Origin of the sequence: Pseudomonas sp. NPDC089422 (assembly GCF_044749405.1) — a bacterium.
Classification (GTDB): Bacteria; Pseudomonadota; Gammaproteobacteria; order Pseudomonadales; family Pseudomonadaceae; genus Aquipseudomonas.
Map to the genome: position 1 here is coordinate 111908 of NZ_JBIVHW010000003.1, position 115343 is coordinate 227250.

General features: G+C 63.8%; 89 protein-coding genes, 1 tRNA gene, 5 pseudogenes and 1 riboswitch (2 of these 96 running past the window's edge). Of the genes and pseudogenes, 47 read left to right on the plus strand and 48 right to left on the minus strand.

The annotated features are described in order from the left end of the window. The 10 genes and pseudogenes from ychF to ACIPZ8_RS06735 all read right to left on the minus strand — a co-directional run. Nucleotides 1–940: the 5' portion of a redox-regulated ATPase YchF gene (gene ychF, locus ACIPZ8_RS06690; RefSeq protein ID WP_110638402.1), read on the minus strand. 161 nt of this gene lie to the left of the window's left edge; 940 of the gene's 1101 nt are visible here — the first part of the coding sequence; the start codon lies at nt 938–940; its stop codon lies beyond the left edge, outside the window. A 22-nt stretch (nt 941–962) separates the two neighbouring features. After that, entirely contained in the window at nt 963–1547 is a 585-nt protein-coding gene (pth, locus tag ACIPZ8_RS06695) for an aminoacyl-tRNA hydrolase (protein WP_400720734.1), read from the minus strand. Nucleotides 1548–1628: 81 nt separating this feature from the next. Next, the gene (locus ACIPZ8_RS06700) at nt 1629–2222 is read right to left on the minus strand and encodes a 50S ribosomal protein L25/general stress protein Ctc (RefSeq protein WP_085673914.1); all 594 of its coding nucleotides are present in this window, start codon (nt 2220–2222) and stop codon (nt 1629–1631) included. A 120-nt stretch (nt 2223–2342) separates the two neighbouring features. Beyond that, the gene (locus ACIPZ8_RS06705) at nt 2343–3284 is read right to left on the minus strand and encodes a ribose-phosphate pyrophosphokinase (protein WP_003247410.1); all 942 of its coding nucleotides are present in this window, start codon (nt 3282–3284) and stop codon (nt 2343–2345) included. A 48-nt stretch (nt 3285–3332) separates the two neighbouring features. Next, a tRNA-Gln gene (locus tag ACIPZ8_RS06710) sits at nt 3333–3407 on the minus strand. Between the two features lie 20 nt (nt 3408–3427). Next, the gene (gene ispE, locus ACIPZ8_RS06715) at nt 3428–4288 is read right to left on the minus strand and encodes a 4-(cytidine 5'-diphospho)-2-C-methyl-D-erythritol kinase (RefSeq protein ID WP_400721546.1); all 861 of its coding nucleotides are present in this window, start codon (nt 4286–4288) and stop codon (nt 3428–3430) included. 5 nt (nt 4289–4293) lie between these two features. Then, nucleotides 4294–4911 (minus strand): lipoprotein insertase outer membrane protein LolB, encoded by a 618-nt coding sequence (gene lolB, locus ACIPZ8_RS06720; protein ID WP_110638405.1) that lies wholly within the window; start codon nt 4909–4911, stop codon nt 4294–4296. Between the two features lie 4 nt (nt 4912–4915). Further along, nucleotides 4916–6628 carry a tetratricopeptide repeat protein gene (locus ACIPZ8_RS06725; protein WP_400720739.1) on the minus strand — a complete coding sequence of 571 codons (1713 nt, stop codon included), beginning with the start codon at nt 6626–6628 and terminating at the stop codon, nt 4916–4918. Between the two features lie 528 nt (nt 6629–7156). Next, nucleotides 7157–8131, minus strand: a complete 975-nt coding sequence (locus ACIPZ8_RS06730; protein ID WP_400720742.1) for a hypothetical protein — start codon at nt 8129–8131, stop codon at nt 7157–7159. Nucleotides 8132–8141: 10 nt separating this feature from the next. Beyond that, nucleotides 8142–8630, minus strand: a pseudogene (locus ACIPZ8_RS06735) (Hcp family type VI secretion system effector). Nucleotides 8631–9102: 472 nt separating this feature from the next. Here ACIPZ8_RS06735 and hemA point away from each other — a divergent pair. The 6 genes from hemA (at nt 9103) to ACIPZ8_RS06765 (ending at nt 14453) form a co-directional block, all read left to right on the plus strand. Next, on the plus strand, nt 9103–10380 hold the full coding sequence (hemA, locus tag ACIPZ8_RS06740) for a glutamyl-tRNA reductase (RefSeq protein ID WP_400720745.1): 1278 nt from the start codon (nt 9103–9105) through the stop codon (nt 10378–10380). Next, nucleotides 10377–11459: a peptide chain release factor 1 gene (prfA, locus tag ACIPZ8_RS06745; RefSeq protein WP_027918306.1), complete on the plus strand. Its 1083-nt coding sequence runs from the start codon at nt 10377–10379 to the stop codon at nt 11457–11459. The genes hemA and prfA overlap by 4 nt, the downstream gene beginning before the upstream one ends. Then, on the plus strand, nt 11459–12289 hold the full coding sequence (gene prmC / locus ACIPZ8_RS06750; protein ID WP_400720748.1) for a peptide chain release factor N(5)-glutamine methyltransferase: 831 nt from the start codon (nt 11459–11461) through the stop codon (nt 12287–12289). Before prfA ends, prmC begins: the two co-directional genes overlap by 1 nt. Continuing rightward, on the plus strand, nt 12283–13038 hold the full coding sequence (locus ACIPZ8_RS06755) for a molybdopterin-synthase adenylyltransferase MoeB (RefSeq protein WP_400720751.1): 756 nt from the start codon (nt 12283–12285) through the stop codon (nt 13036–13038). The genes prmC and ACIPZ8_RS06755 overlap by 7 nt, the downstream gene beginning before the upstream one ends. After that, nucleotides 13031–13828, plus strand: coding sequence for a glutamate racemase (gene murI / locus ACIPZ8_RS06760; protein WP_400720754.1), 798 nt, complete (start codon nt 13031–13033; stop codon nt 13826–13828). The genes ACIPZ8_RS06755 and murI overlap by 8 nt, the downstream gene beginning before the upstream one ends. Before the next feature lie 106 nt (nt 13829–13934). Continuing rightward, complete coding sequence (locus ACIPZ8_RS06765) at nt 13935–14453, plus strand: acyloxyacyl hydrolase (RefSeq protein ID WP_400720757.1); 519 nt, start codon at nt 13935–13937, stop codon at nt 14451–14453. Between the two features lie 69 nt (nt 14454–14522). On the opposite strand, the gene ACIPZ8_RS06770 is transcribed toward ACIPZ8_RS06765, so the two are convergent. The 5 genes from ACIPZ8_RS06770 to ACIPZ8_RS06790 form a co-directional block, all read right to left on the minus strand. Beyond that, nucleotides 14523–15221 (minus strand): SDR family oxidoreductase, encoded by a 699-nt coding sequence (locus ACIPZ8_RS06770; RefSeq protein WP_400720760.1) that lies wholly within the window; start codon nt 15219–15221, stop codon nt 14523–14525. Further along, entirely contained in the window at nt 15218–16660 is a 1443-nt protein-coding gene (gene phrB / locus ACIPZ8_RS06775; protein ID WP_400720763.1) for a deoxyribodipyrimidine photo-lyase, read from the minus strand. Before phrB ends, ACIPZ8_RS06770 begins: the two co-directional genes overlap by 4 nt. Next, nucleotides 16651–17550, minus strand: coding sequence for a MerR family transcriptional regulator (locus ACIPZ8_RS06780; protein ID WP_400720766.1), 900 nt, complete (start codon nt 17548–17550; stop codon nt 16651–16653). The genes phrB and ACIPZ8_RS06780 overlap by 10 nt, the downstream gene beginning before the upstream one ends. Next, complete coding sequence (locus ACIPZ8_RS06785) at nt 17540–18508, minus strand: YbgA family protein (protein ID WP_400720769.1); 969 nt, start codon at nt 18506–18508, stop codon at nt 17540–17542. Before ACIPZ8_RS06785 ends, ACIPZ8_RS06780 begins: the two co-directional genes overlap by 11 nt. A 108-nt stretch (nt 18509–18616) precedes the next feature. Next, nucleotides 18617–19603: an NAD(P)/FAD-dependent oxidoreductase gene (locus ACIPZ8_RS06790; RefSeq protein ID WP_400720772.1), complete on the minus strand. Its 987-nt coding sequence runs from the start codon at nt 19601–19603 to the stop codon at nt 18617–18619. A gap of 187 nt (nt 19604–19790) precedes the next feature. Between ACIPZ8_RS06790 and ACIPZ8_RS06795 the strand changes: the two genes are divergently transcribed. Further along, nucleotides 19791–20696 carry a TIGR01777 family oxidoreductase gene (locus ACIPZ8_RS06795; RefSeq protein ID WP_400720775.1) on the plus strand — a complete coding sequence of 302 codons (906 nt, stop codon included), beginning with the start codon at nt 19791–19793 and terminating at the stop codon, nt 20694–20696. Nucleotides 20697–20709: 13 nt separating this feature from the next. Continuing rightward, entirely contained in the window at nt 20710–21723 is a 1014-nt protein-coding gene (gene hemH, locus ACIPZ8_RS06800) for a ferrochelatase (protein WP_400720778.1), read from the plus strand. A gap of 45 nt (nt 21724–21768) precedes the next feature. Here hemH and ACIPZ8_RS06805 read toward each other — a convergent pair whose 3' ends face one another. Next, entirely contained in the window at nt 21769–23034 is a 1266-nt protein-coding gene (locus ACIPZ8_RS06805; RefSeq protein ID WP_400720780.1) for a uracil-xanthine permease family protein, read from the minus strand. A gap of 2 nt (nt 23035–23036) precedes the next feature. After that, nucleotides 23037–23675, minus strand: a complete 639-nt coding sequence (upp, locus tag ACIPZ8_RS06810) for a uracil phosphoribosyltransferase (RefSeq protein WP_011532223.1) — start codon at nt 23673–23675, stop codon at nt 23037–23039. Nucleotides 23676–23836: 161 nt separating this feature from the next. Here upp and ACIPZ8_RS06815 point away from each other — a divergent pair, with 161 nt between their 5' ends. The 4 genes from ACIPZ8_RS06815 to ACIPZ8_RS06830 all read left to right on the plus strand — a co-directional run bounded on the left by ACIPZ8_RS06815 (nt 23837) and on the right by ACIPZ8_RS06830 (nt 25751). Further along, nucleotides 23837–24394 carry a hypoxanthine-guanine phosphoribosyltransferase gene (locus ACIPZ8_RS06815; RefSeq protein WP_400720783.1) on the plus strand — a complete coding sequence of 186 codons (558 nt, stop codon included), beginning with the start codon at nt 23837–23839 and terminating at the stop codon, nt 24392–24394. Nucleotides 24395–24396: 2 nt separating this feature from the next. Further along, nucleotides 24397–24870 carry a WbuC family cupin fold metalloprotein gene (locus tag ACIPZ8_RS06820; protein ID WP_400720786.1) on the plus strand — a complete coding sequence of 158 codons (474 nt, stop codon included), beginning with the start codon at nt 24397–24399 and terminating at the stop codon, nt 24868–24870. Between the two features lie 52 nt (nt 24871–24922). Further along, on the plus strand, nt 24923–25393 hold the full coding sequence (locus ACIPZ8_RS06825) for a hypothetical protein (RefSeq protein ID WP_294331004.1): 471 nt from the start codon (nt 24923–24925) through the stop codon (nt 25391–25393). A 67-nt stretch (nt 25394–25460) separates the two neighbouring features. Beyond that, nucleotides 25461–25751 (plus strand): PA4642 family protein, encoded by a 291-nt coding sequence (locus ACIPZ8_RS06830; RefSeq protein ID WP_027918322.1) that lies wholly within the window; start codon nt 25461–25463, stop codon nt 25749–25751. 55 nt (nt 25752–25806) lie between these two features. Here ACIPZ8_RS06830 and mqo read toward each other — a convergent pair whose 3' ends face one another. After that, nucleotides 25807–27312 carry a malate dehydrogenase (quinone) gene (gene mqo / locus ACIPZ8_RS06835; RefSeq protein WP_400720789.1) on the minus strand — a complete coding sequence of 502 codons (1506 nt, stop codon included), beginning with the start codon at nt 27310–27312 and terminating at the stop codon, nt 25807–25809. A 605-nt stretch (nt 27313–27917) separates the two neighbouring features. Then, a complete protein-coding gene (locus ACIPZ8_RS06840) occupies nt 27918–28151 on the minus strand; it encodes a hypothetical protein (RefSeq protein ID WP_400720791.1) in 234 nt (77 codons plus the stop codon). A gap of 145 nt (nt 28152–28296) precedes the next feature. Between ACIPZ8_RS06840 and ACIPZ8_RS06845 the strand changes: the two genes are divergently transcribed. Then, nucleotides 28297–28881, plus strand: a complete 585-nt coding sequence (locus ACIPZ8_RS06845) for a YajG family lipoprotein (RefSeq protein WP_054887481.1) — start codon at nt 28297–28299, stop codon at nt 28879–28881. Nucleotides 28882–28951: 70 nt separating this feature from the next. Here the strand turns inward: ACIPZ8_RS06845 and ACIPZ8_RS06850 are convergent, their stop codons facing one another. Beyond that, complete coding sequence (locus ACIPZ8_RS06850) at nt 28952–29158, minus strand: hypothetical protein (protein ID WP_060484531.1); 207 nt, start codon at nt 29156–29158, stop codon at nt 28952–28954. 160 nt (nt 29159–29318) lie between these two features. On the opposite strand from ACIPZ8_RS06850, the gene ACIPZ8_RS06855 reads away from it, so the two are divergent. Beyond that, nucleotides 29319–29579, plus strand: a complete 261-nt coding sequence (locus tag ACIPZ8_RS06855; protein ID WP_400720795.1) for a hypothetical protein — start codon at nt 29319–29321, stop codon at nt 29577–29579. Between the two features lie 36 nt (nt 29580–29615). Here ACIPZ8_RS06855 and ACIPZ8_RS06860 read toward each other — a convergent pair whose 3' ends face one another. Next, nucleotides 29616–30785, minus strand: coding sequence for a 1-acyl-sn-glycerol-3-phosphate acyltransferase (locus ACIPZ8_RS06860; RefSeq protein ID WP_400720798.1), 1170 nt, complete (start codon nt 30783–30785; stop codon nt 29616–29618). Between the two features lie 122 nt (nt 30786–30907). Here ACIPZ8_RS06860 and ACIPZ8_RS06865 point away from each other — a divergent pair, with 122 nt between their 5' ends. The 4 genes from ACIPZ8_RS06865 to ACIPZ8_RS06880 all read left to right on the plus strand — a co-directional run bounded on the left by ACIPZ8_RS06865 (nt 30908) and on the right by ACIPZ8_RS06880 (nt 32881). Continuing rightward, nucleotides 30908–31090: a CPXCG motif-containing cysteine-rich protein gene (locus tag ACIPZ8_RS06865; RefSeq protein WP_027918329.1), complete on the plus strand. Its 183-nt coding sequence runs from the start codon at nt 30908–30910 to the stop codon at nt 31088–31090. Then, complete coding sequence (locus tag ACIPZ8_RS06870; RefSeq protein ID WP_400720801.1) at nt 31090–31350, plus strand: putative signal transducing protein; 261 nt, start codon at nt 31090–31092, stop codon at nt 31348–31350. Before ACIPZ8_RS06865 ends, ACIPZ8_RS06870 begins: the two co-directional genes overlap by 1 nt. A 15-nt stretch (nt 31351–31365) precedes the next feature. Further along, on the plus strand, nt 31366–31986 hold the full coding sequence (locus ACIPZ8_RS06875; RefSeq protein WP_294330983.1) for an SOS response-associated peptidase: 621 nt from the start codon (nt 31366–31368) through the stop codon (nt 31984–31986). A gap of 79 nt (nt 31987–32065) precedes the next feature. Beyond that, complete coding sequence (locus ACIPZ8_RS06880; RefSeq protein ID WP_400720804.1) at nt 32066–32881, plus strand: M48 family metallopeptidase; 816 nt, start codon at nt 32066–32068, stop codon at nt 32879–32881. Nucleotides 32882–32919: 38 nt separating this feature from the next. Here ACIPZ8_RS06880 and ACIPZ8_RS06885 read toward each other — a convergent pair whose 3' ends face one another. The 3 genes from ACIPZ8_RS06885 to ACIPZ8_RS06895 all read right to left on the minus strand — a co-directional run bounded on the left by ACIPZ8_RS06885 (nt 32920) and on the right by ACIPZ8_RS06895 (nt 35780). Then, nucleotides 32920–33501, minus strand: coding sequence for a TMEM165/GDT1 family protein (locus ACIPZ8_RS06885; protein WP_400721549.1), 582 nt, complete (start codon nt 33499–33501; stop codon nt 32920–32922). Nucleotides 33502–33524: 23 nt separating this feature from the next. Continuing rightward, nucleotides 33525–33713, minus strand: a riboswitch (yybP-ykoY riboswitch). Between the two features lie 39 nt (nt 33714–33752). After that, nucleotides 33753–34751, minus strand: coding sequence for a methyltransferase (locus ACIPZ8_RS06890; RefSeq protein WP_400720807.1), 999 nt, complete (start codon nt 34749–34751; stop codon nt 33753–33755). 63 nt (nt 34752–34814) lie between these two features. After that, a complete protein-coding gene (locus ACIPZ8_RS06895) occupies nt 34815–35780 on the minus strand; it encodes a 2-hydroxyacid dehydrogenase (protein ID WP_400720809.1) in 966 nt (321 codons plus the stop codon). Between the two features lie 163 nt (nt 35781–35943). Here ACIPZ8_RS06895 and ACIPZ8_RS06900 point away from each other — a divergent pair, with 163 nt between their 5' ends. The 8 genes from ACIPZ8_RS06900 to ACIPZ8_RS06935 all read left to right on the plus strand — a co-directional run bounded on the left by ACIPZ8_RS06900 (nt 35944) and on the right by ACIPZ8_RS06935 (nt 48492). Beyond that, nucleotides 35944–37626 carry a fatty acid--CoA ligase gene (locus ACIPZ8_RS06900; protein ID WP_400720812.1) on the plus strand — a complete coding sequence of 561 codons (1683 nt, stop codon included), beginning with the start codon at nt 35944–35946 and terminating at the stop codon, nt 37624–37626. A gap of 329 nt (nt 37627–37955) precedes the next feature. Beyond that, a complete protein-coding gene (locus ACIPZ8_RS06905) occupies nt 37956–39875 on the plus strand; it encodes a DUF1302 domain-containing protein (RefSeq protein ID WP_400720814.1) in 1920 nt (639 codons plus the stop codon). A gap of 25 nt (nt 39876–39900) precedes the next feature. Continuing rightward, on the plus strand, nt 39901–41265 hold the full coding sequence (locus ACIPZ8_RS06910; protein WP_400720817.1) for a DUF1329 domain-containing protein: 1365 nt from the start codon (nt 39901–39903) through the stop codon (nt 41263–41265). 253 nt (nt 41266–41518) lie between these two features. Then, entirely contained in the window at nt 41519–44236 is a 2718-nt protein-coding gene (locus ACIPZ8_RS06915) for a LuxR C-terminal-related transcriptional regulator (RefSeq protein WP_400720820.1), read from the plus strand. A 175-nt stretch (nt 44237–44411) separates the two neighbouring features. Further along, complete coding sequence (locus ACIPZ8_RS06920) at nt 44412–46019, plus strand: tetratricopeptide repeat protein (protein WP_400720823.1); 1608 nt, start codon at nt 44412–44414, stop codon at nt 46017–46019. Next, on the plus strand, nt 46016–46708 hold the full coding sequence (locus ACIPZ8_RS06925) for a sensor histidine kinase (RefSeq protein ID WP_400720826.1): 693 nt from the start codon (nt 46016–46018) through the stop codon (nt 46706–46708). Before ACIPZ8_RS06920 ends, ACIPZ8_RS06925 begins: the two co-directional genes overlap by 4 nt. A gap of 304 nt (nt 46709–47012) precedes the next feature. Then, entirely contained in the window at nt 47013–47657 is a 645-nt protein-coding gene (locus ACIPZ8_RS06930; protein ID WP_400720829.1) for an MBL fold metallo-hydrolase, read from the plus strand. A 109-nt stretch (nt 47658–47766) separates the two neighbouring features. After that, nucleotides 47767–48492: an OmpA family protein gene (locus ACIPZ8_RS06935; RefSeq protein ID WP_085673827.1), complete on the plus strand. Its 726-nt coding sequence runs from the start codon at nt 47767–47769 to the stop codon at nt 48490–48492. 59 nt (nt 48493–48551) lie between these two features. Here the strand turns inward: ACIPZ8_RS06935 and pta are convergent, their stop codons facing one another. Then, nucleotides 48552–50639 carry a phosphate acetyltransferase gene (gene pta / locus ACIPZ8_RS06940; RefSeq protein WP_400720833.1) on the minus strand — a complete coding sequence of 696 codons (2088 nt, stop codon included), beginning with the start codon at nt 50637–50639 and terminating at the stop codon, nt 48552–48554. A 31-nt stretch (nt 50640–50670) separates the two neighbouring features. Beyond that, nucleotides 50671–50973 carry a DUF3565 domain-containing protein gene (locus ACIPZ8_RS06945; RefSeq protein ID WP_400720836.1) on the minus strand — a complete coding sequence of 101 codons (303 nt, stop codon included), beginning with the start codon at nt 50971–50973 and terminating at the stop codon, nt 50671–50673. On the opposite strand from ACIPZ8_RS06945, the gene ACIPZ8_RS06950 reads away from it, so the two are divergent. The 3 genes from ACIPZ8_RS06950 (at nt 50972) to ACIPZ8_RS06960 (ending at nt 53312) form a co-directional block, all read left to right on the plus strand. Further along, nucleotides 50972–51457, plus strand: a complete 486-nt coding sequence (locus ACIPZ8_RS06950; RefSeq protein ID WP_054887500.1) for a peptidylprolyl isomerase — start codon at nt 50972–50974, stop codon at nt 51455–51457. The two genes, ACIPZ8_RS06945 and ACIPZ8_RS06950, sit on opposite strands and share 2 nt — an antisense overlap. Nucleotides 51458–51603: 146 nt before the next feature. Then, complete coding sequence (locus ACIPZ8_RS06955; RefSeq protein WP_400720839.1) at nt 51604–52086, plus strand: glutathione peroxidase; 483 nt, start codon at nt 51604–51606, stop codon at nt 52084–52086. A gap of 122 nt (nt 52087–52208) precedes the next feature. Continuing rightward, nucleotides 52209–53312 (plus strand): NADH:flavin oxidoreductase, encoded by a 1104-nt coding sequence (locus ACIPZ8_RS06960; protein WP_400720842.1) that lies wholly within the window; start codon nt 52209–52211, stop codon nt 53310–53312. Here ACIPZ8_RS06960 and ACIPZ8_RS06965 read toward each other — a convergent pair. Beyond that, nucleotides 53281–54495 (minus strand): glycosyltransferase family 4 protein, encoded by a 1215-nt coding sequence (locus ACIPZ8_RS06965; RefSeq protein WP_400720845.1) that lies wholly within the window; start codon nt 54493–54495, stop codon nt 53281–53283. The two genes, ACIPZ8_RS06960 and ACIPZ8_RS06965, sit on opposite strands and share 32 nt — an antisense overlap. A 269-nt stretch (nt 54496–54764) precedes the next feature. Between ACIPZ8_RS06965 and ACIPZ8_RS06970 the strand changes: the two are divergent. Together ACIPZ8_RS06970 and ACIPZ8_RS06975 are read left to right on the plus strand one after the other, a co-directional pair. After that, nucleotides 54765–55403: pseudogene (locus ACIPZ8_RS06970) on the plus strand (PAS domain-containing protein); the annotation flags it as partial. A 159-nt stretch (nt 55404–55562) separates the two neighbouring features. Further along, nucleotides 55563–55991 (plus strand): annotated as a pseudogene (locus tag ACIPZ8_RS06975) (methyl-accepting chemotaxis protein); the annotation flags it as partial. A 34-nt stretch (nt 55992–56025) separates the two neighbouring features. Here ACIPZ8_RS06975 and ACIPZ8_RS06980 read toward each other — a convergent pair. Next, complete coding sequence (locus ACIPZ8_RS06980; protein WP_400720847.1) at nt 56026–60876, minus strand: beta strand repeat-containing protein; 4851 nt, start codon at nt 60874–60876, stop codon at nt 56026–56028. 261 nt (nt 60877–61137) lie between these two features. On the opposite strand from ACIPZ8_RS06980, the pseudogene ACIPZ8_RS06985 reads away from it, so the two are divergent. Both ACIPZ8_RS06985 and ACIPZ8_RS06990 read left to right on the plus strand, forming a co-directional pair. Beyond that, nucleotides 61138–62486 (plus strand): annotated as a pseudogene (locus tag ACIPZ8_RS06985) (DUF6861 domain-containing protein). Nucleotides 62487–62505: 19 nt separating this feature from the next. Next, the gene (locus ACIPZ8_RS06990) at nt 62506–63123 is read left to right on the plus strand and encodes a GAD-like domain-containing protein (protein WP_400720850.1); all 618 of its coding nucleotides are present in this window, start codon (nt 62506–62508) and stop codon (nt 63121–63123) included. A gap of 44 nt (nt 63124–63167) precedes the next feature. Here the strand turns inward: ACIPZ8_RS06990 and cysZ are convergent, their stop codons facing one another. After that, nucleotides 63168–63896: a sulfate transporter CysZ gene (gene cysZ, locus ACIPZ8_RS06995; RefSeq protein WP_400720853.1), complete on the minus strand. Its 729-nt coding sequence runs from the start codon at nt 63894–63896 to the stop codon at nt 63168–63170. Between the two features lie 311 nt (nt 63897–64207). On the opposite strand from cysZ, the gene trxB reads away from it, so the two are divergent. Then, nucleotides 64208–65170, plus strand: coding sequence for a thioredoxin-disulfide reductase (gene trxB / locus ACIPZ8_RS07000; protein ID WP_400720855.1), 963 nt, complete (start codon nt 64208–64210; stop codon nt 65168–65170). A 78-nt stretch (nt 65171–65248) separates the two neighbouring features. On the opposite strand, the gene nadC is transcribed toward trxB, so the two are convergent. Next, nucleotides 65249–66097 carry a carboxylating nicotinate-nucleotide diphosphorylase gene (gene nadC / locus ACIPZ8_RS07005; protein WP_400720858.1) on the minus strand — a complete coding sequence of 283 codons (849 nt, stop codon included), beginning with the start codon at nt 66095–66097 and terminating at the stop codon, nt 65249–65251. Between the two features lie 245 nt (nt 66098–66342). Here nadC and ACIPZ8_RS07010 point away from each other — a divergent pair, with 245 nt between their 5' ends. From ACIPZ8_RS07010 to ACIPZ8_RS07030, 5 genes and pseudogenes are all read left to right on the plus strand, one after another. Further along, nucleotides 66343–68487 carry a DUF1631 domain-containing protein gene (locus ACIPZ8_RS07010; RefSeq protein ID WP_400720861.1) on the plus strand — a complete coding sequence of 715 codons (2145 nt, stop codon included), beginning with the start codon at nt 66343–66345 and terminating at the stop codon, nt 68485–68487. An 89-nt stretch (nt 68488–68576) separates the two neighbouring features. Continuing rightward, nucleotides 68577–69149 carry a 1,6-anhydro-N-acetylmuramyl-L-alanine amidase AmpD gene (gene ampD, locus ACIPZ8_RS07015; RefSeq protein WP_400720864.1) on the plus strand — a complete coding sequence of 191 codons (573 nt, stop codon included), beginning with the start codon at nt 68577–68579 and terminating at the stop codon, nt 69147–69149. Next, entirely contained in the window at nt 69146–69976 is an 831-nt protein-coding gene (gene ampE, locus ACIPZ8_RS07020; protein ID WP_400720867.1) for a regulatory signaling modulator protein AmpE, read from the plus strand. Before ampD ends, ampE begins: the two co-directional genes overlap by 4 nt. Before the next feature lie 1058 nt (nt 69977–71034). After that, nucleotides 71035–71238, plus strand: a pseudogene (locus tag ACIPZ8_RS07025) (HAMP domain-containing protein); the annotation flags it as partial. Nucleotides 71239–71391: 153 nt separating this feature from the next. Continuing rightward, nucleotides 71392–72096 (plus strand): methyl-accepting chemotaxis protein, encoded by a 705-nt coding sequence (locus ACIPZ8_RS07030; protein WP_400721551.1) that lies wholly within the window; start codon nt 71392–71394, stop codon nt 72094–72096. Nucleotides 72097–72104: 8 nt separating this feature from the next. On the opposite strand, the gene ACIPZ8_RS07035 is transcribed toward ACIPZ8_RS07030, so the two are convergent. Both ACIPZ8_RS07035 and cra read right to left on the minus strand, forming a co-directional pair. Further along, nucleotides 72105–72881 (minus strand): TatD family hydrolase, encoded by a 777-nt coding sequence (locus ACIPZ8_RS07035; protein WP_400720869.1) that lies wholly within the window; start codon nt 72879–72881, stop codon nt 72105–72107. A gap of 2 nt (nt 72882–72883) precedes the next feature. Further along, complete coding sequence (gene cra / locus ACIPZ8_RS07040) at nt 72884–73879, minus strand: catabolite repressor/activator (RefSeq protein WP_400720872.1); 996 nt, start codon at nt 73877–73879, stop codon at nt 72884–72886. A 297-nt stretch (nt 73880–74176) separates the two neighbouring features. Between cra and ptsP the strand changes: the two genes are divergently transcribed. From ptsP to ACIPZ8_RS07055, 3 genes are read left to right on the plus strand one after another with little or no spacing between them, the layout of a single operon-like run. Beyond that, entirely contained in the window at nt 74177–77029 is a 2853-nt protein-coding gene (gene ptsP, locus ACIPZ8_RS07045; protein WP_400720875.1) for a phosphoenolpyruvate--protein phosphotransferase, read from the plus strand. Then, nucleotides 77029–77976, plus strand: a complete 948-nt coding sequence (pfkB, locus tag ACIPZ8_RS07050; RefSeq protein WP_400720878.1) for a 1-phosphofructokinase — start codon at nt 77029–77031, stop codon at nt 77974–77976. The genes ptsP and pfkB overlap by 1 nt, the downstream gene beginning before the upstream one ends. Then, nucleotides 77973–79703 carry a PTS fructose-like transporter subunit IIB gene (locus ACIPZ8_RS07055; RefSeq protein ID WP_400720881.1) on the plus strand — a complete coding sequence of 577 codons (1731 nt, stop codon included), beginning with the start codon at nt 77973–77975 and terminating at the stop codon, nt 79701–79703. The genes pfkB and ACIPZ8_RS07055 overlap by 4 nt, the downstream gene beginning before the upstream one ends. 149 nt (nt 79704–79852) lie before the next feature. Here ACIPZ8_RS07055 and ACIPZ8_RS07060 read toward each other — a convergent pair whose 3' ends face one another. Then, on the minus strand, nt 79853–80074 hold the full coding sequence (locus ACIPZ8_RS07060) for a DUF3820 family protein (RefSeq protein WP_400721554.1): 222 nt from the start codon (nt 80072–80074) through the stop codon (nt 79853–79855). 201 nt (nt 80075–80275) lie between these two features. Here ACIPZ8_RS07060 and ACIPZ8_RS07065 point away from each other — a divergent pair, with 201 nt between their 5' ends. After that, a complete protein-coding gene (locus ACIPZ8_RS07065) occupies nt 80276–80752 on the plus strand; it encodes a PA2169 family four-helix-bundle protein (RefSeq protein WP_400720884.1) in 477 nt (158 codons plus the stop codon). On the opposite strand, the gene ACIPZ8_RS07070 is transcribed toward ACIPZ8_RS07065, so the two are convergent. From ACIPZ8_RS07070 to ACIPZ8_RS07100, 7 genes are all read right to left on the minus strand, one after another. After that, entirely contained in the window at nt 80749–82245 is a 1497-nt protein-coding gene (locus ACIPZ8_RS07070) for a sensor domain-containing diguanylate cyclase (protein ID WP_400720886.1), read from the minus strand. The genes ACIPZ8_RS07065 and ACIPZ8_RS07070 overlap by 4 nt on opposite strands. 138 nt (nt 82246–82383) lie before the next feature. Continuing rightward, nucleotides 82384–83715: an OprD family porin gene (locus ACIPZ8_RS07075; RefSeq protein WP_400720889.1), complete on the minus strand. Its 1332-nt coding sequence runs from the start codon at nt 83713–83715 to the stop codon at nt 82384–82386. A 204-nt stretch (nt 83716–83919) separates the two neighbouring features. Then, nucleotides 83920–84141 carry a hypothetical protein gene (locus ACIPZ8_RS07080; RefSeq protein WP_060512429.1) on the minus strand — a complete coding sequence of 74 codons (222 nt, stop codon included), beginning with the start codon at nt 84139–84141 and terminating at the stop codon, nt 83920–83922. A 288-nt stretch (nt 84142–84429) separates the two neighbouring features. Then, complete coding sequence (locus tag ACIPZ8_RS07085; protein WP_400720892.1) at nt 84430–85833, minus strand: heavy metal sensor histidine kinase; 1404 nt, start codon at nt 85831–85833, stop codon at nt 84430–84432. Then, nucleotides 85808–86482 carry a heavy metal response regulator transcription factor gene (locus tag ACIPZ8_RS07090; RefSeq protein ID WP_027918369.1) on the minus strand — a complete coding sequence of 225 codons (675 nt, stop codon included), beginning with the start codon at nt 86480–86482 and terminating at the stop codon, nt 85808–85810. Before ACIPZ8_RS07090 ends, ACIPZ8_RS07085 begins: the two co-directional genes overlap by 26 nt. A gap of 9 nt (nt 86483–86491) precedes the next feature. Beyond that, nucleotides 86492–89584: a multidrug efflux RND transporter permease subunit gene (locus ACIPZ8_RS07095; protein ID WP_400720895.1), complete on the minus strand. Its 3093-nt coding sequence runs from the start codon at nt 89582–89584 to the stop codon at nt 86492–86494. Continuing rightward, nucleotides 89581–90744, minus strand: a complete 1164-nt coding sequence (locus ACIPZ8_RS07100) for an efflux RND transporter periplasmic adaptor subunit (RefSeq protein ID WP_400720897.1) — start codon at nt 90742–90744, stop codon at nt 89581–89583. The genes ACIPZ8_RS07095 and ACIPZ8_RS07100 overlap by 4 nt, the downstream gene beginning before the upstream one ends. 776 nt (nt 90745–91520) lie before the next feature. On the opposite strand from ACIPZ8_RS07100, the gene ACIPZ8_RS07105 reads away from it, so the two are divergent. Next, nucleotides 91521–91778, plus strand: coding sequence for a hypothetical protein (locus tag ACIPZ8_RS07105; RefSeq protein WP_400720899.1), 258 nt, complete (start codon nt 91521–91523; stop codon nt 91776–91778). A gap of 148 nt (nt 91779–91926) precedes the next feature. Here ACIPZ8_RS07105 and ACIPZ8_RS07110 read toward each other — a convergent pair whose 3' ends face one another. The 8 genes from ACIPZ8_RS07110 to norR all read right to left on the minus strand — a co-directional run bounded on the left by ACIPZ8_RS07110 (nt 91927) and on the right by norR (nt 111834). After that, nucleotides 91927–92661, minus strand: a complete 735-nt coding sequence (locus ACIPZ8_RS07110) for a YkgJ family cysteine cluster protein (RefSeq protein ID WP_400720902.1) — start codon at nt 92659–92661, stop codon at nt 91927–91929. Continuing rightward, on the minus strand, nt 92658–92969 hold the full coding sequence (locus ACIPZ8_RS07115) for a hypothetical protein (protein WP_313714404.1): 312 nt from the start codon (nt 92967–92969) through the stop codon (nt 92658–92660). Before ACIPZ8_RS07115 ends, ACIPZ8_RS07110 begins: the two co-directional genes overlap by 4 nt. A gap of 98 nt (nt 92970–93067) precedes the next feature. Continuing rightward, complete coding sequence (locus tag ACIPZ8_RS07120) at nt 93068–93967, minus strand: chemotaxis protein (protein WP_400720905.1); 900 nt, start codon at nt 93965–93967, stop codon at nt 93068–93070. Between the two features lie 121 nt (nt 93968–94088). After that, nucleotides 94089–95273, minus strand: a complete 1185-nt coding sequence (locus ACIPZ8_RS07125) for an HlyD family type I secretion periplasmic adaptor subunit (protein ID WP_400720908.1) — start codon at nt 95271–95273, stop codon at nt 94089–94091. After that, a complete protein-coding gene (locus tag ACIPZ8_RS07130) occupies nt 95270–97438 on the minus strand; it encodes a type I secretion system permease/ATPase (protein ID WP_400720911.1) in 2169 nt (722 codons plus the stop codon). The genes ACIPZ8_RS07125 and ACIPZ8_RS07130 overlap by 4 nt, the downstream gene beginning before the upstream one ends. Next, nucleotides 97435–98868: a TolC family outer membrane protein gene (locus ACIPZ8_RS07135; RefSeq protein WP_400720914.1), complete on the minus strand. Its 1434-nt coding sequence runs from the start codon at nt 98866–98868 to the stop codon at nt 97435–97437. Before ACIPZ8_RS07135 ends, ACIPZ8_RS07130 begins: the two co-directional genes overlap by 4 nt. Nucleotides 98869–98931: 63 nt before the next feature. After that, on the minus strand, nt 98932–110142 hold the full coding sequence (locus ACIPZ8_RS07140; protein WP_400720917.1) for a BapA/Bap/LapF family large adhesin: 11211 nt from the start codon (nt 110140–110142) through the stop codon (nt 98932–98934). Between the two features lie 138 nt (nt 110143–110280). After that, nucleotides 110281–111834, minus strand: a complete 1554-nt coding sequence (gene norR / locus ACIPZ8_RS07145; RefSeq protein ID WP_400720919.1) for a nitric oxide reductase transcriptional regulator NorR — start codon at nt 111832–111834, stop codon at nt 110281–110283. 155 nt (nt 111835–111989) lie between these two features. Here norR and hmpA point away from each other — a divergent pair, with 155 nt between their 5' ends. From hmpA to cyoA, 3 genes are all read left to right on the plus strand, one after another. Further along, on the plus strand, nt 111990–113165 hold the full coding sequence (gene hmpA / locus ACIPZ8_RS07150) for an NO-inducible flavohemoprotein (RefSeq protein ID WP_400720922.1): 1176 nt from the start codon (nt 111990–111992) through the stop codon (nt 113163–113165). Between the two features lie 346 nt (nt 113166–113511). Next, nucleotides 113512–114018 (plus strand): disulfide bond formation protein B, encoded by a 507-nt coding sequence (locus ACIPZ8_RS07155; protein WP_060511471.1) that lies wholly within the window; start codon nt 113512–113514, stop codon nt 114016–114018. A 558-nt stretch (nt 114019–114576) separates the two neighbouring features. Beyond that, nucleotides 114577–115343: the 5' portion of a ubiquinol oxidase subunit II gene (cyoA, locus tag ACIPZ8_RS07160; RefSeq protein WP_103445643.1), read on the plus strand. It continues 169 nt past the right edge of the window; 767 of the gene's 936 nt are visible here — the first part of the coding sequence; it begins with the start codon at nt 114577–114579; its stop codon lies off the right edge, out of view.

Sequence of the window (115343 nt, forward strand, 5' to 3'; positions counted from 1 at the left end):
CGGTGTGGATCACGCCAGCGGCCTGCGGGGCGGTGGCGCCGACGCGTACGGTCCAGGCGCGGACTTCCTGCACGCCGGCAGTGAAGTAGGTCTGCAGGTTGAGCAGTTCGTAACCGGCGCGGATCACGCGGTTCAGGCCAGGCTCTTCCAGGCCCAGGGCCTCGAGGAACATGTCCTTCTCTTCGCCGTCTTCCAGCTCGGCGATTTCCGCTTCGATCTTGTTGCACACCGGCACCACGACCGCGCCTTCTTCCTCGGCGATGGCTTTGACCACGTCCAGGTGCGGGTTATCTTCGAAGCCGTCTTCGGCGACGTTGGCGATGTACATCACCGGCTTGCTGGTCAGCAGGTGGAAGCCACGGATAACGGCCTTTTCGTCGTCAGCCATGTTCTTCATCAGGCTGCGTGCAGGCTTGCCTTCGGTGAAGTGCGGAATCAGTTTTTCCAGAATCGCCTTCTGTGCCAGGGCGTCCTTGTCGCCACCCTTGGCGTTGCGCGCAACCTTCTGCAGTTGCTTTTCGCAGCTGTCGAGGTCGGCGAAGATCAGCTCAAGGTCGATGATCTCGATGTCGCGCTTGGGGTCGACGCTGTTGGAAACGTGGATCACGTTCTCGTCTTCGAAGCAGCGCACCACGTGGGCAATGGCGTCGGTCTCGCGGATGTTGGCGAGGAACTTGTTGCCCAGGCCTTCACCTTTCGACGCACCGGCCACCAGGCCGGCGATGTCGACGAATTCCATGGTGGTCGGCAGGATGCGGTTAGGCTTGACGATTTCCGCCAGCGCCGCCAGGCGCGCATCGGGCATCGGCACGATGCCGCTGTTCGGCTCGATGGTGCAGAAAGGGAAGTTCTCCGCCGCGATGCCAGACTTGGTCAGGGCGTTGAACAGGGTGGACTTGCCGACGTTGGGCAGGCCGACGATGCCGCAATTGAAACCCATGGGTATTCCCCTCTCTAGGAAATCAGGCCTTCTGGCTGTGCAGCTCGCGCATGGCCTTGGCGAAGTCGCCGGCCAGCACGTCCGGCAGCACGCCGAGGGCAAAATCGATGCTGGCGTCGAGCTTCTCCTGCTCGGCGCGCGGCGCGCGGCCCAGGACGAAGTTGGAGACCAGTTTGGCGTCGCCCGGGTGGCCAATGCCAAGCCGCAGGCGGTGGAAGTCGTTCTGGTTGCCGAGCTGCGCGATGATGTCACGCAGGCCGTTGTGCCCCCCATGGCCGCCGCCGCGCTTGAGCTTGGCAACGCCCGGAGGCAGGTCGAGTTCGTCGTGTGCCACCAGGATCGCGTCCGGCTTGATGCGGAAGAAATTGGCCAATGCCGCCACGGCCTGGCCGCTACGGTTCATGTAGGTGGTGGGGATCAACAAACGAACGTCGTTGCCCTGATGGCTGAACTTAGCCGTCAGGCCGAAATATTTCTTGTCAGCGGTCAGCGATACACGCTGGGCGCTGGCAATGCGTTCAACGAAAAGAGCCCCTGCGTTATGCCGGGTCTGTTCGTATTCGGGGCCGGGGTTACCCAGGCCAACGATCAACTGGATGGCGGTCACGTCAGGGGCTCTTCCTTGGAGTTGGTGGGTTACAGGGCGCGGGGCGCACTGTAACCCGATCAACACCGGCGCGCGAGTGGATTACTCGGCAGCGCCTTCTGCTTCTGGAGCAACGCGTGGAGCGTGAACGTTGGCAACAGCTTTGTCGTCACCGTGGGCCAGCGCTACGAATTCAACGCCTTTCGGAGCTTTCAGGTCCGACAGGTGGATGATGGCGCCGATTTCGGCCTTGGACAGGTCGACTTCGATGAACTCAGGCAGGTCTTTGGCTTCGCAGGAAACTTCGATCTCGGAAACAACGTGCGAGATTTCGCCGCCTTTCTTGACCGGGGCTTCTTCACCGACGAAGTGAACTGGAACCTTGGCGGTCAGCTTCTGGCCAGCAACGACGCGAACGAAGTCGGCGTGCATGATGAAGCCTTTGGCTGGGTGACGCTGCATGGCCTTGACCACGACGTTCTGCTTGGCGCCGTCGACGTTCAGTTCGATAACGTGGCTGAAGGCAGCTTCGTTTTCGAACAGCTTGGCGATTTCCTTGGCCACGATGGTCAGGGATTGGGCTTCTTTATCGCCACCGTATACAACGGCTGGGATGCTGGCGGAGTGACGCAGGCGGCGGCTCGCACCTTTCCCCAGGTCAGTACGCGCTTGGGCGTTCAGGATGAAATCAGTCATTTTGCTTCTCCAAAATAGCCTCCCGTAAGGCGTTTGCGACCAGCGCCAGACGGGGATGGCAAAAAAGCCCCGCCCCAACAAATGCTGGGGCGGGGCGCTTCACATCAACACGAGTCCCGCTTAGCGGAACATCGCGCTGATCGATTCTTCGTTGCTGATACGGCGGACCGCTTCAGCGACAACCGGTGCGATATCCAGCTGGCGGATACGGTCACAGGCTTGAGCGGCGGCGGACAGGGGAACGGTGTTGGTCACCACCAGCTCGTCCAGTACCGACTTCTCGATGTTCTCGATCGCGCGGCCCGACAGGACAGGGTGCGTGCAGTAGGCGTAAACCTTGGCAGCGCCGTGTTCTTTCAGGGCTTTGGCCGCGTGGCACAGGGTGCCGGCGGTGTCGACCATGTCGTCTACCAGGATGCAGGTGCGCCCTTCGACGTCGCCGATGATGTGCATGACCTCGGAGTGGTTAGCCTTTTCGCGGCGTTTGTCGATGATCCCGAGATCGACGCCCAGGGACTTGGCAACGGCGCGTGCGCGCACAACGCCACCGATGTCCGGGGAAACGATCATCAGGTTCTCGAAACGCTGGTCTTCGATGTCATCGACCAGTACGGGCGAGCCGTAGATGTTGTCGACTGGGATATCGAAGAAGCCTTGGATCTGGTCAGCGTGCAGGTCGACGGTGAGCACACGGTCGATACCCACGACAGTGAGCATGTCAGCGACGACTTTGGCGCTGATGGCTACACGTGCCGAACGCGGACGGCGGTCCTGGCGGGCATATCCGAAGTAAGGAATCACGGCGGTGATTCGGGATGCTGAGGAGCGGCGGAAGGCGTCGGCCATCACTACCAGTTCCATCAGGTTATCGTTGGTCGGGGCACAGGTCGGCTGAATAATGAAGACGTCTTTACCGCGGACATTTTCATTGATCTCAGTGCTGATCTCGCCGTCGGAGAATTTACCGACAGAGACGTCACCGAGAGGGATATGCAGCTGACGTACGACACGCCGAGCCAGATCGGGGTTAGCGTTCCCCGTAAAGACCATCATCTTGGACACGCGCAGTACCTGAAGGCTGAGGGTATACCTGGATGAGTATAAGGAAAATGGCAGGGGCGGCTGGATTCGAACCAACGCATGGCAGGATCAAAACCTGCTGCCTTACCGCTTGGCGACGCCCCTGTATCTGTTGCTGCGAACGCTTATGCGCTCGACTTCTTGACCAGACTTTGCAGCTTGCGATGCAACATCGAAACATTGCTTCCTTTCGCCACAAACCCTGTTTGGGTCACTGAAAGAAGGGCCAGAACTTTATCAGCTTCGGCTTTGCTTGGGAATGCCCCAAACACGCAACTTCCAGTACCGGTTAATCGAGCCTCTGTGAATTTACCCAGTGAATTCAATGCGTTTCGAACTTCTGGGTAATTCTGCTCTACCACCGGTTGGCAGTCATTTCGACTGTTTCCCTTGGGAACGGGGCGCATCTTAAGGGGGAGGGAATCACGTGTCAACTGTGGATGTGAAAAAATTTCTACTGTGCTGACAGACACTTGCGGCACCAGCACGACATACCACGGCTCTTCGGGGTCGACCGGGGTCAGTTGCTCGCCGACGCCCTGGGCAAATGCGGCATGGCCACGGACGAACACCGGCACGTCGGCGCCCAGGCTCAGGCCCAGTGCGGCCAGGCGATCTTCGTCCCAGTCCAGCTGCCACAGGTGTGCCAGCGCTAGCAGCGTGGTTGCCGCATCCGAGCTGCCGCCGCCGATGCCACCGCCCATGGGCAGCACCTTGGTCAGCCAGATGTCGACGCCCAGCCGGGTGCCGGACTGTTCCTGCAATTTGCGCGCGGCGCGCACGATCAGGTTGCTGTCGTGGGGCACTGCTTCGATTTCGCTGTGCAGGCGGATCACGCCGTCTTCGCGCAGGGCGAAGCTCAGCTCGTCGCCATGGTCGAGGAACTGGAACACGGTTTCCAGCTCGTGGTAGCCATCGGGGCGGCGGCCAATGATGTGCAGCCACAGGTTGAGCTTGGCCGGGGCGGGCAGGGTGAGCGTGCGCATGAACATCAGTGCCCCAGCTGGCGTGGTTGCCAGTCCTTGACCACCAGGGTCACGTCGAGGTCCTTGCCGTGCAGCTTCATGCGCTCCGGCAGCCAGTAGCCGTTCTGCTCGGTGTAGCTCAGGTACTGCACCTGCCAGCCATCCTGGTCGAGGCTGGCCAGGCGGCTGTCGCCGTCCAGGGTCAGCTTGCTCTTGCTGTCGGGAGCGGGCAGTCCGCGCACCCACCAGACCAGGTGCGAGACTGGCAGCTGCCAGCCAAGCTGCTCTTCCAGCAAGGCTTCAGGGCTGGCGGCTTCGTAGCGGCCCTGGTTGGCCACTTCCAGCACCACCCCGCCGGGGCGGCCGGTCAGGCGAGCAGCGCCGCGGCCGAGCGGGCCGGCCAGGCGGATGTCGTAGTAATCCTGGCGTTGTAGCCAGAACAGCGTGCCACTGCCGGAGTCGCGCGGTGCGCGGATGCCGACTTTGCCGTTGATCTGCCAGCCATCGAGGCTGCTCAACTGCTCTTTATGGGCACGCCACTGCTGCGGGTCGCCGTGGCCCTGCAGGGCCTCGCGGCTACCGAAGCCGGCACAGCCGGCCAGCAGGGCGATCAGGGTGAAGGTGATGCAATGGCGCAGAAACATGGCGTTAAAGGGTCTCGGATCCGGTCAGGCGCAGAATGGTCTTGCGCAGGATGGGGCTGTCGGCCTGGGCTTCGAAGCCCTTGGCCCAGACCAGGCGGGCTTCGCGGCGCTTGCCGTTGGCCCACAGGACTTCGCCCAGGTGAGCGGCCACTTCGTGGTCGGGGAAGCGGGAAAAGGCCTGGCGCAGGTAGGTTTCAGCCGCGTCGAGGTTACCCAGGCGGTAGTTGATCCAGCCCATGCTGTCGAGCACGGCAGGGTCGTCCGGGGTCAGCTGGTGGGCCTTGTCGATCAGTGCCTTGGCTTCTGCGTAGCGGGTAGTGCGGTCGGCCAGGGTGTAGCCGAGGGCGTTTAGCGCCATGGCGTTTTCCGGCTCGCGGGCGATGATGGCGCGCAGGTCCTTTTCCATCAGCGGCAGGTCATCGCGCTTTTCGGCCAGCATGGCACGGGTATAAAGCAGGTTGAGGTCGTCCGGGTAGTGCTTGAGGGCTTGCTGCAGCACCTGGTCGGCCTGGGCGTCCTTGTTGTTGTTGCTGTAGCTTTCCGATTCGATCAGGTACAGCTGCACGGCGTAGTCAGGCTGCGCCTCGCGGGCCTCGGCGAGCAGGCGCGAAGCCTCGGCGCCGCGGCCGTTGGCGATGAGGATGTCGGCCTGGCGCAGTTGCGCCGGCAGGTAGTCCGGGCCGTTGCCGACCAGGGCGTACTCGCGCAGGGCACCGGCCGGGTCATGGCGCTCTTCGGCGATGCGGCCCAGATTGAGGTGGGCGGCGTCGACGTTGCTGTCGCGCTCGATCAGCTCGCGCAGGTAGACCTCGGCTTCGTCCCAGTCCTTCATCTCCAGGCACACCAGGGCCAGGGAGTAACGCGATTCGTCGTCATCCGGGTACTGCTGGACCAGGCTGAGGAATTCGGCCTTGGCGTCGGCCATGCGGTCCTGTTCGACCAGGGTGCGCGCGTAGGTCAGGCGCAGGCGCTTGTCTTCCGGGTTGTCACGGATAGCACCACGCAGCAGTGGCAGCGCTTCAGGGCCACGGTCCAGGCTCTGCAGCAGGCGGGCGCGCAGCAGGATCGGGGCGATTTCGCCATTCTGCGTCGGGTGCGCTTCGAGCAAGTCGAGGGCTTCCTGAGCCTTGCCGTCCTGATTCAGCAGCAGCGCCTTGCCGAACACCAGCTGGCTGTTGTCCGGGTACTTGACCAGCAGGCGGTCGAAGCTCTGCATCAGGCCGTCGCGTGTGCTCTGGTCGGTTTCGGCGGCGGACAGGGCGAGGAAGTCGAAGTGGGTGTCACCCTGGCCTTGCAGCACCTTTTCCATATACGTCATGGAGTCGTCGTAGCGACCGGCCCGGGCCAGCTGGATGGCGGCGGCGCGTTGGGCGTCGAGGTTATCCGGGTCGTTCTTGGCCCAGATCAGTGCGCTGTCCAGCGCTGGTTCGTCTGCGCCAAGGTACTCGGCAATTCGGTAGGCGCGCTCGGAGACGCCCGGGTCCTGGGTTTTTTCGGCCTGCTCGGCGTAGTTGGCCAGGGCGATGTCGAAGCGGTTGCGCTGCCCGGCCAGCTCGGCCACCAGCAGGCTATAAAGGGTGTCTTGCGTGAACGACCCATACACCACGGGCTTCTTCGCCTCGGCCTCGGCGGCGGGAGGCTCGGCCTTTTGCGGGGCCAGGCTCTGGCAGCCCTGGAGCAGGGCGAAGGCAAGCAGCAATGCGTAGGGTCTGTTCATAGAGAGGCTTAAAAAGACTAACCGGCGGTCGGAGCATGATGACACAAGCGCGGGGGCAAACCCACCTGCGAAGGTCGTGGTTTACAGCATGGTGGTGCTAGGTCGGACAGCGGGGTAGGTGAGAGGTTCGGTCATGTAGATCGCCCCGTTGATTCGGTTATTGAGCTGGAAACAGGAAGTGGGAAAGCACGAGCGCTGATAGCAGCGTCAGATGCGAGACCAGCAGACAAAGAAGAATGCATCGATGCTTTGCGGGGAAAGCCTTGACCTCCTCCGCGTTAGCGAGCCCTCGCCATATGAACAGTTTGGGGGTTGCCAATACTACCGATATGGATCCAGTGCGTATTAGCTTTCCTGGCAAGCCGGCGTGCTTGTAGACGTTTCTGTTGTCTATGATGTATTTGCAATTTGGTAGAAGCGACTCAAAAAACTCGGTGTGCTTATGAGCAACGTAGCACTGTGCTAAGAGTGTGATTGCCATGGGGATAATTATTAAAGCTCCTACTATCCCCGGATCCATGGTGGAGTTCACTTCAGGCTTTCTCGATATAGAAAGTCGCCGAAGGATTTGCCCTTTTCTCCAGCGTAATCACCTGCATATTTTCCTCCTATGGCACCTCCCACAACCGCACAAGCAAGTGCAGCTGTCCCGCCACTGGCAATGCCCAGAGCTGCGCACACCGCGGGGCCAATATATGCACCAGCATAACCTCCAGCGCTAGCGCCTACTAAACCACCGACCAAAGATGAAGTCTCGACGAACTGCGCTCTGCTGCATTCGTCCTCTCTCCCCAAGGTACAGGCCTTGTGAATCTCGAGTCCCGTAGCTCCCACTCCGAGCGCTACGCCGATATAGCTGCCATTCTTGATCAGGCGCGCAGCTTTGCCCACCCCGGCAACCTTATCCGCATACCCCGCAATTTCACCTGAATTCAAATAGCTTTTCGTGGAGATACCAAGCGTTCTCTTGATTGACCCTTTGTTTCGCAAGCTGGCACCAAATGCTGCCATTTTACTCAGCTGCTCATCCAGTCTGGCGAACAGTGCAGCGCGCTTGGCATAAAACTGATCCCGAGCCTTGAACGTCCCTGAGCTCATGTGCTCCTGATACAGTTTTTCAATTTCCAGCAACGTGTCCTGAATAGCCTTCAGGTGCCTGCTCCAGCCATCACTGACCACGCCCGCGCCCGTGCCGGCATGGGTGAGTAGACTTTTGAGCAATTCGAAATTATCCAGAAAAAACTCATCGGCACCTTGCCCGCTGCGCATCAGCCCCATATGCGTCTTGGCAGCCTTTGCCATCAGATACGCCTCCTGGCTTGTACACGAAGGCGTGGACCAATCACCGACAATGACCAGCTCACCGCTCCTGACCACACTGTTGTAGATGTGCGCATTCAGAACATCGAACTTGCTGGCCGAATGCCCGCTGAGTGCAAGGCCGGCCTTGAGTGTGTGGTAGTTCTGCATTTTGGGGTTGATGAACGCGCGGGCTTCGGTCATGGCGTTTTCCTCACGCGTATTTCTTGTTGCCGATACGATCCCACCCGCCAGCGATGTTGCCACCGCCGGACCCATCGGTGCGTTTTTGTTGGGTATAGGTGGTCTTGATTCGGCCGTAATCGAGTTGCACCACTTCGATTGGCACCCCGTCGGCAGCGCTCTGGGTGTAATCGGCAATGATCACTTCTTCGAGAATGACCTCGTAGTACTTGAGCTTGTCGCCGCCCGCACGGCACAAAGCGAGTTTCACTTCTTTCAGATGTAGCCCTGCACAACTGGCTTACATCAGTTTGCAACTGGCGCTGTCGAGAAACTTGGTGAACCTGAAGTTGCTGACGGCGGTGCGGCCTGAGGTCGCGCCTCCGGCGGAGCTGGCAGTGGCTGAGGTGCTTTGGCTTACGCCAAAGTCGTAGCCGGTAACTTCAATCCATTTGTTGTATTTTTCATCCAGGGCTTCGCCTGCGATTTCGTCGATTTGTATATATGCGTCAAAAGCCATACTTACCTCTCCTTGGCAATCATTTACAGGGGATGTGCTGGCGGGAAACTTGGCCCGGTCAGTGATTGGCAAGGCTAGGCACCGATATCGAGGAAGGCAATAGAGGGATATCTATTTGGGAAATGGACTACAAGAATTTGGATAACTTCGGACTGGATGTGTCGAGAAGTTTCATTGACAGGTGTTATTTGTAGGAAATATTACTCATTGGCTGTGCAACCCAAGGGGGCGAGCAGTCTGGTGAGGGAGGGCTATCGTCAGAAATTGGCTAAGCCTGTTCTGGCCTCTTCGCGGGGCAAGTCGGATCGCCGCACCGCCGCTCCTGCAGGTTTCGCGCGTGCCTTCGGCCTTGGGCAAGGGCTCCCGGGAGGCCTGGTCGGCCCGGGCTATCACGACAATAGCGAACGGTGGTTGTTCTAAAACCTGCGAAAGAGGACAATTATCGGCTTCTCGTCACAACCAGCGACCTTGCATGGCCTTTCTTGCACTTGGTATCAACCATAAGACTGCCTCGGTAGACGTACGCGAGCGCGTGGCGTTTACCCCAGAGCAGCTGGTAGACGCCCTGCAGCAGCTCTGCCGACTGACCGCCAGCCGTGAGGCGGCGATCCTGTCGACCTGCAACCGTAGCGAGCTTTATATAGAGCAGGACCACCTGTCCGCCGATGCCGTTCTGCAATGGCTGGCTGCCTATCACCGGCTGAGCCTGGATGAGCTGCGCGCCAGCGCCTACGTCCATGAGGAACACGATGCGGTGAAGCACATGATGCGGGTGGCCTCCGGGCTCGATTCGCTGGTGCTTGGCGAGCCGCAGATCCTCGGCCAGATGAAGTCCGCCTATGCGGTGGCGCGTGAGGCCGGCACCATCGGCCCACTGCTCGGGCGCCTGTTCCAGGCCACCTTCAGCGCCGCCAAGCAGGTGCGCACCGACACCGCCATCGGCGAAAACCCGGTCTCCGTGGCATTCGCCGCGGTCAGCCTGGCCAAGCAGATCTTCAGCGACCTGGGCCGCAGCCAGGCCCTGCTGATCGGCGCCGGCGAAACCATCACCCTGGTCGCCCGCCACCTGCATGAACAGGGTGTGCGCCGCATCGTCGTGGCCAACCGCACCCTGGAGCGGGCGAGCATTCTTGCCGAACAGTTCGGTGCCCATGCCGTGCTGCTGGCCGACATCCCGCAGGAGTTGGCCAACAGCGACATCGTCATCAGTTCCACCGCCAGCCAGTTGCCGATCCTCGGCAAGGGCGCGGTGGAAAGTGCGCTGAAGCAACGCCGGCACAAGCCGATCTTCATGGTCGATATCGCCGTGCCGCGTGACATCGAGCCGCAGGTGGGCGAACTCGACGACGTCTACCTGTACACCGTCGATGACCTGCACGACGTGGTCGCGGAAAACCTCAAGAGCCGCCAGGGCGCAGCCCAGGCCGCTGAAGAACTGGTCTCGGTGGGCGCCGAAGATTTCATGCTGCGCTTGCGCGAACTGGCCGCGGTCGATGTGCTGCGCGCCTACCGCCAACAGAGCGAGCGCCTGCGCGACGAAGAACTGCAAAAGGCCCAGCGCCTGCTGGCCAATGGCGGCAACCCCGAGGATGTACTGGCGCAACTGGCCCGGGGCCTGACCAACAAACTCCTGCATGCCCCTAGCGTGCAGTTGAAAAAGCTCTCGGCCGAGGGCCGCCTCGATGCGCTGGCCATGGCCCAGGAACTCTTTGCCCTCAACGAGGGCTCGACGGACAAATCCCCGCAATGAAAGCGTCGCTGCTGAACAAACTGGAGATTCTCCAGGACCGCTTCGAGGAACTCACCGCGCTGCTTGGTGACGCCGAAGTCATATCCGACCAGACCCGCTTCCGCGCCTATTCCCGCGAATATGCCGAAGTCGAGCCGGTTTACGCTGCCTATAAAGAGTGGCGCAAGGTGCAGGACGACCTCGAAGGCGCCCAGGCGCTGCTCAAGGACGCTGACCCCGACCTGCGCGAGATGGCCGTCGAAGAAGTACGCGAAGCCAAGGAACAGCTGGTGGAGCTGGAGTCCAACCTGCAGCGCATGCTGCTGCCCAAGGACCCCAACGATGGCCGCAACGTGTTCCTCGAGATCCGCGCCGGCACTGGCGGTGATGAGGCGGCGATCTTCTCCGGCGACCTGTTCCGCATGTACTCGCGCTATGCCGAGAAGCGCGGCTGGCGCCTGGAGATCCTGTCCGAGAACGAAGGCGAGCACGGCGGCTACAAAGAGATCATTGCCCGTGTCGAAGGCGACAACGTGTACGGCAAGCTCAAGTTCGAATCCGGTGCGCACCGTGTTCAGCGGGTACCGGAAACCGAATCCCAGGGCCGTATCCACACCTCGGCCTGTACCGTGGCCGTGCTGCCCGAGCCCGACGAGCAAGCAGCCATCGAGATCAACCCGGCCGACCTGCGCGTCGACACCTACCGCGCCTCGGGCGCCGGTGGCCAGCACGTGAACAAGACCGACTCGGCAATCCGCATCACCCACCTGCCGACCGGCATCGTGGTCGAGTGCCAGGAAGAGCGGTCGCAGCACAAGAATCGCGCCCGCGCCATGTCCTGGCTGTCGGCCAAGCTCAACGACATGCAGACCAGTGCGGCGCAGAACGCCATTGCCAGCGAGCGCAAGCTGCTGGTCGGCTCCGGTGACCGCTCCGAACGCATCCGTACCTACAATTATCCACAGGGGCGGGTGACCGATCACCGCATCAACCTGACCCTGTACTCCCTCGACGACATCCTTGCCGGTGGCGTGGAGGCCGTGATCGAACCGTTGCTGGCCGAATACCAGGCCGACCAACTGGCTGCCCTGGGGGACTGATGACCATCATTGCCAGCCTCCTGCGCAACGCGCAGCTGCCGGACTCGCCCAGCGAGCGCCTGGACGCCGAACTGCTGCTGGCTGCCGCCATCGGCAAGTCGCGCAGCTTCCTGCACACCTGGCCCGAGCGCATCGTCAGCAGCGAAGATGCCGAGACCTACGCCAGCTACCTGCAGCGCCGCCGTGCCGGTGAACCGGTGGCCTACATCCTGGGGCAGCAGGGCTTCTGGAAGCTCGACCTGGAAGTGGCGCCACATACGCTGATCCCGCGCCCGGATACCGAGCTGTTGGTCGAAACGGCCCTGGAGCTGCAGCCCGCATCGCCAGCCAAGGTCCTCGACCTGGGCACCGGCACCGGCGCCATTGCCCTGGCCCTGGCCAGCGATTGCCCGGCCTGGCAGGTAACGGCCGTGGACCGCGTCGAAGAAGCCGTGGCGCTGGCCGAGCGCAATCGCCTGCGCCTGGGCCTGGGCAACGTCCAGGTGCTTGCCAGCCACTGGTTCGGCAGCCTGGCCGGGCAGCGTTTCGACCTCATTCTCAGCAACCCGCCGTACATCCGCGCCGAAGACCCGCACCTGGTCGAAGGCGACGTGCGTTTCGAGCCCAGCAGTGCGCTGGTGGCCGGTACTGATGGCCTTGATGACCTGCGGGTGATCGTCGCCCAGGCGCCTGAGCATCTGTTGCCAGGTGGCTGGCTGCTGCTCGAGCACGGTTACGACCAGGCTGCGGACGTGCGTGCCTTGCTGAGCGCACAGGGCTTCACCGAGGTGGCCAGCCGCAAGGACCTGGGTGGCCATGAGCGTATTTCACTGGGACGCCTGCCATGCTGAGCGATCAGGAACTGTTGCGTTACAGCCGGCAGATCCTGCTGGCGCAGGTGGACATCGACGGCCAGCTGCGGCTCAAGCACAGCAAGGTGCTGATCGTCGGCCTTGGCGGCCTCGGCTCACCGGTGGCGCTATACCTGGCGGCCGCGGGCGTGGGGGAGCTGCACCTGGCCGACTTCGATACCGTCGACCTGACCAATCTGCAACGCCAGGTCATCCATGACAGCGACAGCGTCGGCATGAGCAAGGTGGATTCGGCGCTGCTGCGGCTGCAGGCGATCAACCCCGAGATCGCGCTGGTCGCCCACCGCCAGGCACTGGACGAAGACTCCCTGGCCGCCGCGGTGGCTGCGGTCGACCTGGTGCTGGACTGCTCCGACAACTTTGGTACGCGCGAGGCGGTCAATGCGGCCTGCTTCGCAGCCGGCAAACCGCTGGTGAGCGGCGCGGCGATCCGCCTGGAAGGCCAGTTGTCGGTGTTCGACCCGCGCCGTGACTACAGCCCTTGCTACCACTGCCTGTACGGCCACGGCAGCGAAGACGAGCTGACCTGCAGCGAAGCCGGCGTGATCGGCCCGCTGGTGGGGCTGGTCGGTAGCCTGCAGGCGCTGGAGGCGATGAAGCTGCTGGCCGGCTTCGGCGAACCACTGATAGGCCGCCTGCTGTTGATCGATGCCCTCGGCACGCGCCTGCGTGAGCTGCGGGTCAAGCGTGACCCGGCGTGTGCCGTGTGCGGCAAGCGTGATGGCTGAGCGCTCGGCGCCGATCGGCGTGATGGACTCGGGGGTCGGCGGTTTGTCGGTACTCGCCGAGATCCAGCGCCTGCTGCCAGACGAGTCACTCCTGTATGTGGCCGATTGCGGCCATGTGCCTTATGGCGAGAAGTCCCCGGACTACATCCGCCAGCGCTGCCGGCGCATCGCCGAGTTCTTCCAGGCACAAGGTGCCAAGGCGATGGTCCTGGCCTGCAACACCGCGACCGTGGCAGCGGTCGCCGACCTGCGCGAGTTGTACCCCGACTGGCCGCTGGTCGGCATGGAGCCGGCGGTCAAGCCGGCCGCTGCCGCCACCCGTTCGGGCGTGGTCGGTGTGCTGGCCACCACGGGCACCTTGCAGAGTGCCAAGTTTGCGGCCTTGCTCGACCGTTTCGCCAATGACGTGCAAGTGGTCACCCAGCCCTGCCCGGGGCTGGTGGAGCTGATCGAAACCGGTGACCTCGACAGCCCGCAGTTGCGCCAGTTGCTGCAGGGTTATGTACAGCCGCTGCTGGCCGCTGGCTGCGATACGTTGATCCTCGGCTGCACCCATTACCCGTTTCTGCGTCCACTGCTGGCGCAGATGGTGCCTGCCGATGTGGCCATCATCGATACCGGTGCCGCCGTCGCGCGCCAGCTGCAACGCCTGCTGGCCGCGCGGGACCTGCTGGCCGAGGGGCCTGCCCGCGACGCGGCATTCTGGAGCAGCGCCGAACCGCAGTCGCTGCGAAAAATCCTGCCAGTGCTGTGGCATAAGTCGGACAGTGTGCAAAGCTTTCAGTTGTAAAAAAAGCGTGAATTACAGCTGAACTATCCTTGCATTGCCGATTTCTACCGATTTGCCTCATACAAGGCGAACACGAATAACAGCATCAGGAATAAGGAAGTTTCCCATGAAGAAACGGCTCGGTCTGGCGGCAGTTGCCGCTTTTACCCTGGGGCACGTGATGGCAGCGCAAGCGGCCGATGTATCGTTTTCGGTGGGGCAGACCGGTGATTCCACCATGGTCTACCGACTGGGCCTGCAGTCCAACTGGGAGGCGAGCTGGTGGCAGACCAGCGTCGGCCGGCTGACGGGCTATTGGGACGGCGCCTATACCTACTGGGAGGGTGACGAGACGTCGAGCAACCATAGCCTGTCGTTTGCGCCAGTGTTCGTCTATGAGTTCGCCGGGAATTCGGTCAAACCCTATATCGAAGCAGGGATTGGTGTGGCGGCGTTTGCCAATACCGAGGTCGAAAGCAACGAGCTAGGCTCGGCTTTCCAGTTCGAAGACCGGATTGGTTTCGGCCTGCGCTTTGCCGGTGGTCATGAGGTCGGGGTGAGGGCGATTCACTATTCCAATGCCGGGCTCAAGAACCCTAACGACGGTGTCGAGAGCTACAGCCTGCATTACCGCATGGCGCTGTGATTTCTCCTGTGCCGGCCTCTTCGCGATCCGACTTGTCCCGCGAAGAGGCCGGGCCTGGAAATGCACAACTTAGCGGGACAATGGCCACAAGCTGTTGATATCCAGCACCTCCAGCACCAACTCTGGTTCGCGCAACGCCAAGCGAGAGATCAGCTCATCCGCCGCGCTCTGCGGCGTCCAGGCATCCGGTACAGCCTGCACGGAAGTCACGGGTGTCTTCAGCGACTGCGGTGCCACCACGGTCAGGTCGATCCCCTGGTCCTTCAACGCCTGGCGCTGCTCACGTGACCACTGCGGCACATTGTTCCAGCCCGCCGACACCTGCGTCGGCGAGTAAAGCTGCAAGGCCGAATAGCGGTTGAAAATCGCCATTACCTGGGGCTGATGCCCCTTTGCCAATAACGGTTGCGCACTGGCGAGGCAATGCTCGCCAGCCAGTTGGTTGTCATTGACGATGGCCTCGAACAGGTCGCTGTCCGCCACGTTGTCGGCCAGATAGTCACTGGTCCCGCCGTTGATGATCAACACGTCCAGCGAGCACCAGGCGTGGCATATCTGCTCTGCCGCGCTGGCGGCCATGCCTTCTTCATGCAATTGCCAAGGCAGGCTTAACAGCCGGCTGCCATGGCGCACGGCCAGTGCCTCCAGTTCCTCGCCTCCCTTGCTACTTGCGGCAACCCGGTGCCCTCGCTCGAGCAACCGCTCCACCAGGGCCAGACCCAGTCCGTTACTGGCCCCCGTAACCCAGAAACTACGCGAGTTGTTCAAGATACTGCCCTCTGATCCTGCCGGCGTGGTAGGCCCTTGAAGGCTTCCAGTGCACGCTGGCGACTGCTTCCGAGATCGACAATCGGACTGTGATAGGAATTATTAGCAAAAAGATCCGCAGACTTCACGGGCTGGTGGATGGATTTTTCATCCAGGCCCCGCAATTCCGGTAGCCAGTGGCGGATGAAGCGACCTTCGGGGTCGAACCGCTGCGACTGGGAAACCGGGTTGAAGATACGGAAATAGGGCACTGCGTCGGTGCCGGTGGAGGCACTCCACTGCCAGCCACCATTGTTGGCAGCCAGATCACCGTCTATCAGATGGCGCATGAAATGCCGTTCGCCCAGGCGCCAGTCGATCAGCAGGTTCTTGCTGAGGAACATGGCGACGATCATGCGCAGGCGGTTGTGCATCCAGCCGGTGTGCAGCAGTTGATGCATGGCGGCGTCGATGATCGGGAAGCCGGTACGCCCTTCCTGCCAGGCCTTGAAGTCGTCCGGCGCATCGCGCCAGGGCAGGGCTTCGGTCTGGCTGCGGAACGCACGATGCCGGGAGACCTGTGGGTAACCGGTCAGGATGTGCTTGTAGAACTCGCGCCAGAGCAGCTCGTTGATCCACGTCTGGACGCCGCTGTTGCCACTGTCGAACTCGCCACGGTTGCTGGCGAGGGCGGCATGCAGGCATTGGCGGGGCGAGATCACGCCTGCGGCCAGGTAGGCTGAAAGCTGGCTGGTACCCGGCTTGGCCGGGAGGTCGCGCAGGTGCCCATAGTCCTCGACCGTTTCATCGACAAAGCGGGCAAGCCGCGCCTGCGCTTCGTCTTCACCGGCGGGCCAGTATTCGCTGAGTGTGCGGGCAGGTTTGTCGAAGCCTTCGATATGCTGCGGGATCGGGTCGCTGGTGATACCCAGCGGCTGCTGGGGCTTTACCGGCCGGGCCAGTGACGGCAGGCTGCGGTGCAGGTGTTCCAGGCAGACTTTCCTGAACTGGGAGAAGACCTGGAAGTAGTCGCCGCTGCGGGTCAGGATGGTGCCCGGGCGGAAGAACAACTGGTCCAGGTAGCTGTGGGCGCGGATGCCGGAATCCTCCAGCAGCTTGCGCGTGGCTGCGTCGCGACGCTCTTCGTTGATGCCGTATTCATCGTTCCAGTGCACCGCCTTGATACTGTGCTGGCGGCAAACTTCGAGCAGGGTGGCCGGTGCCTGGTCCCAGGTGTCGATCGTGCGCACCAGCAGCGGGATATTCAGCGGGTCCAGCGACTGACGCAGCTGGCGCAGGTTGCGCAGCCAGAAGTCGACCTTGCAGGCGGCGTCGTCGTGGGCCTGCCATTGGCCGGGGCTGGCCAGCCACAAGGCCACGGTTGGGCCGCGTTCGCAGGCGACGCTGAGGGCGGAGTTGTCATTGATGCGCAGGTCGCTGCGCAGCCAGATCAGTTGCATGGTGCACTCGTCTCTACAGGCCGGCGGACATTGCCTTGCAATACACGCAAGGCTGCCTGCGGGGTGTCGAACAGGAAAAGGTCGGGCAGATCGAAAGCGTGCAGCTGGGCCTGATGCAGGGCGAGGGTGGCGCCGCCCAGCAGCTTGGTCCCGGCAATGCCCTGCAAGGTGCGCAGCAAGGCGCTGGCATCGATACGTGGGCCAAGGTGCATCAGGACTGCCCGTGGTTGCAGGGTGATCACGGCGCGTTGCAGCTGCGCGCCACCCACCGGTTGCTCAAAGACCTCCACGGGGATGCCATTGCTGCTCAGCAGCCAGGCGCATAGCCACAGGCTGGGGTCGAACGGGCGCTCGCTGTCTTCACAGAGCAGCACGGCTGGCCCTTGCAACGACTGATTGTCGTGGTACACCCGTGCCCCTAGCTTGCTGCGCAGCCAGGTGTGGAAAAACACCTGTTCAAGGCGCGCGTTGAAGTGGCTGCGCCAGCGAACGGCGACGGATTCCAGTAGCGGCAGCAGCAACTGTTCGCACAGCGTCACGGCGGGGTACAGGGCCATGACCTGGTTCAGTTGCTGATCGAGGCTGCGTTGGGAAAGATGGGCGATGGCTTCGATCAACTGCTGCTGGCGCGGTTGCCAGTCGCCCATCGGTGCCCGCTCTACCGGCTGGTCGAGCAGTTCGCGTACCTGGCCGACCGAAGCACCGCGTTCAAGCCAGGCGAGAATCGCCTGCACCCGCTCGAGTTGGTCTTGCCCGTACAACCGATGCCCCTTGGCGGTGCGTTGCGGCTTGAGCAGGCCATAGCGGCGCTCCCAGGCGCGCAAGGTGACTGGGTTGACGCCGGTGCGCCGGGCCAGCTCGCCAATCGGCACAAGTGTTTCAGACAGCATTGCGCAGGCCCAGGCTGTCGGGGTGCGGCTGCAGGTAGGTCTGCTGCTGCAGGTAAGGATCAGGATGCTTGCGCAGGTGATGCTTGAGCAGGGTCAGTGGCACCACCAGCGGTACCACGCCTTGCTGGTACTGGCCGATGATGTGCTGCAGTTCGGCCTTGTCCTGCTGTGTCAGCGAGTCCTTGAAGTAGCCACTCAGGTGCTGCAGGACGTTGCAGTGGGTGCCCCGGCTGGCGCAACGACGCAGCGCCTGCATCAGCTGGCTGAAATAGCGGGGCCCGATCTGCTCGGGGTCATTCTCCCGGCTCATGCTGCCCAGCAGGCGGCCGAGCTGGCGATAGGCCTGGGGGTTGTTCGCCATCAGCAGGTACTTGTAGCGCGAATGGAAGCGTACCAGGGCGCCACGGCTCAACCCTTGCGCCAGCAATTGCTGCCAGTCGGCGTAGGCATAGACGCGGCTGATGAAGTTTTCGCGCAGTACCGGGTCGTGCAGTCGACCTTCCTCTTCGACCGGCAAGTCGGGGCGACGGGCGCAGAAGGCCGCAGCGTAGGCGCCTGTGCCACTTTGCCGGGCAGGGTGACCGTTGTCCTGATAGACCTTGACCCGCTCCAGGCCGCAGGAAGGGGACTTCTGCATGAAGATGTAGCCACAGATGTCATCGAGCTCATCGGCCATCTGCTCGCCATAGGTGCGCAGTGGGCCGGTCAGATCCATGCCCGGGTTGCGCGTGCCGACCACGGCTGGCCGCGCAGGGTCACCCACCAGGCGTATCGGGTCGCGTGGCACGCCCAGGCCGATGGCGACCTCAGGGCACACCGGTCGCCAATCGAAATGCGCTTGCAGGTGTTCACGGCACAGATCGGAAGCCTTGTGCCCGCCGTTGTAGCGCACACTGTGGCCGGTCAGGCAGGCGCTGATGGCGATACGGGGCTTATGTGCGGTGGCAGGTTCGTGCATGGCTGTCTCCGGGAAACTTGTACATGGAAGCAAACGCGTACAAGTTCATTCCAGCACAGCCAGAAACTTATGCAAACTAGTATTTTTGTATAGCTTTGCCGAACGTTGTTATTCGAGATGTTCCAGCAGCCGTCGCGCGGCTTCCTGGCCACTGAGCCAGGCGCCTTCGACGCGGCCTGACAGGCACCAGTCGCCGCAGGCATACAGGCCTTGGTCGGCATCGGCCAGTGCGCCCCATTCGTGGTTGCTGGTCGGCCGCGCATACAGCCAGCGGTGGGCCAGGGCAAAGCTCGGCGCCGGTACCACGCAGCCGACCAGCTCGGCGAATTCCCCCCACAGTTGCTCGATCACCTCTTCCTTGGCCAGGTCGATGTGCTGCTTGCTCCAGTCGGACGTGGCATGCAGCACCCAGGTGTCGAGGTGCTCTTCACGGCCAGGTTTGCTGCGGTTGCGGGCCAGCCAGCCGAGCGCGTTGTCCTCTACGAAGCAGCCTTGCATCGGCGTCTCCAGCGGTGTCTGGAAGGCCAGGGCGACGGCCCAGGTCGGCTCCATCTGCACACCGGCTGCCACGGCGGCGAGCTTGGGCGTGGCGGCCAGCAACTGGGTGGCCTGGGGCGCGGGGACGGCGATCACCACGCGGCTGAACGGGCCATGGCTGCAACCTTCGGTGTCCTGCAGGTGCCAGAACTGCTTGCCGCGGAACACCTCGGCGATACGGCAGCCGAAGTTCACCGTGACGTCCTTGAGCAGGCCGCGGGTGATGGCGCTCATGCGCGGCACGCCGACCCAGCGGGTCTGTTCGTCGGGGGAGGGGGTGAGTTCGCCATCACGATAGTTGTACAGCTGCGGCTTCCACTGCTCGGCCCAGCCGGCGGCGACCCACTGCTGCACCTGTTCGACGAAGCGCCGGTCGCGGGCAGTGAAGTACTGCGCGCCAAGGTCCAGGGCGCCCGCTTCGCTACGCTTGCTGGCCATGCGCCCGCCACTGCCGTGGCCTTTGTCGAACAAGTGGACGGACTGCCCGGCCTTTTGCAGCGCCTGGGCGGCGGACAGGCCGGCGATACCGGCACCGATGATGGCAATAGGTACTGTCATGATGGCCTCTTCGAACCTTGCTGTAGGCAGACTACGCTGTCAGGCAAACCTGTACAATGCACAATCTTTGTATAAGGTTATTCCGCATCATAGGTATGTTGGCCTATGGTTATCCGAGAGCGATGGGTCTGGAAAAGTGCCTTGTTCTTAAAAATAGACCATGGCCGCACGCTGCGAGGACACAGCCATGCATATATTGCTGACAGGTGGTACAGGGTTGATCGGCCAGCACCTTTGCCAGTATTGGCTCGGCAAGGGCTATCGCCTGACCGTGTGGAGCCGGCGCCCTGAACAAGTGCCGCGATTGTGTGGCAACGGTGTGCGTGGCGTTGGCCGGCTGGAGGAAGTGGGCGCCGATGAGCAGCTGGACGCGGTGGTCAATCTGGCCGGTGCGCCGATCGCCGATCGGCCCTGGTCAGCTGCGCGTCGCAACCTGTTGTGGGCCAGCCGCATCACGCTCACCGAGCAACTGCTGGCCTGGCTGGGCAGCCGTGAACAGCGCCCCGAGGTGCTGATTTCCGGCTCCGCCGTGGGCTGGTACGGCGATGGTGGCGAGCGCGAACTGACCGAAGCCTCGCCGCCGGTTCGCGAAGACTTTGCCAGCCAGCTGTGCATCGCCTGGGAAGAAACCGCACAGCGCGCACAGCCGCTTGGCATTCGCGTGGTACTGGTGCGCACCGGGCTGGTACTGGCCAGTGACGGTGGCTTCCTGTCGCGCCTGCGCCTGCCGTTCAAGCTGGGGCTGGGCGGGCCGTTGGGTGATGGTCGGCAGTGGATGCCGTGGGTGCATATCGACGACCAGATCGCCCTGATTGATTTTCTCTTGCAGCACAAGGATGCCAGCGGTCCTTATAATGCCTGCGCGCCAGAGCCGGTACGCAACCGCGACTTCGCCAGGCAGCTGGGGCGCGCCCTGCACCGGCCAGCGTTCGTGCCCGTGCCCGGCCTGCTGCTCAAGGCCGGCCTCGGCGAGCTGTCGACCTTGCTGCTCGGCGGCCAGCGGGCGCGCCCGGTGCGCTTGCTGGCGGCAGGCTTCACTTTCCGCTTCAACGATTTGCAATCGGCCCTGGGCAACCTGTCCAGCCGCCTCTGACATAGGACGCTGCATGACCGATCACGCTCTGCTGCTGGTCAACCTGGGCTCCCCGGCCTCCACCTCGGTGGCCGATGTGCGCCGCTACCTCAACCAGTTCCTCATGGACCCTTATGTGATCGACCTGCCCTGGCCGGTGCGGCGTCTGCTGGTGTCGCTGATCCTGGTCAAGCGACCGGAGCAGTCGGCGCACGCCTATGCCTCGATCTGGTGGGATGAAGGCTCGCCGCTGGTAGTGCTGACCCGGCGTCTGCAGGCGGCGATGGTCGAGCACTGGCCGCACGGGCCGGTGGAAGTGGCCATGCGCTACGGTGAGCCGGCGTTGCCCGAGGTGCTGGCGCGCCTGGCTGCACAAGGTGTGCGCAAGGTGACCCTGGCGCCGCTTTATCCACAGTTCGCCGACAGTACGGTGACCACGGTGGTGGTGCAGGCGCAACAGGCCGTCGCCGAGCGGCACTTGCCGCTGGAGCTGCGGGTGCTGCAGCCGTTCTACGATCATGCGGCGTATATCGATGCCCTGGTCGCCAGCGCCAAACCGTACCTGCAACAGGATTACGACCACCTGCTGCTGAGCTTCCATGGCCTGCCTGAGCGCCATCTGAAGAAGCTCGACCCGACCGGCAAGCATGACTTCCAGGCGCAAGACTGCTGCAAGGATGCCAGCGCCGAAATGCGCGCCGTGTGCTACCGCGGGCAATGCCTGGCAACGGCCAAGGCCTTCGCGACGAAGATGGGCATTGCGGATGGCAAGTGGTCGGTGTCGTTCCAGTCGCGGTTGGGGCGGGCCAAATGGATCGAGCCCTACACCGAGACACGCCTGGATGAGCTGGCCAAGGCTGGGGTGAAGAAGCTGCTGGTGATGTGCCCGGCGTTCGTTGCCGATTGCATCGAGACGCTGGAAGAGATCGGCATGCGCGGCAGCGAGCAGTTTGTCGAGGCGGGCGGCAAGGAACTGGTGCTGGTGCCGTGCCTGAATGATCACCCGGAATGGGTGAAGGTGTTGGCAGGGATGTGCGAACAGGTCTGAATCGAGGGGGCCGCTTTGCGGCCCCTTCGCGACACAAGGCCGCTCCTACACATCCAGCTTCTTGTGCTTCCAGCCATCGTTGCCCGGCAGGATCAGGTTCAGGGCAATGGCCACGATGGCGCACAGGGCAATGCCCTTCAGGCCCCAGTCGTCCGGGCCGTCACCGCTACCGATCAGCACGCCGCCGATACCGAACACCAGTGTCACCGAAACGATCACCAGGTTGCGCGCTTCGGCCAGGTCGATCTTGTGGCGGATCATGGTGTTCATGCCCACTGCCGCGATCGAACCGAACAGCAGGCACAGGATGCCGCCCATTACCGGTACCGGTATGCTTTGCAGCAGCGCGCCGAACTTGCCGATGAAGGCCAGGGTGATGGCAAAGACTGCCGCCCAGGTCATGATCTTCGGGTTGTAGTTCTTGGTCAGCATCACCGCGCCGGTCACTTCGGCGTAGGTGGTGTTGGGCGGGCCACCGAACAGGCCGGCTGCGGTGGTGGCCAGGCCATCACCCAGCAGGGTGCGGTGCAGGCCGGGCTTCTTCAGGTAGTCGCGGCCGGTCACGCTGCCGACCGCAATCACCCCGCCGATGTGCTCGATCGCTGGCGCCAGGGCGACCGGGACGATGAACAGAATTGCCTGCCAGTTGAAGGCTGGCGCGGTGAAGTTGGGGATTTCCAGCCACGGCGCGGCGGCGATCTTGGCGGTGTCGACCACGCCAAAGGCGAACGACAGGGCAAAGCCCACCAGCACGCCGGCGATGATCGGTACCAGGCGGAAGATGCCCTTGCCGAACACCGCGACGATCAGCGTTGTCAGCAGCGCCGGCATGGAGATCAGCATGGCTGTCTTGTACGGCATCAGCACGCTGCCATCACCGGCCTTGCCCATCGCCATGTTGGCGGCGATCGGAGCCATGGCCAGGCCGATGGAAATGATCACCGGACCGATGACTACCGGCGGCAGCATGCGGTCGATGAAGCCGGTGCCCTTGATCTTCACCATCAGGCCCATGAAGGTGTACACGAATCCTGCGGCCATCACACCGCCCATGGTCTCGGCCAGGCCGAACTGGCCCTTGGCGAGGATGATCGGGGTGATGAAGGCAAAGCTCGACGCCAGGAATACCGGGACCTGACGGCCGGTGACCAGCTGGAACAGCAGGGTGCCGATGCCGGCGGTGAACAGCGCCACGTTCGGGTCGAGGCCGGTGATCAGCGGCATCAGCACCAGCGCGCCGAATGCCACGAAGAGCATCTGCGCGCCCGAGACGACCTGGCGCCAGAGCGGGTCGTTGAAGCCGTCCTGCATGGTCAGGCGTCCTTCTGCTTGGTGCCGAAGATCTTGTCACCGGCATCGCCCAGGCCTGGGACGATGTAACCATGCTCGTTCAGGCGCTGGTCGATCGAGGCGGTGTAGATCTGAACGTCCGGGTGGGCTTTCTCCACCACCTCGATACCTTCTGGTGCGGCGACCAGCACCATGGCGCGGATCTCCTTGCAACCGGCCTTCTTCAGCAGGTCGATGGTGGCGACCATCGAGCCGCCGGTGGCGAGCATCGGGTCGATGATCAGGGCCAGGCGCTGGTTGATGTCCGGCGCGAGCTTTTCCAGGTAGGTGTGCGCTTCGAGGGTTTCCTCGTTGCGGGCAACGCCGACGGCGCTGACCTTGGCGCCCGGAATCAGGCTGAGCACGCCGTCGAGCATGCCGATGCCGGCGCGCAGGATCGGTACCACGGTGATCTTCTTGCCGGCGATTTTTTCAACTTGCACCTTGCCGCACCAGCCGTCGATCTCGTAGGTTTCGAGGGGCAGGTCCTGGGTGGCTTCGTAGGTCAGTAGCGCGCCGACTTCCTGGGCGAGTTCGCGAAAATTCTTGGTGCTGATGTCGGCACGGCGCATCAGGCCGAGCTTGTGGCGGATCAGCGGATGGCGGATCTCACGAGTAGGCATAGGGGGCTCCGAAAGGCGGGCAAAAAAACCGCGCTAGATTAATCTATTCAGCCTTTGCTGTCGTGCAGTCCTTTTGCACGTTAGTCCATAAATGCTTGATCTGTGACGAGCGGATGCGTACCTTTGCCCGCTTTTCCAAAATGCACCCCCTGGAGAGCGCCATGTCCGCCGATCTCGAGCACATCCGTCAAGTCATGCGCGAGGCAGACTGCCTTTACAATGAAGCCGAAGTCGAAGCGGCCATCGCCAAGGTCGGCGAGCAGATCTGCAAGGACCTGCACGGCACCAACCCCGTGGTGTTCTGCGTGATGAATGGCGGCCTGATCTTTGCCGGCAAACTGCTGACCCACCTGCAGTTCCCGCTGGAGGTCTCGTACATCCACGCCACCCGTTACCGCAACCAGACCAGTGGTGGCGAGTTGTTCTGGAAAGCCAAGCCGGAAGTCTCGTTCATCGACCGTGACGTACTGATCGTCGATGACATCCTCGACGAAGGCCACACCCTCAGCGCCATCATCGAGTTCTGCAAGCATGCGGGCGCGCGCGCGGTGCACACCGCCGTGCTGATCGACAAGGACCACGACCGCAAGGCCAGCCCTGGCCTGAAAGCCAGCTATGCCGGCCTGCCATGCATTGATCGCTATATCTTTGGTTACGGAATGGACTATAAAGGCTACTGGCGTAACGCAAACGGCATTTTCGCTGTCAAGGGACTGTAACCATGAGTCAGCCTGCATTCATCGACCAAGTATTGCTTAGCGGGCTGGCGCAAAAAGCCGCCGATGCTCCGCGTCAGCGGCACCATCACAACTTCCACGACATGGAAGACCCTTGCCATCGCCTGGCGATCGGCTTGCAACCCTCGACCTATATCGCACCGCACCGGCACCTGAGCGACGACAAGGCCGAAGCCTTGCTGGCGCTCAAAGGCCGCATTGGCCTGTTGCTGTTCGATGAGCAGGGCGCACTGACCGGTACGCGCATCCTCGAAGCCGGCGGCGAGTGCATGGGCGTGGACCTGCCGCCGGGTGTCTACCATGGCCTGGTGGCGCTCGAAGCCGATACCATCATGTTCGAGTGCAAGGCCGGCCCTTACCGCCAGTTGGTCGAAGGCGAGCATGCACCTTGGGCACCACGTGAGGGTGAGCCCGGCGTGGCTGAATACCAGGCCTGGATGCTCGCGCAGTTCGATTGAGATCTGCCGTTGCCCGCGTGCTAGAGTGCTCCTTCATGCCCAGGAGCCTCACATGCGTGCAATTCTTCCCCTGCTGCTGGCGGTGAGCCTGCCTCTCGCCGCCGCACCGCTGCATAGCCAGTTCCTCCCGCCAGATGACCAGTCCCTGCGCCAGGAAGCGCCGACCAGCCAGCAGTTGCTGCAAGTGACCGACTACTCTGTGGTGGTGGGGGCCCAGCGCCAGTCCGACCAACAGCCGATCCCGATCACCGCTTCGCTGCAGATGCGCCTGAAGGGCAAACCGCTGAGCAAGGGCGCGACGATCAGCCAGGTGCTGCTGAATTTCGACGGCGAGGCCGGCAAAAGCCTCAAGAAACCGGTGTACGACGACAAGACCCGCACCCTGAGCCTCAATTACCCGGTCAGTGACTATCGGGTGATCATGGACCTGCTGCGCAACGAAACGGTCTATGTGCAGTTCCTGACCTACGCCAACGGCCACATCTGGGCCGACCTGCACACCGGCACCGTACGTTCGCGTTGAGGCGTGCCGCCTGTGGGAGGTAAACTGCCGGCCTTCGAAATTCCATGATGGTCAGTTGGAGCCGGCAATGCGCAAAGACAAGAAGCAGGTGATTGGTGACGAAATCAGTGACGACTACATCAAGTCGTTCCTCCAGTTTGAACCGGCCGATGGCGTGACCTCGCCTTCGCACCACAAGCTGATCAAAGGCTACCGCGGCCTGCGTGTCGATGACTTCGAGCGCTTCGTGGGCTTCTTCGTCGAGGCTGGCCTGGACCTGGATGGCAAGGACGAGCACGGCAAGACCTTCGTCGAAGTGATCGCCGACCAGCGCAACGCGCCGGAGTATGTCGAGATCATCGCCAAGGCCCGCGGCTGATAAAGCCCAGGCACAAAAAAACGCCCCGAGGGGCGTTTTTTCGTTTCAGGCCGGCTCAGGCGTAATGCTTGGCCGGGCTGTCTTCCACCAGTTCCAGCGCCACATCGTTGTCGGCACTGATCTTGCGGTACAGCGCTGCATCGGCGGCCAGGGCCTTCTCGCGGGCCGGGAAGATTTCCTTGAGCTTGGCAGCCCAGGCACCTTTGGCCTGCTCGGGGAAGCAGCGCTCGATCAGTTCGAGCATGATCGATACGGTTACCGAAGCACCTGGGGAGGCGCCGAGCAGTGCCGCCAGGCTGCCGTCCTGTGCCGAGACCAGCTCGGTACCGAACTGCAGGATGCCGCCTTTCTTCGGATCCTTCTTGATGATCTGCACGCGCTGGCCAGCCACTTCCAGGCGCCAGTCTTCGGCTTTGGCCTGTGGGTAGAAGCGGCGCAGGGACTCAAGGCGCTGTTCCATCGACTGCATCACTTCGCTGACCAGATACTTGGTCAGGTCCATGTTGTCGCGGGCCACGGCCAGCATCGGGCCGATGTTGCCCATGCGCACCGACAGCGGCAGGTCCATCAACGAACCGTGCTTGAGGAACTTGGTGGTGAAGCCGGCGTAGGGGCCGAACAGCAGCGAAGTCTTGCCGTCCACCACGCGGGTGTCCAGGTGTGGCACCGACATCGGCGGTGCGCCGACCGCGGCCTGGCTGTACACCTTGGCCTGGTGCTGCTTGACGATTTCCGGGTTGTCGCAACGCAGCCACTGGCCGCTTACCGGGAAGCCGCCGAAGCCTTTGCTTTCCGGGATGCCGGACAGTTGCAGCAGCGGCAGTGCCGCGCCGCCAGCGCCGAGGAACACGAAGCGGGCGTCGACTTCGCGGGCACCGCCGCTGTTGACGTCCTTGATGCTCACGGTCCAGCCGCTGCCGTTACGGCGCAGGCCGACGACTTTCTTGCTGTACTTGACCTGCGCGTCGGCGCTGTCGCCCAACACCTTGAGCAGCTTGTTGGTCAGTGCCCCGAAGTTGACGTCGGTGCCTTTGGCCACGCGGGTTGCGGCGATGTGCTGGTCGGCCGGGCGGCCTGGCATCATCAGCGGCATCCACTCCTTCATCACGGCCTTGTCTTCGGTGTATTCCATCTCGGCGAAGGCGTGGTGCTGCTTGAGCAGCTCGAAGCGCTTCTTGAGGAAGGACACACCCTTGTCACCTTCGACGTAGCTCAGGTGCGGGACCGGGTTGATGAATGCACGTGCCGAGCCGAAGGTGCTCTTCTTGCTCAGGTAAGCCCAGAACTGGCGCGAGACCTCGAACTGGGTGTTGATGTGCACGGCCTTCTTGATGTCGATGCTGCCATCGGCGGCCTGGGGCGTGTAGTTCAGCTCGCACAGGCCGGCGTGGCCGGTGCCTGCGTTGTTCCAGGGGTTGGAGCTTTCCGCGGCTCCGGAGTCCATTGCCTCGACGACCTCAAGCTTCAGGGTCGGGTCAAGCTCCTTGAGCAGTACGGCCAGGGTGGCACTCATGATGCCCGCGCCTACCAGTACCACATCAACCGATTCGTTCTGCGCCATTTAACGCGTCTCCACAATCTACAGCTACCTAATTGACAGCATAGGACCACTGGGGTTGCCAGGATCGCCATGTCCGACTCTTCGCAGTTCTTGCAACTTCCGCGGACACCGCCAATCAGTCTTTGGGTTCAGGTATTGAACGCCGTTTGCCACAGGTGCGGCAATTCGACTTATGGTCAAGGTGTCGTGCGTGCGCTATGGAACGACTTCAGGCACTCATCCGGGATGAGTACTGTTGCCGCCTGTTCAGGGCTGTTCGGGACACATCTGCCGCTTTTGCACATGCCAGACTGTTCATTTGCTCGCCACACTCTCGTGAAGTTGTGAAAAACCGTTTTTTCACGCTCTTTTGGAGACGTGAACCTCAAAAGGGGACTGCGCGATGGCAACCCACAGGTTCATGCAGTGCGAAGGGCCGGAAAAGCAGGCACGACAGCCGATGCAAGACCTGAGTGGAAGGCTCTCTGTGGGCGAAGCGGGTGAAGGTGCCGGGGTCAAACGGCGAATGCGGGGCCCGATCAGGAGACGTCCTTATAATCGGGGGGAGATTATAACGATGTCGCGGGCAGAAAGGTCGTAATTCGTGGTTTTTATTGCAGCGTTTGTCAGGCCGCGAGGATGCGCTGGTGCCAGCGGCGGCTTGCGCGGGCGCAAACCCGGGCTTCGGCGGGCAGTTCGCGGCCCAGCCAGGCCAGCTGGATTTCGCCGATCTGCACCCATCCGCTACCGCTGGGTGCCTGGCTGCATTGCTTGAAGGCCAGGCATTTGCCTTCGCCGTCGAGGCGGGCGTAGGCATTGTGGCGCGGGCGTTGGCAGAGCAGTGTCCAGAGCGAGGCCATGGCGGTGCGTCCTGTGCGTTTGGGCTTGGCACAAGGATAAGGGCGCGGCCATGAAACGATTGTGACAAGCGGGCCGGACCGATGACTGGTCCCTGCCAGGCTGGGTATACTGTGGGCCTTTGCCGTATTTTCTGGAGAAACGCGCATGTTGCAACGTCTGTTGTTCGGTTTGATTGCCGTGGCCAGCCTCAGCCTGGTCGGTTGTGCCCACAGCCCGCAACAACTCAGCCCGCAACCCACGCTCAAGGCTCAGCTCGCACCGGTCGGCCACGGCCAGCCGGTGGTGGTCAAGGTGGTTGATGGGCGTGCTTCGCAGTCCCTGGGGACCCGTGGTGGCATGTACCCCGAGACCAGCACCATCAGCGTCAGTGGCAATGATGTCGTGCCCAAGCTGCAGGCCCAGGCCGAAGCTGCCGTGCGCCTGCTCGGCTTCACCCCGACGCCGAACGCCTACAACGCACCGCAGCTGACCGTGACCCTGGCCGAACTGAAGTACCAGTCGCCGAAAGACAACCTGTACGTGACCGAAGCCACCATCGGCGCCACCTTCCGTGCCGATGTGCAGAATGCCAGCCGCCGTTACAGCGGCCGCTACGGTGCTTCGCTGGACCAGCGTTTCGGCATGGCGCCGAACCAGGACACCAACACCCAGCTGGTGGGCGATGTGCTGAGCGATGCACTGACCCGCCTGTTCAAGGACCCGACCATCGGTCAGGTGCTGGGCGAATAAGCCTCACGCTGCAAACGAAAAACCCGCTACCTGAGTGCCAGGTAGCGGGTTTTTTGTTGTCTATACCCGGCTAGGCGGCTTCTATGTGGAAATCCAGCAAGCTGACGCCGGTGCTTGCATCCACCTCGGGCAGGTCCTCGTGCACATGCCCGCCCAGCGCGCAGTAGACCAGCCACTGGCGGTCCTGGACATTGATGGCAAAACCATCGATCAACGCCTGCTGCTCATCGCTCTGAGCCACGAGATAGAGACGGTCCTGGTTTTCGGCGTGCAGCATCAACAAGCTCCGGTACGGGAAAAGGCCGATAGAGTGGCCTGCCCTGATGACGAGCATGTGACAGATGAAATCAAGTGACACTTTGTCGCCAAGACCGGGCGGGCGGGTCGGACTCCGGTAGAATGCCGGGCTTCGCTGTGGCTATGACCGAGGTTGCGTGATGTCGTTGCAAGTGCTCTGGGGCATTCTTTCTGCCCACCCTACCAAGCTGATCAATCTGCTGGCGCTGTTGCTGACCTGCCCTGGCGGGTTGCTGCTGCAGAGTGCGCGGCGGCGTGAGGTGAGCAGCCGTGAGCGCCTGGCCGTGGAAGAGGGGGCGGTGGATGCCTTCGACCAGCGCGTGCCGCGCTACTACTACATCCTCGGGTTTTCCTGCCTGGCCATGGCGCTGCTGCTGTCCTGGTTCAGCACCTGGATCTGAAACCCTTGGGGCCGCCTTGCGGCCCCAGCGGATTGATCAGGCGACAGGCGCCTGCTGCTTGACCTGATACTGGTTGCGCACTGGCGTCGCATACTGCAGCACCAGGTATGGCCGTTGCTCCTCGGGGCAGGCATCCAGGCGGCGCTGCCATTCTTCCCTGGCCTTGGCCAGCTCTTCGGCCGGGAACACCTTCTCGGCGCTCGGCACCTGCAGTGCCTCGTCCTTCTCGCCCCACATCGCATAGGCCAGGTAGTGCACCGGGAACAGGCGGTAGCCGCCGAGGATCTGCCGGTCGGTTTCCTGTGCCAGCTGCTTGGTGTCCTCGTAGTACTCGGTTACCGGCGGGGCGAAGTGGATGTGCACCCGGCCCTTGTAGCCGGTGATGCCCTTGGCGATGCTGTTGTCGTCCTCGCCCGGTGCCTTCTTGTAGGTGCCGGTGGTGGCGCGGATGTACAGCTCGCGGGCCTTGGCCTGGTCGCAGGGGTCGTATTCGTAGCTGATCGACACCGGGATCAGGTTCAGGCTCTGGATCACCGCGCCGAACGGCTCGTCCTTGCGGCTCATGTGGAACATCTTGAGGATCGCCGAATCGGTACGGTCATCACCGTCCTTGGCGCGGCCTTCGGCCTGGGCGATCCAGATCGACGCGCCGTCATTGCGGATCGAGTGGTTGATGTAGGCCGAGAGCAACTGGTAGGCCGCAAGCTTTTCGCGGCGGCCGCTGATCGAACGGTGCACGATGAAGCTCTTGTTCAGGCGCATCATGTCGCTGACGAACGGCTTCTGCAGCAGGTTGTCGCCGATGGCGATGCGCGGTGTCGGCAGGCCGGCGTGGTACACCGCATAGTTGACGAAGGCCGGGTCCATGACGATGTCGCGGTGGTTGGCCAGGAACAGATAGGCCGTGCCCGACTTGAGCTGTTCGACGCCGGAGTAAGTGACGCCGTCGGTGGCGCGCTCGATGGTCTGGTCGACGTAGTACTCGACTTTGTCCTGCAGGGTCGACACGCAGGTGACGCCGGCAAATTCCTTGCGCAGGCGCCGGGCGATCAGCGGCTTGAGCAGCCAGCCAAGGGGGCCGGCCGCGCGCGGGAATTTGAAGTGGGTGAGGATATCGAGGAATGCCGGGTCGCTGAGCAGGCGTGCCAGAACGGCAGGGACCTCAGCATCGTCGTACGGTCGGATGGCATCGAATTCGCCCATCATGCTCTCTTGTTGGAAACGGCTAGGGTAATAAGGTAAGGGTTGGCCCCGAAAAACGGCTCGGGCACACGCAAGCCCTGTAAACAGACCGGCAATTATACGCACAAGTCACCCCGGAGGCCGCGATGCTCGAACAAGCGTTCTACGATTGCCCTTATTGTGGTGAGGAAGTCGAAACGACAGTGGACCTGTCCGGGGGGGATCAGGAGTACATCGAGGACTGCCAGGTGTGCTGCAAGCCTATCCGCTTCGTGCTGCAGGTTCATGGCGACGAATGGATGCTGGATGTCTACGGTGAGAACGACTGATGCGGCGAATCTACGAACCGGAAAACCTGCTGGAAGCCGAAATGCTGGTGGGCATGCTCGTCAGCGAAGGCATCGAAGTGCACCTGGTTGGCCGTGACCTGATCGGCGCTGCTGGTGAGTTGCCATTGCAGGGGCTGCTCGGGCTCGCGGTGCCGGACCAACAGGCCGAGTACGCACGGCAACTGATCGATGCGTACAATGGTGCCCAGCCGCTTGCCGGCGACGAGCCGGAGAGTCATCCCGGTACCTTGATCTGCTAGGTTCTGAATTCGCCCATGTGTGGACGTTACGCCCTGTTTCGCTGGCCCCAGGCGCTGGCCGGTCTGCCGGGCTTCCCTGCCGGCCAGCCGGCCCAATGGAATATCTCGCCCGGTGCTTCGGTGCTGATCCAGCGCCAGCTCGACGGCCAGCAGCAGCTGGCCAAGGCGCGCTGGGGGCTGACCCCTGCCTGGCTCACCGACCTTTCGCGCACCCCCGCCCATGCCCGGGCCGAGACCTTGGCCGAGCAGCCAATGTTCCGCGAGGCCTTTCGCCTGCGCCGTTGCCTGATGCCGGCCAACGGCTTCTACGAGTGGCGCGGCACGGTGCGCAAACGGCCTTACTGGCTGACGCCAGGGGAGGGCGCCTCGCTGTATTTTGCCGCCGTGTGGGAGGCCTACCCGGTGCAGGACCAGGTGTGGTTGAGCTGTGCCGTGGTGACCCAGGCCGCGATGAACCAGCGCCGGCCGCTGATTCTCGACGAAGCTGGCCAGGCCGCCTGGCTGGACCCGGACACACCGTTGCCGCGCTTGCACGAGTTGCTCGCCAGCCCGCCGGCGACGCTGCGCGAGCGGGCCCTGGCGAACTTCGTCAATGATCCGAAACTGGACGCGCCAGAGTGCCTGACGCCCGCTTGAGTGAAATCTTCTCTGCGGCTATGGCGAGTGACGGGCGACTCAGCCTAGGATACGGCGCATGTAAAAAGGGAGTGTTTTGATGCGTAAGTCTTTTGTCGTCAGCCTGTTGAGTGCTGGCATCCTGCTGGCCGGCTGCCAGGCGGTGAATACCACCAGTGGCGGTGCTGTCGGCGTCGAGCGCCAGCAGTACATGTTCAGCATGCTCTCGACCGATGAGGTCAACCAGATGTACGCCCAGTCGTACCAGCAGACCCTCGGCGAGGCGTCGAGCAAAGGTGTGCTGGACAAGTCCAGTGCCGATGCCAAGCGCGTACAGGTTATCGCCAACCGGCTGATCGCCCAGACGCCCAAGTTCCGCCCCGATGCCGCGCAATGGAACTGGGAAGTCAACGTCATCAAGAGCGACGAGCTCAATGCCAACTGCGGGCCGGGCGGCAAGATCATCGTGTACACCGGGCTGATCGACCAGCTCAAGCTCACCGATGCGGAAATCGCCGCAGTGGTCGGCCACGAAATCGCCCACGCCTTGCGCGAGCACAGCCGTGAAGCGATGTCCAAGGCCTATGGCGTACAGATGGCGCGCCAGGGCGCCGGTGCATTGCTTGGCCTTGGCCAGGACAGCATGGCGCTGGCCGACGCCGTGGTGAACTACTCCATGACCCTGCCCAACAGCCGCGCCAACGAGAACGAAGCCGACCTGATTGGCCTGGAGCTGTCGGCGCGTGCCGGTTATGACCCGAATGCCGCGATCACCTTGTGGAACAAGATGAGCAAGGCCTCGGAGGGCGCACCGCCCGAGTTCATGAGCACTCACCCGGCGTCCAGCAGCCGGATTGCCTCGTTGCAGGCGGCGATTCCGAAGGTGATGCCGCTTTACGAAGCGGCCAAGAAGTAAACCGATCGGGGCCGCAAAGCGGCCCCAGCTTTTTCAGGTCAGCCCACCCAGCCACTGGTCTTCATCGCCGAATACACGGCCACGATCGCCAGCACGAAGAAGGCGGCCGCTGCCAGGCGACGAATCAGCGTCAGTGGCAGTTTCTCCGCAGCGAAGTTGCCCGCCAGCACGACCGGCACGTTGGCAATCAGCATGCCCAGGGTCGTTCCGACGATGACCAGGATCAGGTGCGGATACTGGGCAGCCAGCATTACTGTGGCAACCTGGGTCTTGTCACCGATTTCGGCCAGGAAGAAGGCGATCAGCGTGGTCAGGAACGGGCCGAAGCGGCGGGCCGGGTTCTCGTCATCGTCCATCTTGTCCGGCACCAGGGTCCACAGCGCGGTGGCGGTGAAGCTTGCGGCAAGAATCCAGTGCAACACCGACTCGCTGAAGAAACTGCCGACCCAGGCACCCACGGCACCGGCCGCGGCATGGTTGGCCAAGGTGGCGGCAATGATGCCGGCGATGATCGGCCAAGGCTTGCGGAAGCGTGCAGCGAGGATGAGCGCGAGCAATTGCGTCTTGTCGCCGATTTCGGCCAAGGCAACGATTGCAGTGGGGACCAACAGAGATTCCAGCATCAGGATTCCTACGGGGGCGGGTCGACACGGCTATGACACGTACAACCTTCCCGCCCCGGGTAAGGTGTGCGTGTCATAGGTCTTGTCAAACCGAGGACCTGTCTGTGCAGGTCGCTGGGTCGCACGCGCCATGGCCTGTGGGCCAAGTATGTTGACGCGTACCGGGCGAGCAGGGCGCTCGCGGGAGACTACTCCCCTAGGACGGTGCGGATTCTGCCTAGCCAAAGCAGTTTCGGCAAGCCCTGTTTTTAACTGCGTGTTGCGCGATAGATACGGAAGCCATCGGCCTCGGCGCAGGTCTGGCAGTTGCCCAGGGCACCTTCGATCAGTGGCTGATAGCGCAGGAAGCTGTTCGCCACAAGGCGCATTTCGCCGCCTTTTCGCAGATGTTGGCCGGATTTTTTCAGCAGGTTTTCCGATGCCTGGTAGTTGGTGTGCACCCCGGTGTGGAACGGTGGGTTGCTCAGGATCAGGCTCAGGTCGGCAGGCGCGGCATCGATGCCGTCGCCGCTGATGACGTCGCCTTCAAGGTTGTTGGCCGCCAGGGTCAGGCGGCTTGCTGCAACGGCGAAGGCATCGACATCCAGCAGGGTGACCTGGCTCTGTGGATAACGACGCTTGACCGTGGCACCGAGCACGCCTGCGCCGCAGCCGAAGTCGAGCACATGGCCGACCGGCAGGTTGTCCAGGTGCTTGAGCAACAGGGCGGTGCCGCGGTCGAGGCGGCCATGACTGAACACCCCAGGCAGGCTCACCACCTGCAGTGGGCCATCTTCGAGGTCGAGCGTGAAGCGCTCGGCCAGGCTTTCCAGTGGTTTGGCTTGCGGGGCGTTGTCCACGGTCACCTGCCACAGCTGGCAGTGCCGCGCGCTGTCCAGCTTGCGCGGCTTGCCGAAAGCCTGCAGCTGCTTGGCCGCGCCTTCGATGCCACCACGCTTTTCACCCACCAGGTAAAGCTCGCGGCCCGCCAGGCCGGATGCCAGGGCATTGAGCAGGTAGGCCGCCAGTTCGCGGGACTTGGGCAGGAACAGCACGGCCGTCTCGAAGGCGACCGGCGGCACGTCGACGCCGTAGTGGCTGCGCCCGGGGAAGCGGCTGTCGAGCATGGCCTGGTCACCGGCATGCCAGGTCCAGCCATGGGCCTGGGGCAGTTGCCCGAGCAGGCCGTCGGCGGGGGCGCCGGCGAGCAGCAGAGGGCCCTGGAACAGCTCTGCCTGGCGGAGCAACACTTCACTGCGCGGGTCCATGGACGACGCCTCCTGAAAAAAGTGGCGCAGTGTAGCAGAGCCGGGCGCGCGACTGAGCGGGCCTCAGCTGACCACGCGGCGTGGCTGGCCTTCGAAGAAAGCCTTGGCGTTTTCGCTGAGCTGGCCAACGATGCGCTGGCGCGATTCCACCGCGCCCCAGGCGCTATGTGGGGTGATCAGTAGCCGCGGGATGCCCTTTTCCAGCAGCGGGTTGCCATTGACCGGCGGCTCGACGCTCAGCACATCGGTGGCCGCGCCGCCCAGGTGACCGTTGCGCAAGGCGTCGGCCAAGGCCTGCTCGTCGATCAGGCCGCCGCGTGCGGTGTTGACGACCAGTGCGCCTTTTTTCAGCAGCGCCAGTTCGCGGGCACCGATCATGTGCCGGGTGTGCTCGTTGAGTGGGCAGTGCAGGGTCAGCGCGTCGACCTGCGGCAGCAGTTCATCCAGTGCCAGGCGATCGTCACGGGCCGGGCGGCCAGGGATCTGCCCGCTCAGCACGCGCATGCCGAAGGCTTCGGCCAGCCGTGCCACTGCGCCGCCCAGTTCGCCATGGCCGAGCAGGCCGAGGGTCTTGCCTTCCAGTTCGACGATCGGGAAATCCAGCAGGCAGAACTGGCTGGCCTTGGCCCACTCGCCGTCAGCCACCGCCTGGTTGTAGTCGCACAGGCGCGTGGCCAGGGCCAGCAGCAGGGCGAGGGTGTGCTGGGCCACCGACGGCGTGCCATAGCCCTGGCAGTTGCAGACGGTGATGCCCTGGGCGCGGGCAGCGGCCAGGTCGACATTGTTGGTGCCGGTCGCAGCCACCAGGATCAGCTTCAGCTGCGGGTTGGCGGCCAGCGTGGCGGCATCGAGCATGACCTTGTTGCTGACCACCGCGGTCGCGCCCTGCAGGCGTTCGGCGAGCTGCTCCGGGCGGGTGGCGGCAAACAGCTCGAATTCGTCGAACTGCTGCTGCAATGGCGACAGGTCGAGGTCGCCAAGGTCCAGGGATTGGTGGTCGAGAAACACGGCACGGCGCAAGCTGGGCATCAAGGGAAGCTCCGGAGGCAGGGCAGGGGTTGATCCATCTCCCCGCACAATGCCACTCATACCTCGCACAGCCAAATCATTCCTTCGGCTGATTTGACCGTCACATTGAGCTACTACAGTAGATCCAGACTTGTTCGGCATGCTTTTCAGAAAAGGGATCACCATGTTGCAGACCCGCATCATCAAGCCCGCCGAGGGCGCCTATACCTTCCCTCTGTTGATCAAGCGCCTGCTGATGTCCGGCAGCCGCTACGAAAAGACCCGCGAGATCGTCTATCGCGATCAGCTGCGCCTGACTTATCCACAGCTCAACGAGCGTATTGCCCGCCTCGCCAACGTGCTGACCGAAGCCGGGGTCAAGGCCGGTGATACCGTGGCGGTGATGGACTGGGACAGCCACCGTTACCTGGAATGCATGTTCGCCATCCCGATGATCGGCGCGGTGGTGCACACCATCAACGTGCGCCTGTCGCCCGAGCAGATCCTCTACACCATGAATCACGCCGAAGACCGCTTCGTGCTGGTCAACAGCGATTTCGTCGGCCTCTATCAGGCCATCGCCGGGCAACTGACCACGGTCGACAAGACCCTGCTGATCACCGATGGCCCGGACAAGACCGCCGACCTGCCGAACCTGGTCGGCGAATACGAGCAACTGCTTGCAGCCGCCAGCCCGCACTACGACTTCCCGGACTTCGACGAGAACTCGGTGGCTACCACCTTCTACACCACCGGCACCACGGGCAATCCCAAGGGTGTCTACTTCACCCATCGCCAGCTGGTGCTGCATACCCTGGCCGAAGCCGCAGTGACCGGCAGCATCGACAGCGTGCGCCTGCTCGGCAGCAATGACGTGTACATGCCCATCACGCCGATGTTCCACGTGCATGCCTGGGGCATCCCCTACGCGGCCACCATGCTCGGCATGAAGCAGGTCTACCCGGGCCGCTACGAGCCGGACATGCTGGTCAAGCTGTGGCGCGAAGAGAAGGTCACCTTCTCGCACTGTGTGCCCACCATCTTGCAGATGCTGCTCAACTGCCCGAATGCCCAGGGCCAGGACTTCGGCGGCTGGAAGATCATCATCGGCGGCAGCGCCCTGAACAGCTCGCTGTACAAGGCCGCGCTGGCCCGCGGCATCCAGCTGACCGCAGCCTACGGCATGTCCGAAACCTGCCCGCTGATTTCTGCCGCGCACCTGAATGACGAGCTGCAGGCCGGCAGCGAGGATGAGCGTGTCACCTACCGCATCAAGGCCGGTGTGCCGGTGCCGTTGGTGGAAGCGGCGATCATCGATAGCGATGGCAACTTCCTCCCGGCCGATGGCGAGACCCAGGGCGAACTGGTGCTGCGTGCGCCGTGGCTGACCATGGGTTACTTCAAGGAGCCGGAAAAGAGCGAGGAGCTGTGGCACGGTGGCTGGCTGCACACCGGCGACGTCGCCACCCTCGACGGCATGGGTTACATCGATATCCGCGACCGCATCAAGGACGTGATCAAGACCGGCGGCGAGTGGATCTCCTCGCTCGACCTCGAGGACCTGATCAGCCGTCATCCTGCCGTGCGCGAAGTGGCGGTGGTCGGGGTGGCCGACCCGCAATGGGGCGAGCGCCCGTTCGCCTTGCTGGTGGTGCGTGACGACAAGTCGATCGACGCCAAGGCGCTCAAGGAGCATCTCAAGCCATTTGTCGAGGAAGGGCACATCAACAAGTGGGCCATTCCGAGCCAGATCGCCGTTGTTACTGAAATTCCCAAGACCAGTGTCGGCAAGATCGACAAGAAGCGTATCCGCCAGGACATCGTCCAGTGGCAGGCCAGTAACAGCGCCTTCCTGTCTACCTTGTAAGCCCGCTGCGGGCCGCACACGACGGTGTGCGACCCGCATGCTAGACAGCCTGAGGCCTTGCCAAACGAAAAAAATCGGCCATGCTTCAGCACGGCCGATGCGCTGCCCGGGAAACACCGGGGCGATTTGGCAGCGGGTGCGCAAATCACACTTTAGAGGGATCAAGCACCTGAGCCTGCTGGCTATAGTCGGGGCCAGGGGATCTTCAGGAATGGGGGAGAGCGGTACGCGCAAGACGTGCCGCTGCAGGGCAAACCTGCACACCGGTCGCTCGGGCCGTTTCTGAAAGGACTCACTGCCATAACAATAAAGTACATGGAGTAGCGTCGATGAAATCTGCAAATCCGTTCTGGCGCCGGGCCAGGTTGCCCCTGGCCGTCAGCCTTGCTTCCACGCTCGCAAGTCCTGCTTTCGCTGTCAGCTTCAACATTGGTGAAATCGAAGGCCAGTTCGACTCGTCGCTCTCCGTCGGCGCCAGCTGGTCCACCGCCAACCCCAACCAGAACCTGATCGGGGCCAACAACGGCGGCAAGGGCCTGTCGCAGACCTCCGACGACGGCCACCTGAACTTCAAGAAGGGCGAAACCTTCTCGAAGATCTTCAAAGGCATCCATGACCTTGAACTCAAGTACGGCGACACCGGCGTGTTCGTACGTGGCAAGTACTGGTACGACTTCGAGCTGAAAGACGAACACCGTGAATTCAAGGACATCAGCGACTCGGGCCGCAAGGAAGGCGCCAAGTCGGCGGGCTCGGAACTGCTCGATGCCTTCGTCTATCACAACTACGCGATCGGCGATCAGCCGGGCTCGGTGCGTCTGGGCAAGCAGGTGGTGAGCTGGGGCGAAAGCACCTTCATCGGCGGCGGCATCAACGCGATCAACCCGATCGACGTCTCGGCGTTTCGTCGTCCTGGAGCCGAGATCAAGGAAGGCCTGATCCCGGTCAACATGTTCTACGTGTCGCAGAGCCTCACCGACAACCTGTCGGCCGAAGGCTTCTACCAGATCGAGTGGGACCAGACGGTTGTCGACAACTGCGGAACGTTCTTCTCGCAGCCGGACGTGATTGCCGATGGCTGCAACAACAACCTGGCCGTGCTCGCCACGAAAAACGCGCTGACCAGCCGGCTTGGGCCGCTGGCGACTCCGGTAAACAACACCCTGGCCGCCCGGGGCGTGACCTACGGCAACCCTGACGAAGGGGTGATCGTGCGCCGTGGCGCGGATCGCGATGCACGCGACAGCGGGCAGTTCGGTGTGGCCCTGCGCTACATGTTCGAGCCGCTCAACACCGAGTTCGGTGGCTACTTCATGAACTATCACAGCCGTGCGCCCATCTTCAGTGGTCGCGGCGCAGACCCTCAGTTCTACAGCACCACCGGCCTGGCCGGTGCGCTGGTCAGGGCGGGGGTGCCGGCCGGCGCGTTGGCCGGCCTGCTGCCCAGCCTGATGCCGTTGCAGGTTGCAGGCAATTCCAGCTACTACGTGGAATATCCGGAAGACATCCGCCTGTACGGCTTGAGCTTCTCGACCACGCTGCCCACCGGTACTGCCTGGAGCGGGGAAATCAGCTATCGGCCGAATGCCCCGGTACAGCTCAATACCACCGATATCCTCTATTCGGGCCTGACCCCGCTCAACCCCAACGTATCCGTGCTGCAAGGCACTCCGGGGGCCGACCAGCCGGGCTACCGCCGCAAGGAAATCACCCAGCTGCAGACCACGTTCACGCACTTCTTCGACCAGGTGATGGGTGCGGAGCGGCTGACCATGGTCGGCGAAGTCGGCTGGACCCACGTGGGCGGCCTGGAAAGCACTTCCAAGGCGCGTTACGGGCGTGACCCGGTGTTCGGGCCGGGCCCGTTGCCCAATGGCCAGTGCGAGGCGCTCAACACCAGCACCCTGGGTACTTCGAATGCCAACAACGTGTCGCGCTACTGCGAAAACGACGGTTACACCACTGCCGATTCCTGGGGTTACCGCGTACGTGCGATCTGGGACTACAACAACGTCTTCGCCGGAGTGAACCTGCGCCCGAGCGTGGCCTGGTCGCATGACGTCGATGGCTACTCGCCAGGCCCGGGCGGCAACTTCGAGGAAGGGCGCAAGGCGATCAGCCTCGGCCTGGATGCGGAGTATCAGCAAACCTATACCGCCAGCCTGTCGTACACCACCTTCTTCGACGGCAAGTACAGCACCGTGGATGATCGCGACTTCGTCGCCCTCAGCTTCGGCGTGAACTTCTAAGAACACTGATCCAGGACGACACGAGATGAACAAGACCAGAAGTCTGTTGCAAGCCGGTGTACTGGGCCTGTCCCTGCTGGCGACCAGCGTCATGGCTGCGGTTTCCGCCGATGAAGCGGCAAAACTGGGTAGTACCCTGACCCCGATGGGGGCAGAAAAGGCCGGCAACGCCGATGGTTCGATCGGCCCCTGGGAGCCGCTGTCGAAGACCGCAGGGAGTGTCGATGCCAAGGGCTTCCTTGCCGACCCCTATGGCAGTGACAAGCCGCTGTTCACGATCACCGCGCAGAACGCCGATCAGTACAAGGACAAGCTCTCGCCGGGCCAGCTGGCAATGCTCAAGCGCTACCCGGACACCTTCAAGATCCCGGTCTTCAAGACCCACCGTGGCTCCACGGTGCCTGACGATGTGTTCGCCGCGATCAAGAAGAACGCCACCGCCACCACCCTGGTCGAAGGCGGCAACGGCCTGAACAACTTCCAGACGGCCGTGCCTTTCCCGATCCCGAAAAGCGGCCTGGAAGTGATCTGGAACCACATCACCCGCTACCGCGGCGGCAGCGTCACCCGCCTGGTAACCCAGGCCACGCCGCAGCAGAACGGGTCGTACAGCCTGGTGTACTTCCAGGACCAGTTCGTGTTCCGCGACCGGATGAAGGATTACGACCCGAACAACCCGGGCAACATCCTGTTCTACTTCAAGCAGGAGGTGACCGCTCCAGCGCGCCTGGCGGGTACCGTGCTGCTGGTGCACGAGACCCTCGACCAGGTCAAGGAGCCGCGCAAGGCGTGGATCTACAACGCCGGTCAGCGCCGTGTGCGCCAGGCCCCGCAGGTGTCGTACGACGGCCCGGGTACCGCGGCCGATGGCCTGCGTACCTCGGACAACCTGGACATGTACAACGGCGCGCCGGACCGTTACGACTGGAAGCTCGAAGGCAAGAAGGAGATGTACATCGCCTCCAACGCCTTCAAGCTGGATGACCCCAAGCTCAAGTACGCCGACATCCTCAAGGCCGGGCACATCAACCAGGACCTGACCCGCTACGAGCTGCGCCGGGTCTGGCACGTGGTCGCGACGCTCAAGCCGGGCCAGCGGCACATCTACGCCAAGCGTGACTTCTACATCGACGAGGACACCTGGCAAGCTGCGGTGATCGACCAGTATGACGGCCGCGGCCAGCTGTGGCGCGTGTCCGAGGCCCATGCCCAGCCGTACTACAACGTGCAGGTGCCGTGGTATACCCTTGAAACCATCTACGATCTGCAGTCGGGCCGCTACCTGGCCCTGGGCATGAAGAACGAAGAGAAGCGTGCCTACGACTTCGGCTTCAGTGCCAGCAAGGCCGATTTCCAGCCAGCCGCCCTGCGCCAGTCGGGTATCCGTTGAGCTGAAACCCTGCAACTCCGTGTGACCCTCCCAGAACACCCCGGCTTGCCGGGGTGTTTCTGTTTGGCTTTGCCGATAAAACCGATGAATACCTCGCCAAAGCCCCGCCCCAGCCACTGTCTATCAGCCATGTTGCGTTTTGTCGCAGTCTTTTCCGGGCCAATGGCTCCCATCGTCTTCAAATGCGTTGCATTACCCGCTAGTCTCGCAAGCATCCGTACCGCCGTAGTCTTCCCAACAGAACGAGCCGGCCATGACAGATCTGTCCCGTACGCATGGATTCGCCAGTCAGGCCCTGGGCCTGCTGGACGGGCGCTTCTTCCGGCCGCCACAGCCGGACGGCCACGTGCCGCGTGCCCGTCTGTGTCAGCGGCTGCAGAGTGGCCTTGGCGGGCGTCTGCTGCTGGTCAACGCGCCTGCTGGCTTTGGCAAAAGCTCCCTGGCCATCGAATTCTGCGAGTCGCTGCCGAGCCATTGGCGCAGCCTCTGGCTCGGCCTGAGCCTGCGGGATGCCGACCCCGGCCGTTTCCTCGAACGCCTGCTCGAGGGGCTGCAGCAGTACTGCCCGGCATTGGGAGGGCAGGCCATGGGCCTGCTGAAGATGCGCCAGCGCCACCAACCCTTTGCGTTCGAAGAGTGGATCGACAGCCTGCTCGACGAGCTGGCGCTCTACCTCCAGGCCGATACACCTTTGCTGCTGGTACTGGATGACTATCACCTGGCCCAGGGGCCGGTACTCGATCGCTGCCTGCAGTTCTTCCTCAATCACTTGCCCGCTGGCCTGGTAATGCTGGTCACCAGTCGTCAGCGCCCGGACTGGCACCTGGCACGGCTGCGCCTGTCACGGCAGCTGGTCGAGCTTGGCGAGCAGGATCTGCGCCTGACAGCGGACGAATCACTGGCGGTGATTGGCCGCCAGCCCACGGGGCTGCGCGGTCAGGCGCTGGACAACCTGATTCAACGCAGCGATGGCTGGGTGGCCGGGCTGCGGTTCTGGCAGTTGGCCGCCAGCGAAGCCGGTGACGAGCATGCCTTGCCCCAGGCCCTGCACGGTGGTGAAGGGTTGATCCGTGATTACCTGCTGGAAGAAGTCATCGTGATGCTGCCGGCCGACGTGCAGGCGTTTCTGTTCGACACGGCCTGCCAGGAGCGCTTCTGCGCGGCACTTTGCGATGCGCTGCGTGAACGTCACGACAGTGACGCGATCCTGCGTTATCTGCAGGCGCATCAGGTGTTTCTGGTACCGCTGGACGAGCATGGCCACTGGTATCGCTACCATCACCTGTTCTCAGACCTGCTGCGCAGCCGCCAGTCCAGCGAACCGCTGGCGCGCCTGCACCTGCGTGCCTGTCGCTGGTTCCAGGCCCAGGGGTTGCTCGACGAGGCGGTGGAACAGGCATTGCGTGCCGGCCACCTCGATGTTGCCGCCGACCTGGTGCAAAGCCTGTCCGAAGAACAACTGCTGGCCGAGCAGAACGTCGGCATGCTGTTGCGCTGGAAGATGGACCTGCCCGACAGCCTGCTGATCAGCACGCCGCGGTTGATCGTGCTGTACAGCTGGGCGCTTGGCCTGGCCTGCCAGCTGGATGCCGCAGAGGAACTGGTCGGTTACCTCAGTCGCTTCCTGCCTGCGCCTTCAGCCACTGCGCAGAAGTCGATGCTGGCGCAGTGGCTGGCCCTGAGCGGGGTCATTGCCCGTGGCCGGGGTGATCGCGAACGGACCCTGGCCTATTGTGGCGAAGCGCTGCAGAGCCTGCCGAGCAAGCGCTATGGTCAACGCCTGGTGTGCCTGTCGACGTTGTCCAACCTGGCCATTGCCGACGGCGATTTCTGGCGTGCCCGTGGCTGGAACCGCGAAGCGCTGGAGCTGGCGCAGCGTGTCGGCAACCCGTTGTTCGAGGCGCTGGCGCATTACGATCGTGCGCGGGTGCTGCATGCCCGCGGCGAGGTGTTGCGGGCGCTGGATGAAGTGCGCCAAGGGTTGCAACGCCTGCAGGGGCTGTCGGCTCAGCGGCTGTATGCGGTGCGGGCGCGGCTGACCCTGTACGAGGGCTACCTGCTGGTGGCGCGCCTGCAACCTGCGCAAGGGCGCGCGCGTTTGCGTGCAGGGCTGGGCGAGGCGCGCGCCTGCCGCGACATCAGCGTGCTGATCGGCCATTGCGTGATTGCTTCGCTCGATGGCCGTGAGGGCCAGTATGCCGAGGCGTTCGCCGAACTGGCCGAGGCGGAACGGCTGATGCACATCTGGGATGTGCCACCGATCTTCTACTTGGCGATGATCACCCTGGTGAAGTGCGAGCTGTGGCTCGCGCAGGGGCGCATCGATCTGGCCGAGTCCTGGTTGCTGCGCCTGGGGCAGACCTACGGCGGCGAGCACCCTGCGGCGGCGCCAGAGTTCCACCCTTTGCTGCCGTTGCATATCGAACTGCAGCAGGCCCTGCTTGAGCGTGTGCAGCAGCGCAGTGAAGACGCCGTGGCGCGCCTGTGCGCCCTGGCCGAACGCGGGCAGGCCAGTGGCGGCATGATGCTCACCCTGCACGCACTGTCGCAGTGGGTCGACCTGTTGTTGAGCGAGGGGCGCGAAGCACAGGCAGCGCAGCTGTTCCCCATGGCATTGAGCGCAGCCCGGGGCGGGGTGGTGCAGCCCTTCCAGCGATTGATCGACTTGCACCCTTCATGGCTGCGTGAGCAACTACTGGCGCAGCCAGCCTGCCAGGCCCAGGCCGAACTGCTGGCGCGTCTGCCAGAGCCTGCGGCACCCTCGGGCAGTGCCGCTGAAGCACTGAGTGGTCGTGAGCTGGCGGTGCTTGAGTTGATCGCCCAAGGCTGTTCCAACCAGCAGATCAGCGAGCGGCTGTTCATCTCCCTGCATACCGTCAAGACCCATGCCAGCCATATCAACAGCAAGCTGGGGGTGGAGCGTCGCACCCAGGCAGTGGCCCGCGCCAAGTCGTTGGGCTTGCTGGCCTGAAGCTGGCCGCAAGGGGCATGGCACGGTAAAATGATGGCGCAAGGCCATTGCGTCGTTATCCTGTGAGTGCGCTGCTTTCTCTACCCTCATCTTTCCTGACCGGCTGCCGATACAGGTTTCGGCGGTATGCATCGCCTCGCGCCATCCACCCATCTTCCCAATACAGGTCGTGTTGATGCTGCAGTACGGGCAAAAGAGCTTTCTGATCGTCGACGACTTCACTGACTTTCGCACGTCGACCCGTTCCATGCTGCGTGAACTGGGGGTGCGCGATGTGGACACCGCAGACAGCGGTGAGCAGGCCCTGCGCATGTGCGGGCAGAAGCGCTACGACTATATCCTCCAGGACTTCCACCTCGGTGACGGCAAGAAGAACGGCCAGCAGGTCCTCGAGGACTTGATCCTCGACAGGCTGATCAGCCATGAGTGTGTGTTCATCATGGTCACGGCCGAGAGCAGCCAGGCCATCGTGCTCAGTGCCCTCGAGCACGAGCCTGATGCCTACCTGACCAAGCCGTTCAACCGCGTGGGCCTGGCCCAGCGCCTGGACAAGCTGACCCAGCGCAAGACCCTGCTCAAGCCGATTCTGCAGGCACTCGACCGTGGTCGCCCGGCCGAAGTGCTGGCGGCCTGTGCCGAGCTGTGCAAGAAGGACCCGCGTTTTGCGCCGTTGTGCCTGCGCTATCGCGCCGACGCATTGCGTGACCTCAACCGTTTCGATGAGCTGGAAAAGTTTCTCAAGGGCATCCTCGCCAGCCGCCCGCAACCCTGGGTGTATTCGGCGCTGGGCAACCTGATGCACAAGCGCGGGCAGAACGCCCAGGCTCAGGGAGTTTATGAGCAGGCGCTCAAGGCCTTCCCGATCATGCCGGGGCTGTACGATGGCATGGCCGAAGTGCTGGTCGCTCAGGGTGAAACCAGGCGTGCCCAGAGCATGCTTGAGGAAGCGGTACGCTTGTCGCCCCTGGCGGTGCGCCGGCAGGCTGCACTGGGCAAGTTGGCGCTGGGCAACGAGGACTTCGAAAGCGCCTCGAAGGCTTTCCGCCATGCGGTGAGCCAGGGGCAGAGTTCGCGTTACAAGGATGCCGAAAGCAACCTTGGGCTGGTCCAGGCGCTGATGAGCAAGAACGCAGGCTTTGGCCTGGACGCCCGCGCCCGGGTCGAGATCAACACCGTGCTCAGCGAAGTGGCCAAGGACAACCTCGAAGACCAGGGCCTGCAAGTGCGTGCCCGGCTGATGAAGGCCGCCAGCCTGCAGCAGGCGGGCGACCCCGAGACTGCCGCCAAGCTCACCGAGCAGGCCATGCAGCGGCTGGAGAAGATGGACCAGTTCTTCTCGGTCGAAGCGGCCTTGACCGTGGCCAGGCAACTGCAGGTGCTTGGCCAGGAAGCGGCCGGCGGCAGCATTCTCAAGGGGTGCGTGGAAACCTACGGCGACGACCCCAAGGTCATGCAGAGCGTGGCCAAATTGACTGACGACCCGACTGTGCTGGGCGCGGTCACCGAAGCGGTCGACCTCAACCGCCAGGGCGTGCGCAGCTACCAGGCCGGGCAACTCAACGAAGCCTTGCAGATGTTCCGCAGGGCGCTGTCGCTGCAGCCGAAGAACATCAGTATCGCGCTCAACACGGCGCAAGCCCTGCTGCGCATCGGTGGTGAGGTGACCCCGCCGGCGATTCAGCAGGAATGCCGCGACTGCCTGACCCGCGTGGCGGGCATCCCGACCAGCGACAGCCGCTATGACCGCTACCGAAAATTGCATATCAAGGTCTTCGGCGCATGAGCCAGGATAACCAGGGGCTGGATTTTTCCACGGTGATTGCCTCCACCGTGCATGACCTGAAGAATTCGCTGTCAGCGCTGATCCAGTCCCATGACCAGTGGCTGGCACGGCTGCCTGAAGAATGGCGCAGCGGTACTGAGCAGGGCGTGATCGAGCATGAGTTCCGTCACCTCAACGGCATGCTGGTGCAGTTGCTGGGGCTGTACAAGCTGGGGGTGAACCAGCTGCCGATATGCCCGGACTACCACGAGCTGGATGACTTCATCGAGGCGCAGCTGGCGGCCCATCAGGAAGTGCTGCAGCACAATGACATCCTCGCAACCTGGCGTGTCGAGACCGAAAACCCGCTGGGCTTTTTCGACCGTGAACTGGTGGCCTCGGTGATCGCCAACGTGGTCACCAACGCCACCCGCTATGCTGGCCATGCGCTATTGATCAGCATCGGCGAGGAACACGAACATCTGGTCATCAGCGTCAACGACGACGGCCCGGGTTACCCGGCGCGGATGCTCGAGCGCCAGCAGGATTACGTGCAGGGTATCGACTCGCAGAGCGGCAGCACCGGGCTCGGGCTGTATTTCGCGGCGCGGATTGCGGCATTGCATGAGCGAAACGGCGTGCGCGGGCGAATCGAGATTGCCAATGGTGGGGCGCTTGGGGGTGGGTTGTTCAGGTTGTATTTGCCTTAGTGTTTGCCTGGCGAAAGATCTTTAGCGCCTGTTAGATCGAGCGCCGCCCGCGCGGCGCATCGCAGGCAAGCCTGCTCCTACATCTGTTTCGGGCCAATTGTTCCTGAGGTATTGGCGCGCGGCCCCTTGCTTGTACGATGCAATATCGAGCTAATGGCACAGGCTCGACTGGCCAGAAACAAATGTAGGAGCAGGCTTGCCTGCGATGCGCCGCGCGGGCGGCGCTCGATCTCATAGGCGCTGCAACCCCCAAGACAGGCACCCCTGACCCACGCTACCATCCCGACAGTAGTCAGGAGCCCCCATGAACACTGCCTCCACCACCCTCATCCGCGAAACCTTCCCCGTAGGCCCCTTGCAGTGCAACTGCACCCTGATCGGCGACCCGGTCAGCAAGAAGGCCATCGTCGTCGACCCAGGCGGTGACCCGGACAAGATCCTCGCCCGCCTGCAGGCCCATGGCCTGACGCTGGTGAGCATCATCCATACCCACGCGCACTTCGACCATTTCCTCGCGTCGGGCAAGCTCAAGGAGCTCACCGGCGCCACCCTGCACCTGCACAAGCAGGACCAGCCGCTGTGGGACAACCTGGAGATGCAATGCCAGATGTTCGGCGTGCCTTACACCCCGGTCCCGTCGCCAGACCGTTGGCTCGGCGATGACGAAGCGCTCGCCTGTGGTTGCGGCGTGGCCCTGCACACGCCCGGGCACACGCCAGGCTCGATGAGCTTCTGGTTCGCCGACGCCAAGCTGCTGATCGCCGGTGACACCTTGTTCCGTCGCGGTATCGGCCGTACCGACCTGTGGGGCGGTGACCAGCGCGCTATCGTTCGTTCGATCAAGGAGCGGCTGTATCGCCTGGACGAAGATGCCATCGTGGTCACTGGCCACGGGCCGGATACCCGCCTCGGCGACGAGATGCGCGAGAATCCGTTCGTACGGGCTTGAGCCTGGATGAAAAGCCTTTCATGGAATTTTTCCGTATCCTGGGGATCTATGCCTGGCATAGATCCCTCTGCGATCTGCCGAACACACGAATTTTTGTAGGAGCTTGTCCATGTTCACCATGCGTCGTCTGATTATCGTCGCAACCGCTGCAGCCCTGATGACCGGCTGTGCCGGGCAGAATCCTTATGACAGCCAGGGCCAGGCTCAGGGCGAGTCCTCGGGGATGAGCAAGACTGCCAAATACGGCGGCCTGGGCGCGCTGGCCGGTGCCATTGCCGGTGCTGCCATCGACCACAACAACCGTGGCAAGGGCGCGTTGATCGGTGCCGCCGCGGTCGGTGCCGCCGCTGCCGGTTACGGCTACTACGCCGACAAGCAGGAAGCCGAGCTGCGCGCGAAAATGGCCAACACGGGCGTTGAAGTTCAGCGCCAGGGTGACCAGATCAAGCTGATCATGCCGGGCAACATCACCTTCGCCACCGACTCGGCCAACATTTCGCCGAGCTTCTACAACCCGCTGAACAACCTGGCCAACTCGTTCAAGTCGTTCAACCAGAACACCATCGAAGTGGTGGGCTTCACCGACAGCACCGGCAGCCGCCAGCACAACATGGACCTGTCGCAGCGCCGCGCTCAGGCAGTCAGCACCTACCTGACCTCGCAGGGCGTGGATGCTTCGCGTGTAACGGTACGTGGCATGGGCCCTGACCAGCCGATTGCCAGCAACGCCGACGCCAATGGCCGCGCCCAGAACCGCCGTGTAGAGGTCAACCTGAAGCCTATTCCAGGTCAGCAGTATGACCAGCAGCAGGGCCAGGTTCAGCAGTACCCGTAAGCCGTTCAGTACGGCGCGATGAAAAAGGGCAGGCCGGTAACGGCCTGCCCTTTTTCATTTCAGCGGATGCTGCTGGCCTGAATCGCCGTCAAGGCGATGGTATGCACGATATCATCCACCTGCGCCCCCCGTGGCAGGTCGTTCACCGGCTTGCGCAACCCCTGCAGCATCGGCCCCAGGCTGACCCCGTCGGTGCTGCGTTGCACCGCCTTGTGGGTGGTGTTGCCAGTGTTCAGGTCAGGGAACACGAACACCGTCGCCCGCCCGGCGACCTGGCTCTCAGGGGCCAGCTGGCGAGCGACGTGCGGATTGGCGGCGGCGTCGTACTGCAGCGGCCCGTCGATCAGCAATCCTTGCTCCGCAGCCTGTGCCAGGCGCGTGGCTTCGCGTACTTTCTCGACTTCCTCGTCACTGGCCGAATCGCTCGAGTAGCTGATCATCGCCACCCGTGGCGCGATGCCGAAGGCCTGCGCCGACTCGGCGCTCTGCCGGGCGATCTCGGCCAGTTCGCTGGCACTGGGGTGCGGGTTCATCACGCAGTCGCCGTACACCAGCACCTGCTCGGGGAACAGCATGAAGAACACCGACGACACCAGGCTGGCGCCGGGCGCGGTCTTGATCAGTTGCAGCGCCGGGCGGATGGTGTTGGCGGTGGAATGCACCAGGCCCGAGACCAGGCCATCGACCTCGTCCAGGGCCAGCATCATGGTGCCGATCACCACCGGGTCTTCCAGCTGCTGCTCGGCCATGGGCGCGTTGAGGTTCTTGCTCTTGCGCAGGTTGACCATCGGCTCGACATAGCGCCCGCGAATCAGTTCGGGGTCGAGAATCTCCAGGTCAGGTGGCAGGGTGATGCCCTGGGCACGGGCCACGGCTTCGACTGCCTCGGGCTTGGCCAGCAGCACGCAACGGGCGATGCCGCGCGCCTGGCAGATCGCTGCGGCCTGCACCAGCAGCGGCTCGGCGCCTTCCGGCAGGACGATGCGCTTGTTGGCCTGTTGCGCCCGCTGGATCAGCTGGTAGCGGAACACCGCTGGCGACAGGCGCATTTCCCGTGGGGTGCCGCAGCGCTGGTGCAGCCAGGCGGCGTCCAGGTGGCTGGCGACGAAGTCGGTGATGAATTCGGCCCGATCACGGTCATCCACCGGGATTTCACGGTTCAGCGAGTTGAGCAGGTTGGCGGTGTCGTAGGAGCCTGTGCTTACCGACAGAATCGGCAGGCCGGCCTGCAGGGCACCCCGGCACAGGCCGAGGATGCGTGCATCAGGCTTGCTGTCGCTGGTCAGCAGCAGGCCGGCCAGGGGCACGCCGTTGATCGCGGCCAGGCTCACGGCCAGGATGATGTCGTCGCGATCGCCCGGGGTCACCACCAGGGTCCCCGGCGTCAGCAGCGGTACGGTATTGGCCACGGTGCGGGCGCAGATGATGATCTTGTTCATCCGCCGCTGCTCGTAGTCGCCAGCGTTGAGCACCTGGGCGCCGAGCAGTTCGGCCACGTCGCGGGTGCGCGGGGCGTTCAGCTCAGGCTGGTAGGGAATGCAGCCGAGCAGGCGGAAGTCATTGCCGCGCAGCAGTGGCGAGTGCTCGCGCAGGCGGGTGGCGAAGTCGGCCATGCTCTCGTCGGTGCGCACCTTGTTGAGGATCACCCCAAGCACTTTCGGGTCGCGTGGGCCGCCGAACAGTTGAGCCTGCAGCTCGACCCGACCGGACAGCTCGCTGAGCACTTCGTTTTCCGGGGCGGAGACCAGGATCACTTCGGCATCCAGGCTCTTGGCCAGGTGCAGGTTGACCCGTGCGGCGTAGCTGGCGTGGCGGGTCGGCACCATGCCCTCGACCACCACCACGTCATTGCCGATGCAGGCTTGCTGGTACAGGCGGATGATTTCTTCGAGCAACTCGTCCAGTTGGCCATCGCCAAGCATGCGCTCGACATGGGCCAGGCTCAGAGGCACCGGTGGCTTGATGCCGTGGGTGCGGGCGACCAGTTCGGTGGAACGCTCCGGGCCGGTGTCGCCGGGGTGAGGCTGGGCGATCGGCTTGAAGAAACCGACCTTGAGCCCGGCGCGTTCCAGGGTGCGGACCAGGCCCAGGCTGATGGAGGTCAGGCCGACACCAAAGTCGGTCGGCGCAATGAAAAATGTCTGCATGCGTGCTTCTCGAAATAAGCGGTGCAAGGAATCAACGGCCAAGGGTAGCGCTATCGGCCCCTTGTGCGCACCAGCCGCAAGCGAATGGCTGGCCGATGCGCTCGGCGCGCTGGTCGGCATCGAGCACCCACGGGCGTGCCTGCCACGGTGGCTGGTGGCGCAGGTGCTGGGTGTGGCCGCAGGACAGCTCGACCACCCAGTGGCCTTCTTCGTCCTGGTGGAAGCCGGTGATCCGACTGATGGGTCGCCCCTGGTCCGCGCTGCGGTCGCAATCGGGCGATGCCTTGGTTACACTTGTCCGCTCTACATACTTTTGCAAAAGGTCTTGCCCCATGCTGATCGCCGCCAACAAGGCTGTCTCCATCGACTATACCCTGACCAACGACGCCGGGGAGACCATCGACAGCTCCGCCGGCGGCGCGCCGCTGGTCTACCTGCACGGTGCCGCCAACATCATCCCAGGCCTGGAAAAAGCCCTGGAAGGCAAGCAAGCCGGTGACGAGCTGGACGTTGCCATCGAGCCGGAAGACGCCTACGGCGAATACCTGGCCGAGCTGGTCAGCACCCTGAACCGCAGCCTGTTCGAAGGCGTCGACCAACTGGAAGTCGGCATGCAGTTCCACGCTTCGGCGCCGGACGGCCAGATGCAGATCGTCACCATCCGCGACATCGACGGCGACGACATCACTGTCGACGGCAACCACCCACTGGCTGGCCAGCGCCTGAACTTCAAGGTCAAGGTTGTCGACGTGCGTGACGCCAGCGAAGAAGAAATCGCTCACCGTCACATCCACGGTGAAGGTGGCCATCACCACTGATTTTCTGCGCTAAGCTCAGAAAGTCGCCAGGCGCTCGGACAAGCCGGCATGCCTCCCTCGCGGGAGGTGCGCGGCTTGGAAGAGCGCCTTTTTAGTGGGCGCAATTTGCCCCCAGCGGCAACCGGGAACCTGAGAGGGGATTCATCATGAGTGCATTTCACGACCTGACGTTGAAGGCGCTGAACGGCGAGGACCTGCCCCTGGCACCGTTCAAGGGCCAGGTGGTGCTGGTGGTCAATGTCGCCTCCAAGTGCGGCCTGACGCCGCAATACGCCTCGCTGGAAAAGCTCCATCAGCAATTCAAGGGCAAGGGCTTCAATGTCCTGGGCCTGCCCTGCAATCAGTTTGCCGGCCAGGAGCCTGGCAGCGAAAAGGAAATCCAGGATTTCTGCAGCCTGAACTACGGCGTCAGCTTCCCGCTGGGCGCCAAGCTCGAGGTCAACGGGCCGCAGCGTCACTCGCTGTATCGCCTGCTGGCGGGCGAGGGCGCCGAGTTCCCGGGGGACATCAGCTGGAACTTCGAGAAGTTTCTGGTGGGCAAGGATGGCCGGGTGCTGGCGCGCTTTGCCCCGCGTACCGCTCCAGATGATCCATCGATAGTGCAAGCCATCGAGAAAGCCCTGAACTGACTTTTGCCGGGGCCGCTACGCGCCCCGGCGATACAACAGAATCACTCAAATCAATAATGCTGGGCCCAGCACCTCGCACCCCCTAACCTCAGGCGCATTTCCTCCCCAGACGGAAGCGCCCCATGCCCAGCAACCCCCTGTTCCAGCCTTTCACCCTCGGCGCGCTCGAGCTGCCGACCCGCGTCGTCATGGCCCCCATGACCCGTACCTTCTGCCCCGGTGGCGTGCCGCACGCCGGCGTGGTCGAGTACTATCGCCGGCGTGCCGCGGCAGGCGTGGGGCTGATCATCACCGAAGGCACCACGGTCGGGCACAAGGCCGCCAACGGCTACCCCAATGTGCCGCGTTTTCATGGTGAAGATGCCTTGGCTGGCTGGAAGCAGGTAGTCGATGCGGTGCATGCCGAAGGTGGCCGTATCGTGCCGCAGCTGTGGCACGTCGGCACGGTGCGCCGCCTGGGCACCGAGCCGGACGCCAGCGTGCCGGGTTATGGACCGAGCGAGAAGGTCAAGGACGGCCAGGTGCTGGTGCATGGCATGACCCATGACGATATCCGTGACGTGATCGCCGCCTTTGCCGACGCGGCCCGCGATGCCAAGGCCATCGGCATGGACGGCGTGGAGATCCATGGCGCCCACGGCTACCTGATCGACCAGTTCTTCTGGGAGGCCAGCAACCGCCGCAGCGATGAGTATGGCGGTGACCTGGCCGGCCGTTCGCGCTTCGCCATCGAACTGGTCCAGGCCGTGCGCGCTGCCGTGGGGCCGGACTTCCCGATCATCTTCCGCTTCTCGCAGTGGAAACAGCAGGACTACAGCGCACGTCTGGTGGAATCGCCGGAAGCACTGGCAGCATTCCTCGAACCGCTGTCGGCGGCGGGTGTGGATATCTTCCACTGCTCGACCCGGCGCTTTTGGGAGCCAGAGTTCGAAGGTTCCGAGCTCAACCTGGCCGGCTGGACTCGCACGCTCACCGGCAAGCCGACCATCACCGTCGGCAGCGTCGGGCTCGATGGCGAATTCCTGCAGTTCATGGTCGCCACCGACAAGGTGGCCAAGCCGGCCAGCCTGGAAGGCCTGCTGCGCCGACTGGCTGACGAAGAGTTCGACCTGGTGGCGGTTGGCCGTGCCCTGCTGGTGGACGCTGAATGGGCGCAAAAGGTGCGCGAAGGGCGTGAGGCGGATGTTTTGCCGTTCAGCCGCGAGGCGTTGACGACCCTGGCTTGATCGCCAGCGCGGAGCCGGTCGGTTGGCTGCCGGCAGGCGTCGTGTGGCAGGCGTTGAACAAGTGCGACTCGAATTGCTCGACGATCGCCGGCCAGCCTTGGCGGCTGGCGTGCTGGCGGGCGTTCAGGCGGACCCGGCGCAGGGTTTCGCTTTCTTCCAGCAGCCAGCAGGCGGCATCGATGAATGCGCACTGGTCGCCAGGCATGGCCAGCGCGCCACTGTGGCCATGGCGGATGTGCTGGGCCGCGGCGGCTTCGTCGTAGGCGACTACGGCAAGGCCCGAGGCCATGGCTTCCAGCACCACGTTGCCAAAGGTTTCGGTCAGGCTCGGGAACAGGAACAGGTCGCCGCTGGCGTAGTGTTCGGCCAGCGCTTCGCCGCGCTGGGCACCGCAGAACACTGCATCCGGCATCTGCTGTTCGAGGGTGGCCCGCTGCGGGCCATCACCCACCACCACCAGGCGCAGGCGCCGCTGTGGATACGTTTTCTGCAAGGCGTGCAGGCAGGGCTGCAACAGTGTCAGGTTCTTTTCCGCTGCCAGGCGCCCGACGTGCAGCACGGCGATGTCGTTCGTGCCGAGCCCCCAGCTTTCGCGTAACGCCTGGCTGCGCCGGGCGGGGTTGAACAGGCAGGCGTCGACGCCCCTGGCCATCAGCGCCAGGCGCTCGAACCCGCGACGTTCCAGCTCCAGACGTTGGCTGACGCTGGGTACCAAGGTGGCGGCGGTGCGCCGATGGAACCAGCGCAGGTAGTGGGTGAGCAGGCGCGTCAGCAGACCGAGGCCGTATTGGCCGGAGTACTGCGGGAAATTGGTGTGAAAGCCGCTGACCACGGCAACCCCCAGGCGCCGCGCAGCGCGCAGGGCACTGAGGCCCAATGGCCCTTCGGTGGCGATGTACAGCACGTCCGGGCGCTGCCGGCGCCAGCGGCGCAACAGCTTGTGCATCGACACCTCGCCCCACTGCAGGCCAGGGTAGCCGGGCAGTGCCCAGCCGCGGCAGAGCAACAGGCCCTGGTCATCGTCCGCCGGTGCCTCGTTGGCTTGCCGTGGGCGAACGATTTCCACCTGGTGGCCACGCTGTCGCAAACCTTCGCTGAGGCGGCCAAGGGTATTGGCCACACCGTTTATTTCGGGTGGGAAGGTTTCGCTGACAAGGCAGATGCGTAGGGCAGGTGTATTCATGACAAAAAGTGTCCACCTGCTGCGTTGCGCTCACATGACAGCCTTGTGACGCGCAGGTGACGCCTGATTTCCGGCAGTTTCGCCTGTGTGAATATTTCTTTGCAGGGCGCTCAAGCAGCACGCGGCGCAGCCGATGAAGATGCATCCGAATCGGTTTGATGCGCTCCGGGAGTGCGGTGATGTTCAACAGCAAACTCAAGAAAGAAATTCAGCAACTGCGCGAAGAGCTGATGGCCGTCGAGCAGGTCAAGAGCAGCCTCGACAGCGAGATGCTGGTGCTGCAGCTCGACCCCCAGGGGCGCATCGAGCAGGTCAACGGCAACTTCGAGAGCGAGATGCTCTACCGTGCCGAGCAATTGATTGGCCGCAACATCGAAGACATTGTGCCGGCGCACGTGAAGAAGCTCGATTTCTACCAGCGCATGAAAAATGCCATCACCCGTGGCGAGCACCTCAACGGCGCGTTCCGCCTGCTGCGCGGCAACGGCGAGGAAGCCTGGCTGCGCTCCATCCTGCAGCCGGTGAAGACTGTCGACGGGCGGATCAGGCATTTCTCCATGCACTCCAGCGACCTGACCCGCACCATTGAAGCCTCCCGTGAGCATGAGAGCCTGATCAAGGCACTCATGCGCTCCACCGCCGTGATCGAATTCAACCTCGATGGCGAGGTGCTGACTGCCAACGACCGCTTCCTGCAGACGGTGGGCTACAGCCTGGAACAGGTGCGTGGCAAGCATCACCGCATGTTCTGCGAACCGGAGGAAGCCAACTCGGCGGGCTACCAGGCATTCTGGGACAACCTGCGCCGTGGCGAATACGTGGCCGACCGTTTCAAGCGAGTCGACGCCCATGGCCGCACGATCTGGCTGGAGGCTTCCTACAACCCGATCTTCGATGCCCACGATGTGCTGTACAAGGTGGTCAAGTTCGCCACCGTGATCACCGATCAGGTCAATCAGGAGCAGGCGGTGGCGCAGGCTGCCGACATTGCCTACAACACCTCCCTGGAGACCGACAGCAGCGCGCGCAAGGCCACCGATGTGGTGACCCAGACCGTGGACGTGATGCGTGGGCTGGAAGGCTCCATGCAGGACGCTGCCGAGGGTATCCAGGCACTGGACAGGCAGTCCAAGGTGATTGGCGCCATCATCAAGACCATCAGCGACATCGCCGGGCAGACCAACCTGCTGGCGCTCAACGCCGCCATCGAAGCCGCCCGCGCCGGCGAGCAGGGCCGTGGCTTCGCCGTGGTCGCCGACGAAGTGCGGCAGCTGGCCTCGCGCACCAGCAGCGCCACCGAGGAGATTGCCAAGGTGGTGCAGCAGAACGAGCAACTGGCCCAGGCGGCGGTGGACATCATCGACACCAGCAAGCGCCAGGCCGAGCAGGGGCTGGCACTGGCGGCGGACACCGGTGGGGTGATCGTCGAGATCCAGGAAGGGGCGAAGAAGGTGGTGGATGCGGTGGGGCAGTTTTCCAGCCAGTTGAGCCACTGAAGCACGGGCCGCCTGGCGGCCCGATTTCTCGTATTCAACTGATCAACGTTAGATCTCCAGGCGCCAAGCTGTTCACGCCAGCCAGCGTTACAAGCGCTACCGAGTTGTTGTTGGCGACACCGTCAGCATCGTAGTAGAGCGTGTGATCCTCCTGGTTGAATACCAGTTGGGCTCCTGCGGCCTCATGCCCTGGGCCCGTGACATTGGCCAATGTGTCACCGATGGCTTGGCCGTGCAGGTCGAAGATACCGGCAGTGAGGGCCAGTGTGTCGCTGCCTTGGGTGAAGTCGGTGATCTGGTCGGGTGTCAACCCTGGAAGTTGCGCAAACTGGAAGGTGTCGTTGCCCGCACCTCCGGTGAATGAATCGATGGCCTCGGTGCTCAGCAGAACGTTGTCATTATCGTCGCCGATAATTTGATGGATATCATGCTCAGTGGTTGTGGCAACCAAGGCGTTCGACCCCGCCTCAATGGTCAGCCCGGTGCCGGCGGTGAATGACAGGTCGTCAACGGCGAATGAAACACCGCCGTCATGTATCAGCACTTTTGCAATCGGCAGACCTGCGGAGGTAACTGAAAGCAAGGTGTTTGATGGGGCATTGGCAGAAAGTACCGATTGTCCAACGAGATTGGCACTCGAGTCATAGGCAAAAATTCCAACATCAGCAGGGCCTGTTACATAAGCTGAGACGGTTCTTACATCCGCTATAGACAGAGTTATAGTCATCAGCCCAAACGGGGCGTAAGCCACTTGTGTACCTGAGTGTGCTGAGAAACCCAGAATCGCAGCATTGGATGCAGTCGTGCCTTCGAACCTTAGGCCCTGAGCCTGGTATTGATTGGTTACTGCAACTTCGTCACTGATAGTGTCGAAATTTGCAGTGGTCGTCGTTCCAAAACCGCTTATTTCTCGAGTCAGCGAGTTGCCGGCAATATCCTCGATTGCAAGTGTTACCGCGACCGGTCCGACCTGGAATGCGGACAAATCAACCACCCCATTTACCCCCACGGCCTGATGACCTGCGCCATCGCGGAAGCTCACGGCAGCAGTGGCATCTTCATCCACGCCCGACAACACGTAGGCAACCGCCGCCTGTTCAGCCCCACTGATTTGCTGGTCGGGGAAAGTTACATCGGCGAGCTGTCCACTATCAGCGCTTGTATCCAGCGTGTAAGCATGACCAACCCCGGCAAGGATATTGCCGGCCATGTCGATAGCCCGCACGTCGAGTCTGTTGTCGCCATCGACAAGGTCGACAAGTGCCGACCACGCATGCGTTTCGGGGAACACCGATGCGTCGATCCAAGTGTTGCCGCCATCTGCAGTCACCTGGATTTTCTCGCCATCGTGCAGTACGTCCGTGTAGCTGCCATTGACCGCCTGGTTGCGAATGTGGGTAATGAAGTCCCCCGCCAGCCCGGTGTCGTCACTCAGCAACGTAACGGTGGCAACTGCCGTAGGGCTCAGTGTGTCCAGCTGGAGTTGGCTGCCGACACCGGTTGCTGAATTGCCGAACGAATCGTTGGCGGTGATGACGACCGATACAGGGCCATCATTCAGCCCGGACAGATCAACAATGCCATTGCTGCCGATAATCGAGTGAGTGCCGTCGCTGAAGGTGACGGTCGCGACTGCATCGCCATCAAGCCCGGTAATCGTATAGGGGACTGCTGTTTTTTGTGCAGCACCGATCAACGTGTCAGGGATCAGGACCGTCAACGGTTCATCGCGATCGGCTGAGCTGTCCAGTACCAGAGCGGGGCCGGGTATGCTCTCATAAGTAAGATCGTCGATGGAGGTCAGGTCAAAGCCACCGTCGATGACTACCTTGGCGATAGAACCTATATTTGATGTAAGTGATATAAATACGTTGCTGCCTGGAGGAATAGAAGTATTGGCAATAAGAGCGTTCCCCGGACTATAAGCCAGTGCCGATCCACCTGCCATGGTTGTTACGTAAAGGCTAACATTATTTATCGCGTTCAAGGAGCTGCTGAAAGAGATTTCAATAAAGCCAGTCTCGCTCAAGGCCAGCTGCGTACCTGAATGTGCGGGGAAGGCAGGTTGGGAACTTATTACTACCGCGTCGCTAAATGTGACTCCGCTGTATTGAGTGGTTACGTTGCTGCCAACTGAAATATTGTCAAAGCTCAGGGTTGTTACACCGCCCCCTGCGCCCTGTACGACTCGTGTCGCTACGTTTCCGGCTACATCGGTTGCCGTCAATACCACGCCGATCGGCCCATCATCTAATGTTGAAAGGTCCGCAACGCCTCCAGCCCCCACAACCTGATGCCCGCTTCTGTCGCGGAACACCACAGCGGCCGTCGCATCGGTATCGAGGCCTTCAATGCTGTAGCCAACTGCGTGCTTTTCTGCTCCATTGATTTGATTGTCTGGCAGCAGCAGCCGCAGGTCACCGCCATTATCTGCCGTGAAGTCATACTGGTAGGTGTGCCCAATACCTGGTTTTACTTCACTTAGCGCATTGATCGTCCTTACGATCAGTTCATTCTGTCCAACGGACAGGTGAACCCCTTCGGCACTCCAGGTATGCCCCCCCGCATCGACCACTGCGGTAACCCAGGTCTCGCCGCCGTTGGCTGTCACCTCGATTCGTTCACCATCGTTCAGGCTTCCGGTAAACGTACCGGATATCGTTTGTAGCTCGACGTTGGTGATGAAATCTCCAATCACCCCACTGTCGCTGGCAAGCGCCACTACCGTCGCCACTGCCGTTGGGCCATCTGGCACTTCCAGCAGATTAAGGCTGGCGCTGGTACTGACAGTCGCTCCGGCCTGATCGGCGATCACTACGGCAAAATTCACCACGCCAAAGCGGTCCTTCGTCGGCGTAAAGGTCCAGCTACCATCGGCATTGGCGCTCACCGTGCCGTCGGCCTCTGCAACGCTCACGCTTTGCACGTTCAGGCTGTCACCGCTGTCTACGTCATTGGCGGTGCCCAGTAATTGCGCAGTAGTCAGTTGATAGGGTTGATCTTCTGTGCCATCGGGCAGAACGATCGGGCTGGCAACCGTGGGCGCATCGTTCACTGCAGTCACATCAATACGCAAGGTGTAGGCATTGGCCGAGAACGCCAGGCCATCACTCACCTTGAAACCAATACTCGCGTACCCGTTGCCGTTGTCATTGGCAGCCGGCACGAACCGCAAGTTACCCGCATCCAGGTTGGCCTTGCTGATGACCTGGTCCTGCACCACCGCGATCCAGGTGCTGCCACTTTTGAACTGCAGGCTGCCCGCACCTGGCAGGCTGGTGATTCTGACGCTGGCCAGCGGCGCTGCCTCGGGGTCGGTGTAGCTGCCGAAGTCACCCGCCCCCAGTAGCAAAACGGTATCTTCCAGAGTGGTCTGGTTATCATTGGTCGAGGAGGGCGCAGCATTCGGTGGTGGAACCACCGCAGCTTTGAGCGTTGCGTTATTCCAGGTCACGCCATTATCGAAGCGAACCTGGTCTATCTCGAAGTCGCTGCCCAGATAGAAGCCTTTGATGGTCAGCGTCGCGCCCGTGGCAAGCACTTGCATTTGCAAATCACTTGACAGGCGAACGAAACGCACCTGGTTGCTGTTGAGGCCGACCAGTTGAAGGGTATCGACGTCACTTGTGGCACCGGCACTGTTGTCGATCTGATCGTTGCCGTAATTCTGGCCATAGATATAGGTATCGTTGCCCCGGCGACCAGCGAGTACGTCGTTGCCCGTGCCTCCATCGAGGCGATTGTTGCCGCTGTTGCCTGTGAGCAGATTGTCTTGGCTGTTCCCGGTTCCGTTGAGATTTGCGCTACCGGTAAGTTCCAGATTCTCGAGATTGGCCCCAAGGGTGTAGTTGAGCGAACTGCGCACCGTGTCGCTGCCTGCTGAATTCGCCTCCGTGACGGTATCGCCAGCCTGATCGACAATATAGATGTCATCCCCGGCGCCGCCTGCAAGGGTATCGTTCCCGGCACCGCCGTCGAGCGTATCATTGCCCCCATCGCCATTCAGGCGGTCATTGCCCGCACCGCCGAGCAGCACATCATTGCCATCGCCACCCAGCAGTACATCGTTGCCTGCACCGCCATCGAGGCGGTTGTCGCCGCTGTTACCCGTCAAGGTGTTATCGAGCCCGTTGCCCGAGCCATTGAGGTTGGCATCACCGGTCAGTGTCAGGCGCTCAACGTTGTTGCCCAGGGTGTAATTGATGCTGGCGCGCACCAGGTCGTCGCCACCACCGGCTGCCTCCACCACAAGATCGCCAGCGGCATCGACCTCGTAGGTGTCATTGCCTTGCCCGCCCACCATCAGATCGTTGCCGCTGCCACCGTCCAGCGTGTCGTTGCCGTAATTGCCATACAGCTGGTCATTGCCACCCAGCCCGAGCAGCGTGTCGTCGGTGGGGTTGCCGTTGATGATGTCCGCGCCATCCGTAGGTGTGACAGGCAGGTAATAGAGGTTTGCCAAGGCGTCTGCGACGCCCCAGCGCGTACCGTCGGCAAAGACGATGCCTTCGAGGGCATGGTCCGCATCCAGGAAGCACTGGCTGACAGTGAGGGTTTCGCCGGTCGTCAATACGCTGAGCACCAGATCAAACCCAACCCGCGTGAGGCGAATCTGGTTGGCATTCAGGTTGGTGAGTTGAATGAGATCGACATCGCTGGCGGCGCCGCCCGAATTGTCAATGACATCGTTGCCATAGCCGCGACCGTAGCGGTACACATCGTTGCCACGGCCACCGATAAGTCGGTCATTGCCAGTACCGCCGTCGAGGATGTCATTTCCCGCATTCCCCTGCAGCGTATCGTTACCGCCCAATCCATTGATGGTGTCTGCCGATGTGGTGCCTATCAGGGTATTGGCGGCATCGTTACCGTTGATATTGGCCATGACTAACACCTATAGATTAGTAGGTTCGTTAGTTGACTTTAGTTAAGTTGCCGTTTCGCTCAGAGCCCTCAAGATAACTGGCCATGCCGCTCGTCCAATCGCAATACGTCTCTGTTGCAGAAAATTTGGCGAGTGCAGTTGTCTCTCAAAGCCTCGACCCCACCAGTAACGGAATAGACATTTCCTACAGCTGACTCAGGAACTTCCGATTCCGCTCCATGATGTGATTTCCCCTGCACAAAACTGGCAGGGAGACGCCACATGCTGCTCTGGCACATCGTGCCCACCTGGCGCGATATCGAAACACGCATCACCGATGAAATGGGCTATCAGGGAGGCGCCCATTTCCGTACCTACCTCAACGAACAGGTGCCGTCACTGGCCCTCAACCTGCGCCGCGTGGACACCGTCCGGCGCGCGTTCCACAAGGCGGAATGGGTAGCCGGCGACCTGCTGCGCCAGCGCTTCGCCGACCTCGACATCAAAAGCATCCTCAACGACCTGATCGGCGTCGCCGAGCAGATGGCGATGATCGTCGCCGGCAGCGCCCTCACCGGCGGACTGCTCGGTGCCGGCATCGGTGCTTTCGCGGGAGGTGCCGGAGCCATTCCCGGTGGCGTCGCGGGCACTGCCATCGGCTTCAAGGTCAGCGGCTGGATTCTCGGCGCACTGGGCATCGCCTCTCTCGCCGAGTTCTTCGTCGACGGCCTGCCGCGTATCGGCGAGTACTACCTGGACGGCATCGGCATCGCCTGGGAAGGCACACGGGGTGAAGAAGGGCTGAACGCGTTCAGCCAGGACAACCCGTTTGCTATTGACCAGGCAGCGCATTTCATTGCCACGGGGCATGTGGAAGTGGTGATGCTGCTGTTGGGTGCCATGGTGTCCTACCTCACCCGCAGGGGTGGCAACGCGGGTGTGCTTGCCCAGGAGATGGGCGCCAGCAAGAAAGGCGCGCGGATTGGGCAGTGGATGCTCAAGCACGAGGAGGCTTTGAAGAAACGGCCGGACCTGCAGGTGCCGGAGCGGCGCAAGGGGGCGGTGGGTGAGCCCCAGCCTGCGCAGCCGAACCGGCCGGCGGGGAAAGACAAGGATCCAACCAAAGGCAAGCCCGGTAGCATGCCGCTGCATACGGTGGCGTGTTTCAAGGCGGACAAATTACCGGCGTCGAAGCATGGCGAGTTTGAGCGGCAATTAAAAGGCCAGCAGGATGGACTGAACCGGCTCACAGTTGAAGAGTTTCTGGAAAATGTCGCCAATCCCAAAGCGCGCGATCCGAAGGTTGCGAAAAACGCAAGAAGGAAGTTTTATGATGATTTGAGAAAAAGAGCTTATGGCGAACTGTCTAAGGATATGAGCCCAGTTGAGGCGAAAAAACTCTCAGCAAGACAGGCGAAAGAAACAATGTCCTCGCTTGCAGCGCTGCACAATCCAGATTTAATCGCCGGTGGTAGGGGTGTTATATTTCTGACTTTGGTGATAGGCAAGTAAACTCCACTATCGGTCCCCAGTGGAAAAGCAGGGTGGGTGAGCTAATACAATCAGTCGAAAAGCAATCTAAAGAGGGTGGTGTCTCAGGTTTTTTGAATGTTAAATTGCATAAGTGCTAACAAGCTAAGGGGCGCGAACATGGACGAAGTTTACTCACTTTTCATAGAGGAAATGGGCGAGCCTATATTCAGGCAAGAGGTACCTCCCTCTAGCATAGAGCGCTACAGAGGTAAGTTGCCTAGAAAGATGTTGGAGTATTGGGCCGAGCACGGCTGGTGCGGATATGGTGATGGGATTTTTTGGACAGTCAATCCTCAAGACTACGAGGGCGTGGCTGCCTCATTCATTGAGGGCACTGCGCTAGAAGGACGAGATACATATCACATCATTGCCCGCGGCGCTTTTGGCGACCTCTATTTGTACGGTGAAAATTCCGGGTTCTCACTAAAAATCACAGCCTTTACTTCAAGCTATTGCGGTACTGTTGATGAGTTTGATGCAGAGGATATGGATAGGGAGGTGGAGGGTTTCTTTCTTTTGATGGAGCGGGAGTCCAATGATTTTGGAGATTTCTTCGAGCCTGCAAAGAAAAGTTTAGGTGTCCTTGGGTGTGATGAGATGTACGGTTTTGTTCCGGCGCTAGCGTTTGGTGGGCTAAGCAAACTTGAAAATCTACAAAAGGTAAATGCAGTGGAGCATTTGATATTGCTCTCCCAGTTGTCACCTCTAAAACCCTACAGTTTCTCCGATTTTTAATAGAGCACGCTGAGAAAGGGGCTGCCCAGCAGCCCCTCGCCCAATCAGTTTCGCTCCCTTACCCAGAACAACGTAGCCCCCGCCACCGCCGCTGGCATCATCAGCACGTTCACGCCCGGAATGAGCAAGGCCAGGTAGGTAATCCCGCCAAACCCCATCGACTGCCAGCGCTTTTGCCGCAGCCAGGCCAGCATGTCCTGCCAGCTCATCTTGTTGTTGTCCGCCGGGTAGTCGATGTACTGGATGGCCATCATCCACACACCAAAGATCAGCCACAGCGGCGCGGCCACCACGTTGACCACCGGGATCAGCGACAGGATGAACAGGCCGATGGCCCGCGGCAGGAAGTAGCCGAGCTTGCGCATCTCGCGGCCGAAGGTGCGTGGCACCATGGCCACCAGCTCACCCCAGCTGAACGCCGGGAACGGGTCCTGGCCGCGCACGACCACTTCGACCTTTTCCGCGAGAAAGCCATTGAACGGCGCGGCGATGACGTTGGCCACCAGGGTGAAGGTGAAAAACACCATCAGCACCAGCAAGGCGACGAACAGTGGCCAGAGAATGTAGGAAAGAAAGCTCAGCCAGCTGGGCAGGGTCGGCATCAGGGCGTCGAGCCACAGGCTGAACTCGTGGCCGGCGAAGTAGATCAGGCCGCCGAACAGCAGCAGGTTGATCGCCAGCGGCAGCAGCACGAACATCCGCAGGTTGGGGCTCAGCACCAGTTTCAGGCCTTCGCGCAGGTACTGGGGGCCGGAGAGGACAGGGGCTTGCATCGGGACACTCCGCAGAGAAGGGAAAACGCGCTGACCTTACCGAGTTTGCCGCGCCGACGAAAGGCAGGCGGACATGAAGAAACCGGCTGTAACAAATGTGCCAGGGGCGTTAGCCCAGGTGAAATTCGCAGATAGAGGATGCCTATGAGGTGGATTGTCGAAGGATATTTCCTTAATCTCTGCCACCTCGCTACAGTGCGCTCAACTTTCCGCTTTCTGGACCTGCGCGTTGTAGCCTTCCCCAAGTGCTGCGTGGGTCCTTTTTAATTTCCAGCTGGCGGCCCCTGCGGCCCGCTCGACAGGAGTTCGACATGTCTGAAGTACGTCATTCGCGCGTCATCATCCTTGGTTCCGGCCCTGCCGGTTACAGCGCCGCGGTCTACGCCGCCCGCGCCAACCTCAAGCCACTGCTGATCACCGGCATGCAGGCGGGTGGCCAGCTGACCACCACCACCGAAGTCGACAACTGGCCGGGCGACCCCCACGGCCTGACCGGTCCGGCCCTGATGCAGCGCATGCAGGAGCACGCCGAGCGTTTCGAGACCGAAATCGTCTTCGACCACATCAATGCCGTCGACCTGGCCAACAAGCCGTTCACCCTGCAGGGTGACAGCGGCAAGTACACCTGCGACGCACTGATCATCGCCACCGGCGCCAGCGCCCGCTACCTGGGCCTGCCGTCGGAAGAAGCATTCATGGGCAAGGGTGTTTCGGCCTGTGCCACCTGCGACGGCTTCTTCTACCGCAACAAGCCGGTCGCCGTGGTCGGCGGCGGCAACACTGCCGTGGAAGAAGCGCTGTACCTGGCCAACATCGCCAGCAAGGTGACCCTGGTGCATCGCCGCGAAACCTTCCGCGCCGAGAAGATCCTGGTCGACAAGCTCAACGCCCGTGTCGCCGAAGGCAAGATCGAGCTCAAGCTCAACGCCAACCTGGACGAAGTGCTGGGTGACACCATGGGCGTGACCGGTGCGCGCCTGAAGAACAACGACGGCAGCAGCGACGAAATCAAGGTCGACGGCGTGTTCATCGCCATCGGCCACACCCCGAACACCTCGCTGTTCGAAGGCCAGCTGACCCTCAAGGACGGCTACCTGGTGGTCAACGGCGGCCGTGAAGGCAACGCTACCGCCACCAACGTCGAAGGTGTGTTCGCTGCCGGCGACGTGGCTGACCACGTTTACCGTCAGGCCATCACCTCGGCCGGCGCCGGCTGCATGGCAGCACTGGACGTCGAGCGTTACCTGGACGGCCTGGCCAACGCCTCGTTCTAAGCTGATATCGCCGGGGGCGCAAAGCGCCCCCACAAAAAAACCGGCCATCTGGCCGGTTTTTTCATGCCTGCGATTTGTTCACAGGCTCAGGCGCATCGACAGGTCCACCGCCTTTACATCCTTGGTCATGGCGCCAATCGAGATGTAGTCGACGCCGGTCTCGGCAATCACCCGCAGGGTGGTTTCGTTGACCCCGCCACTGGCTTCCAGCTTGGCCTTGCCAGCGGTGATACGCACTGCTTCGCGCATGTCATCCAGGCTCAGCTCGTCGAGCATGATGATGTCGGCGCCAGCATTCAAAGCCTGGCGCAGCTCATCCAGGCTTTCCACTTCGATTTCCACCGGCTTGCCCGGGGCGATGCGGTGCGCCGCCGCCACGGCCTCGGCCACGCCACCGCTGGCGGCGATGTGGTTCTCCTTGATCAGGAAGGCGTCATACAGACCGATACGGTGGTTGTGGCAGCCGCCGCAGGTGACGGCGTACTTCTGCGCCAGGCGCAGGCCTGGCAGGGTCTTGCGGGTGTCGAGCAGCTGCACCTGGGTGCCTTCGACCAGGTCGGCGAGGAAGCGCGCACGGGTGGCCACACCTGACAGCATCTGCAGGAAGTTGAGTGCGCTGCGCTCACCGCTGAGCAGCGAACGCGCCGGGCCTTCGAGGTGGAACAGCGGCTGGTTGGCGGTGGCGCGCTCGCCATCGGCCACCTGCCAGTGCACGGCCACGCGTGGGTCGAGCTGACGGAACACGGCATCGACCCAGGCGGTGCCGGCAATCACGCAGTCTTCGCGGGTGATGATGGTGGCCTTGGCCAGGCGCTCGGCCGGGATCAGCTGCGCGGTGATGTCGCCGCTGCCGATGTCCTCCAGCAGTGCGCGGCGCACATTGGCTTCGATCTCGGCGGTCAGGTCGGCAAGGCGTAGGTTCGGCATGGTCGGCTCCACAAGCTAGATGCCGGCGATTATAGGGCAGGGGGACTGGGCCGTGTACAGCTTGCCTTGCAGGTGACCATTGGTCGGGTCAGATGAGCATTTGCCCGTAAACAGAGTCACTTGCCCGCCAGTGAAGAGTGCTGGCAGCTGTCGGTATTTTTACCGATAATGGCGCCTAACATTTGGCGTCATAGCTTTGACGATTTTTCGCCCTGTCGAATACATTACCCAGCAAGGAGTCCGGGATGCATAAAGAAGGCAAGGTGGTGCCCCTGGCGGCGGCCATCGATCGAGGCGCACGCACGCCCTTGCCTTGCCTTCCGGTGTTGCTCCTGCAAGTGCGTGACAAAGCCGCCCTGCAGCTGCGCCTAGGCCTGCAGGCCTTGTTCGACAATGCCGACGACACGCTGTTCGAAATGGCCGACCGGGCGGCCGACCGCTTCGACCAGAACCTGTACTTCGAGGCCATGCGTGACCTGCGCCTGAAGCGCAAGCATATCGAGCGCGGCTTTCTCGACATCTTCTACGACACCTTCGCCCGGATTGGCCAGTTCGACCCGCTGGGCCAGCTGGGGGCAAAAAACAAGGCACAAATGGAGCGCACCGTCGCCGTCGACGGCATGGTCGCGCGGGTGCTGTCGCGGGATGGCGTCGCCCTCGAGCAACTGGGCCAGCGCTTGCAATGCCTGCTCGCGCGCAGCTTCGACGAGCAGCAGAACCCGTTCGGGCCTGCTGCGCTGTGTGGCTACTTCCTCGATGCCGGGCGCAATCTGGGTGTGGGCCTGCGGGTCAAGCTGATCCTGCTGAAGCTGTTCGAGCGCTATGTGCTGCGTGACATCGACGTGCTTTACGTTGAAGCCAACCAGTTGCTGGCCGCTGCGGGCGTGATGCCTGAGCTGCAGCCGGCGCCGCGGCGGCGCGCCGAAGACCGCCGCCTGAGCGCGCGACGGGTGTCGGCCAACCTTGAGTCAGATGCCATGGGCGCAGACAGCGCCGGGCACGCCTTCATGCGTTCGCTGGAAGGCCTGTTGGCGCCGTGCCGGGGCCGTATAGCCCCGCGCCTGCAAGCCGTCGCAAGCGCTCAGCCGATCAGCACTGCCGACCTGCTGCGCCTGCTTTCGCACCTGCAGCACTACGTGCCGGCCACGATCGACGATGACGACTTCGACCTGGGCCAGCAACTTGAACAGCTGCTGCTGCGGGTCAGCGTGCGCAGTGGTACCCGCCGGCGTATCGCCTGCGCCGACGAGGACATGATCAACCTGGTCGGCCTGCTGTTCGCCTGCATCGCCGCCGACGACAACCTGCCGCTGAGCCTGCGCGCGCTGATCGTTCGCCTGCACATCCCGCTGCTCAAGGTGGCGCTGCTGGACAAAGGCCTGTTCAGCCGTGCCAGCCACCCGGCGCGGCGGCTGCTCAACGAGATTGCCGCTGCCGCGATCGGCTGGGAAACCGGCAGTGAAGGCCTGCGCGACAGTTTGCATCTGCGCGTGGAGCGCATCGTCCAGCGCCTGCTCAATGATTTCACCGAAGATGCCACGCTGTTTGCCGAGGTGCTGGAGGATTTCCTCGCCTTCAGCCTGGACGAGCGACGGCGCAACGAGCTGCTGGAGCAGCGCACACGCGATGCCGAAGAAGGGCGCGCCCGTGCCTTGCAAGCCCGCCAGCAGGTGCAGCAGGTGCTCAACCAGCGTCTAGGTGGTCGCGCGCTGCCGCGAGTGGTGGTGCACATGCTCGTTCAGGCCTGGAGCCAGGTGCTGCTGCTGGCCTGGCTCAAGCAGGGCGAAGCGTCCCCAGCCTGGCAGCAGGCACTGGCGACCATGGATACCTTGCTCGCCAGCATTGCCCCGCATCAACAGCCGCAAGTGTTGCTGCAACAGGTGCCAGGCCTGCTCAAGGCCCTGCGTGACGGCCTGGCCAGCGTGGCGCTGGACTCGGCGGCCACCCGCGAGTTCTTCCTGCAGCTGGAGCAGCTGCACTTGCGTGCGTGTGCGGGGGCCGAACAGCCAGCTGGCAGCGATGAGCTGGCTGAAGTCCTGGTGGCCGAGGACATCGTGCTGGCCATGGCCGACGAATCCGCCTGCGCACCGCTGCTTCAACTCGATGAGCAAGCGCCAGAGCTGCGCCTGGTGCAGCGCCTGCGGATCGGTACCTGGGTGGAAATGCTCGATGACGACGAGCCACTGCGCTGCAAGCTGGTGGCGCGCATCGACAGCAGCGACCGGCTGGTCTTCGCCAACCGCACCGGGATGAAGGTGCGCGAATGGAACACGGTCGGCCTGGCGCAGGCCCTGCGCCGAGGCGAGGCGCGGTTGCTGGATGATGGTCTGCTGTTCGAGCGGGCACTGGAAACCGTGCTCGAAGGCCTGCGTCAGCAACAGGTGCATTGAGCCAACGGCATTGCAATCATTCACATGCACTGCGGCCTGCGCGCAGGGCATACTGCAGCCCTGTACCGGTGTTTTTCAGGATCTGCCCCATGCAATTGGACCGTGCCACTGGCTGGTTCCACGGAATCGGAATCACCCACTGCCCCTCGCCGAACTTCAACGCCCGCCCGGAGGGTGAAGCGATTTCCCTGCTGGTGATCCACAACATCAGCCTGCCGCCGGCCTGCTTCGGCAGCGGCAAGGTGCAGCAGTTCTTCCAGAACCGCCTGGACCCCGACGAACACCCTTACTTTGCCAGCATCAGCCACCTGACCGTCTCGGCGCACCTGTTCGTCGAGCGTGACGGAGCGGTGACCCAGTTCGTGTCGTTGCTCGACCGTGCCTGGCATGCCGGCGTGTCTAGTTTCGACGGTCGCGAGGGCTGTAACGACTTTTCCATCGGGATCGAGCTGGAAGGCACCGACGATCTGCCCTATACCGATGTCCAGTACGCCGTGCTAAAGCAACTGACCCGGCAGATCCAGGCCGCCTGGCCGGTGATCGACCTCGACCGCATCCAGGGCCACAGCGACATTGCCCCGGTGCGCAAGACTGACCCCGGCCCGGCTTTCGACTGGGCGCGTTACCGCAAGGCCGTGAAGGACAACGAGGACAACGCATGAGTTTTCTGGTGCTGTTACTGGCGCTGTGGGTAGAGAAATTCTCTGCGCTGCGCCATCAGGTTCAACGGGACGGTTTCTTTCTGGGCGAACTGGTGCGCCTGGAACGCAGCGGCAAGGTGCATCCCTGGTGGACGCTGGCGATCCTGGTGCTGGCGCCAGTGGCGGTACTGGTGTTGCTGCTGCACGTGCTGGACCCGGTGGCCTATGGTTTGCTGGCCCTGCCGGTGCACTTGCTGGTGCTGATCTACAGCCTGGGGCGCGGCGATGCCAAGGCTTCTCTCGGGCCATTCCGCGATGCGTGGCGGCGTGGCGACGAGCAGGCCGCGCTGCATGTGGCCGAACGCGACCTGGGCCTGGCGGCCGACGAACCACACAGCCTGCTGGTGCGTGTGCAGGGTTACCTGTTGTGGCAGGCCTACCAGAGCTTCTTCGCGGTGATCTTCTGGTACTTCGTGCTTGGCCCTGGCGCGGCGCTGGCCTACCGCCTGCTGGCGCTGACAGGCGAGCATAGCCGCCAGCCTGCGCTCAAGGCCCGTGCCGAACAGCTGCGGCATATCATGGACTGGCTGCCGGTGCGTATGCTCGCCCTGAGCTTCGCGCTGGTCGGCAATTTCGTTGCGGTGACGCGGGTGATGCTGCACGAGCTGCTCAACTGGCACATCAGCGCCGGGCACCTGGTGGCCAGGGTCGGGCGCATCGCCGATGACATCCCCGAGGAAGAAGACCCGCAGCGCGGGCTGGGGCGGCTGGACAGCCTGTGGGAGCTGCTGCTGCGCTGTGCGGTGTTGTGGTATGCAGGATTCGCCCTGTGGACAGTGCTGGTGTAGGAGCGGGCAGCGGTTAACCTTAAGTTACAAACCTCCGATTCGATCTGCGTTATACAAGTGGCCTAGTGCTATCTCTGCAGAACAACAAGAATCCATGGAGGTGCCCCGTGAAGCGTCTGCTCTACCCGGCCATCGCATTGATGAATCGGCTGAGCTTCGGCCAGAAGTTCAGCCTCATCAGCGTCCTGTTCTTCCTGCCCATGCTGGCCACCAGCTTTTATCTGGTGCGCGATGCCTACCAGCAGTTCCATGCCACCCGCGCCGAGTTGCAGGGCATTGCCCCGCTGACGGACAGCCTGACCCTGCGCGCCGACCTGGAGGCGCTGGGCAACCTGTTGCAGGTCAATGCCGTGCTCGGCCAGTCGGGCCAGGCCGGGGACCTGGAGGCGCGTATCGCTGCGTTGCAGGACAAGGTCCAGGCGCAGTTGCACACGCTGCAAGGGGATGAAGCGGTACCACAAGGCAAACTCGAAGAGTTGGCCAGCGCTTTTACCAGTGCCCGGGCAGAATCGTCGCTGCAGAACAAGGTTGCACTGTTCGACAAATTGCTGGCCCAGGCCCAGATACTGGGCAAGCAGGTGGTCAGCCAGTCCGGCCTGAGCCAGGACAGTCAGGCTTCGGTTCGCCAGTTGAGCGAACTGCTTGGGGTTGCCACGGCGCAGGTCACCCAGGCCTTGGGCGAGGGCCGTGCCATGGGCGCCGTTGCACTGGGGCGGGGGTTCATCGACTCTGCTGGCAGTGCCCGTTTCGAAGACCTGCTGCAGCGCCTCGATCGCCTGGGTGCCGACTATGCCTTGCGGCTGGATGATGCCTTGGCCACGGACCGGGCCGCCAAGACCCGTCTGGCGGGCGCGGCAGCGACCAGCCAGGCCACGGTCAGGCAGGCTGCGTCTTTGTTCGAGGAGCAGGTGGTGGTGGCGGAAACGCTCGATACCCCTTGGCCGGCGTTCTATCAGCAGGTCAGCGAACTGATGGCGCAGACCTATCGCTTCAACGACGCTGTGCTCGCGCACCTGCAGGGGCAGTTGCAGGAGCGCCTGGCCGAGCAGCGCCTGCGCATGCTCGCCCTGGGCGCGCTGCTGGCCGGTGTCTTCGTGCTGATCCTGTACTTGTATGGCGGCTTCTATGTCTCGACCCGAGCTACCTTGCGCCGGCTGGGCGGTGCCATGGACAAAGTGGCCGCGGGCGACATGACGGTCAGCTTCCAGGCCCATAGCCGTGATGAATTGGGTGAGTTGGGCCAGGGTTTCAGCGAAACCGTGCGCCGGATCCGCAGCCTGATCGACCAGGTCGGGCGTACCGTGGTGGCCGTCGAAGAGCAGGCCGGGCAGGTGCTGGCCGTGTCGGCGCGGAGCAATCAGGCGGTCAGTGGCCAGCGCGAACAGATCGAGCAGGTTGCCACGGCGATGAACCAGATGAGCGCCACCGCGCAGGAGGTGGCGCGCAGTGCCGCGCTAGCGGCCAATGGCGCGCAGCAGGTCAACCTGGAAAGTGCCAATGGCCGTACCCTGGTGGCCAGCCAGCAACACAGCATCGGTCGCCTCGCCGAGGAAATCGACCAGACCGTGCTGGCGATCAATCGGCTGGCCGATGACAGCCAGGCCATTGGCCAGGTGCTGGAGGTGATTCGCAGCATTGCCGAGCAGACCAACCTGCTGGCGTTGAATGCGGCCATCGAAGCGGCGCGGGCCGGTGAGCAGGGACGAGGGTTTGCCGTGGTGGCCGATGAAGTGCGTACCCTGGCCCGGCGTACCCAGGACTCCACCGCGCAGATCGCACAGATGATCCAGCGCCTGCGCGACGGCGTGGAGCAGGCGGTGCGGGCGATGGGCAGCAGCCATCAGATGGCGGCGGGCACTGTCGATGAAGCGCGCCAGGTGCAGCAGGCGCTGGGCAATATTCTGGGGGCGGTGGGCGGCATCGTCGAGCAGAACCAGCAGATTGCTGCGGCAGTCGAGCAGCAGACGGCGGTAGCCCATGATATCGACCGCAACATCGTGGCGATCAACCGGGCGGCGCAGGACACTACCCATGGGGCCTGCCAGACCGAGGATGCCAGCCGGGTGCTGTCGACGCAGGTGGTGGAGTTGAAGCGCTTGATCGGGGCGTTCAGGGTCTAAGGGCGGCACTACCAGCCGAAAAGCTCACAGGCATTTCGGCTGCTGGCTTCAGCCAATACCTCGGCCTCGATGCCCATCACCTCGGCCAGCGCCGCGGCAATCTCCGGCAGATGCTCCGGGCTGTTGCGCTGCCCGGCAAACATCACCGGGGCCATGTCTGGCGAATCGGTCTCCAGCACGATGCTTTCCAGCGGCAGGCGCGGCAGGGTCTTGCGCAGGCGCAACGCCTGCGGCCAGGTCGCTGCACCGCCCAGGCCGAGCCGGAAGCCGAGCTTGATGTACTCGCGCGCCTCTTCGTAACTGCCGGCAAAGGCATGGATCACCCCCGCCCGTAGCGGCTTGTAGCGCTTGAGCGTGGCAATCACCTGGGCGTGGCTGCGACGCACGTGCAACAGGGCAGGCAGTTCGAAGTCACAGGCCATCTGCAGCTGGGCTTCGAACAGCGCCTGCTGGCGTGCCTTGTCCAGCGCTTCGAGGTAGTAGTCCAGGCCGAACTCGCCGACCGCGCACAGCCGTGGGTCGCCATGCAGGCGCTCCAGCCATTCGCGCAGTTGCGCCAGGTGCTCCGGCCGATGCTGCTCCAGATAGACCGGGTGCAGCCCCAGCGCCGCATGCACGTTGCCTTCAGCGCAGGCCAGGTCCCACACCCGCTGGAAATTCGCCTGGTACACCCCCAGCACCACCATGCGCTCCACCCCACGCGCCGCTGCGTTGGCCAGCAGGCGCGGGCGGTCGGCGTCGAAGTCGGGGAAGTCCAGGTGGGTGTGGGTGTCGATCAGGCGCATGGTCAGGCCGCGGTGATGCGCTGCTTGAAGGTCCGGCCAATGGCGTGCACGCCTGGCTCGTAGCGCTTCTCCTCGATGGCGGCCAAGGCCAGTTCCAGCGCGGTGGCGGCGATCAGGCCGTGTTGCTGGGCCATGGCGTTGACCGGCAGTGGCAGGAAGTCGAGCAACTGGTTGTCACCGAAGGTACCCAGGTGCAGCTGGCGCGAATCGGCCGGGCGCGCCTGCAAAGTATCGAATACCCCCTGCAACAGCACGTAGGAGGTGGTCACCAGGGCATCCGGCAAGCCGCCTTGTTCGTCGATCAGCTGCTGCATCAGGCGTTGCCCGCATTCACGGCTGAAGCCTTCGCCCTGATAGCGGCGGACCACGCCGCCGAAACCTTGCATGGCTTCGTCGAAACCACCGGCGCGGGCCTGGCTGACCGACAGTTCCGGGCGGGCACCGATCAGCGCGATGCTTTTCGGCGCGGTGGCCAGCAGGCTGTCGGCCAGCTGGCGGCTGGCATCGCGGTCGTCACTGATCACCGAGCAGAAGTGTGCCGGGTCGAGGCGCCGGTCGATGGCGATCACCGGCAGGCCCTTGTCCTGCAGCTCACGGTAGCTGTCGTCCTCCGGCGGCAGGCAGCTGGCGACGAACAGGGCATCGCAACGGCGGGCGCGGAACAGCTGCTGCAGCTGGCGCTCACTGTCGGGCTGGTCATCGCTGCTGGCGATCAGCAGCTGGTAGCCACGAGCGCGGGCGCCTTGCTCGAGCTGCTTGGCAATGCGGGCATAGCTGGGGTTCTCCAGATCCGGGAGAATGAAGCCCAAGGTACGGGTATGCCGGCTGCGCAGGCCAGCCGCTTGCGGATTGGGGGTGAAGCCATGGGCCTCGACCACCGCGCGCACCCGCTCGACAGTGCTGTTGCTGATGCGCTGCTGTTCGGCCTTGCCATTGATGACATAACTGGCAGTGGTCACTGACACACCGGCCAGACGGGCGATATCGCTGAGTTTCACCGAATTTTCCTTGTTATTACCGGGACTGGCTACGGAACCAGAACCGGATAGTTTGACCCGGGTTGGCCGCCACGCGCAGGCGACCATTGTCGCAATTGTCCGACAGGATGGGGCTTTTTCCTCGGAAGATTATCGAGTAACGTGGCCGCTTGGTCAGATTAAACGTTTCAGCTATTAATTTTTCTGCCTCGACAGCCATGCATGCACGGCTGTCGAACTGGCTGATTCTGTGAATATCACAACAATACCTCAGTACCCGGCATCAAAACCAAGCTGGGGCTGCAAAAGGAGAAGGTCATGCTCGAGCTCGCCAAAGAGCAGATAGCCATGGGCCAGAAGGCCGCCGACAAGGCCGGGGCGTTGCGCCTGCTGGCGGATCAGCTGGTGGCCGACGGCCTGGTTGCCGAAGGTTATCTTGAGGGCCTGCAGGCGCGTGAAACGCAAGGTTCGACGTTCCTTGGCCAGGGCATCGCCATTCCACATGGCACCCCGCAGACCCGCGAGCTGGTGTTCGCCACGGGCGTGCGCCTGCTGCAGTTCCCCGACGGCGTGGACTGGGGCGAGGGCCAGATCGTCTACCTGGCCATCGGCATCGCCGCCCGTTCCGATGAACACCTGCGTCTGCTGCAACTGCTGACCCGCGCCCTCGGTGAAACCGACCTGGCCGAGGCATTGCGCCGGGCCGGCTCTGCCGAGGCATTGCTCAAGCTGCTGCAAGGTGCGCCGCAGGAACTGGCGCTGGACGCGCAGCTGGTCGGCCTGAACCTGCCGGCTGAAGATTTCGATGAGCTGGCCTGGCGGGGTGCCCGCCTGCTGCAGCGCGCCGGTTGTGTCGACAGCGGCTTCGCTGCCGTGCTGCAACAGGCCGACCCCCTGCCACTGGGCGAGGGCCTGTGGTGGCTGCACAGCGAGCGCCAGGTGCGCCAACCCGGCCTTGCCTTCATCACCCCGCAGCAGCCCCTGCGTTATCGCGACCAGCCGCTCAATGGCCTGTTCTGCCTGGCCAGCCTCGGCGCGGCCCACCAGGCGCTGCTCGAACGCCTGTGCGAAGTTCTGATCGAAGGCCGTGGGCAAACGCTCTACCAGGCCACCAGCAGCCGCGCAGTGCTGGAAGTGCTGGGCGGAGAGGCACCGCTTGACTGGCCCAGTGCGCGGATCGTGCTGGCCAACCCGCATGGGCTGCATGCCCGTCCGGCCAAGGTCCTGGCGCAGCTGGCCAAGGGCTTCGAGGGCGAAATCCGTGTGCGGGTGCTCGACAGCGCGCAGCCAGCGGTGTCGATCAAGAGCCTGAGCAAGTTGCTCAGCCTCGGCGCCCGCCGTGGCCAGGAACTTGAGTTGAGCGCTGAACCGTCGATTGCCGGCGATGCCTTGCCTGTGCTGCTGGCCGCCATCCAGCAAGGCCTGGGTGAAGAGGTCGAGCCGCTGGTTCAGACCACCACCGCGGACGCCGCCGGCACCGCCGTGGCAGTCCAGGCACCCGCCGCGGGCAGCCGTATCCAGGGCGTCAGTGCATCGCCGGGGATTGCCAGCGGGCCGGCGCATGTCTGCGTCGAGCGCGATATCGATTATCCACTGCGCGGCGAGTCGCCCGCCCAGGAGCGCGTGAAGCTGGGCGCCGCACTGGATGCCGTGAATGGCGAATTGCAGGCGCTGGTGCAGCGCAGCGACAAGTCGATTGGCGAGATTTTCGTCACCCACCAGGAAATGCTCGCCGACCCGGCCCTGAGCGATGATGTCGACGCCCGCCTGGCCCAGGGCGAAAGTGCGGCGGCGGCCTGGATGGCGGTAATCGAAGCGGCGGCGCGCCAGCAGGAAGCGCTGCACGATGCCCTGCTGGCCGAGCGTGCTGCCGACCTGCGCGACATTGGCCGCCGGGTGCTGGCCCAGTTGTGCGGCGTGCAGGCTCAGGCCGAGCCTGAGCAACCCTATGTGCTGGTGATGGGCGAGGTCGGCCCATCCGATGTCGCCCGCCTGGACCCGGCCCGTGTCGCCGGCATTGTCACTGCCCACGGCGGTGCCACTGCGCACAGCGCGATCGTCGCCCGTGCCCTGGGCATTCCGGCGGTGGTCGGTGCCGGCCCGGCGATCCTGCTGCTTGCTTCCGGCACACCGCTGTTGCTCGATGGGCAGCGCGGCGTGGTCTGCGTCGCACCGCCCGCCGACGAGCTGCAACGGGCCCTGGCCGAGCGCGACCTGCGCGAACAACGCCTGCAAGCCGCCTGGGCCCAGCGCCATGAACCGGCAGTGACCCGCGATGGCCATGCCATCGAAGTGTTCGCCAATATCGGCGAGAGCAGCGGCATCGACAAGGTGGTGGAGCAGGGCGCCGAAGGCGTTGGCCTGCTGCGCACCGAACTGATTTTCATGGCCCACTCGCAGGCACCCGATGTAGTGACCCAGGAAGCCGAATACCGCCGTGTGCTCGACGGCCTCGGCGGCCGGCCGCTGGTGGTGCGTACCCTCGATGTGGGGGGCGACAAGCCGTTGCCGTACTGGCCGATCGCCGCCGAAGAAAACCCGTTCCTCGGCGTGCGTGGCGTGCGCCTGACCCTGCAGCGCCCGCAGATCATGGAAGACCAGCTGCGCGCCTTGCTGCGCGCCGCCGATCAGCGGCCCCTGCGCATCATGTTCCCCATGGTCGGGCAAATTCACGAATGGCGTGAGGCGCGAGCCATGGTCGAGCGCCTGCGCCTGGAAATCCCGGTCGCCGACCTGCAGGTCGGGATCATGGTCGAGGTGCCGTCCGCCGCCTTGCTGGCGCCGCAGCTGGCCCGCGAAGTGGACTTCTTCAGCATCGGCACCAACGACCTGACCCAGTACACCCTGGCCATCGACCGCGGTCACCCGAGCCTGTCTGCCCAGGCCGACGGCTTGCACCCGGCGGTGCTGAGCCTGATCGACATGACCGTGCGCGCGGCCCACGCCGAGGGCAAGTGGGTGGGCGTGTGCGGCGAGCTGGCCGCCGACCCGCAGGCGGTGGCCGTGCTGCTGGGGCTGGATGTGGACGAGCTGAGCGTGGCCGCCCGCAGCATTGCCGAAGTCAAAGCCCTGGTGCGCCAGGCTGATCACCAAACGGCCCGCGCCCTGGCGCGCGAGGCCTTGCAACAGGACAGCGCCGCGGCGGTTCGCGCGCTGGTGGAGCGTTACTGATGGCCAAGATCCTCACCCTGACCCTGAACCCGGCGCTGGACATCACCGTCAGCCTCGACGCCTTGCGCCCAGGCCACGTCAACCGTGCCCAGGCCCAGCAAAGCCACGCTGCGGGCAAAGGCCTGAATGTGGCCCAGGTGCTGGCCGACCTGGGCCACAGCGTCACTGTCGGGGGCTTTCTGGGCCGCGACAACCCGCAACCCTTCGAGGCGTTGATCGCCCGGCGCGGGTTTGCCGACTGCTTCGTGCGGGTGGCCGGTGAAACCCGCAGCAACCTCAAGCTGGTCGAGGCCGATGGTCGGGTCACCGACATCAATGGCCAGGGGCCTGAGGTCGACGAAGCCGCCCGCGCCGAGCTGTTGCACCGTCTGCAGCAAGTGGCGCCCGGGCACGACGCGGTGGTGGTCGCGGGCAGCCTGCCACGTGGAATCAGCCCCGAATGGTTCCGCCAACTGCTCGAGCAGTTGCAGGCACAAGGGCTCAAGGTGGCCCTCGACAGCAGTGGCGACGCGTTGCGTGCCGGCCTGCAGAGTGCCCCCTGGCTGGTCAAGCCCAATACCGAGGAACTGGGCGAAGTGCTGGGCCTGGCCGTGCAGACTGCCGCCGAGCAGCGCGCCGCTGCCGGGCAACTGCTGGCCAGTGGTGTCGAGCATGTGGTGGTTTCGGCGGGCGAGCAGGGCGTCAGCTGGTTTGCCGCCGGCCTGGCGCTGCAGGCGCGCCCGCCCCAGGTGCGCATTGCCAGTACCGTAGGCGCCGGTGATTCGCTGGTCGCCGGCATGGTCCACGGCCTGCTGGCGGCGGAATGCCCCCGGCAGACCTTGCGCCGCGCCACAGCCATCGCCGCTCAGGCCGTGACCCAGGTCGGCTTCGGCATCTGCGACCGCGAGCAGCTCGCGCAGCTGGAGGCCGCCGTGCAACTGACAGAACAACAAGAGGGTTGCCGATGAACATCGCCATTGTCACCGCTTGCCCCAACGGGCAGGTCTCCAGCGTGCTCAGTGCCCGCCTGCTGGCGGCTGCCGCCCAGCGCCGCGGCTGGAGCACCAGTGTCGAAGTACAGGATGCCGAGCATCCAGAGCGCCAGCTGACGTCCGCACAGATCGCCGAGGCCGATTGGGTGCTGGTGGTCGCCACCGGCCCAGTGGACCTCGCACGTTTCGCCGGCAAGCGCTTGTACCAGAGTACCCCGGCGCAGGCCCTGGCCGACCGAGAGGGCTTCCTCGACGAGGCGGCGGGCAAGGCCGAAGTGCTGGCTGCCCAACCGGTCAGCGCGGTGCCTTCGGCGGCTGTACGGATTGTCGCGGTCACCGCCTGCCCGACGGGCGTGGCGCATACCTTCATGGCGGCCGAAGCCTTGCAGCAGGCGGCGCAACAGCTGGATTACCAGCTCACCGTCGAGACCCAGGGTTCGGTGGGTGCGCGCAACCCGCTGTCGGCCCAGGCCATTGCCGATGCCGATGTCGTGCTGCTGGCCGCTGACATCGAGGTGCCGACGGCACGCTTTGCCGGCAAGCGTATCTACCGTTGCGGCACCGGTATTGCCCTCAAGCAGGCGCGTGCGACCCTGGACAAGGCCTTGGCCGAGGCCAAGGTCGAAAGTGCCGCGGATGCTGCATCGGCAGCACCCGCCAAGGCTGAGAAAACCGGCGTCTACAAGCACTTGCTGACCGGGGTTTCGTTCATGCTGCCGATGGTGGTGGCCGGTGGCTTGCTGATCGCCCTGTCGTTCGTGTTCGGCATCGAAGCCTACAAGGAGCCGGGCACCTTGCCCGCCGCGCTGATGCAGATCGGCGGCGAGGCGGCGTTCAAGCTGATGGTGCCGCTGCTTGCCGGTTACATCGCCTGGTCCATCGCTGACCGCCCGGGCCTGGCGCCGGGCATGATCGGCGGCCTGCTGGCCAGCACCCTGGGTGCCGGTTTCATCGGCGGCATCGTCGCCGGCTTTCTCGCTGGCTACAGCGCCAAGGCCATCGCCCGCTGGGCGCGCCTGCCAAGCAGCCTGGATGCGCTCAAGCCGATCCTGATCATCCCGCTGCTGGCCAGCCTGTTCACCGGCCTGGTGATGATCTACGTGGTCGGTCAGCCGGTGGCGGCGATGCTCGAAGGGCTGACGCACTTCCTCGACAGCATGGGCACCACCAACGCCATCCTGCTCGGCTTGCTGCTGGGCGGGATGATGTGCGTGGACCTCGGCGGGCCGATCAACAAGGCCGCCTATGCCTTCTCGGTGGGGCTGCTGGCGTCCTCCAGCTATGCGCCGATGGCAGCGACCATGGCCGCTGGCATGGTACCGCCGATCGGCCTGGGCATCGCCACCTTCCTCGCCCGGCGCAAGTTCGCCCAGAGCGAGCGCGAGGCGGGCAAGGCGGCGTTGGCGCTGGGGCTGTGCTTCATCTCCGAAGGGGCGATCCCGTTTGCGGCCAAGGACCCGCTGCGGGTGATCCCGGCGAGCATCGCCGGTGGCGCCTTGACCGGCGCGTTGTCGATGTATTTCGGCTGCAAGCTGATGGCGCCGCATGGCGGGTTGTTCGTGTTGCTGATCCCCAATGCGATCAACCATGCGCTGTTGTATCTGCTGGCGATTGTGGCGGGGAGCCTGGTGACGGCAGTGGTGTATGCGGTGATCAAGAAGAGCGAGCGGGTGGAGTTGGCCGTGGCGCCAGCTAAAGGCTAGAGCCTTTCATTGGCATTGCCGGCCTCATCGCGGCTAAAGCCGCTCCTGCACGAATTAGCGTTACACCTGTAGGAGCGGCTAAAGCCGCTCCTGCACGAATTAGCGTTACACCTGTAGGAGCGGCTTTAGCCGCGAAGGGCCATGACAGGCTAGCGCAAGTGCTTCTGGCGCAACGGCACCAGCAGATCGCCCAGGCCGTTGTGGTCGACCTCGTGCATCAAGGCCAGCAACCCGCCCAGTTCCCCCGCTGGAAACCCCTTGCGTGCGAACCAGGCCAGGTAGTCCCCCGGCAAGTCGGCAATGATTCGCCCTTGGTATTTGCCAAAGGGCATGGTGCGGGTAACCAGCAGTTCGAGCATTTCCGGTTTCATCGACGAAGCCTGGCAGTGAATGTGCACCGACCATACTGCAATCTGCACGAGCACCCAAGCGGCAATCATGCATAACGCCGTTTTCAGGCTTCGCTCGATATTATTTAACTTATTGATTTTAAATAACTTATTTTTAAGCCATGGCTTGGCATGAAGGCTGCTCCGGTACAGGTGACTATCACCTGCCAAGGAGTTCGTGCCATGAGCAACCCCAACAAAGACGTGATCGATGTCCTTAACGACCTGGTCGAGTACAGCAAGGACGGCGAAAAAGGCTTCAAGGCCTCGGCCGATGATGTGAAGAACCCCGAACTGAAGGCGTTTTTCGTTCAGCGTGCCGGTGAATGCGCCAGTGCGGCGGCTGAGCTGCAGAGCGAAGTGCGCCGCCTGGGCGGCGACCCGGAAACCTCCACCAGCATCAGCGGTGACCTGCACCGTGGCTGGGTCAACCTCAAGTCGATGGTCACCGGCAAGGATGAGGAGGCAGTGCTCAATGAAGTGGAGCGCGGCGAAGACCATGCCCTCAAGGCCTACAAGGAAGCCCGCGAGAAACTGGTCAAGCTGGGCCGCATGGCCAGCGATCAGAGCTATGCGCTGGTGGAGAAACAACTGCAGGGCGTGCAGCGTAACCACGACCAGGTGAAGGCGTTGCGCAACGCCGCCCGCGCCCGTTCCTAGTCCAACGGCCCCTCGACCCGGTTGCGGCCATTGGCCTTGGCCCGGTAGAGCGCTTCGTCCGCGGCACCCAGGACCTGTGCGAGGTCTTGCTGGGTGCCGGGGATGTAGACCCCGACGCCTATGCTCACCGTCACCGAGTGAGCGTCGTCGGCAAACGGTGCCAGCGCCTCGACCTGGGCGCGAACGCGCTCGGCCAGTAACAGCGCGCCGGCCAGTTCGGTCTCCGGCAGGATCACCTGAAACTCCTCTCCACCGTAGCGTGCGGCCAGGTCTGCCGGGCGGCGGATGCACCGCTCCAGTGTGCTGGCGACCTCGCGCAACGCGTGGTCACCCCCTGCGTGGCCATGGCGCTGGTTGAATGCCCGGAAATGATCCACATCCACCATCAGGACCGCCAACGGCTTGCGGTTACGCTGCGCGCGTGACCATTCCTGGCGCAGTACCTGGTCCAGCCGGCGGCGGTTGGCCAGGCCGGTCAGGCTGTCGGTGGCGGCCAGGGTCGCCAGGCCTTGTTCGGCTTCGTGGCGGCGGCGCAGTTCACGGCCCAGCAGCAAGGTCAGCCAGAGAATGCCGATACACAGCACGCCTGTGGCGACGCTGACCAGAATCGCCGTGCGCCGCCATGACTGGAACACTTCGTCGGCGGAATGCACCACCAGCACGATCAGTGGCAGGTCGGCGACCCGGGCAAAGGTGTACATGCGTTGGGACGGGCTGCTGCCAGAGCGGGCGGTGAAGCTGCCACTGTGCGCGCTGAGAATGCGCTTGAAGTTGGGGCGTTGGCCATACCAGGTGCCGATTGCCGGGTCTTGTGGGCCTGAAGGTTCCCGTGCAAGGAGTTGGCCATCGGTATTGAACAGGTTGATGCTGCTTTCATCGCCGATATCCAGGCGGCGGAACAACTCGCTGAAATACGACAGACGCAGCGCGCCGGCGGCAATCCCGGCGAACTCGCCATCGGGGCCATTGATGCGCCGGCTGAAACTGATGCACCAGTCCAGGCCGCCCAGCTTGGCCTTGAACGGCGGGCCGACCAGCAAGCCAAGGTGCGGGTTGCGCAGGTGTGCCTGGAACACGCCGGTGTCGCCGAAGTTGGCCTTGCGCGGTATGGGGCTGGTGGAATCGCCGACCACATTGCCTTGCTTGTCCAGCCACAGCACATCGCCGCGCTTGCGGTCGACGAACGCTTCATTGAACAGCAGGCGCTGGCGCAGGGGACCGGCGATCTCTGGCAGCTCCTTGCGGCTGACCGCCCAGATCAGGCCTTTGAGCGACTGGTCGTAGAGTTCGACATTGCGCAGGATGTCGCTTTCGATCAACTGGACGATGTTGTTCGAGGAGCGGATCGCCGATTGCTCGACACTGTCGCGCTCGCGGGCCAGCAGGTAGCTGACGATGGCCACAATGGCGAGCACGGCAAGGCAACTGCCCAGGTTGAGGATCAGCTCGGGGTGCGACCTGTAAAGTGCGAAACGCGGAGATCGAGTGGGCATGCGCGCTACTGCTGAGGCAGGGCCATTTGCGGCGGGCGACATTCTAGGGAAGCGCGGATTGTCGGACAACATTTGTCCGACGGAATCGTGTTGCAGTGAGTTTTACTGTGGGAGCGGGCTTGCCCGCTCCCACAGGGATCAGAAGATGTTTAGCGGGTAATCGACGATCACCCGTACTTCATCGTTGTCGCTGTTGTCGTCGATCGACGCATAACCCTGGCTGCCTCGGTGGGTGGCGTAGCGCAGTTGCACCGCCAGATCCTTCAGGTCGCCTTCCTGGAACACATACTTCACGTCCAGGTCCCGCTCCCAGTGCATGGCGTTCTTGCCATCGGCGCGGTAGTAGTTGTAGTGGCTGGTGTCCTGGGTGGCCTTGGTCAGGTCCGCCTCACCGCGCGAGTACGACAGCGAAGTGCTCAGGCCTGGGATGCCGATACCGGCGAAGTTGTAGTCGTACTGCAGCTTCCACGAACGCTCGTTCGGGGCGTTGAAGTCCGAGTACATGCGCGAGTTGTCCAGGTACACGCTGTCGCCCAGGTTGATGTAGTCGAACGGCGTGTTGCCGTTGACCCGCTGGTAGGCGGCGGTGACGCTGTGGTAACCGGCGTTGACCGTGAAGTGCAGGCTATAGGTGTTGTTGTCGATCTTGCCCAGCAGCGCCTGGCCGGTGTCCTGGGTGTGATAGAAGTGCACGCCCGGGTTGAGGCTGACCAGGTCGTTGACCACGTAGGTGTAGTCGAAGTCGGCGTAGTACTGGTTCCAGACGTCCTTGAGCTCAGCCGCGTACAGGTGGGTGGTGATGTTCTCGGTGCCGCTCCACGACGCGCCGGCCCAGTTCAGGTGCTTGCTGGTCTGGCCGTCCATATCGCCGTAGTAGGTGTCGATACGACGGTGGCCGCTCTGGTTGTACGGGTGGGTGAAGCTGACCTGGCCGCCTTCGAGCAGCAGGCCGTCGACGCTGTGGTTGGTCAGGCTTACACCGCGGAAGGTCTGCGGCAGCATGCGGGTTTCACCGCCAGCGATCACCGGGTTGGTGATGAACAGGTCACCGGCTTTCAGCTCGGTGTCGAACGCCTTGAGCTTGACCGCTGCACCGGCGGTGGAGAACGAGTGCGGGGCAGCGCCCAGCTCACCGTTGTCCTTGATGTGCTCGGGCAGGATGCTGGTGCCGGCATGGCCGCCACCGCCGTCGAGCTTCAGGCCCAGCATGGCATGGGCATCGAGGCCGAAGCCGACCACGCCCGGGGTGTAGCCGGATTCGAAACGGGCGACCGCGCCCTGGCCCCACTCGCGGGTGTCGCGCACGCCGGCGTTGTGGTTGTCGCGGTTGAAATAGGCATTACGGAAATGCAGGTTGAAAGACGAACCTTCGATGAAGCCATCAGCCTTGTCTTCATCTGCCTGGGCGGCGAAGGGGATCGTTGCAGTCAACGCAATGAACAGCGGGGTAAAACGAAACGCGGAAGGCACCGGTACTAGCTCCTTTGGTCTGGAGGTGGGGCAGTTTTTATTTTTGAATGTGCGTCTTTTTATAGGAATACGTTACGGCGGGGCTGATAGTTGGAGCACATAAAAAAAGCCGCTGATCGGCAGCGGCTTTAAAAGGCTAACATATCGGCACCCACGGTGCCCATGGCGTAGCCAAGGGAAAACTGGAGCGGGTGCGACGCGCGATCAGCTATCGGCATTGGCGTCGCTGGAAACTTTCGAAGCTGTCTGTTCCGCGTCTTTGCCGGCGTCAGCCTTGTGTGCCAGGGCTTCGCGGGAGTCTTGGTGAACAGCGGCAAGTTCTGCAGTACGCGCTACGAAAGCCGGGGATTCTTCGGCCATGGCCAGGGGCGACAACAACAGGGACGACAGAACGAAAACGCTGGCAATACCCATACTGTTGGACATTTTTAAAACTACCTTCTTGCGGGGCAAGTGCTATGAGGACGGGGGTAAAGTTAGTCCCTTTAATGCCCTGGAAACAGCATCTTTGGCGATAAGCACTGTTGCGAAAAAAGTAATGATCGCTGCAAAAGCAATTGGACCTTGGCCGCAAACTGCCGTACTAGACAGCTTGCCCGCTGTTTGTAGGAGCGGCCTTGTGTCGCGAAAAGGGCGCGCAGCGGCCTCAGGATTTGTGCCATTGCGAAGATCGCCGGGGCTGCTGCGCAGCCCTTTCGCGACACAAGGCCGCTCCTACACGGATTGCGCAGGCTTGAGGATTGGCAATCGGATGCCGAAGGTGTTGGCGCCGGCCGCGCTACGCACAAAAACTTCCCCGCCATGCATCAACGCGATCGCCTTGACGATCGCCAGGCCCAATCCATGGTTACCGCCGCCACTGTTGCTGCGCGCCGCATCCACGCGATAGAACCGCTCGAACAACAACGGCAGGTGCGCATCGTCAATGGCCGGCCCTGGGTTGCTGACGGCAATGCAGGCCTGTTCTGGGCCCGCCTCGATATGCACGCGAATCACCTGGTTCGGCGCCGTGTGCTGCACGGCGTTGTTCAGCAGGTTGATCAATGCCCGGCGCAGCTGGGCCTTTTCGATGGGCGCTTGGGCGTCGCCGCTGACGGTGACGCTGACGTGGGCGTCTTCGAGGATGTAGTCCAGGTAATCGAGGGTGGTGGCCACTTCCTCGGCCAGCGACGCCTGGGTCAGGGCAGTGGCCTTGCTGCCCTGGTCGGCGCTGGCGAGGAACAGCATGTCGTTGATGATGCTGCGCAGGCGCTCCAGTTCTTCCAGGTTCGATTGCAACACTTCAAAGTAGTGCTCGGCGCTACGCCCGCGGGTGAGGGCGACCTGGGTCTGGCCGATCAGGTTGGTCAGCGGCGAGCGCAGTTCGTGGGCGACGTCGGCGTTGAAGGCTTCAAGCCGCGAATAGGCCTGGCTGACCCGGTCCAGTGCAGCATTGAAGGCGCCGGCGAACTGCGCCAGTTCCGGTGCCAGGTTCTGCGTCTGCAAGCGGCCGTCCAGGCGCGGCGGTGCCAACGCCTGGGCCTCGTTGGACAGTGCCAGCAACGGCCGCAGGCCGATGCGCGCCACCCAGTAACCCAGCACCGACGCCAGCAGCACGCCGAGCACGGCCAGGCCGACAATGGCCACCAGCAAACTGTGCTGGGCTTGCCAGAAGGTTTCGGTGTCGATGCCGATCAGAAAGCGCAGCGGCGGGCGTTCACCCAGGGCCGGCAGTTCGCTGATCAGCACCTTGTACGGGTAGAGGTGGTCGGGCAGGTGCAGGTCACGCATGCCTTGCGGGCCCTCGGCGAAGGCGCGGATCAGTTCGCTGGGGTGGCCGTATTCGTAGGCCGGGTTGCTGCTGACCACCCAGAAGCGGATGCGCTTGTCTTCCTCGCTGAGCAGGTTGAGCTTGTTGTTGATCTTGGCCCAGTGCTCGGGCGTGCCAAAGCGGTTGAGGGTGGACTCAAGCACGCTGAAGCGTGCATCCAGCTCGGCCGCCGGCAACAGGTCGAGACTGCGGTCGACCTGGCGGTACAGCGCCGAGCCGATCAGCACGAACACCCCCAGCGCCACCAGGATGAACAGCGCCGACAGGCGCAGGGCGATGGAGTTAAGCGGCGCGGTTTTCCAGGACATAGCCCATGCCTCGGATGGTGTGCAGCAGCTTGTTGTCGAACGGCCCGTCGAGCTTGGCGCGCAGGCGCTTGATGGCCACTTCGACGACGTTGGCGTCGCTGTCGAAGTTGATGTCCCAGACCAGCTCGGCGATGGCGGTCTTGGAGAGGATTTCGCCCTGGCGCCGGGCCAGCACGCTGAGCAGCGAAAACTCCTTGGCGGTCAGTTCCAGGCGCTGGCCGGCGCGGCTGGCCTTGCGCGCCATCAGGTCGATCCACAGGTCGCCGACCTGGATCTGCAACGGCTCGTGGCTGCTGCTGCGGCGGGTCAGGGCCTGCAGCCGGGCGACCAGTTCGAGGAATGAGAACGGCTTGCCCAGGTAATCGTCGGCGCCTTCGCGCAGGCCGTGGATGCGGTCTTCGACGCGCTCGCGGGCGGTGAGCATGATCACCGGCGTCTGCTTGCGCGCGCGCAGTGCGCGCAGCACGCCGTAGCCGTCCAGGCCCGGCAGCATCACATCGAGCACGATCACCGCGTAGTCGCCTTCCAGGGCCAGGTGCAGGCCGTCGATGCCGTCCCGTGCAAGGTCGACGGTAAAGCCCTGCTCGGTCAGGCCCCGATGCAGGTAGTCGGCGGTTTTTTCTTCGTCTTCGATGATCAGCACACGCATGGTCTTGTCCTAGCTGGCACTTGGCGCCGCCGCACGGGCGGCCTGGCGGCGGTGGAACAGGCGCTCCAGGGCCAAGTATATGACCGGGGTGGTGAACAGCGTCAGTGCCTGGCTCACCAGCAACCCGCCGACCACCGCGATGCCCAGTGGCTGGCGCAGCTCGGCACCGGCGCCGAAGCCGAACATCAGCGGCACCGCGCCGAGCAGGGCGGCCAGGGTGGTCATGATGATCGGCCGGAAGCGCGTCAGGCATGCCTGGTGAATCGCCTGTTCAGGCGTCATGCCCTGATGGCGCTGGGCTTCCAGGGCGAAGTCGATGAGCAGGATGCCGTTCTTCTTGACGATACCGATCAGCAATACCACGCCGATCAGGCCCATGATGCTGAAGTCCTGGCCCATGGCCCAGAGCAAGATCAACGCACCCAGGCCGGCCGAGGGCAGGGTGGAGATGATGGTCAGTGGGTGGACGAAGCTCTCGTAGAGCACGCCGAGGATGATGTACACCGCCACCAGCGCGGCGAGGATCAGCCACGGCTGGCTCGACAGCGAACTCTGGAAGGCCTGGGCCGCACCCTGGAAGTTGCCGCTGATCGAGTCGGGCATGCCCAGTTCGCGCTGGGTGCGTTCGAGGATCTTCACCGCATCGCCCAGGGCCACGCCGGAGGCCAGGTTGAACGACAGGTTGGCCGCCGGGAACAGGCCGTCGTGGCTGATCGACAGCGGGCCGGTGCTCGGTGGCGCTACATGCGCCAGGGCCGACAGTGGCACCATCTCGTTGGTCAGCGGCGAGCGCAGGTAGAAGAAGTTCAGGCTCTCGGCCTTGCCGCGCTGCTTCGCGTCCAGTTCGAGGATCACCTTGTACTGGTTGGTCTCGGTCTGGAACTCGCTGATCTGCCGCTGGCCGAAGGCATCGTACAGTGCCTGGTCGACATCGGTGGTGGTCAGGCCGAAACGCGCCGCGGCCTGGCGGTCGATGTCGATGCGGGTGACGCTGGCGCCCAGTTGCAAGTCGTTGGACAGGTCGCGGAACACCGGGTTTTCCCGCAGGCGGTCGGTCAGGCGCTGGGTCCACAGGTTCAGGGCCACGCCGTCGTTGCTCTTGAGCACGTACTGGTACTGGGTGCGTGACGGGCCGGAGCTGAGGTTGATGTCCTGGCCGGCACGCATGTACAGGACGATGCCCGGCACCTGGGCAAGCTTCGGGCGCAGGCGGTCGATCAGCTCGCTGGCCGACACGTCGCGCTCACCACGCGGCTTGAGGGCGATCCAGAAACGGCCGTTGGCGATGGTCTGGTTGCTGCCGGTGACCCCCACCGAATGGGAGTAGGCCTGCACCGCCGGGTCGTCACCGATGATCTTCGCCAGCGCCAGGTGCTTTTCGACCATTGACGGGTACGACACGTCCGCCGCGGCCTCGGTGGTGCCGAGGATGAAACCGGTGTCCTGCAGCGGGAAGAAGCCCTTGGGGATGCCGACGTAACCGACGACGGCCAGGGCCAGGGTCACGCCGAATATGCCCAGGGTCAGGCGCTGGTGGGCGAGGGCACGGTTCAGGCCTTTTTCGTACCACTTCACCAAACGCTCGCCGAAGCCGCCGTGCTGCTCGCCGGGCGGGCGGTGCATGAACAATGCGCACAAGGTGGGGGCCAGGGTCAGCGACACGACTACTGAAATCAGGATGGTAGAGGTGGCGGTCAGGGCGAATTCCTTGAAAAGCCGGCCAACCACACCGCCCATGAACAGCAGCGGGATGAACGCGGCGATCAGCGAGAAGCTGATCGACACCACGGTGAAGCCGATCTCGCCCGCGCCCTTGAGCGCTGCCGTGCGGCTGTCATCGCCGGCTTCCAGGTGGCGGTGGATGTTTTCCACCACGACGATGGCGTCGTCCACCACGAAGCCCACCGAGATGACGATGGCCACCAATGTGAGGTTGTTGAGGCTGAAGCCCATGATGTACATCAGCGCGCAACTGGCGATCAGCGACACACCGAGCACGCTGGATACCACCATCGTTGCCGACCATTGGCGCAGGAACAGCGCCATTACCCCGATCACCAAGGCCACGGCGATCATCAGGGTCAGCTCCACCTCGTGCAAGGAGGCGCGAATGGTCTGGGTGCGGTCCTGCAGCACCGACACTTCGATCGAGGCGGGTAGCATTTCCTGCAGCTTGGGCAGGGCCGCCATCACCCGGTCGACGGTGTCGACGATATTTGCCCCAGGCTGGCGGAACACCACCAGGTTGAGCCCCGGCTGGTCGCCGGACCAGGCTTTGACATAGGCGTTCTCGGCGCCGTTGATGACCTTGGCCACGTCCTTGAGGTGCACCGGCGCGCCATTGCGGTACGAGACGATCAGCTGGGCGTAGTCTTCGGGATGGAACAGCTGGTCGTTGGCGGCAATGGTCGAGACGCTGTGTTCGCCGTACAACGCGCCCTTGGCCAGGTTCAGGCTGGTCTGCTGGATGGCCTGGCGCACATCGGCCAGGGTCAGGCCGATGGCGGCGAGTTTTTCCGGCTGGGCTTGTACGCGAATGGCCGGGCGCAGTTGGCCGGTGATGTTGATCAGGCCGACCCCTTCGATCTGGCTGAGCTGGCGCGCCAGCAGGGTTTCGGCATAGTCGCTGAGGTCATTGCCGGGCATCTGCGCGGAGCTGACGGTGAGCACCAGCACCGGGCTGTCGGCCGGGTTGACCTTGCGCCAGGTCGGCGGGTTGGGCAAGTCCTGGGGCAGGCGGGCGGTGGCGGTGTTGATCGCCGCCTGGACTTCCTGGGCGGCGGTGTCGATGTTCTTGTCGAGGGTGAACTGCAGGATCAGCGTGGTCGAGCCCAGCGCACTGCTGCTGGTCATCTGGGTCATGCCGGGGATGGCACTGAACTGCACCTCCAGCGGCGTGGCCACCGACGACGCCATGGTTTCCGGGCTGGCGCCGGGCAGCTGGGTGGTCACCTGGATGGTCGGAAAGTCCGCTTCGGGCAGCGGTGCCACCGGCAGCCGCGGAAAGGCGATGGCGCCGAGCAGCACCAGGGCGAAGGTCAGCAGCAGGGTGGCGATCGGGTGGTCGATGCACCAGGCCGAAACACCGTTGCGGGTATTCATGGCTGGCTCCTGCGGTCAGCCATTTCCGCCGGTGGTGGTGCGTCCGGGGTGACCTCGACCCGCGAACCGGGCTTGAGCCGTGACTGGCCGTCGAGCACCAGGCGCTCGCCCGGCTTGACCCCGGCGATGATGTTCAGGCTGCTGTCCTGATACAACACCTTGACCGGCACGCTGGTGACCTTGTCACCGTCCAGGCGGTAGACGAAGTACCCGTCGACGCCCCGCTGCACCACCGGCGGCGGCACGACCAGGGCGTTTTCCTCGACCGCCGTGCGCAGGCGGATGGTGACCAGTTGCCCCGGCCACAGGTGGCCGTCCTTGTTGTCGAATTCGGCCTTGACCCGCACCGTGCCGGTGTTGGCCGAGATCTGGTTGTCGATCAGTGCCAGGTGGCCTGCGCCGAGCAGGTTGCGCTCCCCGTCGGCGTCCATGTAGGCCTCTACCAGCGCCGGGGTTGGCGCCTTGAGCAGGGCCTGCAGGGTCGGCAGCATCTGCTGCGGCAGGGCGAACTCGACGGCGATCGGGTCGATCTGGGTGACGCTGAACAGGCCTTGGGTATCCGTGGTGCGTACCAGGTTGCCAGGGTCGACATTGCGGATGCCGACGCGCCCGGTCACCGGCGAGCGGATCTGCGTGTAGGACAGCTGCACCTCGGCATTGGCAATGGCCGCCTGGTTGCCCTTGACTGTGGCCTGCAGCTGGTTGACCAGCGCCTGCTGCTGGTCGAGGGTCTGCTTGGACACACCATCGTCGGTGCTGAGCAGGCGGTAACGCTTGAGGTCGACCCCGGCCACCTGGATCTGCGCCTGGCTCTGGCCGAGCTGGGCACGGGCCTGGTCGAGGCTGGCGCGGATCGCGCGGTCATCCAGGGTGGCGAGCAGGTCGCCTTCCTTCACCCACTGGCCTTCCTTGACCAGCACCTGGGTCAGTACCCCTTCGACCTGTGGCCGCACTTCAACGCTGTGCAGCGACAGCACCGAGCCGATGGCGCTGGCGTAGCGCGGTACGTCCTGCTGGGCGACGCTGACTACGCGCACCGGGATCGCCGCCTGTGCGCGGGGTGTGGAGGCTTCCTGGCGCTGGCCAAACCAGACGCCCAGGGCCACCAGGGCGAGCAGCGCCAACGCGGCTAGAAGAACAGAATGGGAAGGACGTCGCATCGGCGCGGGCACCTTGGCCAAGGGGGTGGGAAATGGAGGTATGTATTGAAGCTTATAGCGCTGTGACCGGGTCGGCAGCGTGACAGCTGGCTGACAGCGGTGACAGGTTGGGTTTTGGGGGTTGGATTTTGGGGTGTCCGTCTTGAGATTTGTGGTGATGCGGAAATCGAGCGCCGCCCGCGCGGCGCATCGCAGGCAAGCCTGCTCCTACATCTGTTTCGGGCCAATATTTCCTGCATCCATTGGCGCGCGCTCCCTTGTTTGTACGACGCGATACTGAGACATGCACCAAGGGTACGCGCGCCAATGGCACAGGCTTTACTGGCCCGAAACAGATGTAGGAGCAGGCTTGCCTGCGATGCGCCGCGCGGGCGGCGCTCGATCTCATAGGCGCTGAACAGGTTGTGGCGAGCACCTGGTGGCCCTGACGCGATCCAGCCCCGGCATTCAGCGAGCTGTAGGAAGATTCTGAATCTGAAACCTAATGCTTCAAGAGCGCAGGGGTGACGAATTATCCTACGTGCTCTGTCGGATGGCGTCTGATAGGCGGGGAATTGCTTCAGCGATAACTTCACGGTTCGCCAACAACGGCGAGCGGCCGTGAGAAGCTGCGGCTGTATCACCGATGCCATTGAGTTATGGCAGCCGTGCGCGTGCAGACTTCGGTCTGGGCCGCGGTATTGGTGACGCGGACTTCTCACCTCGCGTACGGCTGCCACCCAATCCGTGAGAAGAGCAAGTGGCTGCTTTCCAATAGCATTTTAGGAAAGTCACCAATGAAGAAAATCGTACCGGATCCACCTCCCTCGTTCCCACTCCCTTGCATCACAATAATCGCCGACCTAACCTTCGAAGACGCCAAACCCCACGCTGCCGACCTCATGCACAGCCTCTCCAGCACCATTCAGGTCTTGCTAGAAACCGAATCCAAAGACCACCGCCAGGTCCTGCTGGAAAACATGAGTATCCTCACCGAGCTGCTCCGTACCCTGTTCTCCCACATGGCAACGCAGGAGATGGCACATGAGCAATGAACTGAAGTCCCGCAGCACAGCCGGCAAAGAAACCTTCCTCGACCTGTACGGCATCCAGCCGGGCATCCCGCTCGATCATGCCTTCGATGAGTTGTCAGTCTTGCTCGGTTGTATCCGCCATTTGAGCGAAGAGGCCAGACCTGCTTACCTAGAACCCGATAAAGGCATAGTAAACCGGCGCTTCAGCAGTGGCCCGCAATCCCCGACCCTGCAAATCATTCAGCAGTTCAGGCTGCTCCACATGCAGCATCCACTCAACCCCGTTCCCTGCTGACGCCTGCGCTAGAGCAGCCGCAAATGCCGTCATGTCCGGCAGCCAAGCGGTAAACCCATTGCCCTTGAGCGCGCTGGTGGTCATCCCCAGCGCCTCGCAGATAGCCACCTTGGCCGCGATATCGTCGCGATCCGCCTGCCGCGAAGCCTGCACCAGCGCCAGCAGCGCCGGGTCCACCGGCAGTGAACCGTGAATCAGCTCGGGCCCTTGCTCCCAAGCCTCGGGCGGGCAGTCCTTGTTCTGCGGCCGCAACGGAATATGCGGATTGATTTCCACCGGGTAGATGCGGCAGACCAGCGGTCGGCTTTCATAAATGGTGCACAGGTCGTTGTCGTCGAGGTTGCGACAGCGCCCCGGGTTGAACGCGGCAAAAGTCACCGAAACGCGCACTTCGCTGCCGCCGCAGGGCACCGGATACGAGCGCCGCAGCACATGCTCGCGCTGGTCCACCGGCATCCCCGGTCCATCGGTCACGAAGCCTTCGATCAAGGCCACCACCTGGCCACCGCCCGCCGCCCACTGGCGTGCCTCGTCCAGGGTCAGCGGTACATGGTGGCCGGTGCAGCACTTGCCACAACCGGTACAGGCAAAACGCAGGCTGTCGTTCACTTGGCGTCCGGGTTCCATTCGCTGATGTAGGCCTGCTGCTGCTTGCGGTCGTACAGGCACAGCTCGGTGCCGGTGCGCTGCTGCATGTGCTTCTGTGGGTAGACCCCTTCGATCAGCAGGGCGCTGAAACCGACCTGATCATCGAACTCCGCCGGTTTGCCGCGGGCGTGGGCATCCTTGAACTGGCTGGCCTTCAGGCAGGCCTTGAGCATCTGCTGGCGCTGCTCGTTCCAGGCCTGGCTGCTGGACGCCTGGGCAACACCGCTGAACAGGGCGCAGGCGATCAGGAGAGAGCTGAAAAACTTCATACGCGGTTCCGGGATTTGATCCGAGGGGCGCGAATTATGCCCGAGTCATCCCTGGCGGCAAGCCAGGGAGTTTGTCGCCGAATATAACAACACGTGCTTCAGCGCTCGGCAAACACCACGGTCCGTGCCGCGGTCACCAGGCAGTCGGTCAGGTCGGGTGAGGAGAACTTGGTGAGGATGGCATTGGCCCCGGCCACCTTGGCTTTCTCACTGCTCATGGCGCTGTCCAGCGAGGTGTGCAGCAGCACGTAGAGGTGCTGGAAGTCCGGCGTCTCGCGCAAGGTGCGGGTGAAGGCATAGCCGTCCATCTCGGACATTTCGATGTCCGAGACGATGATGTTGATCTCCTGGGCGGTGCCTTGCAGCTCCAGCAGCACGTTCATCGCATCCTTGGCGCTGCGTGCGGTGTGGCAGTCGAGGCCGAGGTTGCGCAGGGTATGCACCGACTGCTGCAGCGCCACCTGGCTGTCGTCGACCACCAGGATGTTGGCGGCGGCCAGCAGGCTGGCGTCTTCCTCGCTCAGTTCACCTGGCTGTGGCTCCGGCTCCGGCGGGGCGATGCCGTGGATGACTTTTTCGATGTCCAGCACCTGAACGAGCGTGTTGTCGACCCGGGTCACGCCGGTGATGAACGACCGGTTGCCCGAGCCGAACGGCGGCGGTTTGATGTCGGTGCTCAGGCAATGGATGATGCGGCTCACTGCCTGCACGTGCAGCCCTTGGCGTGAGCGGCTGATCTCGGTGACGATCAGGCAGCCACCGTCCGGGTCGGCCAGCGGGCGTTCGCCAATGGCCCGGGACAGGTCGATCACCGACAGCGAGTTGCCGCGCAGGGTCGCCACGCCCTTCACGTGCGGATGCGATTCGGGCAGCTTGGTCAGTGGCGGGCAGGGGATGATCTCGCTGACCTTGAGCAGGTTGATTGCCATCAGCTTGCCGCTGCGCAGGGTGAACAGCAGCAGCGACAGCGAGTCCGCGCGGGCATTTTGCGTGGCCATGGTGACCTTCGTGGGAGACAGGGGATAACGGGTTATCGGCCTGATTTCGCGGCGCTTTAGCGTCCAGGCACAGATTGCCAAGGAGTGCAGGCTCCCACAGGGAACTGTGTCGCGCTTGAGGTCAGCGTTCGCGCAGGGCCTCGCGGGCGCGGTTCAGGGGTTTGATCAGGTAATCGAGGATGGTCTTCTCGCCGGTACGTATATCCACCGTGGCAATCATCCCCGGCACGATCGCAAAGTGCTTGCCGGCCTTGTTGGTCAGGCTGTCCTGCTCGGTGCGGATAAACACCCGGTAGTAGTAGATCTCCGGTTTGACTTCATCCTGCAGGGTATCCGGCGAAATCCCCACCACCTTGCCATCCAGCCCGCCATACACCGAGTAGTCATAGGCACTGATCTTGACCTTGGCCGCCTGGTCGGGGTGGATGAAGGCGATGTCCCGTGGGGCGATGCGGGTTTCGATCAGCAGGCGCTCATCCATCGGCACGATCTTCATCACCTGCCCGCCAGGCTGCACCACGCCGCCCAAGGTGTTGACCTCGATGTCCTTGACGATGCCGCGTACCGGCGAACGCAGGGTCAGGCGGGTCAGCGAATCGCTGCGCCCGCGGATCACTTCCGACAGGCTGTCGGCTTCGGCACTGGCCTTGGCCAGCTCTTCGCGCGCGCGTACCAGGTACTCGGAGCGGGCTTCGTTGGCCTTCAGCTCCAGCTCCGAGCGCTGGCGGTTCAGGCGGATCACTTCGACCCGGCTGGAGGCGCCCATCTTGGCCAGGTTCTCGGTGATCTTCAGTTCCGCGCGCACCAGCCGCAGCGAATCCTCGATACCGGCCAAGGTCTGCTCCAGGCCGCGGCGGCGGGTTTCGTACAAAGCTGTCTCGGCGTCGATCAGGTCGGGCGAATCACGTAGGCTTTCGGGGAAGCTCAGCGGCTTGCCGGTGACCTCGGCACGCAGGCGCGCCACGCTGGCCTTGGCCGCACGGTACTTGGCTTCGCTCTCGCCAACGCTGGAGGCGGTCTTGGTCGGGTCGAGCTGGGCGAGGACCTGGCCGCGCTCGACCAGATCGCCTTCGGCCACGTTCATCTCGGCGACAATGCCACCCTCGAACGACTGGATCACCTGCTCGCGTGAACTGGGGATCACCTTGCCGGTACCGGTAGATACCTCGGTCACCTCGAACCAGGCCGCCCAGGCCAGGAACGCCGCGAGCATGATTGCGCAGAGGGTGATGATGCGGCCGGCGCGCAGCACGGCCTGGTCGTCCTGGCCATCCAGGTAGGAGGCGGGGAGTTCGTGGTTGCTCATGCCTGCGCTCCTTGCAGCTTGGCCATCGCGGCGTCGCGTTTGTCGTCGATGACGATGCGCCCGCCGTCCAGCACGATGATGCGGTCCACGCGCTGCAGCACGCTGAGGCGATGGGTGGCGATCACCAGGGTGCGGCCCTGGCAGAAGCGATCGAGGTTATCCAGCAGCTTGCGCTCGGTGACGTCGTCGAGCGAGGCGGTGGGCTCGTCGAGCAACAGCACCTGCGGCTGACGTACCAATAGACGCGCCAGCACCAGGGCCTGGCGCTGCCCGCCGGACAGGCCCTGGCCGCCTTCGAGGATCAGATGGTCGAGGCCCTTGGGCAGGTGGCGCACGAACTCCAGCGCACCGGTGGCGGCCAGCGCGGCCACCAGCTCCTGATCGCTGGCCTGGCCGGCGCCGAGGGTGAGGTTTTCCCGCAGGGTGCCGTGGAACAGCCGGGCGTACTGGGCCAGCAGGCCGACGTCACGGCGCAGGTCGGCGGGGTCGAGGTGGGCCATGGCGATGCCGTCGAGGCTGACTTCGCCCTGGCTCAAGTCCATGGCGCCACCCAGCGCCTGCAGCAGGGTCGATTTGCCAGCGCCGTTACGCCCGAGCACGGCGATGCGCTCGCCGGGCTGGATGTCGAGCTGGCCGATGTTCAGCACCGGCGGGGCTTCCGGGCTGTAGCGGAAGCTGGCCTGGCGCAGCGCGTATTCGCCACGGATCGCCGGCAGGTGTACGCGGGCCTCGCCTTCGGGGTGGTCGACCGGCGCCTGCATCAGTTTGTCCAGGCCTTGCAGGGCCACCTTGGCCTGCTGCCAGCGGGTCAGCACATGGGTCAGCTGCGCCAGCGGCGCCATCATCCGTGATGACAGCATCGAGGCCGCCACCAGGCTACCGGTGGTGAGGTCGCCGGCAATCACCATCGGCGCGCCGATCACGATGACCACGGCAAACACCGCGCCCTGCACGTTCTGGGTCCAGGTCACCAGGCCGTTGGTCAGGGTGCGCAGGCGCAGGCTGGTGTGCGCGCAGGCGGCGTTGTACTGGTTCCACTGGCGCTCGAAGCGCGCCTCGGCCTGCAGCGCCTTGATCTCGTCCAGGCCCTGGATGCTCTCCACCAGCATGGCGTTGCGCAGCGACGACTCGCGCATCGAGGCATTGGCCAGTGCCGCCAGCCGCCGCTGCGCCAGCAGCCCAGGGATGACCATGGCCAGCAGCGCCACCAGCGGGATGAACACCAGCACCCCGCCGATCAGCCAGAACACCAGCAGGAACAGCAGGAAGAACGGCAGGTCGGCCAACGCGGTGGCCGTGCTCGAGGTGATCAGGTCGCGGATCGACTCCAGCTCGCGCAACTGCGAGATGAACGAGCCGGTGGATTTCGGCCGTGCCGAATTGCGCAGGCGCAGCGCATGGCCGTAGACCAGGTCGGACACCCGCAGGTCGGCTCGCTTGCCCAGCAGGTCGGTGACCTTCAGCCGCAGCAGGCGCATGCTGAAGTCGAACACCAGCGCCAGCACCACGCCGCCGAACAGCACGTACAGGGTCGGCAGGGACTCGGCGGGGATCACCCGGTCGTACACCTGCATCGAAAACAGCACCCCGGCCAGGGCCAGCACGTTGGCCACCAAGGAGGCGACCATCACCTGGCCGTAGGGGCGCAGGTCGCGCAGCACGATACGGGTGAACCAGTGGCGATCGTAGGGCGCGGTGTAGTCGTCGGTGCGCACATCACGCAGCGGCCGTGCCGGGCGCATCAGCGCGACGCGGTTGATGCGCCCTTCGAGCGCTTCGCGCGGCAGGCGCGAGGTCAGGCGCTGGTCGCCGGCAAACACCACGGCCAGTTGGTTTTCCTCGGTCACCGCCTCGACCGTGGCCAACTGACCATCGTCCAGTTCCAGCACCAGCGGCGTGCGCCACTGGCGCAGGGCCTTGGCGTCGTAGCGCACGAAGCGCAAGGTCAACCCGGCCTGGCGTGCCATGTGCCGGAGGATTTCATCCAGTGGGCGGGCATCTTCGACCGCCGCCAGGCGGATGCGCTGGGGCGAGACATCCAGGCGATAGTGGTGGGCGACCTGCAGCATCACTTCCAGCCAGGGGCCGAGATCAGGGCGGTGCACCACCGCCGGCTCCGGGTTCTGCGCCTGACCGGCCTGGGTCAGCTTGACGGTATCGTTCATGGCTCGATTTCCACCCCTTGCAGGTTGCGCCCTTCCAACCCGAAGGCGGTACGCAGGGCGCCGGAGTTGTACAGGCAGTCGACATCCAGGCGCAGCAGGTCGGAGCGGGTGCCGGCGAGTTCGAAGCGTGACTGGTAGATCTCCTGCTCGGCGTTGAGCAGGTCGAGCAAGGGGCGGGTGCCCAGGTCCAGGTACTGCCGGCCATACAGTTCGCGGGCTTCCTGGATGCTGGCCTGGCGCGCTTCCAGCGAATTCAGGCGCCGGCCCAGCCCGGAGGTCTGCGCCATGGCTTCGGCCAGGCCGCGGCGGGCCTGCAGGCGCGCGGCGTCCTCGGCGGCATCGGCGGCGCTCAGGGCATGGCCGGCGGCGCGGCTGCGGGCGCTGATGGCACCACCCTGGTAGATCGGCACCTCGACGTTCAGGTAGATGCCCGCCTGGGTGCGGTCCAGGCTGCGGTTGTCGCGGTTGTAGTCGTTGTCCAGGTAGTGGTTGACCTGCGGTTGCAGCGACAGCGTGGGGTAGGCTTCGGCCTTGGCCTGGGCCAGTTCGGCCTGGGACTGGGCGCGCAAGGCCAGGGCCATCAGCACCGCCGGCAACCGGTCGCTACCGCCTGAAGCGCGCTTGCACGCCTGGTTCAGCTCCGGTGGCGATGCTTCGGCCAGGGCCGGCGGTGCCACCCGGCCAAGCAGTTCGGCCAGGGTCGAACGCCAGCGTTCGTACTGCGACTGGTATTCCTCGAGGGTGGCGCGTGCGCCTTCCACCCGCGACTCGGCCTGGACCACATCGGAGCGCGTGCTGGCGCCCATGTCGCTGCGCTGCCGGGCCATGCCGGCGATGTCGCCGACGCCACGGATCTGGTCGCGGGCGATGACCATCAGCTGTTCATAACGACGGGTTTCGATCCAGGCGTAGGCGGTGTCGCGGGCAAGGTCGTCGACCACCAGCAGGATATTGGCCTGGGCCCGGGTCGCGGCGGCCTGGGCGGCACTGACGGCATTGTCGACCTTGCCGAAGTCGTAGAGCATCTGCTTCAACGACAGGTTCAGTGCCTGGCTGTTGCGGTCGCCGCCGTAGCCGGTGTCATAACCGGTACGCAGACCGCCGGAAATCTGTGGGTAGTAACCGGCACGGGCGACGTTGATGCCTTCGCCCTGCTTGTAGAGGTTGCCGACGGCTTCGGCGATGCTCGGGTGCCACTGCGCGGCGGTCAGCACTGCCTCGGCCAGCCCCAGGCGGTCACCCTTGCTGGCAGCCTGGCCGGAAGGCGGGCGGGCGGGGATGGCATCGGGTGCGTCGCGCATCAATGACGGCCCGATGGTGCGCAGTCTGGGGTCTATGTCGTCGGCTGCCTGTGCAACCGGGTTGAGGTTTGACACCAGGAGCCCGAAGGCCCCCAGCCACAGCGGTGACAGCGGACTGCGTCCCTTCACGAAATTCCCTTACTGCTGTTCGTCCTTGCCGCCGGGCAGTGTGCCCGGCGGGTTGCAGCGGCCTCAGACAACATGGATGCTGTTCTGCACCCAGAGGTGATGGCTCGGATCTTCCTGGGTCGTGTATTGGTTATAGTCGATGCCATCGACAGTCTGGTTACTGACCAGGGTCCAGTTGTCCGTCATGTGCACCGAGTCTTTGTCATCCCCCTTGATGATCAGCATGTCGTTTCCGGTTTCGGTGATGGCCACCACGTCCGCCAGGTTGAGAGTCAGCGCTACGGCGCTGGTGTCGTTGAGGTCGATGACCTCGATGTTGTGGATACGGTCGGCCAAGGTGCCCAGGTCAATGCTGGCATCGCCGCCGCCCCACAGCAGGGTGTCGGTGCCGGTGCCGCCATCGACGCTGGTGAAGTTCTGGTCGACCACTTCGAGGGTGTCGTTGCCAGCGCCGCCTTCCAGGGTGATGTGCCCGCCCTGGCTGCCGACCAGGTGGTCGTTGCCGTCGGTGCCGGCGATCACCTCGCTGGAGGCCGAGGCCGCGACGCTGGCCACGGCCATGCTGTCGTCGCCGGTGTCGGCCACCAGCGCAGAGAAGGTGGTGAGGCCGGCGGCGTTGTCCAGGTTGACGGTCAGCGTGGCGGTGTCGGTGGTGCCGTTGGGGTGGGTCAGTTCGTAGGTGAAGGTGTCGTGCTGGCCGATCACCGCCGAGGTCAGCCCGCTGTTGAGGGTGTAGGTATAGCTGCCGTCCGCATGCACCAGCAACGTGCCATAGGTACCGGCCACACTGACCCCGTTGTAGCCGGGGATGGTGTAGGTGCCCGCGGCCGTCAGCACGCTCAGCACGGTCAGTGCCGAACCCAGGTTGTCGGTACCGGCCGGGTCGGTGATCAGGTTGCCGCTGGCCACCGTGGCGCTGCTGACCACGAACTCGGTGAGGTGCGTGGTGGTGGTGTTGAGGCTGGTGGTGATCGAGCTGGCCAGGCCGATGCCGCCAGCGGTGACCACGATGTGGTAGGTGCCTGCGCCCTGGCCGGTGAAGGTATAGCCTGCGCCGCCACCGAGCAGGCTGACCAGCGAGCTGCCGCTGACCGTCTGCACCACTACATACTGGCCGGTGGTGGTGTTGAGCTTGAGCAGCTGGATACTGGTGCCGTTGAGCAGGCTCAGCAGGTTGGCGGAGTTGACCACCACCTGCAGGTCGGCCGTGGTGTCGGTGGCCACCGTGGTGGTGTAGGTGGCCGAGCGCGAGCCGATCAGCGGCAGGGTCAGCGAGCCCAGGGTGGCGCTGCTGCTGTCGACCCGGTTGGCCAGGGTGATGTGGCTGCTGTCGACGTCGTTGACGGCATCCACCACCGTGGCTGGCGCGCTGAGGTTGCTGTCGTTCCAGGCCTCCGTGGCCTGCGGGCTGTCGATGCGCACGTAGAGGTTGGCCGCAGAGGTCAGCCCGTTCGGGTGCACCAGCTCGTAGCTGAACACATCCACCTTGCCGACGCTCGACGGGCTGCCGCTCGGGGTGTAGGTGTAGCTGCCGTCGGCATGGATCACCAAGGTGCCGTACTGGCCCTGCACCGTGGTGCCCGCGCCACTGGCAGCGGTCACGTAGCTGCCGTTGACCAGTATCTTCAGCACGGCGCCGCTGTCCGGGCCGAGGGCGTCGACCGCGCCATTGGTGCCCGGGTCGGTGATGACATTGCCCGAGGTGGCGGTGCCGGTGCCGGTGAACTGGGTCAGGCTGGTGGCTTCGATGTCCAGGCTGGTGGTGACCTGGGTCACCAGGCCGATACCGCCACTGGCCACGGTCAGGCGGTAGTCGCCAGCCTGCAGCTTGCCGATGTCGACCTGCAGCCCCAGTGGCAGCACGATCAGGTCGAGCAGCCCCTGGGTGTTGCCGGTGGCGATGGTCACCCAGGCGCCGCTGGCGTCCTTCACCTGCAGGGTGAAGGTGGAGTTGTTGAGCAGCGCCAGCACGCTGTTGGTGGTCAGCGTCAGGGTCGGGTCGACCGTGGTGCCAGGCGCCACCGTCCAGGTGTAGGTCTTGCTGAAACCGGACAACAGGGTGGTGAAGCTGTCGGTGTAGGTGGTAGTGGCGGTGACCGGCGCCAGGTTGACGGTGGCGGTGGCCAGGTTGTTGCTGGCGATTACCGGAGCGTTGGCATCGACGTCCGGTGCAGTGATGTTGACGTTGCCCGACACATTGCTGCGTGGGTCGGTCAGCGTCACCGAAAGCACCTGGCCGTTGTCCTGAGGCGGGCTCAGGGTCACGGTGAAGGTACCGTTGGGTTGCACGGTCGCGGTCTGCAGCACGGTGCCACTGGCGCTGCGCACGGTGACCGTGGCGCCGACCTCGCCGGTGCCGGTGAGCGTCGAACCATCGGCACTGATCACCAGGTTGGCAGCGTTGGCCGGTGGCGTGAAGTCCGGTGCGGTCAACGCGGTGGCGGTCGAGGTGTTGCCAGCGGCATCGGTCAGGGTGACGCTCAGTGCCTGGTGGTCGATCTGCGCGGCGCCAAGGCTGACCACGAACAGGCCGTTGCTACCCACCGTGGCGGTGCCGAGCACGGTGCCGGCACTGTTGCGCACGGTCACCGTACTGCCGACCTGGCCGGAGCCGCTGACCGAGGTGCCGTTGGTGTTGATGGCGGCCACCGGCGCGGCTGGCGGGGTGGTGTCTGGCGCGGTGATGCCGGTGCTGCCGGACTGGTTGCCGGCGGCATCGGTCTGGCGTACCACCAGGGCCTGGCCATCGTTCTGCGCGGGGGTCAGGGTGAAGCTGAAGGTGCCGTTGGCCTGAACGATGGCGGTGCCGGCAAAGCCTTGCACGGTCACGGTCGCACCCGGCTCGCCATTACCGGTGAGCAGCGTGCCGGCGCCATTGATCGCCAGGTTGGTCGGTGCCAGCGGTGCCTGGGTGTCCGGCGCGGTGTAGCTGGTGGTGCCGGAGACATTGAGCGCGGCGTCGGTCTGGCTCAGGCTGAGCACCTGGCCATTGAGCTGGGCGCTGCTGAGGTTGATGCTGAAGCTTCCGGAACCGTTGACCAGGCCGGTGCCGAGCACGTTGCCGCCGGCATCGCGCACGGTTACCGTGGCGCCGGCTTCACCGCTACCGGTGAGCACCAGGCCGTTGGCCGACAGCGCGGTGACCAGCGGGTTGGTGGGCGCAGTGATATCGGCGGCGGTGACGAACACCGGCTGCGACTCGCCACCCAGCAGCGACAGCGAGGTCACCGAAAGGTGTTGCCCGTTGAGCTGGGCGGCGCTCAACGTGATGGAGAAACCGCCGTTGCCGATGTTGGCCGAGCCGGCGCCGATCAGGTTGCCGGCAGCGTCGTAGACGCGGATCGACGTGCCGGTGGCGGCGGTCCCGGTCAGGGTCAGGCCATCGGCGGCCAACAACACGTTGACCGGCGGTTCCGGTGGTGGCACCAGCGGCGTGATGAAGGTCGCCACTGCCGATGTGTTGTTGGCCGCGTCGGTTTGCGTGACGGCCAGGGATGCGGCCGAACCCGGTGCAGGCGAGAGGTTGATCGAGAAGTTGCCACCACTGTCGACCCGGCCCGTGCCGATCACCACGCCGCCGAAGCTGACCGTCACGTTCGCGCCCGCTTCGCCGCGCCCGGTGAGGATGTTGTAGGTGTTGTTGACGGCAAGGTTGGTGACCGCGGCGGGTGGCGCGGTGTCGGTGGTCTGGTACTCGGCCGGTGTCGAGGTGTTGCCGGCGCTGTCGGTGGCGATCACGCTCAGCAGTTGGCCATTGTTCTGCGCCGGGCTGAGGGTAACGGTGAAGTTGCCACCCGCCGGCACTGTAACCGTGCCGACCACGGTGCCGGAAGGGTCGCGCACGCTGATCACGCTGCCCACTTCTCCCGTGCCGCTGAGCAGGGTGCCATTGCCGGTCAGGCTCAGGCTGCCGGGCTGTACCGGTGGGGTGAGGTCGGGCGCCGTCAGTTGCAGCGGTGCGGACGGGTTGCCAGTGGCGTCCTGGGCAATGACGCTGAGCACCTGGCCGTTGATTTGCGCTGAAGTCAGGTTGAGCACGAAGCTGCCACCGGCGTCGATGGTGCCCTGGCCGAGCAGGTTACCCTGGCTGTCCATTACCGTGATATGCGCGCCGGCCTCGCCGGTACCGACCAGCTGGGTGCCGCCGGCCTGCAGGCTGGCGACCACCGTGGCCGGTGGCGTGCTGTCGACGGCGGTGACGCTGCTGATCGGCGAGACGTTGCCGCTGGCGTCTGTGAGGGTCACCTGCAGGGTCTGGCCGTTGAGCTGGGCCGCGTTGAGGTTGACCACGAAAGTGCCGTTGGGCCCGACCGTGGCGGTGCCGATTTCGCTGGTGCCGACGAACACGCGCACGGTGCTGCCGACTTCGCCGGTACCGCCGAGCTGGTCACCTGCCGCATTGAGGTGCAGGTTGGCGGCCGCAGCTGGCGGGGTTAGGTCTGGTGCGTTGACCGTGACCGGTTCGCTGATGTTGCCGGGTGGGTCGGCCTGCTGCACCGACAGTACCTGCTGGTTGATCTGTGCAGGGCTCAGCTCGACGCGGAAGCTGCCATCGACGAGCACCACGGTGGTGCCCAGCACCACGCCGGCGGCGTTGGTCACGGTGACTGTCGCACCGGGTTCGCCCGAGCCGCTGACCACGCTGCCGTTGGCATTGATCACCACGTTGGTGAGGATGTCTGGCGGCGTGAAGTCCGGGGTCTGCAGGGTGGCAACCGTTGAGGTGTTGCCGGCGCCGTCGGTCTGGGTGAGGCTGAGCAGTTCGGCGTTGCCCAGGGCCGGGTTGAGGGTCAGGGTGAAGTGGCCGCTGGCGTCGACCAGGGCCGTGCCGATCGGCTGGCCGGCCGGGTTGGTCACGATCACCGTGGCGCCGGCTTCGCCACGCCCGGTGATGGTCGCACCATCGCTGGCGATGGCCAGTTCGCTGGGCGCGGTGGGGGGGGTGGTGTCGGGTGCGCTGATGGTGCTGGCGCTGGACTGGTTGCCGGCGGCATCGCTCAGCACCACCTGCACAGCCTGGCCGTTGGCTTGAGGCGGGCTGAGGGTGACCTGGAAGCTGCCGTTGCTCATCACCGTGGCGGTGCCCAGCACGGTGCCGTCAGCCGCAACGACCTTCACTGCGGCATTGGCTTCGCCGGTACCGTTGAGCAGGCTGCCGCCACCGGCAAATGCCAGGTTGGCGGGTGCATCCGGAGCGATACGGTCAGGCGCGGTCAGGCTGACACTGTTGGACTCGTTGCCGGCTGCGTCGGTCTGTGCGGCGCTGAGTCGTTCGCCGTTGACCTGGGCGGAGGCGAGGTTGACGCTGAAGCTGCCATCAGCGCCAACCACGGCGCTGCCCAGGTCGGCTCCGCCGATACCGAGCACGGCCACCGTGGCGCCTGGCTCGCCGCGGCCGGTGAGCACCAGGCCGTCGTTGGACAGTACCAGGTTGCTCAGCGGTTGCGGCGCTGTGGTGTCCGGTGCCTGCAGGTCGGCCGGCAGTGAGGCGCTGCCATCGGTCCCAACTGCGCTGACTTGCAGCAGCTCACCGTTGGCCTGGGCGCTGCCGAGGTTGACGGTGAAGGTGCCGTCGTTGCCGACCGGTGCCGAGCCGAGCAGCGCACCGCCAGGGCCGTAGACGTTGACCGTGCTGCCCGGCGCGGCGCTGCCGGTGACGACCAGGCCATCGGCGGACAGCACCAGATTGGAGGGTGCGTCCGGCGCCAGCACACCCGGTGCGGTGACGTTTTGTGCCGGCGAGGCGTTCTGCGCCGCGTCGGTCTGTACCACGCTGAGGCTTTCGCCCGCCGTGGCGGCCGGTGCAAGGCTGACCGTGAAGCGACCATCGCTGCCCACCGTGGCGGTGCCCAGCGAGGAACCGTCTGGTGTGCGCACGGTGACCGTGGCACCTGCTTCGCCAGTTCCCATCAACGTGCTGCCGTCGGCCGACACGGCCAGGTTGGCGACCGCCGCCGGTGGCGTGGTGTCGGCAGCGGTGTAGGGTGCGGCGGGCGATACGTTGCCTGCGGCATCGGTGGCGGTGACCTGCAAGGTCTGGCCGTTGGTCTGGGCACTGCTCAGGGTGACCTGGAAGGTGCCATTGCTGTTGGCCACGGCGGTGCCCAGCACATTGCCGGCTGCATCGCGCACGGTGATCGTGCTCCCGGCCTCGGCGCTGCCGCTCAGATGCAGGCCACTCGCAGCCAGGGCCAGTGCAGCAGGCGCGGCTGGCGAGGTGTGATCCGGCGCGATGACCGTGACTGCGGTCGACGTATTGTTGCTCGTGTCGGTCTGGCTCACGCTCAGATGCTGGGCGTTGAGCTGCGCGCTGGTGAGCGAGAGGGTGAAGCTGCCGTTGGCGGTCACCAGGCCGCTGCCGATGATGGTGCCGTCCGGGCCGCGCACGGTAACACTGGCGCCGGCTTCGCCCAGGCCGGTCAAGGTCAGGCCGTTGTTGTTGAGCACGACATTGGTCAATGCCGCCGGCGGGGTGAGGTCCGGGGTGATGACGCTCACCGCCGGCGAGGCATTGCCAGCGGCATCCACCTGGCTGACGCCGATGGCCTGGCCATCGGCTTGCGGGGTACCGAAGGTGACGGTGAAGCGACCATCGGCGCCGACGATGGCAGTGCCGAGCAGCGTACCGGCGGCGTTGCGTACCTGCACCGCGGCACCGACTTCGCCGCTGCCGGACAACTGCCGGCCATCGGCACTGAGCAGCGGGTTGCCCACCGCTGCGGGCGGCGTACGGTCCGGTGTCGCCAGGCTGGCCGGGCCGGACACGTTGCCGGCGGCGTCGCTGAGGGTGACCTGCAGTGCACTGCCGGTGGTTTGCGCGCTGGGCAAGGTGATCTGGAACTGGCCGCTCTGGTTGACTGTGCCGGTGGCCAATACGGCGCCACTGGCATCGCGCACGGTCACCAGCGCGCCCACTTCGCCCTGGCCACTGACCACCGTGGCGGCGCTGTTCAGGCTCAGGCCGGTGGCGGCATCCGGGGCTTGCAGATCCGGCGCCTGCAAGGTGGCGGCCAGCGAGACATTACCGGCGGCGTCAGCCTGGGTGATGGTGAGGTTCTGCGCATTGATTTGCGGGGGTACCAGGCTTACGTTGAACAGCCCGTTGCTGCCGACGGTGCCGGTCCCTACGAGCGTGCCGCTGGCATCGGTCACACTCACGGTCGCACCGACTTCACCATGGCCGCTGAGCGTGCTGCCGCTACGGTTGATGGTGACCTGGGTGGGGGCATCGGGCGGGGTGGAGTCCGCCGCCACGATGGTGGCTGGCACGGACGGATTGCTACCGGCCGAAGCACGGGCACTGACATTCAGGGTTTGTGCGTTGAGCTGGGCATTGGCGAAGAAGATCCGGAAGATGCCGTCGCTGCCGACCGTGCCGGTGCCCAGGGTGGTGCCGACGGAGGTGACGGTGATCAACGAACCGACGGTGCCTTGACCCGTCAGCAGGAAGCCGTCGGCGCTGATGGCGAGGTTGGTCGGTGCGGCGAGCTCGCTGCCATTCGGGCCGTTGACGGTGATACCGGTTTCGTTGTTACCGGCGTCATGTACCACCAGTTGCACGCTGTCACCAGCGGCCAGTGGTGGGTTGACCTGGACCACGAAGGTGCCGTCCGGGCCGACTGTGGCGGTACCCAGCTCGGCGTTGCCGTCGCGCACGATCACGGTGGTACCCGGTTCGGCGGTGCCGCTGATGGTACCGCCATCCGGGCTGACCGCAATGTCGGTGGCCGGTGCCGGTGGCGAGCTGTCAGCCGCAGTGACGCTGCTCGGCGCGGTGCCGTTGCCGGCGGCATCGGCGACCACCACGGTCACCGTCTCGCCGTTGATCAGGGCCGGGGACAGCGGCACGCTGAAGCTGCCGTCGGGGTTGACCGAGACCGTGGTTTCGACGCCGGTCGGGCTGATCACCGTGACGGAAGCCGCGCCGGGCGCGTTGCCGGTTAGTGCCAGGCCATCGCCGCTGATCGCCAGGTCCGTGGGCTGTGCGGGCGGGGTGAGGTCGGGCGCGGTTGCTTGTGCGGCACTGGAGGCATGGCCTTGCGGGTCGGTCTGGGTAACGTCGAGGGTCTGGCCGTCCAGCTGGAGCGGGCTCAGCGAAACGCTGAAGCTGCCACTGGCGGGTACCACCACGCTACCCAGCAGGTCGCCGGCGGCGTTGCGCACTTGCACGGTGGCACCGGGCTCACCGGTGCCCTGAAGATGGCTGCCGTCGGCGCTGACCTGCAGCCCGCCCGGGGCGCCAGGGGCGCTGCTGTCGTCAGCGGTGAACGGTGCCGATGGCGAGGCGTTGCCAGCGGCATCGGTGAGTACCACCGACACGGTTTCGCCGCGGGTCTGGGCGGGCGTCAGGGTGATGCTGAAGGTGCCGTCGCCGTCGACCACACCGCTGCCGAGCAGTTGCCCGGCGGTATCGCGCACCTGCACGGTGGCACCGGGCTCGCCCTGGCCCGTGAGGGTAATCCCGTCGGCGCTGAGCCCGAGGCCTTGGGCGGGGAGCGGGGCTTCGCGGTCACTGGCGGTCAAGGTGTCGGCGGGGGAGGGGTTGCCGGCGCCATCGGTCTGGATCACCGTCAGCACCTGACCATTGAGTTGTGGTGGGTCGATGCTCACACGGAAGCTGCCGTCGGCTTCGACCGTAGCAGTGCCCAGCACTGCGCCGCCGGTGCCGGTCACCCGAACCTGCGCGCCGGGTTCGCCGCTGCCGGTGAGCACTGTGCCGTCGGTAGACAGCGCAAGGCCTGTGGTGATGGCAGGCACCTGGGTGTCCGGCGCCGTCAGGTCGACGGCGGCCGAGACGTTGCCGGTCGGGTCGCGTTGCTCGACGGTCAGGGCCTGGCCATTGGTCTGGGTCGGGGCCAGGGTGACCTGGAAGCTGCCATCGCCGTTGACCACGGCGGTGCCCAGCACTGTGCCGTTCGGGCCGCGCACGGTGACGGTGGCGCCTGGCTCGCCGGTACCGGAGACGTGGCTGCCGCTGCCGTCGATGCTCGGGTTGCTCACGGCTTGCGGTGGCGTGGTGTCGGGGGCGGTGAAGCTGACGGGCCCGGCGCTGTTGCCCAGCGAGTCGGTGGCTTCGACGCTCAGCTGTTCACCGTTGCGCTGGGGCACGTTGAGCGTCACGTCGAAGTGCCCGTCGGCGGCGACGATGGCCGTGCCCAGCACGCTGCCGTCGGCGGCGCGCACGGTGACGATCGAGCCCGCCTGGCCAGCGCCGGTGAGGTGCAGGCCGGTGGCGTCGACGGCCAGCGCCGAAGGTTGTAGCGGGCCATCCAGGTCGGGCGCAGTGAGTGGGGTGGTGGAGCTGTTGCCGGCGGCGTCGCGCAGCACCACGTCGAGCGCCTGGCCGTTGACCTGGGCGGGCGACAGCGTGACGGTGAAGAAGCCGTTGGCCCCGACCGTGGCGGTGCCCAGCACCGTACCCTGCGCATTGGTGACCTGCACGGTGGCGCCGGCCTCGCCGCGCCCGGTGAGGGTAATGCCGTCGGCCGCCAGGTTCAGGTCGCTGGCCTGGTTCGGAGGGGTGATGTCCGGGGCGTTGATCTGGCTTGGCAACGAACTGTTGCCGTCGGCGTCGATAGCCACCACGTCGAGCAGTTCGCCATTGGCCTGGGCCGGGGCGAGAGCGATGGTGAAGGTGCCATCGTTGCCTACCTGCACGCTGCCGATGACCGTGCCGTTGGCATCGCGCACCTCAACCAGGCTGCCGGCCGGTGCCGTGCCGCTGATGGACGAGCCGTCGGCGGCCAGCACCAGCCCGGCAGGGCCTTCAGGTACGGCGGTGGCGGGGACGATCACGGTGAGTGAGACCGACGGGTTGCCGGCAGCATCGGTCTGCACCAGCACGATGGTCTCGCCGGCGCTGACCGGGCCGTTGAGATCGACCAGGAAGGTGCCGTTGGCTGCCACTACGCCGGTCCCGATGACCGCGCCATTGGCATCACGCACTTCGACGGTAGCACCCGGCTCGCCTCGGCCGGACACGACCAGGCTACCGGCGCCAATGATGACGTTGCTGATCATCGACGGCGGCGTGGTGTCCGGCACGGTGTAATCCAGCAGTGGCGAACGGTTGCCGGCGGCATCGATCACGCTGATGACCAGGTGTTCACCGTCATTCTGGGCCGGGTCGAGGGTAAAGCTGAAGCTGCCATTCGGCCCGACGATGCCGCTACCGATCAGGTTGCCGTTGGCATCATGTACTTCCACCCGGGCACCCGGTTCGGCAATGCCACTCAGGGTCACGCCATTGGCCAGGCCGAGCCCGCTGGGTTGTGCTGGCGGGACCAGGTCCGGTGCGGTCAGCGGGTTTGGCGTCGAGACGTTGCCGGCGGCATCGGTGAGGATGACCTGCAGCGATGAGCCATCAATCACCGGCGAGGCCAGTTGCAAGGTGAAACTGCCATCGGCTTGCACGGTGCCGGTGCCGATCAACTGACCTTGGTCGTTCAGCACCTTGACGGTGGCACCGACTTCGCCACGGCCCGACACGGTGCGCCCGTCGGCGCTGATGATCACGTCGCTGGCCGGGAGTGGCGCGGTGGTGTCCGGTGCGGTAACTGCACCAGGCTGCGATGCATTGCCTGCGGGATCGGTCAGGGTGACGCCGAGGTTTTCACCATTGGCCTGCGGGGTGTTCAGGGCGACATCGAAGCTGCCGTCGGCCTTCACCGTGCCACTGCCGATCAGATTGCCTGCGGCGTCGAACACATTCACCGTGGCCCCCGCTTCTCCGCGGCCGCTCAGGCGCAAGCCATCAGGCGAAACCAGCAGGTCGATGGGCGTGGCGGGCGGTGTGGTGTCGCCGGGCGCGCTGCCGCCACCTCCGCCACCACTACTACTACTGCTGCTGTTGTTGGCCGCTGCAGCCACGCCGCCGACACCGAGCAGGCTCAGGCCGGCGATGGCGAAGGTCGAAGTCCCGGCGCCAGCGACGCCGATGCCGGCCACCAGTTCGTCAAGCGAGGCCACTTCGTCGAAGGTGAAGCCAGTGAACGCCGTCGCGTCATAGTTGGCGTGCCACAAAGTGCCGTCTTCGCCAACGAACACCATGTCGCTGCCAACACCTGCCTGGTCCACGGCAAAGAAGTTGCCGACGGTGACCTTTTCTCCGGACTTGAGCGTGACGATCAGGTCCTGGCCACGCCGGGTGACGGTCGCCACCTGGTCGGGGGCGACGGGCATCTGCACCACGCCTGGGCTGTTGAGGGTGATGTTGCCCCAGGCATTCTGGGTGGCTACGGCGGATTGCTTGTCGGCGACGACGATGTTATCCATGAGTGCTCCCTGCTGGATTTCGGTACACAGGGCTGCTTCCGCGACCCTTGGCCGTGTAACCGGAGATAAGGCAGATATAGCAGTCCAGCAAATTGCCACTAGATGGCTTTCCGGGTAGTCCTTTAGTGCATCTGGGGGTCAGCGCAACCCCAGGCGACGAGCCAGGCGGCTCAGGTTGGCACGGTCCAGGCCCAGCTCGCGGGCTGCTGCGGCCCAGTTGTCCTGATGGCGTTGCAGGCAGGCATCGATCACCTGGCGCTGGTAATCATCAAGCGCTTCGCGCAGGCCGCCGACGGGTACCGCCAGGGCTGCAGGCGTGGCATGGGATTGGGGCACTGTCGTCGCGGGCTGGGCGGCACGCAGGTCGAGGTCGCTGGCTTCCAGGGTGAGGATGCGTGGGCGCTCCGGGTGTTGGCCCATGGCCTTGAGGGCCGAGCGACCGATCAGGTGCTCTAGCTCGCGCACGTTGCCCGGCCAGTCATAGGCCAGCAGTGCTGCTTGTGCTTCACTGCTCAGCCGAAGGCTGTTCAGGCCCAGGCGTGATCGGTTCTGTTCGAGGAAATAGCCGGCAAGAAGCAGCACGTCGCGCCCACGTTCGCGTAACGGCGGCACCTGTAGCGGATACACGCTGAGGCGGTGGTAGAAGTCGGCGCGGTAGTTGCCTGTGCGCACCTCGGCGGCCAGGTCGCGGTTGGTGGCGGCGATCAGGCGCACATCGACGCGGTGTTCGCGGTCCGAGCCCAGGCGTTGCAGTTGGCCGCTCTGCAGCACGCGCAGCAGCTTGGCTTGCACGGTCAACGGCAATTCGCCGACTTCATCGAGGAACAGCGTACCGCCGTTGGCCAACTCGAACTTACCGCGGCGTTCGCCGTGGGCGCCAGTGAAGGCGCCACGCACATGGCCGAACAGTTCGCTTTCCACCAGGGTGTCGGGGAGGGCTGCACAGTTGAGGCTGACCAGGGGTTTGTCGGCGCGGTTGCTGGCCTGATGCAGGGCCATGGCCACCAGTTCCTTGCCCACGCCGGTTTCGCCGGTGATCAGCACGGTCAGCTCGCTGCCGCCCACCAGGCGGATTTCCTCGAGCAGGCGCTTGTGCGCCGGGCTCTGGCCGATCAGCTCCCTGTCCTGGCCGCTGGCCTGGCGGTAGACCTCGGCGCGGTGGTGCTCGTCCTCGGCACGCAGGGCCAGGTGCTCGATGCGCTCGGCCACGGTCACGGTGGCGGCGGCGAGGCTGGCGAAGGCCTGCAGGGCATCCAGCTCCAGGCTCTGGAACTGGCCGGGGGCCAGGGCGTCGAGGGTCACCAGGCCCCATGGGCGCTCGTCGACCATCAGCGGGCAACCCATGCAGTCGTGCACCTCAAGGTGGGCGTCAGGCGCATTGACCAGGCCATCGTAAGGGTCGGGCAGCTCGGAGTCGCTGGCAAAGCGTGTCGGCTCCGGGCGGCTGAGCAGGATCTGGAAGCGCGGGTGTTCACTGACCTTGAAGCGACGGCCCAGGGTGTCGGGCGAAAGCCCATCGACGGCCAGCGGCACCAGCCATTCGCCATCCAGGCGCAGCAGCGCGGCGGCATCGCAGGGCAACAGCCCGCGCATGGCCTGCAGCAGGCGTCGGTAGCGCTCCTGGTCGGGCAAGTCGCGGGACAGGTCACTGACCAGGGGCAACAAGGTGGTGAGCAACGGCTTTGTAGTCATATGGACTCCTGTTAGTCGATTTGACTATACGCCCGGGTAGGTCGATTTGACATGATTGGCGTCAATGCCCTGATTTCATTGGCGAAAAAAGTTGGCACGATTGCTGTAATAGCAAGGGCAACCATTTGAAGCCTCAGGCTCAGGAGTTGTCGCAAATGCTCAATGCCGAACAACGTGCAATCATCAAAGCCACTGTCCCTCTGCTGGAAACCGGCGGTGAGGCGCTGACCACCCACTTCTACAAGATGATGCTCAGCGAGTACCCAGAGGTGCGCCCGCTGTTCAACCAGGCCCACCAGGCCAGCGGCGACCAGCCGCGCGCCCTGGCCAATGGCGTGCTGATGTATGCCCGTCACATCGACCAGCTGGAGCAGTTGGGTGGCCTGGTCGGCCAGATCATCAACAAACACGTTGCCCTGCAGATTCTGCCGGAGCACTACCCGATCGTCGGCAGCTGCCTGCTGCGCGCCATCGAAGAAGTACTGGGCAAGGAAATCGCCACCCCTGAGGTCATCGCTGCCTGGGCGGCTGCCTACGGCCAGCTGGCCGACATCCTGATCGGCGCCGAGGAAAGCCTCTACAAACAAAAGGAAGAGGCCGCCGGCGGCTGGCGCGGTACTCGCGAATTCCGCCTGGTGCGTCGCGAGCAGGAAAGCAGCGAGATCACCTCGTTCTACTTCGCCCCGGTGGATGGCCAGCCGGTACTCAAGGCCGAGCCTGGCCAGTACATCGGCCTGCAGCTGTTCATCGACGGCGCCGAGCAGCGCCGCAACTATTCGCTGTCGGCCCTGTGCGACGGCCAGGAATACCGCATCAGCGTCAAGCGCGAGGAGGGCGGCAAGGTTTCCAGCTACCTGCACGATGAGCTGGAAGTGGGCGACACCTTGCAGCTGTTCCCGCCAGCGGGTGACTTCACCCTGGCGGCCAGCGACAAGCCGCTGGTACTGATCAGCGGTGGTGTGGGCATTACCCCGACCCTGGCGATGCTCGAAGCCGCACTGCAGACCCGGCGTGAGGTGCATTTCATCCACTGCGCGCGTAACGCTGCGGTGCATGCCTTCCGCGACTGGGTCGACGGCCTGGCCGAGCGCCACCCGCAGCTCAAGCGCTTCTACTGCTATGCCGAGCCGGAAGGTGGCGCTGCCGCCGATGCCGTGGGCTTGCTGAGCGAGGACCTGCTGGCCGAGTGGCTGCCGCAGGGGCGTGACGTGGATGCCTACTTCCTGGGGCCCAAGGGCTTCATGGCGGCGGTCAAGCGCCAGCTCAAAGGCCTGGGAGTGCCGGAGCAGCAGAGCCGCTACGAGTTCTTCGGGCCGGCGGCTGCCCTGTAGGAGCGGGCTTGCCCCGCGAAAGGGCCGGTACAGGCGAATAATCTCTGCCTATATATAAAGAAAGATGAACGGTGCCTCGGGCACCTTTCATCTTTAATCCTCCTTTAATCACTGTATCCTTCACTCCCGGGTGTCGAGGGGCTTGCCCCTGCGCGGCACCTGGGCAGCCGCTTTTTTACCGGCCGACGTTGAACCGACGTTGCTGCAGCCGGTCACAGCATCTCCGGATAGCCCTGCGCAGTGCTGTCTCGCCGCCTCCTCGACACGCTAAAGGGCCATGCCTGCGTGTAGAATTGCACCCAGGCGGGCGGACCACGCTGCCACCTATCCATCGAAGGAATCGGCAATGAACGAACAAACATCGCGCCTCAATCGCGAACGGCGCTTTCTGGTGCTGCTGGGGGTGATCTGCCTCGCCCTGATCGGCGGTGCGCTGTACATGCAGGTGGTACTGGGTGAGGCACCTTGCCCGCTGTGCATCCTGCAACGCTATGCCTTGCTCTTTATCGCCCTCTTCGCGTTCATTGCCGCCGCCATGCCCGGGCGCCGCAGCCTGACCCTGTTCGAGGGCCTGGTGGTGCTCAGTGCCATTGGCGGAATCATTGCGGCTGGCAACCATGTGTATATACTCGCCAACCCCATGGTCAGTTGCGGTATCGATACGCTGCAACCGATCGTCGACGACCTGCCCCTGGCCAAGCTGTGGCCACTGGCGTTCCAGGTCGACGGCTTCTGCAGCACGCCGTATCCGCCGATCCTCGGTTTGTCACTGGCACAATGGGCGCTGGTGGCGTTCGTCCTGACGGCCATCCTGGTACCGTTCGGCATCTACCGCAACCGGCGCCAGTCTTAGACATAAGTCCCGATTTCGGTGTGGTCTTTTGCACCGGATGAGAAGAGCGAAAAGTCCTCTCCCGCTTGATCCAGATCAACCTCAAAGCCTTGCGAAATGCGGGTTTGAGGGCTAGCAAGCGGGGTGCGACAAACTGTCGCGAAGTTGATTTGCCGAGCTGTATTGTTACGGATTCTGTAAAAGACTGTTGCTCAATAAGTCATAGTCAAGGGTTGGCGACCTATCTACAATCGCCCCCAATTTCCGTTCGGCACTGCTTGCGAGTCGCAGGATTGAAGGAAGCCCCAGCGCTCCTTTTTGCTGACTTCGTCAAGTTTCGCCCAACGGCGATACCGGGCGGACCCCCCTCCGCGTTTTCCCGCACCAAATGGACTTGGTCTGAAGTACAGGCCTGTTGCCTACGAAACCATAAGCACCGCTAACACGCTTTGCGCCAAGGTCCTGCAGTCGGGCCCGGGCAGGAGCGAGTACGGGCGCGAAATGCCGCACTTGGCAGGACGAAGTGTTGGCTACCAAAACACAAATTGCATTGAAGCAAGCTGATCTAGAGGTCGTGAGATGAGTAAAAAGCGTTACCCCAGACTGTTTGGCATATTGCCCTTTTTAGGCATGCTTTTACTCAGTGGGTGCAACTGGACCCTGCTCGACCCGAAAGGTCAGGTCGGCATTGAGCAAAAGAACCTGATCCTGATCGCTACCGGCCTGATGCTGCTGGTGGTGATTCCGGTCATCATCATGACCGTGGCGTTCGCCTGGAAGTACCGTGCTTCCAACAAGGCTGCCACCTACACCCCAGACTGGTCGCACTCGACCAAGATCGAACTCGCGGTGTGGATCATCCCGATCATCATCATCATCGCCCTGGGCTACGTCACCTACAAGTCGACCCACAAGCTGGACCCATACCGTCCGCTGGATTCCGACGTGAAGCCGATTCAGATCGACGTGGTCGCGCTGGACTGGAAATGGCTGTTCATCTACCCGGAGCAGGGCATCGCCACCGTCAACCAGATCAACTTCCCGGCTAACGTCCCGGTGAACTTCCGCGTCACCTCCGACGCCGTGATGAACTCGTTCTTCATCCCGGGCCTGGGTGGCCAGATCTACGCGATGGCGGGCATGACCACCAAGCTGCACCTGATCGCCAACGAAAATGGCGTGTTCGACGGTATCAGCGCCAACTACAGCGGTGCTGGCTTCACCGGCATGAAATTCAAGGCTAATGCAACCTCTCAGGAAGACTTCGACAAGTGGGTCGCCGAGGTCAAGCAGTCGCCACTGAAACTGGGCAAGGCCGAGTACGAAGCACTGGCCAAACCTAGCGA

Excerpts from the sequence above, each read along its gene's own strand:
- ACIPZ8_RS06700 (WP_085673914.1), bottom strand. The coding sequence starts at position 2,222 with ATGACTGATTTCATCCTGAACGCCCAAGCGCGTACTGACCTGGGGAAA.
- ispE (WP_400721546.1), bottom strand. The coding sequence starts at position 4,288 with ATGCGCACGCTCACCCTGCCCGCCCCGGCCAAGCTCAACCTGTGGCTG.
- lolB (WP_110638405.1), bottom strand. The coding sequence starts at position 4,911 with ATGTTTCTGCGCCATTGCATCACCTTCACCCTGATCGCCCTGCTGGCC.
- ACIPZ8_RS06725 (WP_400720739.1), bottom strand. The coding sequence starts at position 6,628 with ATGAACAGACCCTACGCATTGCTGCTTGCCTTCGCCCTGCTCCAGGGC.
- ACIPZ8_RS06730 (WP_400720742.1), bottom strand. The coding sequence starts at position 8,131 with ATGACCGAAGCCCGCGCGTTCATCAACCCCAAAATGCAGAACTACCAC.
- hemA (WP_400720745.1), top strand. The coding sequence starts at position 9,103 with ATGGCCTTTCTTGCACTTGGTATCAACCATAAGACTGCCTCGGTAGAC.
- prfA (WP_027918306.1), top strand. The coding sequence starts at position 10,377 with ATGAAAGCGTCGCTGCTGAACAAACTGGAGATTCTCCAGGACCGCTTC.
- prmC (WP_400720748.1), top strand. The coding sequence starts at position 11,459 with ATGACCATCATTGCCAGCCTCCTGCGCAACGCGCAGCTGCCGGACTCG.
- ACIPZ8_RS06755 (WP_400720751.1), top strand. The coding sequence starts at position 12,283 with ATGCTGAGCGATCAGGAACTGTTGCGTTACAGCCGGCAGATCCTGCTG.
- murI (WP_400720754.1), top strand. The coding sequence starts at position 13,031 with ATGGCTGAGCGCTCGGCGCCGATCGGCGTGATGGACTCGGGGGTCGGC.
- ACIPZ8_RS06765 (WP_400720757.1), top strand. The coding sequence starts at position 13,935 with ATGAAGAAACGGCTCGGTCTGGCGGCAGTTGCCGCTTTTACCCTGGGG.
- phrB (WP_400720763.1), bottom strand. The coding sequence starts at position 16,660 with ATGCAACTGATCTGGCTGCGCAGCGACCTGCGCATCAATGACAACTCC.
- ACIPZ8_RS06780 (WP_400720766.1), bottom strand. The coding sequence starts at position 17,550 with ATGCTGTCTGAAACACTTGTGCCGATTGGCGAGCTGGCCCGGCGCACC.
- ACIPZ8_RS06785 (WP_400720769.1), bottom strand. The coding sequence starts at position 18,508 with ATGCACGAACCTGCCACCGCACATAAGCCCCGTATCGCCATCAGCGCC.
- ACIPZ8_RS06790 (WP_400720772.1), bottom strand. The coding sequence starts at position 19,603 with ATGACAGTACCTATTGCCATCATCGGTGCCGGTATCGCCGGCCTGTCC.
- ACIPZ8_RS06795 (WP_400720775.1), top strand. The coding sequence starts at position 19,791 with ATGCATATATTGCTGACAGGTGGTACAGGGTTGATCGGCCAGCACCTT.
- hemH (WP_400720778.1), top strand. The coding sequence starts at position 20,710 with ATGACCGATCACGCTCTGCTGCTGGTCAACCTGGGCTCCCCGGCCTCC.
- ACIPZ8_RS06805 (WP_400720780.1), bottom strand. The coding sequence starts at position 23,034 with ATGCAGGACGGCTTCAACGACCCGCTCTGGCGCCAGGTCGTCTCGGGC.
- upp (WP_011532223.1), bottom strand. The coding sequence starts at position 23,675 with ATGCCTACTCGTGAGATCCGCCATCCGCTGATCCGCCACAAGCTCGGC.
- ACIPZ8_RS06815 (WP_400720783.1), top strand. The coding sequence starts at position 23,837 with ATGTCCGCCGATCTCGAGCACATCCGTCAAGTCATGCGCGAGGCAGAC.
- ACIPZ8_RS06820 (WP_400720786.1), top strand. The coding sequence starts at position 24,397 with ATGAGTCAGCCTGCATTCATCGACCAAGTATTGCTTAGCGGGCTGGCG.
- ACIPZ8_RS06825 (WP_294331004.1), top strand. The coding sequence starts at position 24,923 with ATGCGTGCAATTCTTCCCCTGCTGCTGGCGGTGAGCCTGCCTCTCGCC.
- ACIPZ8_RS06830 (WP_027918322.1), top strand. The coding sequence starts at position 25,461 with ATGCGCAAAGACAAGAAGCAGGTGATTGGTGACGAAATCAGTGACGAC.
- mqo (WP_400720789.1), bottom strand. The coding sequence starts at position 27,312 with ATGGCGCAGAACGAATCGGTTGATGTGGTACTGGTAGGCGCGGGCATC.
- ACIPZ8_RS06840 (WP_400720791.1), bottom strand. The coding sequence starts at position 28,151 with ATGGCCTCGCTCTGGACACTGCTCTGCCAACGCCCGCGCCACAATGCC.
- ACIPZ8_RS06845 (WP_054887481.1), top strand. The coding sequence starts at position 28,297 with ATGTTGCAACGTCTGTTGTTCGGTTTGATTGCCGTGGCCAGCCTCAGC.
- ACIPZ8_RS06850 (WP_060484531.1), bottom strand. The coding sequence starts at position 29,158 with ATGCTGCACGCCGAAAACCAGGACCGTCTCTATCTCGTGGCTCAGAGC.
- ACIPZ8_RS06855 (WP_400720795.1), top strand. The coding sequence starts at position 29,319 with ATGTCGTTGCAAGTGCTCTGGGGCATTCTTTCTGCCCACCCTACCAAG.
- ACIPZ8_RS06860 (WP_400720798.1), bottom strand. The coding sequence starts at position 30,785 with ATGATGGGCGAATTCGATGCCATCCGACCGTACGACGATGCTGAGGTC.
- ACIPZ8_RS06865 (WP_027918329.1), top strand. The coding sequence starts at position 30,908 with ATGCTCGAACAAGCGTTCTACGATTGCCCTTATTGTGGTGAGGAAGTC.
- ACIPZ8_RS06870 (WP_400720801.1), top strand. The coding sequence starts at position 31,090 with ATGCGGCGAATCTACGAACCGGAAAACCTGCTGGAAGCCGAAATGCTG.
- ACIPZ8_RS06875 (WP_294330983.1), top strand. The coding sequence starts at position 31,366 with ATGTGTGGACGTTACGCCCTGTTTCGCTGGCCCCAGGCGCTGGCCGGT.
- ACIPZ8_RS06880 (WP_400720804.1), top strand. The coding sequence starts at position 32,066 with ATGCGTAAGTCTTTTGTCGTCAGCCTGTTGAGTGCTGGCATCCTGCTG.
- ACIPZ8_RS06890 (WP_400720807.1), bottom strand. The coding sequence starts at position 34,751 with ATGGACCCGCGCAGTGAAGTGTTGCTCCGCCAGGCAGAGCTGTTCCAG.
- ACIPZ8_RS06895 (WP_400720809.1), bottom strand. The coding sequence starts at position 35,780 with ATGCCCAGCTTGCGCCGTGCCGTGTTTCTCGACCACCAATCCCTGGAC.
- ACIPZ8_RS06900 (WP_400720812.1), top strand. The coding sequence starts at position 35,944 with ATGTTGCAGACCCGCATCATCAAGCCCGCCGAGGGCGCCTATACCTTC.
- ACIPZ8_RS06905 (WP_400720814.1), top strand. The coding sequence starts at position 37,956 with ATGAAATCTGCAAATCCGTTCTGGCGCCGGGCCAGGTTGCCCCTGGCC.
- ACIPZ8_RS06910 (WP_400720817.1), top strand. The coding sequence starts at position 39,901 with ATGAACAAGACCAGAAGTCTGTTGCAAGCCGGTGTACTGGGCCTGTCC.
- ACIPZ8_RS06915 (WP_400720820.1), top strand. The coding sequence starts at position 41,519 with ATGACAGATCTGTCCCGTACGCATGGATTCGCCAGTCAGGCCCTGGGC.
- ACIPZ8_RS06920 (WP_400720823.1), top strand. The coding sequence starts at position 44,412 with ATGCTGCAGTACGGGCAAAAGAGCTTTCTGATCGTCGACGACTTCACT.
- ACIPZ8_RS06925 (WP_400720826.1), top strand. The coding sequence starts at position 46,016 with ATGAGCCAGGATAACCAGGGGCTGGATTTTTCCACGGTGATTGCCTCC.
- ACIPZ8_RS06930 (WP_400720829.1), top strand. The coding sequence starts at position 47,013 with ATGAACACTGCCTCCACCACCCTCATCCGCGAAACCTTCCCCGTAGGC.
- ACIPZ8_RS06935 (WP_085673827.1), top strand. The coding sequence starts at position 47,767 with ATGTTCACCATGCGTCGTCTGATTATCGTCGCAACCGCTGCAGCCCTG.
- pta (WP_400720833.1), bottom strand. The coding sequence starts at position 50,639 with ATGCAGACATTTTTCATTGCGCCGACCGACTTTGGTGTCGGCCTGACC.
- ACIPZ8_RS06950 (WP_054887500.1), top strand. The coding sequence starts at position 50,972 with ATGCTGATCGCCGCCAACAAGGCTGTCTCCATCGACTATACCCTGACC.
- ACIPZ8_RS06945 (WP_400720836.1), bottom strand. The coding sequence starts at position 50,973 with ATGGGGCAAGACCTTTTGCAAAAGTATGTAGAGCGGACAAGTGTAACC.
- ACIPZ8_RS06955 (WP_400720839.1), top strand. The coding sequence starts at position 51,604 with ATGAGTGCATTTCACGACCTGACGTTGAAGGCGCTGAACGGCGAGGAC.
- ACIPZ8_RS06960 (WP_400720842.1), top strand. The coding sequence starts at position 52,209 with ATGCCCAGCAACCCCCTGTTCCAGCCTTTCACCCTCGGCGCGCTCGAG.
- ACIPZ8_RS06965 (WP_400720845.1), bottom strand. The coding sequence starts at position 54,495 with ATGAATACACCTGCCCTACGCATCTGCCTTGTCAGCGAAACCTTCCCA.
- ACIPZ8_RS06980 (WP_400720847.1), bottom strand. The coding sequence starts at position 60,876 with ATGGCCAATATCAACGGTAACGATGCCGCCAATACCCTGATAGGCACC.
- ACIPZ8_RS06990 (WP_400720850.1), top strand. The coding sequence starts at position 62,506 with ATGGACGAAGTTTACTCACTTTTCATAGAGGAAATGGGCGAGCCTATA.
- cysZ (WP_400720853.1), bottom strand. The coding sequence starts at position 63,896 with ATGCAAGCCCCTGTCCTCTCCGGCCCCCAGTACCTGCGCGAAGGCCTG.
- trxB (WP_400720855.1), top strand. The coding sequence starts at position 64,208 with ATGTCTGAAGTACGTCATTCGCGCGTCATCATCCTTGGTTCCGGCCCT.
- nadC (WP_400720858.1), bottom strand. The coding sequence starts at position 66,097 with ATGCCGAACCTACGCCTTGCCGACCTGACCGCCGAGATCGAAGCCAAT.
- ACIPZ8_RS07010 (WP_400720861.1), top strand. The coding sequence starts at position 66,343 with ATGCATAAAGAAGGCAAGGTGGTGCCCCTGGCGGCGGCCATCGATCGA.
- ampD (WP_400720864.1), top strand. The coding sequence starts at position 68,577 with ATGCAATTGGACCGTGCCACTGGCTGGTTCCACGGAATCGGAATCACC.
- ampE (WP_400720867.1), top strand. The coding sequence starts at position 69,146 with ATGAGTTTTCTGGTGCTGTTACTGGCGCTGTGGGTAGAGAAATTCTCT.
- ACIPZ8_RS07030 (WP_400721551.1), top strand. The coding sequence starts at position 71,392 with ATGAGCGCCACCGCGCAGGAGGTGGCGCGCAGTGCCGCGCTAGCGGCC.
- ACIPZ8_RS07035 (WP_400720869.1), bottom strand. The coding sequence starts at position 72,881 with ATGCGCCTGATCGACACCCACACCCACCTGGACTTCCCCGACTTCGAC.
- ptsP (WP_400720875.1), top strand. The coding sequence starts at position 74,177 with ATGCTCGAGCTCGCCAAAGAGCAGATAGCCATGGGCCAGAAGGCCGCC.
- pfkB (WP_400720878.1), top strand. The coding sequence starts at position 77,029 with ATGGCCAAGATCCTCACCCTGACCCTGAACCCGGCGCTGGACATCACC.
- ACIPZ8_RS07055 (WP_400720881.1), top strand. The coding sequence starts at position 77,973 with ATGAACATCGCCATTGTCACCGCTTGCCCCAACGGGCAGGTCTCCAGC.
- ACIPZ8_RS07060 (WP_400721554.1), bottom strand. The coding sequence starts at position 80,074 with ATGAAACCGGAAATGCTCGAACTGCTGGTTACCCGCACCATGCCCTTT.
- ACIPZ8_RS07065 (WP_400720884.1), top strand. The coding sequence starts at position 80,276 with ATGAGCAACCCCAACAAAGACGTGATCGATGTCCTTAACGACCTGGTC.
- ACIPZ8_RS07070 (WP_400720886.1), bottom strand. The coding sequence starts at position 82,245 with ATGCCCACTCGATCTCCGCGTTTCGCACTTTACAGGTCGCACCCCGAG.
- ACIPZ8_RS07080 (WP_060512429.1), bottom strand. The coding sequence starts at position 84,141 with ATGTCCAACAGTATGGGTATTGCCAGCGTTTTCGTTCTGTCGTCCCTG.
- ACIPZ8_RS07085 (WP_400720892.1), bottom strand. The coding sequence starts at position 85,833 with ATGTCCTGGAAAACCGCGCCGCTTAACTCCATCGCCCTGCGCCTGTCG.
- ACIPZ8_RS07090 (WP_027918369.1), bottom strand. The coding sequence starts at position 86,482 with ATGCGTGTGCTGATCATCGAAGACGAAGAAAAAACCGCCGACTACCTG.
- ACIPZ8_RS07095 (WP_400720895.1), bottom strand. The coding sequence starts at position 89,584 with ATGAATACCCGCAACGGTGTTTCGGCCTGGTGCATCGACCACCCGATC.
- ACIPZ8_RS07100 (WP_400720897.1), bottom strand. The coding sequence starts at position 90,744 with ATGCGACGTCCTTCCCATTCTGTTCTTCTAGCCGCGTTGGCGCTGCTC.
- ACIPZ8_RS07105 (WP_400720899.1), top strand. The coding sequence starts at position 91,521 with ATGAAGAAAATCGTACCGGATCCACCTCCCTCGTTCCCACTCCCTTGC.
- ACIPZ8_RS07115 (WP_313714404.1), bottom strand. The coding sequence starts at position 92,969 with ATGAAGTTTTTCAGCTCTCTCCTGATCGCCTGCGCCCTGTTCAGCGGT.
- ACIPZ8_RS07120 (WP_400720905.1), bottom strand. The coding sequence starts at position 93,967 with ATGGCCACGCAAAATGCCCGCGCGGACTCGCTGTCGCTGCTGCTGTTC.
- ACIPZ8_RS07125 (WP_400720908.1), bottom strand. The coding sequence starts at position 95,273 with ATGAGCAACCACGAACTCCCCGCCTCCTACCTGGATGGCCAGGACGAC.
- ACIPZ8_RS07130 (WP_400720911.1), bottom strand. The coding sequence starts at position 97,438 with ATGAACGATACCGTCAAGCTGACCCAGGCCGGTCAGGCGCAGAACCCG.
- ACIPZ8_RS07140 (WP_400720917.1), bottom strand. The coding sequence starts at position 110,142 with ATGGATAACATCGTCGTCGCCGACAAGCAATCCGCCGTAGCCACCCAG.
- norR (WP_400720919.1), bottom strand. The coding sequence starts at position 111,834 with ATGACTACAAAGCCGTTGCTCACCACCTTGTTGCCCCTGGTCAGTGAC.
- hmpA (WP_400720922.1), top strand. The coding sequence starts at position 111,990 with ATGCTCAATGCCGAACAACGTGCAATCATCAAAGCCACTGTCCCTCTG.
- ACIPZ8_RS07155 (WP_060511471.1), top strand. The coding sequence starts at position 113,512 with ATGAACGAACAAACATCGCGCCTCAATCGCGAACGGCGCTTTCTGGTG.